General features: G+C 74.5%; 102 protein-coding genes, 1 tRNA gene and 1 pseudogene (2 of these 104 running past the window's edge). 62 read left to right on the top strand and 42 right to left on the bottom strand.

Annotated elements, in window-relative coordinates:
• On the top strand, positions 1-52 hold the final stretch of the coding sequence (gene rsrA, locus GCU67_RS16465) for a mycothiol system anti-sigma-R factor (protein WP_163612286.1). Its footprint begins 299 nt before the window's first position; only the last 52 of its 351 coding nucleotides appear in the window; its start codon lies off the left edge, out of view; the stop codon is at positions 50-52.
• A gap of 64 nt (positions 53-116) precedes the next feature.
• Here rsrA and GCU67_RS23085 read toward each other — a convergent pair whose 3' ends face one another.
• Entirely contained in the window at positions 117-191 is a 75-nt protein-coding gene (locus GCU67_RS23085) for a 50S ribosomal protein bL37 (RefSeq protein WP_014742531.1), read from the bottom strand.
• A gap of 242 nt (positions 192-433) precedes the next feature.
• Here GCU67_RS23085 and GCU67_RS16460 point away from each other — a divergent pair, with 242 nt between their 5' ends.
• Both GCU67_RS16460 and GCU67_RS16455 read left to right on the top strand, forming a co-directional pair.
• Positions 434-1,483 carry a biotin carboxylase N-terminal domain-containing protein gene (locus GCU67_RS16460; protein ID WP_163612284.1) on the top strand — a complete coding sequence of 350 codons (1,050 nt, stop codon included), beginning with the start codon at positions 434-436 and terminating at the stop codon, positions 1,481-1,483.
• A 107-nt stretch (positions 1,484-1,590) separates the two neighbouring features.
• Complete coding sequence (locus GCU67_RS16455; RefSeq protein WP_338105085.1) at positions 1,591-1,812, top strand: biotin/lipoyl-binding carrier protein; 222 nt, start codon at positions 1,591-1,593, stop codon at positions 1,810-1,812.
• 85 nt (positions 1,813-1,897) lie between these two features.
• Here GCU67_RS16455 and GCU67_RS16450 read toward each other — a convergent pair whose 3' ends face one another.
• Positions 1,898-2,380: a GNAT family N-acetyltransferase gene (locus GCU67_RS16450; protein WP_338105084.1), complete on the bottom strand. Its 483-nt coding sequence runs from the start codon at positions 2,378-2,380 to the stop codon at positions 1,898-1,900.
• Between the two features lie 100 nt (positions 2,381-2,480).
• Between GCU67_RS16450 and GCU67_RS16445 the strand changes: the two genes are divergently transcribed.
• The gene (locus GCU67_RS16445) at positions 2,481-3,959 is read left to right on the top strand and encodes a sensor histidine kinase (RefSeq protein WP_163612280.1); all 1,479 of its coding nucleotides are present in this window, start codon (positions 2,481-2,483) and stop codon (positions 3,957-3,959) included.
• Between the two features lie 102 nt (positions 3,960-4,061).
• On the opposite strand, the gene GCU67_RS16440 is transcribed toward GCU67_RS16445, so the two are convergent.
• The 3 genes from GCU67_RS16440 to GCU67_RS22050 all read right to left on the bottom strand — a co-directional run bounded on the left by GCU67_RS16440 (position 4,062) and on the right by GCU67_RS22050 (position 5,557).
• Positions 4,062-4,313 (bottom strand): WhiB family transcriptional regulator, encoded by a 252-nt coding sequence (locus tag GCU67_RS16440; protein ID WP_163612279.1) that lies wholly within the window; start codon positions 4,311-4,313, stop codon positions 4,062-4,064.
• Positions 4,314-4,588: 275 nt separating this feature from the next.
• Positions 4,589-4,957 carry a diacylglycerol/lipid kinase family protein gene (locus tag GCU67_RS22055; RefSeq protein WP_246215207.1) on the bottom strand — a complete coding sequence of 123 codons (369 nt, stop codon included), beginning with the start codon at positions 4,955-4,957 and terminating at the stop codon, positions 4,589-4,591.
• A gap of 165 nt (positions 4,958-5,122) precedes the next feature.
• Positions 5,123-5,557 (bottom strand): diacylglycerol/lipid kinase family protein, encoded by a 435-nt coding sequence (locus GCU67_RS22050; protein WP_246215206.1) that lies wholly within the window; start codon positions 5,555-5,557, stop codon positions 5,123-5,125.
• Positions 5,558-5,647: 90 nt separating this feature from the next.
• Here GCU67_RS22050 and GCU67_RS16430 point away from each other — a divergent pair, with 90 nt between their 5' ends.
• Positions 5,648-6,130: a hypothetical protein gene (locus tag GCU67_RS16430; RefSeq protein ID WP_338105083.1), complete on the top strand. Its 483-nt coding sequence runs from the start codon at positions 5,648-5,650 to the stop codon at positions 6,128-6,130.
• 41 nt (positions 6,131-6,171) lie between these two features.
• On the opposite strand, the gene GCU67_RS16425 is transcribed toward GCU67_RS16430, so the two are convergent.
• From GCU67_RS16425 to sodN, 6 genes are all read right to left on the bottom strand, one after another.
• Entirely contained in the window at positions 6,172-6,954 is a 783-nt protein-coding gene (locus GCU67_RS16425) for an HAD-IIA family hydrolase (RefSeq protein WP_460695157.1), read from the bottom strand.
• 26 nt (positions 6,955-6,980) lie between these two features.
• Entirely contained in the window at positions 6,981-7,463 is a 483-nt protein-coding gene (locus tag GCU67_RS16420; protein ID WP_163612277.1) for a GNAT family N-acetyltransferase, read from the bottom strand.
• Complete coding sequence (pssA, locus tag GCU67_RS16415; protein ID WP_163612276.1) at positions 7,460-8,257, bottom strand: CDP-diacylglycerol--serine O-phosphatidyltransferase; 798 nt, start codon at positions 8,255-8,257, stop codon at positions 7,460-7,462. Before pssA ends, GCU67_RS16420 begins: the two co-directional genes overlap by 4 nt.
• Before the next feature lie 11 nt (positions 8,258-8,268).
• On the bottom strand, positions 8,269-8,934 hold the full coding sequence (locus tag GCU67_RS16410; protein ID WP_163612275.1) for a phosphatidylserine decarboxylase: 666 nt from the start codon (positions 8,932-8,934) through the stop codon (positions 8,269-8,271).
• Between the two features lie 47 nt (positions 8,935-8,981).
• On the bottom strand, positions 8,982-10,229 hold the full coding sequence (locus tag GCU67_RS16405; protein ID WP_163612273.1) for a PP2C family protein-serine/threonine phosphatase: 1,248 nt from the start codon (positions 10,227-10,229) through the stop codon (positions 8,982-8,984).
• A gap of 106 nt (positions 10,230-10,335) precedes the next feature.
• Complete coding sequence (gene sodN / locus GCU67_RS16400; protein ID WP_163612272.1) at positions 10,336-10,740, bottom strand: superoxide dismutase, Ni; 405 nt, start codon at positions 10,738-10,740, stop codon at positions 10,336-10,338.
• Positions 10,741-10,788: 48 nt separating this feature from the next.
• Between sodN and sodX the strand changes: the two genes are divergently transcribed.
• Positions 10,789-11,169 carry a nickel-type superoxide dismutase maturation protease gene (gene sodX / locus GCU67_RS22045; RefSeq protein ID WP_338105082.1) on the top strand — a complete coding sequence of 127 codons (381 nt, stop codon included), beginning with the start codon at positions 10,789-10,791 and terminating at the stop codon, positions 11,167-11,169.
• Between the two features lie 103 nt (positions 11,170-11,272).
• Here the strand turns inward: sodX and GCU67_RS16390 are convergent, their stop codons facing one another.
• The 6 genes from GCU67_RS16390 to GCU67_RS16365 form a co-directional block, all read right to left on the bottom strand.
• Positions 11,273-11,977 (bottom strand): metal-dependent hydrolase, encoded by a 705-nt coding sequence (locus GCU67_RS16390; RefSeq protein WP_163612271.1) that lies wholly within the window; start codon positions 11,975-11,977, stop codon positions 11,273-11,275.
• A 51-nt stretch (positions 11,978-12,028) separates the two neighbouring features.
• Complete coding sequence (locus GCU67_RS16385) at positions 12,029-14,803, bottom strand: FAD-binding and (Fe-S)-binding domain-containing protein (RefSeq protein ID WP_338105081.1); 2,775 nt, start codon at positions 14,801-14,803, stop codon at positions 12,029-12,031.
• Positions 14,804-14,892: 89 nt separating this feature from the next.
• Positions 14,893-15,081: a DUF6104 family protein gene (locus tag GCU67_RS16380; RefSeq protein ID WP_163612269.1), complete on the bottom strand. Its 189-nt coding sequence runs from the start codon at positions 15,079-15,081 to the stop codon at positions 14,893-14,895.
• An 11-nt stretch (positions 15,082-15,092) separates the two neighbouring features.
• Positions 15,093-18,902: a multifunctional oxoglutarate decarboxylase/oxoglutarate dehydrogenase thiamine pyrophosphate-binding subunit/dihydrolipoyllysine-residue succinyltransferase subunit gene (locus tag GCU67_RS16375; protein WP_163612268.1), complete on the bottom strand. Its 3,810-nt coding sequence runs from the start codon at positions 18,900-18,902 to the stop codon at positions 15,093-15,095.
• Between the two features lie 184 nt (positions 18,903-19,086).
• Positions 19,087-19,842 (bottom strand): ABC transporter permease, encoded by a 756-nt coding sequence (locus GCU67_RS16370; protein ID WP_163612444.1) that lies wholly within the window; start codon positions 19,840-19,842, stop codon positions 19,087-19,089.
• Complete coding sequence (locus GCU67_RS16365) at positions 19,842-20,786, bottom strand: ATP-binding cassette domain-containing protein (protein ID WP_163612267.1); 945 nt, start codon at positions 20,784-20,786, stop codon at positions 19,842-19,844. The genes GCU67_RS16370 and GCU67_RS16365 overlap by 1 nt, the downstream gene beginning before the upstream one ends.
• A 309-nt stretch (positions 20,787-21,095) precedes the next feature.
• Between GCU67_RS16365 and GCU67_RS16360 the strand changes: the two genes are divergently transcribed.
• Together GCU67_RS16360 and GCU67_RS16355 are read left to right on the top strand one after the other, a co-directional pair.
• Entirely contained in the window at positions 21,096-22,067 is a 972-nt protein-coding gene (locus tag GCU67_RS16360) for an adenylate/guanylate cyclase domain-containing protein (RefSeq protein WP_246215205.1), read from the top strand.
• A 49-nt stretch (positions 22,068-22,116) separates the two neighbouring features.
• Positions 22,117-23,754 carry an ATP-binding cassette domain-containing protein gene (locus tag GCU67_RS16355; RefSeq protein WP_163612266.1) on the top strand — a complete coding sequence of 546 codons (1,638 nt, stop codon included), beginning with the start codon at positions 22,117-22,119 and terminating at the stop codon, positions 23,752-23,754.
• 76 nt (positions 23,755-23,830) lie between these two features.
• Here GCU67_RS16355 and GCU67_RS16350 read toward each other — a convergent pair.
• The 3 genes from GCU67_RS16350 to GCU67_RS16340 all read right to left on the bottom strand — a co-directional run bounded on the left by GCU67_RS16350 (position 23,831) and on the right by GCU67_RS16340 (position 25,544).
• A tRNA-Arg gene (locus GCU67_RS16350) sits at positions 23,831-23,905 on the bottom strand.
• Positions 23,906-24,029: 124 nt separating this feature from the next.
• Positions 24,030-24,725: a DUF305 domain-containing protein gene (locus tag GCU67_RS16345; RefSeq protein ID WP_163612265.1), complete on the bottom strand. Its 696-nt coding sequence runs from the start codon at positions 24,723-24,725 to the stop codon at positions 24,030-24,032.
• A 54-nt stretch (positions 24,726-24,779) separates the two neighbouring features.
• Positions 24,780-25,544 (bottom strand): DUF3105 domain-containing protein, encoded by a 765-nt coding sequence (locus GCU67_RS16340; protein WP_163612264.1) that lies wholly within the window; start codon positions 25,542-25,544, stop codon positions 24,780-24,782.
• A gap of 237 nt (positions 25,545-25,781) precedes the next feature.
• On the opposite strand from GCU67_RS16340, the gene argS reads away from it, so the two are divergent.
• The 9 genes from argS to prmC all read left to right on the top strand — a co-directional run bounded on the left by argS (position 25,782) and on the right by prmC (position 37,526).
• Entirely contained in the window at positions 25,782-27,443 is a 1,662-nt protein-coding gene (gene argS / locus GCU67_RS16335) for an arginine--tRNA ligase (RefSeq protein ID WP_163612263.1), read from the top strand.
• 58 nt (positions 27,444-27,501) lie between these two features.
• Entirely contained in the window at positions 27,502-28,995 is a 1,494-nt protein-coding gene (gene lysA / locus GCU67_RS16330) for a diaminopimelate decarboxylase (protein ID WP_163612262.1), read from the top strand.
• Entirely contained in the window at positions 28,992-30,290 is a 1,299-nt protein-coding gene (locus GCU67_RS16325) for a homoserine dehydrogenase (protein ID WP_163612261.1), read from the top strand. Before lysA ends, GCU67_RS16325 begins: the two co-directional genes overlap by 4 nt.
• Positions 30,287-31,369 (top strand): threonine synthase, encoded by a 1,083-nt coding sequence (gene thrC, locus GCU67_RS16320; RefSeq protein WP_163612260.1) that lies wholly within the window; start codon positions 30,287-30,289, stop codon positions 31,367-31,369. The genes GCU67_RS16325 and thrC overlap by 4 nt, the downstream gene beginning before the upstream one ends.
• Positions 31,370-31,410: 41 nt before the next feature.
• Entirely contained in the window at positions 31,411-32,361 is a 951-nt protein-coding gene (gene thrB, locus GCU67_RS16315; protein WP_163612258.1) for a homoserine kinase, read from the top strand.
• A gap of 230 nt (positions 32,362-32,591) precedes the next feature.
• Positions 32,592-35,066, top strand: coding sequence for a transcription termination factor Rho (gene rho / locus GCU67_RS16310; RefSeq protein WP_163612257.1), 2,475 nt, complete (start codon positions 32,592-32,594; stop codon positions 35,064-35,066).
• Positions 35,067-35,244: 178 nt separating this feature from the next.
• The gene (rpmE, locus tag GCU67_RS16305) at positions 35,245-35,481 is read left to right on the top strand and encodes a 50S ribosomal protein L31 (RefSeq protein ID WP_163612256.1); all 237 of its coding nucleotides are present in this window, start codon (positions 35,245-35,247) and stop codon (positions 35,479-35,481) included.
• A 99-nt stretch (positions 35,482-35,580) separates the two neighbouring features.
• Positions 35,581-36,657, top strand: a complete 1,077-nt coding sequence (gene prfA, locus GCU67_RS16300) for a peptide chain release factor 1 (protein ID WP_163612255.1) — start codon at positions 35,581-35,583, stop codon at positions 36,655-36,657.
• Positions 36,654-37,526 (top strand): peptide chain release factor N(5)-glutamine methyltransferase, encoded by an 873-nt coding sequence (gene prmC, locus GCU67_RS16295; protein WP_163612440.1) that lies wholly within the window; start codon positions 36,654-36,656, stop codon positions 37,524-37,526. The genes prfA and prmC overlap by 4 nt, the downstream gene beginning before the upstream one ends.
• Here prmC and GCU67_RS16290 read toward each other — a convergent pair.
• Together GCU67_RS16290 and GCU67_RS23080 are read right to left on the bottom strand one after the other, a co-directional pair.
• A complete protein-coding gene (locus GCU67_RS16290) occupies positions 37,496-37,771 on the bottom strand; it encodes an endo alpha-1,4 polygalactosaminidase (RefSeq protein WP_163612254.1) in 276 nt (91 codons plus the stop codon). The genes prmC and GCU67_RS16290 overlap by 31 nt on opposite strands.
• Positions 37,772-37,796: 25 nt before the next feature.
• Positions 37,797-37,847 (bottom strand): annotated as a pseudogene (locus tag GCU67_RS23080) (hypothetical protein); the annotation flags it as partial.
• 359 nt (positions 37,848-38,206) lie between these two features.
• Between GCU67_RS23080 and GCU67_RS16280 the strand changes: the two are divergent.
• From GCU67_RS16280 to GCU67_RS16210, 15 genes are all read left to right on the top strand, one after another.
• A complete protein-coding gene (locus GCU67_RS16280; RefSeq protein ID WP_338105080.1) occupies positions 38,207-38,950 on the top strand; it encodes an L-threonylcarbamoyladenylate synthase in 744 nt (247 codons plus the stop codon).
• A gap of 134 nt (positions 38,951-39,084) precedes the next feature.
• On the top strand, positions 39,085-40,392 hold the full coding sequence (locus GCU67_RS16275; RefSeq protein WP_163612253.1) for a serine hydroxymethyltransferase: 1,308 nt from the start codon (positions 39,085-39,087) through the stop codon (positions 40,390-40,392).
• A gap of 4 nt (positions 40,393-40,396) precedes the next feature.
• Positions 40,397-41,644, top strand: coding sequence for a glycosyltransferase family 4 protein (locus tag GCU67_RS16270; protein ID WP_163612252.1), 1,248 nt, complete (start codon positions 40,397-40,399; stop codon positions 41,642-41,644).
• Positions 41,641-42,147, top strand: a complete 507-nt coding sequence (locus tag GCU67_RS16265) for a hypothetical protein (RefSeq protein ID WP_211661509.1) — start codon at positions 41,641-41,643, stop codon at positions 42,145-42,147. Before GCU67_RS16270 ends, GCU67_RS16265 begins: the two co-directional genes overlap by 4 nt.
• Positions 42,148-42,161: 14 nt before the next feature.
• A complete protein-coding gene (locus GCU67_RS16260) occupies positions 42,162-42,491 on the top strand; it encodes a hypothetical protein (protein ID WP_163612251.1) in 330 nt (109 codons plus the stop codon).
• A complete protein-coding gene (atpB, locus tag GCU67_RS16255; protein ID WP_163612250.1) occupies positions 42,488-43,318 on the top strand; it encodes a F0F1 ATP synthase subunit A in 831 nt (276 codons plus the stop codon). The genes GCU67_RS16260 and atpB overlap by 4 nt, the downstream gene beginning before the upstream one ends.
• Before the next feature lie 109 nt (positions 43,319-43,427).
• Positions 43,428-43,655, top strand: coding sequence for an ATP synthase F0 subunit C (gene atpE / locus GCU67_RS16250; RefSeq protein WP_056288464.1), 228 nt, complete (start codon positions 43,428-43,430; stop codon positions 43,653-43,655).
• A gap of 50 nt (positions 43,656-43,705) precedes the next feature.
• Positions 43,706-44,326: a F0F1 ATP synthase subunit B gene (locus tag GCU67_RS16245; RefSeq protein WP_163612249.1), complete on the top strand. Its 621-nt coding sequence runs from the start codon at positions 43,706-43,708 to the stop codon at positions 44,324-44,326.
• Positions 44,326-45,156 carry a F0F1 ATP synthase subunit delta gene (locus GCU67_RS16240; protein WP_163612248.1) on the top strand — a complete coding sequence of 277 codons (831 nt, stop codon included), beginning with the start codon at positions 44,326-44,328 and terminating at the stop codon, positions 45,154-45,156. The genes GCU67_RS16245 and GCU67_RS16240 overlap by 1 nt, the downstream gene beginning before the upstream one ends.
• A gap of 82 nt (positions 45,157-45,238) precedes the next feature.
• The gene (atpA, locus tag GCU67_RS16235; protein ID WP_163612247.1) at positions 45,239-46,876 is read left to right on the top strand and encodes a F0F1 ATP synthase subunit alpha; all 1,638 of its coding nucleotides are present in this window, start codon (positions 45,239-45,241) and stop codon (positions 46,874-46,876) included.
• Between the two features lie 2 nt (positions 46,877-46,878).
• Positions 46,879-47,838, top strand: coding sequence for a F0F1 ATP synthase subunit gamma (locus tag GCU67_RS16230; protein ID WP_163612246.1), 960 nt, complete (start codon positions 46,879-46,881; stop codon positions 47,836-47,838).
• Between the two features lie 118 nt (positions 47,839-47,956).
• The gene (gene atpD, locus GCU67_RS16225; protein WP_163612245.1) at positions 47,957-49,402 is read left to right on the top strand and encodes a F0F1 ATP synthase subunit beta; all 1,446 of its coding nucleotides are present in this window, start codon (positions 47,957-47,959) and stop codon (positions 49,400-49,402) included.
• Positions 49,403-49,646: 244 nt separating this feature from the next.
• Positions 49,647-49,868, top strand: coding sequence for a hypothetical protein (locus GCU67_RS16220; protein WP_163612244.1), 222 nt, complete (start codon positions 49,647-49,649; stop codon positions 49,866-49,868).
• A 215-nt stretch (positions 49,869-50,083) separates the two neighbouring features.
• On the top strand, positions 50,084-50,473 hold the full coding sequence (locus GCU67_RS16215) for a F0F1 ATP synthase subunit epsilon (RefSeq protein ID WP_163612243.1): 390 nt from the start codon (positions 50,084-50,086) through the stop codon (positions 50,471-50,473).
• 52 nt (positions 50,474-50,525) lie between these two features.
• A complete protein-coding gene (locus GCU67_RS16210) occupies positions 50,526-50,930 on the top strand; it encodes a DUF2550 family protein (RefSeq protein ID WP_163612242.1) in 405 nt (134 codons plus the stop codon).
• 66 nt (positions 50,931-50,996) lie between these two features.
• Here GCU67_RS16210 and GCU67_RS16205 read toward each other — a convergent pair whose 3' ends face one another.
• The gene (locus GCU67_RS16205; RefSeq protein ID WP_163612241.1) at positions 50,997-51,599 is read right to left on the bottom strand and encodes a cob(I)yrinic acid a,c-diamide adenosyltransferase; all 603 of its coding nucleotides are present in this window, start codon (positions 51,597-51,599) and stop codon (positions 50,997-50,999) included.
• 84 nt (positions 51,600-51,683) lie between these two features.
• Here GCU67_RS16205 and murA point away from each other — a divergent pair, with 84 nt between their 5' ends.
• Positions 51,684-52,979 carry a UDP-N-acetylglucosamine 1-carboxyvinyltransferase gene (gene murA, locus GCU67_RS16200; protein ID WP_163612240.1) on the top strand — a complete coding sequence of 432 codons (1,296 nt, stop codon included), beginning with the start codon at positions 51,684-51,686 and terminating at the stop codon, positions 52,977-52,979.
• A 67-nt stretch (positions 52,980-53,046) separates the two neighbouring features.
• On the opposite strand, the gene GCU67_RS16195 is transcribed toward murA, so the two are convergent.
• From GCU67_RS16195 to GCU67_RS16180, 4 genes are all read right to left on the bottom strand, one after another.
• Positions 53,047-53,361, bottom strand: coding sequence for a hypothetical protein (locus tag GCU67_RS16195; protein ID WP_163612437.1), 315 nt, complete (start codon positions 53,359-53,361; stop codon positions 53,047-53,049).
• A gap of 116 nt (positions 53,362-53,477) precedes the next feature.
• Positions 53,478-54,521, bottom strand: a complete 1,044-nt coding sequence (locus tag GCU67_RS16190) for a Gfo/Idh/MocA family protein (protein ID WP_163612239.1) — start codon at positions 54,519-54,521, stop codon at positions 53,478-53,480.
• Positions 54,518-55,279: a DUF2071 domain-containing protein gene (locus GCU67_RS16185; RefSeq protein WP_163612238.1), complete on the bottom strand. Its 762-nt coding sequence runs from the start codon at positions 55,277-55,279 to the stop codon at positions 54,518-54,520. The genes GCU67_RS16190 and GCU67_RS16185 overlap by 4 nt, the downstream gene beginning before the upstream one ends.
• A gap of 29 nt (positions 55,280-55,308) precedes the next feature.
• Positions 55,309-56,190 (bottom strand): hypothetical protein, encoded by an 882-nt coding sequence (locus tag GCU67_RS16180; protein WP_163612237.1) that lies wholly within the window; start codon positions 56,188-56,190, stop codon positions 55,309-55,311.
• 20 nt (positions 56,191-56,210) lie between these two features.
• Here GCU67_RS16180 and nucS point away from each other — a divergent pair, with 20 nt between their 5' ends.
• Complete coding sequence (gene nucS, locus GCU67_RS16175; protein WP_163612236.1) at positions 56,211-56,882, top strand: endonuclease NucS; 672 nt, start codon at positions 56,211-56,213, stop codon at positions 56,880-56,882.
• 197 nt (positions 56,883-57,079) lie between these two features.
• Positions 57,080-57,406, top strand: coding sequence for a hypothetical protein (locus tag GCU67_RS16170; RefSeq protein ID WP_246215204.1), 327 nt, complete (start codon positions 57,080-57,082; stop codon positions 57,404-57,406).
• Here GCU67_RS16170 and GCU67_RS16165 read toward each other — a convergent pair whose 3' ends face one another.
• The 6 genes from GCU67_RS16165 to GCU67_RS16140 all read right to left on the bottom strand — a co-directional run bounded on the left by GCU67_RS16165 (position 57,407) and on the right by GCU67_RS16140 (position 64,142).
• Positions 57,407-58,096 carry a class F sortase gene (locus GCU67_RS16165; protein WP_338105079.1) on the bottom strand — a complete coding sequence of 230 codons (690 nt, stop codon included), beginning with the start codon at positions 58,094-58,096 and terminating at the stop codon, positions 57,407-57,409.
• A 38-nt stretch (positions 58,097-58,134) separates the two neighbouring features.
• A complete protein-coding gene (locus GCU67_RS16160; RefSeq protein ID WP_163612235.1) occupies positions 58,135-59,001 on the bottom strand; it encodes a DUF4397 domain-containing protein in 867 nt (288 codons plus the stop codon).
• A 94-nt stretch (positions 59,002-59,095) separates the two neighbouring features.
• Positions 59,096-61,162 carry a hypothetical protein gene (locus GCU67_RS16155; RefSeq protein ID WP_163612234.1) on the bottom strand — a complete coding sequence of 689 codons (2,067 nt, stop codon included), beginning with the start codon at positions 61,160-61,162 and terminating at the stop codon, positions 59,096-59,098.
• Positions 61,163-61,356: 194 nt separating this feature from the next.
• A complete protein-coding gene (locus tag GCU67_RS16150; protein WP_163612233.1) occupies positions 61,357-62,655 on the bottom strand; it encodes a coiled-coil domain-containing protein in 1,299 nt (432 codons plus the stop codon).
• 124 nt (positions 62,656-62,779) lie between these two features.
• On the bottom strand, positions 62,780-63,217 hold the full coding sequence (mce, locus tag GCU67_RS16145) for a methylmalonyl-CoA epimerase (RefSeq protein ID WP_338105078.1): 438 nt from the start codon (positions 63,215-63,217) through the stop codon (positions 62,780-62,782).
• 70 nt (positions 63,218-63,287) lie between these two features.
• Positions 63,288-64,142, bottom strand: a complete 855-nt coding sequence (locus GCU67_RS16140; protein ID WP_163612231.1) for an alpha/beta fold hydrolase — start codon at positions 64,140-64,142, stop codon at positions 63,288-63,290.
• A 285-nt stretch (positions 64,143-64,427) separates the two neighbouring features.
• On the opposite strand from GCU67_RS16140, the gene GCU67_RS16135 reads away from it, so the two are divergent.
• The 4 genes from GCU67_RS16135 to GCU67_RS16120 are packed head-to-tail and all read left to right on the top strand — an operon-like array spanning position 64,428 to position 68,719.
• The gene (locus tag GCU67_RS16135) at positions 64,428-65,633 is read left to right on the top strand and encodes an acetyl-CoA C-acetyltransferase (RefSeq protein ID WP_163612230.1); all 1,206 of its coding nucleotides are present in this window, start codon (positions 64,428-64,430) and stop codon (positions 65,631-65,633) included.
• 37 nt (positions 65,634-65,670) lie between these two features.
• Positions 65,671-67,137: an FAD-dependent oxidoreductase gene (locus GCU67_RS16130; protein WP_163612229.1), complete on the top strand. Its 1,467-nt coding sequence runs from the start codon at positions 65,671-65,673 to the stop codon at positions 67,135-67,137.
• 34 nt (positions 67,138-67,171) lie between these two features.
• Positions 67,172-67,687, top strand: coding sequence for a MarR family winged helix-turn-helix transcriptional regulator (locus GCU67_RS16125; RefSeq protein WP_163612228.1), 516 nt, complete (start codon positions 67,172-67,174; stop codon positions 67,685-67,687).
• A 42-nt stretch (positions 67,688-67,729) separates the two neighbouring features.
• Positions 67,730-68,719, top strand: coding sequence for a tetratricopeptide repeat protein (locus GCU67_RS16120; protein ID WP_163612227.1), 990 nt, complete (start codon positions 67,730-67,732; stop codon positions 68,717-68,719).
• A 159-nt stretch (positions 68,720-68,878) separates the two neighbouring features.
• On the opposite strand, the gene GCU67_RS16115 is transcribed toward GCU67_RS16120, so the two are convergent.
• The 5 genes from GCU67_RS16115 to GCU67_RS16095 all read right to left on the bottom strand — a co-directional run bounded on the left by GCU67_RS16115 (position 68,879) and on the right by GCU67_RS16095 (position 79,174).
• On the bottom strand, positions 68,879-70,285 hold the full coding sequence (locus tag GCU67_RS16115; RefSeq protein WP_163612226.1) for a neutral zinc metallopeptidase: 1,407 nt from the start codon (positions 70,283-70,285) through the stop codon (positions 68,879-68,881).
• Between the two features lie 159 nt (positions 70,286-70,444).
• Positions 70,445-73,741, bottom strand: coding sequence for a 1,4-alpha-glucan branching protein GlgB (gene glgB / locus GCU67_RS16110; RefSeq protein WP_211661508.1), 3,297 nt, complete (start codon positions 73,739-73,741; stop codon positions 70,445-70,447).
• Positions 73,742-73,819: 78 nt separating this feature from the next.
• Positions 73,820-75,184 carry a maltokinase N-terminal cap-like domain-containing protein gene (locus tag GCU67_RS16105; RefSeq protein ID WP_163612225.1) on the bottom strand — a complete coding sequence of 455 codons (1,365 nt, stop codon included), beginning with the start codon at positions 75,182-75,184 and terminating at the stop codon, positions 73,820-73,822.
• A complete protein-coding gene (gene treS / locus GCU67_RS16100; protein WP_163612224.1) occupies positions 75,184-77,037 on the bottom strand; it encodes a maltose alpha-D-glucosyltransferase in 1,854 nt (617 codons plus the stop codon). Before treS ends, GCU67_RS16105 begins: the two co-directional genes overlap by 1 nt.
• Positions 77,038-77,143: 106 nt before the next feature.
• Positions 77,144-79,174 carry an alpha-1,4-glucan--maltose-1-phosphate maltosyltransferase gene (locus GCU67_RS16095; protein ID WP_163612223.1) on the bottom strand — a complete coding sequence of 677 codons (2,031 nt, stop codon included), beginning with the start codon at positions 79,172-79,174 and terminating at the stop codon, positions 77,144-77,146.
• A gap of 146 nt (positions 79,175-79,320) precedes the next feature.
• Here GCU67_RS16095 and glgP point away from each other — a divergent pair, with 146 nt between their 5' ends.
• A complete protein-coding gene (gene glgP, locus GCU67_RS16090; RefSeq protein WP_163612222.1) occupies positions 79,321-81,864 on the top strand; it encodes an alpha-glucan family phosphorylase in 2,544 nt (847 codons plus the stop codon).
• A 282-nt stretch (positions 81,865-82,146) separates the two neighbouring features.
• A complete protein-coding gene (locus GCU67_RS16085; RefSeq protein ID WP_163612221.1) occupies positions 82,147-83,109 on the top strand; it encodes an FHA domain-containing protein in 963 nt (320 codons plus the stop codon).
• A gap of 190 nt (positions 83,110-83,299) precedes the next feature.
• On the opposite strand, the gene glgX is transcribed toward GCU67_RS16085, so the two are convergent.
• Positions 83,300-85,459, bottom strand: coding sequence for a glycogen debranching protein GlgX (glgX, locus tag GCU67_RS16080; protein WP_338105077.1), 2,160 nt, complete (start codon positions 85,457-85,459; stop codon positions 83,300-83,302).
• Positions 85,460-85,563: 104 nt separating this feature from the next.
• On the opposite strand from glgX, the gene GCU67_RS16075 reads away from it, so the two are divergent.
• From GCU67_RS16075 to mnmA, 9 genes are all read left to right on the top strand, one after another.
• Positions 85,564-86,322, top strand: coding sequence for an ABC transporter ATP-binding protein (locus tag GCU67_RS16075; protein WP_338105076.1), 759 nt, complete (start codon positions 85,564-85,566; stop codon positions 86,320-86,322).
• The gene (locus GCU67_RS16070) at positions 86,285-88,003 is read left to right on the top strand and encodes a hypothetical protein (protein ID WP_163612218.1); all 1,719 of its coding nucleotides are present in this window, start codon (positions 86,285-86,287) and stop codon (positions 88,001-88,003) included. The genes GCU67_RS16075 and GCU67_RS16070 overlap by 38 nt, the downstream gene beginning before the upstream one ends.
• Positions 88,004-88,161: 158 nt before the next feature.
• Complete coding sequence (locus tag GCU67_RS16065) at positions 88,162-89,793, top strand: glycosyltransferase family 39 protein (protein ID WP_163612217.1); 1,632 nt, start codon at positions 88,162-88,164, stop codon at positions 89,791-89,793.
• 39 nt (positions 89,794-89,832) lie between these two features.
• Positions 89,833-90,618 (top strand): enoyl-CoA hydratase/isomerase family protein, encoded by a 786-nt coding sequence (locus tag GCU67_RS16060; RefSeq protein ID WP_163612216.1) that lies wholly within the window; start codon positions 89,833-89,835, stop codon positions 90,616-90,618.
• A 23-nt stretch (positions 90,619-90,641) separates the two neighbouring features.
• Positions 90,642-91,760 (top strand): L-cysteine desulfhydrase Cds1, encoded by a 1,119-nt coding sequence (gene cds1 / locus GCU67_RS16055; RefSeq protein WP_338105075.1) that lies wholly within the window; start codon positions 90,642-90,644, stop codon positions 91,758-91,760.
• A 69-nt stretch (positions 91,761-91,829) separates the two neighbouring features.
• Complete coding sequence (locus tag GCU67_RS16050) at positions 91,830-92,594, top strand: electron transfer flavoprotein subunit beta/FixA family protein (RefSeq protein WP_163612215.1); 765 nt, start codon at positions 91,830-91,832, stop codon at positions 92,592-92,594.
• Positions 92,581-93,567 (top strand): electron transfer flavoprotein subunit alpha/FixB family protein, encoded by a 987-nt coding sequence (locus GCU67_RS22875; RefSeq protein WP_338105074.1) that lies wholly within the window; start codon positions 92,581-92,583, stop codon positions 93,565-93,567. Before GCU67_RS16050 ends, GCU67_RS22875 begins: the two co-directional genes overlap by 14 nt.
• 64 nt (positions 93,568-93,631) lie before the next feature.
• Positions 93,632-94,816, top strand: coding sequence for a cysteine desulfurase family protein (locus GCU67_RS16040; RefSeq protein WP_163612214.1), 1,185 nt, complete (start codon positions 93,632-93,634; stop codon positions 94,814-94,816).
• Entirely contained in the window at positions 94,813-95,886 is a 1,074-nt protein-coding gene (gene mnmA, locus GCU67_RS16035; RefSeq protein WP_163612213.1) for a tRNA 2-thiouridine(34) synthase MnmA, read from the top strand. The genes GCU67_RS16040 and mnmA overlap by 4 nt, the downstream gene beginning before the upstream one ends.
• A 43-nt stretch (positions 95,887-95,929) precedes the next feature.
• Here mnmA and GCU67_RS16030 read toward each other — a convergent pair whose 3' ends face one another.
• Entirely contained in the window at positions 95,930-96,427 is a 498-nt protein-coding gene (locus tag GCU67_RS16030; protein WP_163612212.1) for an ANTAR domain-containing protein, read from the bottom strand.
• 354 nt (positions 96,428-96,781) lie between these two features.
• On the opposite strand from GCU67_RS16030, the gene glmS reads away from it, so the two are divergent.
• From glmS to GCU67_RS16005, 5 genes are all read left to right on the top strand, one after another.
• Entirely contained in the window at positions 96,782-98,686 is a 1,905-nt protein-coding gene (glmS, locus tag GCU67_RS16025) for a glutamine--fructose-6-phosphate transaminase (isomerizing) (RefSeq protein ID WP_338105073.1), read from the top strand.
• Entirely contained in the window at positions 98,683-100,269 is a 1,587-nt protein-coding gene (locus tag GCU67_RS16020) for a nucleotide sugar dehydrogenase (protein ID WP_338105072.1), read from the top strand. Before glmS ends, GCU67_RS16020 begins: the two co-directional genes overlap by 4 nt.
• A 42-nt stretch (positions 100,270-100,311) precedes the next feature.
• A complete protein-coding gene (locus GCU67_RS16015; protein ID WP_163612210.1) occupies positions 100,312-101,322 on the top strand; it encodes an NAD-dependent epimerase/dehydratase family protein in 1,011 nt (336 codons plus the stop codon).
• A gap of 80 nt (positions 101,323-101,402) precedes the next feature.
• Positions 101,403-102,479 (top strand): glycosyl hydrolase family 18 protein, encoded by a 1,077-nt coding sequence (locus tag GCU67_RS16010; RefSeq protein ID WP_163612209.1) that lies wholly within the window; start codon positions 101,403-101,405, stop codon positions 102,477-102,479.
• Positions 102,476-103,795: a glycosyltransferase family 2 protein gene (locus GCU67_RS16005; protein ID WP_211661507.1), complete on the top strand. Its 1,320-nt coding sequence runs from the start codon at positions 102,476-102,478 to the stop codon at positions 103,793-103,795. The genes GCU67_RS16010 and GCU67_RS16005 overlap by 4 nt, the downstream gene beginning before the upstream one ends.
• Positions 103,796-103,864: 69 nt before the next feature.
• Here the strand turns inward: GCU67_RS16005 and GCU67_RS16000 are convergent, their stop codons facing one another.
• A complete protein-coding gene (locus GCU67_RS16000) occupies positions 103,865-105,427 on the bottom strand; it encodes a polysaccharide deacetylase family protein (protein ID WP_163612208.1) in 1,563 nt (520 codons plus the stop codon).
• A 207-nt stretch (positions 105,428-105,634) separates the two neighbouring features.
• On the opposite strand from GCU67_RS16000, the gene GCU67_RS15995 reads away from it, so the two are divergent.
• The 5 genes from GCU67_RS15995 to GCU67_RS15975 all read left to right on the top strand — a co-directional run bounded on the left by GCU67_RS15995 (position 105,635) and on the right by GCU67_RS15975 (position 110,749).
• Positions 105,635-106,552 carry a hypothetical protein gene (locus GCU67_RS15995; protein ID WP_163612207.1) on the top strand — a complete coding sequence of 306 codons (918 nt, stop codon included), beginning with the start codon at positions 105,635-105,637 and terminating at the stop codon, positions 106,550-106,552.
• Entirely contained in the window at positions 106,549-107,175 is a 627-nt protein-coding gene (locus tag GCU67_RS22870; RefSeq protein WP_163612206.1) for a LuxR C-terminal-related transcriptional regulator, read from the top strand. The genes GCU67_RS15995 and GCU67_RS22870 overlap by 4 nt, the downstream gene beginning before the upstream one ends.
• Positions 107,176-107,268: 93 nt before the next feature.
• Positions 107,269-107,979 (top strand): LuxR C-terminal-related transcriptional regulator, encoded by a 711-nt coding sequence (locus GCU67_RS15985; protein WP_163612205.1) that lies wholly within the window; start codon positions 107,269-107,271, stop codon positions 107,977-107,979.
• A 295-nt stretch (positions 107,980-108,274) separates the two neighbouring features.
• Positions 108,275-109,648 carry a bifunctional metallophosphatase/5'-nucleotidase gene (locus tag GCU67_RS15980; RefSeq protein WP_246215203.1) on the top strand — a complete coding sequence of 458 codons (1,374 nt, stop codon included), beginning with the start codon at positions 108,275-108,277 and terminating at the stop codon, positions 109,646-109,648.
• Between the two features lie 42 nt (positions 109,649-109,690).
• Positions 109,691-110,749 carry a uroporphyrinogen decarboxylase/cobalamine-independent methonine synthase family protein gene (locus GCU67_RS15975; protein ID WP_163612204.1) on the top strand — a complete coding sequence of 353 codons (1,059 nt, stop codon included), beginning with the start codon at positions 109,691-109,693 and terminating at the stop codon, positions 110,747-110,749.
• A 3-nt stretch (positions 110,750-110,752) separates the two neighbouring features.
• Here the strand turns inward: GCU67_RS15975 and GCU67_RS15970 are convergent, their stop codons facing one another.
• Complete coding sequence (locus GCU67_RS15970; RefSeq protein ID WP_163612203.1) at positions 110,753-111,013, bottom strand: hypothetical protein; 261 nt, start codon at positions 111,011-111,013, stop codon at positions 110,753-110,755.
• A gap of 321 nt (positions 111,014-111,334) precedes the next feature.
• Between GCU67_RS15970 and GCU67_RS15965 the strand changes: the two genes are divergently transcribed.
• Positions 111,335-112,537, top strand: coding sequence for an HNH endonuclease signature motif containing protein (locus GCU67_RS15965; protein ID WP_246215202.1), 1,203 nt, complete (start codon positions 111,335-111,337; stop codon positions 112,535-112,537).
• 64 nt (positions 112,538-112,601) lie between these two features.
• Positions 112,602-114,408: the 5' portion of a peptidase M16 family protein gene (locus GCU67_RS15960; protein WP_163612201.1), read on the top strand. It continues 383 nt past the right edge of the window; the window shows 1,807 of its 2,190 coding nt (coding positions 1-1,807); its start codon is at positions 112,602-112,604; its stop codon lies off the right edge, out of view.

The raw sequence follows: 114,408 nt of genomic DNA, 5'->3' as shown, positions 1-114,408 counted from the left end.
GCAGACCAGCGTCGAGACCTTCACCGTCCCGGCGGAGCACCCGACCGCCTGAACACGCACGCCTGAGGCCCCCCTGCACCGTCCGCGTGAGCGGCGGAGCAAGGGGGCCTCGTGCTTCAGGCGTTGGGGCGCTTGCCGTGGTTGGCGCCGCTCTTCTTGCGGGCGCGCCGCTTGCGTCCACGCTTGGACATCGCTGCCCTCCTCTCCTCAGTGGCCCGCGGACCCTCCGGCCCGGGAGCGGATCGACGGCCGTCGTCGGAGGCGCTCGCGCGCCCCGGCAACGGCCCGGTTGACCTGCCAAGGGTCTCACGGGTGGGTCCGTTGCCCGGCGGTGGTGCGCCGGGGCCGACGCCCCCGCTGTCCGTGGCCGCCGCGCCCCCGCCCGGGTGCCTGGGGGAGGATGACCGGGGTCGGAGGGGAACAGGGGGACGACGTGGTCCAGGCAGTCGAGAGCGTGCTGGTGGCTGGCCGGGGGCCGATGGCCTGTGCGGTGATCCGGGCCTGCGGGCGGCTGGGTGTGAAGGCCGTGGCCGTCTACTCCGAGCCCGAGCGGGACGCCCGGCACGTGCGGCTGGCCGACGAGTCGGTCCTGCTGGGGCCGGCGCCGGCCACGGAGTCCTACCTCGACGTCCGCCGGCTGGTCGAGGCCGCCCGGCGCACCCGCGTGGACGCCGTCCTGCCGGTGCCGCCCGCGCTGGCCGGCAGCGCCCGCCTGGCGGCCGCGGTGGCCGACGCCGGGCTCACCTGGGTCGGCCCGCCCGCCGACGTCCTGGAGCGGCTCGGTGGCGACGGCGTGGAGCCGGCCAGCGAGCGCGGCTTCCTCGCCTGGGTGACCGCCGCCGGGCTGCACCACGTCACCCCGGTGCTGCGCGACCGCGCCGGTGGCACCCCGCGGGTCTCCTGGACCCCGGTCGACGGGGTCGGGCCGCTCCCGGCGGCCGCCCGGCGGCTGCCGGAGATCGGCTGGCGCGGGCTGGTCACCGTGGGCATCGACCCCGACGGCGAGCTGGCCGAGGTCGCGGCCGGCTTCTCCCTGGACATGGCGGTGCTGGAGCGCGCCCACGGCGTCGACGCGGTGGAGCTGGCGCTGCGCAGCGCGTCCGGCCGGCCCGGTGAGCCGACGGTCCTGCCGGGCACCCCGCGGGCCGCCGTCGCCGTGCAGCTGCGGTCCACCCTCCCGCCCGGCACCGCCGGCCGGGTGACGGGGCGGCTGCCCGACATCCGGGCCCGCGCCGGCCGCCGTCCGCTGCTCGGCCCCGAGGTCGTCGCCGACAGCGGCTACGAGCCCGGTGACCGGCTCGACGGCTGGTACGACGCCCTGCTGGCCACCGTGAGCGCCGCCGGCCCCAGCCCGGCCCGGGCGGCGAGCGCGGCCACCGACGTGCTCACCGACCTGCCGGAGATCGGCGTCCCGCACGACGGAGCTCCCGTCCGCGGTGTCCTGCAGCGGATCGCCGGCACGCTGGTGCCCGACGGGCGCTGACGGGCGCGCGCCGGTGCGGGCGGGCCTGCGGGCAGGGCCGGTCGGGGCTGCGTGCTTTCATGTGCACTCCGCCGGCCCCGGCGGGACGAAGCGCGGAGGAGGCACCGGTGGCGGTCGAGGAGATCCACGCCGAGATGGTCTCCAGCGTGGTGACGGTGCTCGTGGCTCCCGGCACCGAGGTCGCCGCAGGTGACACGCTGGTGATCCTCGAGTCGATGAAGATGGAGATCCCGGTGCTCACCGAGCGGGCCGGCACCGTCGCGGAGCTGCACGTCACCGAGGGCGAGGTCCTCCAGGAGGGCGACCTCATCGCCACCGTCCAGCACTGAGGACCCCGCTCCCCTCACCCCTCGCAGGCTCGGGGCGAGCCTGCTGAACCGGGCCTGACTGCAGGGGGGCGACGGAGTCCTCCGCCTACAGCTGCAGGGCGTAGACCCGCAGGTCCACCCCGGGGCGCGGTGCCCAGTCCCGCTCCGGGACCCGCTGGAAGCCCAGCCGCTCGTACAGCCGGTGCGCGGCGGTCATCCGCTCCCCGGTCGAGAGCACCATCCACGCCCGGCCGGCCGCGCGGGCACGGTCCAGGCAGGTGCGCACCAGCGCCTCACCCACCCCCTGGCCCCGGACGTCCGCGTCGACGGCCAGCATCCGGAACGCCGCCTCGTCCGGGGACCTGGTGACCTCGCCGAAGTCCCCGGCCAGCACCAGCGCCACGCTGCCCACGATCCGCCCGGTCACGTCCCGGGCGACCAGCAGCTCCGCACGGTCGGCGCGACCGGCCACGTCGGCGAGCTGCGGCACGTACTCGGGGGAGACCAGGTCCTCGCCCTCGTAGACGCCCACGGTGAGCTCGGCGATGCGCGGGAAGTCCGCCGGGACGGCGCGGTCGATCGTCAGCACCAACGCAGGGTAGGAGCCGTTCTCGGCCTCGTCGCAGGGGCCCGCCCGAGCTCGCGAGGGAAGGGGGGCGACGAGGTCCTCCCGTAGGCTCGGCGGCACCATGAGCAGCCTGTCGGAACGTCTCACCCGCGGCTCGGCGAGCCCGTCGCAGGTCGACCACGCGCGCCGGCTGGTGGCGGACTGGCAGCTGCTGGCCGACCTCGCCTTCGCCGACCTCACGCTGTGGGTGCCGCTGGCCAGCGGCGCCTGGTGGTGCGTGGCCCAGGTGCGGCCGCTGACCGCGCCGACCAGCCAGCCGGAGGACCTCATCGGCAGCGAGGTCACCGGCCCGGTCGCCGAGCCGCTGCTGCTCGCCCAGCGCGAGGGCCGGCCGATCACCGAGGGCGACCCGGACTGGTCCGGCGCCTTTCCCCGGCGGCGCGAGGTCATCCCGGTCCGGCACGACGGCGCGGTGGTGGCAGTGCTGGCCAAGGACACCAACCTGGCCGCGACCCGGTCCCCGTCGGCGCTCGAGCTCACCTACCTCGACATCGCCGCCGACCTGTCGCTGATGGTCGCCGCCGGCACGTTCCCGCCCCGGATGCTGGAGGACGCGGAGATGAGCCCGCGGGTCGGCGACGGGCTGGTCCGGCTCGACTCCACCGGGGCGGTCGTCTACGCCAGCCCGAACGCACTGTCGGCCTACCGCCGGATGGGCGTCACCGGTGACGTCGTGGGCTCCGGCCTCGGCGAGGTGACCCGGGCGGTGTCGGCCGACCAGGTGGCGGGGGAGGCGGTGGCGGCCAGCATCGGCGCCGCGGTCGCCGGGCGCTTCCCCGACCCGATGGACGTCGAGAACGACGCGGCCACGATGCTGGTCCGCGCACTGCCGCTGCAGGCCCCCGGCGGCGAGGCCGGTGCGCTGGTGCTGGTGCGCGACGTGACCGACGTGCGCCGGCGCGACCGGGCGCTGATGACCAAGGACGCCACCATCCGGGAGATCCACCACCGGGTGAAGAACAACCTGCAGACGGTCGCGGCGCTGCTGCGGCTGCAGGCCCGCCGGATGACCGAGCCCGCGGCCCGGGCCGCGCTGGAGGAGTCGGTGCGCCGGGTCGCCTCGATCGCGGTCGTGCACGAGACGCTGGCCGGCAGCCGCGAGGACGTCGTGGACGTCGACGACGTGCTGGACCAGGTGCTGCCGATGCTCGGTGACGTGACCGCGGTCGGCCGCCCGGCCCGGTTCACCCGCAGCGGCGCGTTCGGCGAGCTGTCGGCGGCGGTGGCCACCCCGCTGGTGATGGCGGTGACCGAGCTGCTGCAGAACGCCGCCCTGCACGCCTTCCCCGAGGGGGAGCCGGGCACGATCCTGCTGGGCGCCGAGCGGGACGGTGACGACCTGGTCGTCCGGGTGCACGACGACGGCCGTGGTCTGCCCGAGGGCTTCGACCCGGCGGCCAGCACGGGCCTGGGGCTGCAGATCGTGCGCACGCTGGTCACCAGCGAGCTGCACGGCTCGCTGGAGATGGGCCCGCCCGTCACCGGCCCGGGGACCGAGGCCGTCCTCACCCTCCCCGGCGCCGGCCGCCCCCGCCACTGACGCAGCAAGGGCCGCACCTGAGAGGTGCGGCCCTTGCTGTCGGCCCTCTTCCCGGGGCCCGCCACGCGCGGAGCGTGTGGTGAGGAGGAAGGGGGTCCTTCTTCAGGCGGTGCGGACGCGGGTGCGGGCGGTGCGGCGCTTGAGGGCGCGGCGCTCGTCCTCGGAGAGGCCGCCCCAGACGCCGGAGTCCTGTCCGGAGGTGAGCGCCCACTCGAGGCACGACTCGACGACCGGGCAGCGACGGCACACCGCCTTGGCCTGCTCGATCTGAACGACCGCAGGGCCCGTCGTCCCGATCGGGAAGAAGAGCTCCGGGTCCTCGTCCCGGCAGAGCGCGCGGTGGCGCCAGTCCATGGCGGTGTTCTCCTCGGTGTCGTCGGGTGTCGGTCGCCGGTCTACAGACCGCCCCCGCAGGTCAGCGCGCCATGGTCTCGGCACGTTGAACGGCGACCGCCCGCCTCGTTACGGGCAGGTTGCTTGTGTGATGCTTTCACGCGACGACGCACTGTCAAGCAGTTGACGGCGTTCGCGGGTGCTCGTGAGGAAGCTCACCACGGCTCCGCGGACCTCGCCACTCGTCCGGCGGAGACGTCCACGTCAGCTGCGTCACCCCGGCGGTGGGCGCTGGGTCACACGACGACGCGCAGGGCCTCCGGGACCGACCGCAGCCGCAGCCCGGTCGTGGTGCCCAGGTGGTCACCGTCGAGCTGCCAGCCCTGCGGCCGGGTGGCGGTCAGCGTCAGCTCGCCGAGGTCGTGCCAGCGGTGCACGCCGCGGCCCCGGGCGTCCGGCCGCTCGGCCATGGTCTGCCGCAGGTGGTTCAGCATCCGCAGCATGCCGACCCGGCCCATCGCGAACACGTCGAGGCCGGTGTCGAACGAGGCCTCGGGGCTGGGGACGATCGACCGGGTGCCCAGGTAGGTCCACGGGCTCACGTTGGACACCAGCGCCAGGAAGAGCCCGTCGACCGGCGCCCGGCCGGGCAGCTGGAGGGTCATCGGCGGACGGCGCCGGTCGCGGCCCAGCAGGAACGCGTCGACACCCGAGCGGACGTACAGGGCGCCGCTCGAGCGCCGTCCCCGCGCGCGCTGGGTCTCGACCCGGGAGATGACGTCGGCGTCGAAGCCCAGTCCGGCAGCGAAGACGAACCAGCGCGGGTCGGTCTAGGCGGCGTCGCCGGTGCCCGCGTCGTCGGTGCGTGCGGAGGCGGTGCCGAGGGAGACCAGCCGGGTGCGCCCGGCGCGCAGCGAGTCGAGGATCTCGCCGATCGCCTCGACCGGGTCGCGGGACCTCCCCAGCGCGCGGGCGAACACGTTGGTAGACCCGCCGGGGACGACGGCCAGCATGGGCACGCGGGGCCCGGGACCGGTGGCGAGCAGGCCGTTGGCCGCCTCGTTGACGGTGCCGTCACCGCCCAGGGTCACCACGACGTCGATCCCGTCGGTGGTCGCCTGGGCGGCGAGGTCGCGGGCGTGGCCGCGACGCTCGGTCTCCACGACGTCGACCTCCAGCTCGCTGGACAGCGCACGGACCAGGACGTCGCGCACCTTGCGGGTGGTGGTCGTGGCCGCCGGGTTCGCCACCAGCAGCGCACGCATGGCGTCCAACCTATCCAGCGCCGGGACCAGCCCCCTCGGCGCCTCCCGGAGGGGCGTGCTGCCGCAGCAGCCCGGCGTAGCCTCGGCGTCGTGCCAGGTCAGGAGCCAGACATCCCCGGACGTCGTCGGTCGCGCGCCGAGGGCCTGCTCGGCGGTGCCGCCGAGCCCACTGCCCCCCGCCCTGCGAGGCCGGCGGTCGAGGTGCCCGCAGCGGTCCGCCGGGCCGCGCTGGTCGTGGCCGTCGAGGCCGCCGCGCTGACCGGGCTGGCGCTGGTGCTGCTCGTGCTGTCGGTGACCCGTTCACCGGACAGCCTGGGCCGGGCGCTGGCCGAGGTCGTGTTCGTCGGCCTGGCCGCGGCGGTGCTCGCCGGCGGCGCCCTCGGGCTGTGGCGGCTGGCGCCGTGGGCCCGCGGCCCGGTGGTGGCCCTGCAGATCTTCCTGGGGATCTTCGGCTACACGTCGGCGTTCCAGGCCGACCGGCCGCTGATCGGCGTCCCCGTCCTGGCCCTGGTGGGCGTGGTCCTGTACCTGCTCGCCACCCCTGAGGCCCGACTGGCCTACAGCGACGTCTGAGGGAGGACCCCGCTGCGCGGCGGGGCCCTGCAGCGGGGCCTTCAGATCAGGTCGATGACCTCGGCGATCGAGGGCAGGATCCGGCTGGGGCGGAACGGGAAACGGCTGACGTCCTCGGCCCTGGTGGAGCCGGTGAGCACCAGCACGGTGCTCAGACCGGCCTCGATGCCGGCCACGACGTCGGTGTCCATCCGGTCGCCGACCATGGTGGTCGACTCCGAGTGGGCCTCGATCCGGTTCATGGCGCTGCGGAACATCATCGGGTTGGGCTTGCCGACGAAGTAGGGCTCGGCGCCGGTGGCCTTGGTGATCATGGCGGCGACCGAGCCGGTGGCCGGCAGCGGGCCCTCCGGCGAGGGGCCCGTGACGTCGGGGTTGGTGGCGATGAAGCGGGCGCCGGCGCCGATGAGGCGGATCGCCTGCGTGATGGCCTCGAAGGAGTAGGTACGGGTCTCCCCGAGGACGACGTAGTCCGGCGCGGTGTCGGTGAGGGTGTAGCCGGCCTCGTGCAGCGCCGTGGTCAGCCCGGCCTCGCCGATGACGTAGGCCGAGCCGCCGGGCAGCTGGGAGGCCAGGAAGTTCGCCGTCGCCAGCGCGGAGGTCCAGATGGACTCCTCGGGCACGGTCAGGCCGCTGCGCGCCAGGCGGGCGGAGAGGTCACGCGGGGTGAAGATCGAGTTGTTGGTCAGGACCAGGAAGCGGCGCTGGCGCTCGACCAGCCGGGCCAGGAACTCCGCGGCGCCGGGTAGGGCGTTGCCCTCGTGCACCAGCACGCCGTCCATGTCGGTGAGCCAGCAGTCGGACTCGGCGCGCTCGGTGGTCACGGGGTTCTCCTTCTCGGTCGGGTGGGTCATCGTCGGTCGGCGGCGAACCGGGTCAGTGCCTCGTCGGTCAGCCGGAAGACCGTCCACCCGTCCATCGGCGAGGCGCCGGCTGCCCTGTAGAACTCGATCGACGGGGTGTTCCAGTCCAGCACCGACCACTCCAGCCGGGCGAACCCGCGGTCGACGCACTCCTGGGCCAGGGTGCGCAGCAGCTCCCGGCCCAGGCCCGTGCCGCGGGTGGCGGGGGAGACGAAGAGGTCCTCGAGGTGGATGCCGTGGGTGCCGCGCCAGGTGGAGAAGGTGAGGAACCACAGCGCGAACCCGGCGACCTCGCCGTCGGGGGTCTCGGCGACGTGGCCGAACAGCGCGGGGGAGTCGCCGAACAGCGCCGTGCGCAGCTGCTCGTCGGTCATCAGCGCCTCGTGCGGGGCCTCCTCGTAGGCGGCCAGCTCGCGCACCAGCCGGCACACCGTCGGGACGTCGTCCGGGCGGACCGGCCGCACGCTCACGAGAGCAGCTCCTTGACCCGGTTCGGCACCAGCCGGGCCAGCGGGCTCAGCAGCGGGATGACCAGCGGGGACAGCAGGTAGCTGTAGGCCACGACGCCGCAGGCGACGGTGGGCACGACGACCAGCCCGATGACGACGACGAGCAGGGTGAGCAGCAGGCCGTAAGGGCGACCGCTCTTGGGGCTGACCAGCGACCGGAACGAGCGGTAGCGGACGTTGCTGATCATCAGCAGTGCCGGGAGCAGCACGACGATCAGCACCCACAGCCGGTCGCGGCCCTGCATGACGTCGGCGAAGGCGTAGACGCTGGCCAGCACGACTCCGGCGGCGCCCGGCGAGGGCAGGCCGGTGAAGTACCGCTTGTCGGCCGTCGGGTCGATGGTGGTGTTGAACCGGGCCAGCCGGATCGCGGCGCAGGCCACCCAGAGGAAGCAGGCGATCCAGCCGAGGGCGTCCAGCTCGTCGCGCCCGTCGGAGAACAGCGCGAACACCAGCAGCGCCGGCGCCAGGCCGAAGGAGACCAGGTCGGCGAGGGAGTCGAACTGCAGCCCGAAGGGGGAGACGGCGCCGACCAGCCGGGCCACCGCGCCGTCGGCGATGTCGAACACGACCGACAGCGCGATCAGCGCGCACGCCAGCCGGTACTCCCCGCGGAAGGCGACCAGGATCGCGCCGAACCCGCACATCATGTTGGCGAGGGTGAACATGCTGGGCAGCCAGGAGCGCGCCCGCCGTCGTCCGCCGCGCACCGATCCACGGACGAACTCCACCGTGGTCGTGCGCCTGCCCGGCATCTGCCCGTGCCTCAGCGGGGCGCGGACCAGCGGGCGATGACGGTCTCGCCGCCCCGCACCCGCTGCCCCCTGCTGACCAGGACCGTGCACTCCGGGGGGACGAACACGTCCATCCGGGAGCCGAACTTCATCAGCCCGATCCGCTCGCCCGTGGCCAGCTCGTCACCGGTGTGGACCCGGGTGACGATCCGGCGGGCGAGCACGCCGACGATCTGGCGGAACACGACGGTGCGGTCGCCGTCGCTCACCCACAGCTCGCTGTGCTCGTTGCGGTGCGCGCTCTCGGCCCGGTAGGCGGCCAGGAAGCTGCCGGGGGAGTAGGTCGAGGAGGTGATCCGGCCGCGGTAGGGCGCCCGGTTGACGTGCACGTCGACGACGGAGAGGAACACGCTGACCTGCTGCCAGTCGCCCTCGGGGGCCACCCCGGGCTGCGGCTCGCCGGCCACCATGACGATGCCGTCGGCGGGGGAGATCACGTCGTCGTCGGCCGGGGCGACGGAGTCGGCCTGCCGCTGCGGGTCCCGGAAGAACAGCGCCATGTAGGCCGACAGCGCCAGGGACGGCCAGGTGAGCAGCCGGACCCAGCGGATGCCCGCACCCCTGCCGACGGCCACGGAGGCCGCCGTGGCGCCGAGGGGGACGGCGAGGAAGGGCCAGCCGGCCGGATCGATGCGCATGGTGACCAGACGGTACCGCCGCGACCCCATGTCCCCGGACGTCCGCCTCAGGCCGGCGCCGACGCGCGGTCGGGGTCGGCGCCCTGCTCGGTCCGGCGGCCACGGGGTGGCCCGCCGTACCAGTCCAGGCAGATCATCGTGGCGTCGTCACGCAGGTCGCCGCTGGTCTCCGCCAGCACGGCTGCGCCCAGGGCGTGCACGACCTCCCGGGGGTGCAGGTCGGCGCTGTCGGCCAGGGCGGTCGCGACGTCGAGGTTCACGGCGTTGCGCTCCTCCATGCCGTCGGTGAGGAAGACGATGCGGTCCCCGGGCTCCAGGGGGAACGACTGCACCTGGAAGGCCCGGCCGGGCACCACCCCGAAGGGCGGGTCGACGCGCAGCTGCACCTGCTCGACCACACCGTTGCGCAGCCGCAGGGGGAGCACGTGGCCGGCGTTGACGATCCCGGCGGTGCCGGTGTGCAGGTCGACCCGCAGCAGCTGCCCGGTCACGAACTGCCCCGACGGGGCGTTCTCGGCGAGGGAGTCGTTGGCGAACGCCGCCTGCGCGGCGAGGTCCATGCCGCCGCGTCGCCCGTTGCGGAGGCTGCCGACGAGCAGGGTGGCGAGCAGGGCCGCGGCGACCTGGTGGCCGACGGCGTCGGTGATCGACAGCTGCAGGGAGTCGCGGTCGAGGTTGTAGTCGAAGGTGTCCCCGCCCACCGAGCTGGCCGGCTCGAGCCAGCCGGCCAGGGTGAACTGACCCGCCTCGCAGGTGTAGGACGCCGGCAGCAGCCGCCGCTGGATCTCCGCGGCCAGGGCGAAGGGCGAAGAGCGTTGGCCCCACTCGAAGACGTCGGTGTGCCGGCGGGCGGCGATGACGACGTAGGCCAGCGCGTGCGCGGCGGTGCGGACCTCGTCGACCTGCGTCGGGGACGGGGGCCGGGGCAGTTCCAGCTCGAGCACCCCGATCGCGTCACCCCGGTCGGTGACCGGGACGACGACCACCGCGCCGTCACCGTCGGCCCGGACGTCGGCCTCCTGGCTCCGCAGCACCCGGTCGTAGACGGTGCCGGCCAGCGGGAGCGTCTCGGCCTGCTCGACCCCGTGCCCGCGCGCGCCGTCCACCAGGTCGGCAGAGGTCAGCCGGACGACGGCCCGGCCGGTGAAGTCGGTGATCAGCAGGGTCACCGAGCGGGCCTCGACCATCTCCCCGAGTGCCGCGGCGACCGCCTCCACCGCCTCGATCGGGGGGGCCGACTCGACCCTCTCCAACAGTTGGCCGACGTCGATCACACGATCCTCCGAGCCGGTCATGGGGTGACCCCGGGTGGACGCATCACGTCGACCTGGTGGTCGATGTACAGAACGGCGCTGCCGGACCGTCGATGACGGTCCGGCAGCGCCGGTCGTGCGGGGGAGGTCAGGCCGCGGCCTTGGTCGCCCAGAAGATCGCGTCGATCTCGGCGATGTAGTCGAGCAGCTTCTGGCCCTCGGCGGGGTCCATGCTGCCCTTGCCGCCGGCGGCGCCGGCCTGCTTAGTCGCCTTGTTGAACAGCTCGTGCAGCTGCGGGTACTTCTCGAAGTGCGGGGGCTTGAAGTAGTCGGTCCACAGCACCCAGAGGTGGTGCTTGACCAGGTCGGAGCGCTGCTCCTTGATCAGGATGGCGCGGGTCCGGAAGACCGGGTCCTCGTTGGCCTGGTACTTCTCCTGGATGGCCTTGACCGACTCCGCCTCGATGCGGGCCTGCGCGGGGTCGTAGACGCCGCAGGGGAGGTCGCAGTGCGCGGTGGCCTCGACTGCGGAGAACATGCTGGACAGACGCATGGGGTGCCTCCGGTTTCTGGGGGACGTTCGTCTGCGACCCTACTCGCGGTGATCACCCCCCACTCCGCCAGCGGTCCCGGCCCCACCGTGCCCGCCCTGGCGACCCGCTGGGTGCTGGCCCGGGTCACCGGGCCGTCGATGTCGCCGACGGTGCGGCACGGCGACCGCCTGCTGGTGCGCCGGGTGCGCCCGGGGGCGGCCGTGGCGCCGGGCAGCGTGGTGCTGGCCCGCTTCCCGGCCCGGCCGGACCTGCTGGTGGTCAAGCGCGTGCACCACGCCGTCGAGGGCGGCCACTGGGTGCTGGGTGACAACCCGCTGGTGACCGACGACTCCCGCGCCTTCGGCACCGCGGTGGTCGTGGGCTGCGTGGTGGTCCGGCTGCGCCCCCGCCCCGGCCGCCTCCCGCGGCGCCCACCCGTCACCCCCTAGCGCCCGAGCGCGACGGCGAGTGTGCGCTCGTCGGCGTCCGTACGGCCCCCGTGCAGGGGCCCGCCGCGAGCTCGCGAGCGGTGGGGGGCACGGGGGTCCTTCGTCAGCCCAAGTGGGCGAGGAGCGGGTCGACCAGCTGCTGGGCGCCGGTGTTGAGGTAGAGGAACGTCAGGGTCGCGACCACGAACAGCGGCACCAGCACGGCCTTCTCGACCGTCGCCCCGGTGCGCAGGTGGACCGGGGCCAGCCGGCTGCGGTGGACCACCCAGAGGACCGGCACCGGCACGCCCTCGCGGGTCAGCCAGTCACCGGCGATGTGGGTGAGCACCCCGACCGCCACGGCCCAGGGCAGCCAGGCCGGCGCCGGGCTGTGCGCCAGCAGCAGCCAGGCCCCGCCTCCCGACAGCACCAGGTTGCCGACGACGGTGTTCTCCGCCCGGCCGGGGATGACCACGTGCAGCGCGCGCAGCGCCAGCCCGATGGCCAGGGCCAGCACCAGCAGGCTGGACCAGCGGTTCCACGACGCGGCGTGGGCGAGCAGGCCGAACACCACGGGCGCCAGGACGGCGTCGTGGGTGCCCCAGCGGTGCCCGCGGGCGATCGTGTTGACCAGCCCGGACGGGGCGTCGGTGAGCGGGCCCCACATCCGGGAGATGGTCGAGCCCTGCTGGTCGAGGTCGGGGAGCATCGCCAGGCCGCCGACCGCGGAGACCCAGGCTACCTGGGCGACCGTGCCGTCCACCGGCGCCCAGGGCAGGGTGGCGGCACCGACGGCGAAGCCGGAGAGGGCGTGGGAGTGACCGAGCACGGACCCAGGGTCACCCGCCGGTGCGCCCCGGCCCGGGAGGCGCTCCGGCGGTCAGCCCGGCAGGCGTTCGGCGAGCAGCTCGGCGAGGTGCCGACCGCCGCCGTCGGCGAGGTGGTCGAGCTGGGTCCGGCAGGAGAAGCCGTCGGCCAGGACGACGGCGCCGGCGCCGGCGGCCCGCACGGCCGGCAGCAGGTCGTGCTCGGCGATCTGCACCGAGACGTCGTGGTGACCGCGCTCGACGCCCCAGTTGCCGGCCAGCCCGCAGCAGCCACCGACCCGGGTCAGCGCCGCACCGGCGCCGCGAAGCAGCCGCTCGTCGGTCGTCCAGCCCATCGTCGCGTGGTGGTGGCAGTGCGGCTGGGCGACGACCTCGGTCCCGGTGAGGTCCGGCGCCGTCCAGCCCGGGGTGGCGGTGAGCAGCTCGGCCAGCGTGCGGGTGGCGGCCTGCACCCGTCCCGCGGCCGGGTCGTCGACCAGTTCGACCACCTCCCCGCGCAGCACCGCGGTGCAGGAGGGCTCCAGGCCCACGATCGGCACCCCCGCGTCGGCCCAGGGGGCCAGCCGGGCCACGGTGTGGGTCAGGATGCGGCGGGCCGCGTCGAGCTGGCCGGTGGTGATCCAGGTCAGTCCGCAGCAGGTGTCCGCTGGCGGCACCTCGACCCGGTAGCCGGCGGCGTGGAGCACCCGGGCGGCGGCGTCGGCGACCTGCGGGGCGAAGTGGTCGGTGAACGAGTCGACCCACAGCGCGACGACGGGCCGGTCGTCCATCGGCACCGGCGTCCACCCGGCGCGGAAGGTGCGCGGCGCGAACGCCGGCAGGTCGCGGCGCTGGTCGACCCCGGCGCCCCACCGGGCCAGCGCGCCCCCTGCCCGGCTGCCCAGGACGCGGTTGACCAACCGGGGTGCCCGGGCGGCGACGTCGGCCCAGCGCGGCAGCCGGCCCAGCGCGTAGTGGGCGCGCGGGCGCAGCCGCCGGCGGTAGGACTGGTGCAGCACCTCGGCCTTGTAGGTCGACATGTCGACACCGGTCGGGCAGTCGCGGGCGCAGCCCTTGCAGGACAGGCAGAGGTCGAGGGCCTCGTGCACCTCGGGTGAGCGCCAGTCGTGCACCGGCCCGCCCGGGGCCAGCATCTCCTGCAGCACCCGGGCCCGGCCGCGGGTGCTGTCCTTCTCCTCCCGGGTCGCCTGGAACGACGGGCACATGACGGCGCCGGCGTCGGTGAGGTCGGCCCGGCACTTGCCCACCCCCGTGCAGCGGTGCACGGCCGCGGACAGGTCGCCGCCGTCGTGCCGGTACGCCAGCGCCAGCCGGGTGCGGTGGGCGGGTGCCGCGGCCACCCGCAGGTCGGCGTCGAAGGGCACCGGCCGCACGAGCACGCCGGGGTTGAGCACGTCGTCGGGGTCGAGCACGCCCTTGACCCGGCCGAAGAGGTCGAGCACGGCGGGGGAGTACATGACCGGCAGCAGCTCGCTGCGGGCCCGGCCGTCGCCGTGCTCGCCGGACACCGACCCGCCGTACTCGGCCACCAGCGCCGCGGCGTCGCCGATGAAGGCCCGGTACCGGCCGCGGCCCCGGTCGGGCTCAGGGGAGTCCGGGCCGAACGGGAAGTCGATGCGCACGTGCACGCAGCCGTCGCCGAAGTGGCCGTAGGGCAGCCCCTGCAGCCCGTGGTCGACCAGCAGCGCCTCGAACCGGCGCAGGTAGGAGCCCAGCTGCCCCACCGGGACGGCGGCGTCCTCCCAGCCGGCGTGTGCGGGCCGGCCGTCGTGGGTGCGGGCAGCCAGCCCGGCGCCGTCCTCGCGGATCCGCCAGATCGCGGCGGCGTGGGCTGCGTCGGTGACCACCATCGTGTCCACGGCGCCGGCGTCGGCGGCGATCCGCGCGCCGCGGGCGGCGACCTCGGCCGGGTCGTCGCCGGTGATCTCCACGATCAGCCAGCCCTCGCCGCGCGGCAGGTCGGGGACGACGGCGGCCGGCACGTCGTGCAGCCGCTGCACGATCCGGGAGTCCAGCCCCTCGATCGCGGTGGGGGTGTGCCGCAGCAGGGCCGGGGTGGCGTCGGCCGCCTCGGGCATCGACGGGTAGCCCAGCACCACCAGCGCACGGGCGGTGGGCTCGGGCACCAACCGCACCGTGGCGCCCAGTGTCAGCGCGAGCGTGCCCTCGCTGCCGACCAGCGCGCGGGCCAGGTCGCGGCCCCGCTCGGGCAGCAGGTGCTCGAGGCCGTAGCCGGAGACCTGCCGGCCGAAGCGGCCCAGCTCGGTGCGCAGCAGTTCCAGGGAGGCGTCGGTGAGGTCGCGCAGCCGGTCGCCGAGCGCGCCCGCGGGCAGGCCGCCGGTGAGCACGAGCCGCTCGCCGCCCCCGGTGACGACGTCCAGGCCGACGACGTTGTCCGAGGTCCGGCCGTAGCCCAGCGCGCGGGAGCCGCAGGCGTTGTTGCCGATCATCCCGCCGATCGTGCAGCGGTTGTGGGTGCTCGGGTCGGGGCCGAACCGCAGCCCGTACGGCCTGGCCGCGGCCTGCAGCGAGGACTGGACGACGCCGGGGTCGACCACCGCCGTCCGGGTCTCCGGGTCCACCGAGTGGACGCGGGTGAGGTGCCGGCTGGTGTCGAACACGACCCCGGGGCCGACGGCGTTGCCGGCGATCGAGGTCCCCGCACCGCGGGCGGTCACCGGCACGCCGAGCTCGCGGCACACCGCCAGGGTGGCCACGACCTCGTCGGCGTGCCGGGGCCGGACGACGGCCCGCGGCAGCACCCGGTACAGCGAGGCGTCGCTGGAGTACAGCGCGCGGGCCAGCCCCGACTCGTCGACGTCGGCCACCCCGGCCCGGCGGAGGGCTTCGATCAGTGGAAGGACCCCGCTGCCCCCCACCACTCGCGATCTCGCGGCGGGACCCTGCAGCGAGGCCATCAGTCCAGGTCGTCGACGTCGTCGGTGCCACCGCGGGCCAGCCAGGTGGCGAACCGCTCGACCGGCACCTCGAAGTCGGGGTGCTGGTCGACGAAGGCCTGCAGCTGGTCGGCCAGCCAGGCGAGGGAGACCTCTTCCTCGCCCCGCCGGCCGGCCAGCTCCTCGATGCCGCGATCAGTGAAGTACATGGTCGGGCGCCTCAGTCGGCGAAGGCCCGGGCGACCAGCGCGCGCTGCTCGACCTCGTGCACCTTCGCCGAGCCGACCGCCGGGCTGGCCGAGGCCTTGCGGCTGACCCGGCGCAGGGTGCGCCCGGCCGGCAGCTGCTGGGGCAGGTTGCAGGCCATGAACTGCCAGGCGCCCATGTTCGCCGGCTCCTCCTGCACCCAGACCACGTCGGTGGCCTCGGGGTAGGCGGACAGCGCCTCGGCGATCTCCTCGTCCGGCAGCGGGTAGAGCTGCTCGACCCGCAGCACGGCCGTGGTCGTGTTCTTCTCGGCCTCGCGCTGGGCCAGGAGCTCGTAGCTGACCTTGCCGCTGCACAGCAGCACCCGGTGCACGGCGGAGGCGTCCAGTGGCTGCCCGGCCAGGCCCGGGTCGGGCAGCACCGGACGGAAGCGCTGGTCGGTGAAGTCGGCGACCGAGCTGACCGCGGCCTTGGCGCGCAGCAGCGACTTCGGCGTGAACACCACCAGCGGGCGGTGCACCTCGCTCAGCGCCTGGCGGCGCAGCAGGTGGAAGTAGTTCGCCGGGGTCGAGCAGTTGGCGACGGTCATGTTGTTCTCCGCCGACAGCTGCAGGAAGCGCTCGATGCGGCCGCTGGAGTGGTCGGGCCCCTGCCCCTCCAGCCCGTGCGGCAGCAGCAGGACCACGCCGGAGCGCTGACCCCACTTGGCCTCACCGCTGCTGATGAACTCGTCGATCACCATCTGCGCACCGTCGACGAAGTCGCCGAACTGCGCCTCCCACAGCACCAGCGCCTTGGGGTTGGCCACGGAGTAGCCGTACTCGAAACCGAGCGCGGCGTACTCGCTCAGCAGCGAGTCGTAGACGAAGAACTTCGCCTGGTCCGGCGTGAGGTGCGCCAGCGGGGCGTGCTCGGCGGCGTTCTCCCGGTCGATGAGCACCGAGTGCCGCTGCACGAAGGTGCCGCGGCGGGAGTCCTGGCCGGCCAGCCGCACGGACACGCCCTGCATCAGCAGCGACCCGAAGGCCAGCAGCTCGCCCATCGCCCAGTCGACGCCGCCCTCGCTGGTCATCGCCGAGCGGCGCTCCAGCATCTTCTGCAGCTTCGGGTGGACGGTGAAGTCCACCGGCAGCGCGACCTGCGCGTCGCCGACGGTCTTGAGCACCTCGAGGGTGACCGCGGTGTCGACCGTGGCCTGCTGCGGGGAGCGGGGGTCCATGACCGGGCCGGGGCCCGAGGTGTCGCTGGCGTCGTGGGTCTCGGCGAAGGCCCGCTCCAGCTGCTCGCGGTAGTCCTTCAGCGCCTCCTCGGCCTCGGCCAGGGTGATGTCGCCCCGGCCGACCAGCGCCTCGGTGTAGAGCTTCCGGACCGAGCGCTTGCGGTCGATGATGTCGTACATCAGCGGCTGGGTCATCGAGGGGTCGTCGCCCTCGTTGTGGCCCCGGCGGCGGTAGCAGACCAGGTCGATGACGACGTCCTTCTTGAACGCCTGCCGGTAGTCGACGGCCAGCTTCGCCACCCGGACGCAGGCCTCGGGGTCGTCGCCGTTCACGTGGAAGACCGGGGCGCCGATCATCCGCGCGACGTCGGTCGAGTACAGGCTCGAGCGCGAGTGCGCGGGGCTGGTGGTGAACCCGACCTGGTTGTTGATGACCACGTGCACGGTGCCGCCGGTGCGGTAGCCGCGCAGCTGGGAGAGGTTGAGCGTCTCCTGGACCACGCCCTGGCCGGCGAACGCCGCGTCACCGTGCAGCAGCACCGGGAGCACGGTGAACCCGTCGGGGCCCTTGTCGAGCATGTCCTGCTTGGCCCGCACGATCCCCTCGAGCACCGGGTTGACCGTCTCCAGGTGGCTGGGGTTGCTGGCCAGCGAGACGGCGATCGAGCGGCCCTCGTGGGAGAAGGTGCCCTCGGCGCCCAGGTGGTACTTCACGTCGCCGGAGCCCTGCACGGTGCCCGGGTCGATGTTGCCCTCGAACTCACCGAAGATCTTGGCGTAGCTCTTGCCCAGCACGTTGGCCAGCACGTTCAGCCGGCCGCGGTGGGCCATGCCGATCGCCACCTCGTCCAGCCCGTACTCGGTGGAGGCCAGCAGCACCTCGTCCAGCAGCGGGATGACCGACTCGCCGCCCTCGAGGCTGAACCGCTTCTGCCCGACGTACTTGGTCTGCAGGAAGGTCTCGAATGCCTCTGCGGCGTTGAGCCGGCCCAGCACCCGCTTCTGCTTGGTCCGGGTGGGCTGGTCGTGCTTGACCTCGATCCGCTCCTGGAGCCAGCGGCGCTCCTCGACGTCGGTGATGTGCATGTACTCGATGCCGACCGTGCGGCAGTAGGACTGCCGCAGGACGCCGAGGATGTCGCGCAGCGGCATGGTGCGCTCGCCGGCGAACCCGCCGACGGGGAACTGGCGGTCGAGGTCCCACAGGGTCAGCCCGTGCTGGACGATGTCCAGATCGGGGTGGGTGCGGACCTTGAACTCCAGCGGGTCGGTGTCGGCCATCAGGTGGCCGTTGCGCCGGTAGGCCTCGATGACCTCGATGACCCGGGCTTCCTTGGCGATCTGGCCCTCGTGCGCGACCCGCTTGTCGGCGACCCAGCGGACCGGCTCGTAGGGCACCCGCAGCGAGCGGAAGACCTGGTCGTAGAACCCGTCCTCGCCCAGCAGCAGCCCGTGCATCCGGCGCAGGAAGTCACCGGACTCCGCGCCCTGGATCACCCGGTGGTCGTAGGTGGAGGTCAGCGTGATGATCTTCGAGACGGCCATCTCGGCCAGCGCCTCGCGGCTCATCCCCTGGAACTCGGCCGGGTAGTCCATCGCGCCGACGCCGACGATGGTGCCCTGGCCGGTGGTCAGCCGCGGCACCGAGTGGTTGGTGCCGATCGTGCCCGGGTTGGTCAGGCTGATCGTGGTGCCGGAGAAGTCCTCCATGGTCAGCTTGTTGGCCCGGGCCCGGCGGATGACCTCCTCGTAGGCCCCCCAGAACTCCGCGAAGTCCATCTCCTCGGCGCCCTTGATGGAGGCGACGACGAGCGACCGCGAGCCGTCGGGCTTGGGCAGGTCGATGGCCAGGCCGAAGTTCACGTGCTCCGGGGTCACCAGCACCGGCTTGCCGTCGACCTCGGCGAACGCGTTGTTCATGTTCGGGAAGTCGTCGAGGGCCCGGACCAGCGCGTAGCCGATCAGGTGCGTGAAGGACACCTTGCCGCCGCGGGCGCGGGCCAGGTGGTTGTTGATGACGATGCGGTTGTCGACCAGGAGCTTGGCCGGCACCGCTCGCACGCTCGTGGCCGTGGGCACGGTCAGCGAGGCGTTCATGTTCTTGACCACGGCGGCGGCCGCGCCGCGCAGCGGGGTGCGCGTGGGGCCGCCGTCCTCACCGCCGGCCGCGGGCTTGGCGGCGGGCTTGGCGGCGGGCCTGGCCGGGGCGGCCGGCTGCTGCTGCGAGGCGCGCTCGGCGGCCCGGGCCACCACGGTGCCCTCGGACCGGGCGTCGGCGGTGGTCGCCCGCGAGGCCTGCGCGGGGGCGGCCGGTGCAGCCGGGGCGGCCTGCGGTGCGGCGGGCGCCGTAGTCGCGGGCCGGGCCGGCGCCGGGGTGGGCGCAGCGGCAGCCGGCGGCGGGGTGGCCGGGGTCGCGGCGACAGGCGCCTCGGCACCGTCGCCGCCGCCGGGGCGGAAGTCGGCGAAGAAGTCGTGCCACGCCTGGTCCACGCTCCGTGGATCGGCGAGGTACTGCTGGTACATCTCCTCCACCAGCCACTCGTTGGTGCCGAAGCCCGCCACCGGGTTGGCGGAGTGGGCAGGGGAGGGCTGGGGTGAGCTCATGCTTGACACAGGGTCGAGTGCCTTCTTCGTCGATGGACGTCGTTGGACCGGGTGCCGACTTTACGCCCCGCCCCTCGACCCGGGCTGATCATGCGTGACGTGGCGCACGTGTCACCGCTCACCGTGCCCGGAGCGCCGCTCGGCCACCCCGCGGGCGAGGCCGGGCGACGCGCCGGGGCGGTCCTCAGACGACGTCCCGCCGGACGGCGAACAGGGTGCCGAGCAGGGAGAACACCAGCGCGTAGGCCAGCAGCACCAGCCCGCCCTGCCAGGCGCTGAGCAGGTCGGTGAGGTCGAACGTGGCCGTCATCGCCTCGAGCGCGCCGCCGGGCAGCCACTTGTAGAAGCCCTGGGTCGCCGGGATGCTCCTGATGACGCCCTCGACGACGAACAGGTAGACCAGCGCGCCGACGATCGCGCCGACCTGGTTGCGCAGCAGCGCCCCGACGCCGACCCCGATCACGGTGAAGAGGACCAGCGCGGCCCAGACGCCGCCGAGCACGCGCAGGTTGTCCCCGGTGAGCGAGGGGCCGTCGCCCTTGGCGCCCGCGTACACCGACACCACGAGCACGTTCGCGGCCATGACGACGAGGGCCATCGGGACCGCCGCCAGCGCGTAGGCGACCAGTTTGGCGATCACGACCCGGCCGCGCTGCGGGGTGGCCAGGAAGGTCGGCGTGGCAGTCCGGTGCCGGTACTCCTGGGTGATCCCGATGATGCCCAGCACGACGAACAGGATGTTGGCGTTGGCCGACACGGCCAGGGCCAACTGCTCGTAGGGCGGCGTGCCCACCGGGGCGATGCCGCTGTCGGCGTTGCCGGCGAACGCGGTGAACAGCGCGGCGAAGCCGCCGACCAGCAGGCAGGAGCCCAGCAGCAGGCCGATCCACACCCGGGTCGTCAGCAGCTTGGTCCACTCGGCAGCCACCAGGCGGCCCATCACGCGGCGTCCTTCCCGGCCGGACCGGCGGCGTACTGCTCGGAGCCGGCGGTGAGCCGGAAGTAGACCTCTTCCAGTCCGCTCGCGTGGGCGCGCAGCTCGTGCAGCTCGACCCCGCCGGTGAAGGCCCGCGCGCCGATCTCGGCGGTGGTCAGGCCGCTCACGGTCAGCCCGTCCGGGACGCCGTCGGTGGTCACCGCGGTCGCCCCCGCGCTGCGCAGCAGCTCGGCCAGCACGGCGGCCTGCGGACTGCGCACCAGCACGTCGCCGCTGCCGGCGCCGGCCCGCAACTCGGCCATCGAGCCCTGTCGCACGAGCCTGCCCGCGCCCACGATCACCACGCGGTCGACGGTCTGCTCGACCTCCGACAGCAGGTGGCTGGACACCAGCACGGTGCGGCCCTGGTCGTGAGAGAGGTGGCGGAGGAACCCGCGCAGCCACTGGATGCCCTCGGGGTCCAGGCCGTTGGCCGGCTCGTCGAGGACCAGCACCGCGGGGTCGCCCAGCAGGGCGGTCGCCAGCCCCAGCCGCTGGCGCATGCCGAGTGAGTAGCCGCCCGCGCGACGCCGTCCGGCCGGGCCCAGACCCACCTGGTCGAGCACCTCGTCGGCGCGGCCGACCGGCAGGCCGGCGGCGCGGGCGTAGACGCGCAGGTGGTCGCGTCCGCTGCGGGCGGGGTGGAAGGCGGTCTCGAGCACCGCGCCGACCTGGCGCATCGGCTCGGGCAGCGCCGTGTACGGGACGCCGTTGAAGGCCGTCCCGCCCCGGTCGGGGGTGATGAGCCCGAGGGCCATCCGCAGCGTCGTGGTCTTGCCGGCCCCGTTCGGTCCGAGGAAGCCGGTCACCTGCCCGGGCTCGACGGTGAAGCTGAGGTCGTCGACCGCTCGTACCTGTCCGAAGGTCTTGGTGAGGCCCTGCACGTCGACCCGCACCGGGTCGACCACGACCTGTCTGGCGCTGCTGATCTCGTCCTCCTCGCCGGCGCGCCGGCCGGTCCGGCGCCGCGGCCATCCTGGCGCAGCCCGGCCCGTCGAGGGGCGTCCCGGACCACCGCGTCGGGGATCGGCCCGGCAGCGGGTGCCCGGCGGTCGGCTAGGTTCGACCGCCGTGAGCGCCGTCCCGCGGACCGACCGCTGACCGGGGCCGGGTCCGGGCCGCCCTCCGGCGGCACCGACCCCCGCGAGGCCCTCGAGCAGCTGCTCCTGGGCGGGCCGCGCCGCTACACCCGGGGCCAGGTCTCCGCGCTGGCCGGGATGCCGCCCGAGCGCACCCAGCGGCTGTGGCGGGCCCTGGGCTTCGCCGACGTCGCCGACGACGACCCCGCGTTCACCGACGCCGACGTCACCGCGCTGGCCCGGCTGTCGGCGCTGATCGACTCCGGCTTCGTCGGCGCCGGCGCGGAGGCCTCGGTCGCCCGCGCGATGGGCCAGTCGCTGGCCCGGCTGGCCGACTGGCAGACCGACATGCTCGCCGGCCAGCTGGCTGCCGCCGAGGGGGAGGACGTGGGTGCCGACGTCGTCGCGGCGACCGAGGACCTGCTGCCGCTGATGGCCGAGCTGCAGGACTACGTGTGGCGCCGGCACCTGACCGCCAACGCCGGCCGGCTGTTCGCCACCGGACCGGGCGCGGTCGACCGGCGCGAGCTGGCCGTCGGGTTCGCCGACCTGGTGGGCTACACCTCCCGCTCGCGCGGCATGGGCGGGCGGGAGCTGGGCGCCATGGTCGAGGACTTCGAGGGCCTGGCCGCCGACCTCATCGCCCGGCACCGCGGCCGGGTGGTCAAGACCGTCGGTGACGCCGTGCTCTACACCTGCACCGACCCGGTGGACGCCGTGGAGATCGCGCTGCGGCTGCCCGACGAGTGGGCGGCCCCCGACCGGCCGCCGCTGCGGGTCGGCGCGGCCTTCGGCCCGGTCCTCACCCGGCTCGGCGACGTCTACTCCCCGGTGGTGAACCTGGCCAGCCGGCTGACCTCGATCGCCCGGCCGGCCACCGTGCTGGTCGACGAGCAGCTGGCCCGCCAGTTGCGCGGGGTGCCCGCCTACCGGGTGCGGCCGCTGCGCCGGGTCTCGGTGCGTGGCTACGACCACCTGCAGCCCTGGCTGGTCCGCCGCCGGGGCACCGAGGACGACGAGGCCCCCGGGGTGACCGCCCTGGAGCAGTTGCTCGACGAGATCGCCGACGACGTGCTCGACTCCCCGGACGGCGGGGGCCGGCTGGACTGACGGCGGAACCCGTTCGCGGCGCGGGCAGCCCGGTCGGCACGATGTGCAGGTGTCCGCCACCCTGCTCGCCCGTTCCCTCGCCGCCGGTCACGGCGCCCGGGTCCTGTTCGCCGACCTCGACCTGGTCGTCGCTCCCGGCGACGTCGTCGGCCTGGTCGGGGTCAACGGCGCCGGGAAGTCGACCCTGCTGAAGACCCTGGCCGGCGTCCTGCCCGCCGAGGCCGGGGAGATCGTGCTCAGCCCGCCGTCGGCGAGCGTCGGCTACCTGCCGCAGGAGCACGAGCGGCTGCCGGGGGAGACGGTGCTCGACGCCCTCGCCCGGCGCACCGGCGTCGCCGACGCCCAGCGGGTCATGGACGACGCCCTCGAGGCGCTGACCGCGGGTGAGGACGGCGCCGACGACGCCTACGCCGACGCCCTGGAGCGGTGGCTGGCCCTGGGCGGCGCCGACCTGGCCGAGCGGTCGGCGGAGGTGGTCGCCGAGGTCGCGCCCGGGGTGGGCCTGGACGCGGCGATGACCGGGCTGTCCGGCGGGCAGGCCGCCCGGGTGGGGCTGGCCTCGCTGCTGCTGTCGCGCTACGACGTCCTGCTGCTCGACGAGCCCACCAACGACCTGGACCTGGCCGGGCTGGAGCAGCTGGAGCGCTTCGTCACCCGGCTGCGCACCGGGGTGGTGCTGGTCAGCCACGACCGCGAGTTCCTGGCCCGCACCGTCACCCGGGTCGTCGAGCTGGACCTGGCCCAGCAGTTGGTGCGGGTGCACGACGGCGGTTACGAGGCCTACCTCGTCGAGCGGGAGGTCGCCCGCCGGCACGCCCGCGAGGAGTTCGAGGAGTTCGCCGACACGAAGGCCTCGCTCGAGGCGCGCGGGCAGATGCAGCGCAACTGGATGGCCAAGGGCGTGCGCGACTCGATCAAGAAGTCCAAGGACGGCGACAAGCACATCAAGGCCGCCAACCGGGCCAGCTCGGAGAAGCAGGCGGCCAAGGCCAAGCAGACCGAGCGGCGGATCGAGCGGCTGGAGGTGGTCGAGGAGCCGCGCAAGGAGTGGGAGCTGCGGATGGAGATCGCCCCCGCGCCCCGCTCGGGCACCGTCGTCGCCACGCTCAACGGCGCCGTCGTCCGGCGCGGGTCGTTCACCCTCGGCCCGCTGGACCTGCAGGTCGCCTGGGGTGACCGGGTGGCGATCACCGGGGCCAACGGCAGCGGCAAGTCCACGCTGCTGGGCGCGCTGCTCGGCCGCGTGCCGCTGGCGGAGGGGACGGCGACGCTGGGCTCCGGCGTCCGGCTGGGCGAGGTCGACCAGGTGCGCGGCCTGTTCCTGGGCGAGGAGCCGCTGGCCTCGGCGTTCGGCGCCGAGGTGCCCGACCTGCCCGACGCCGAGGTGCGCACGCTGCTGGCGAAGTTCGGGCTGCGCGCCGACCACGTGCTGCGCCCGGCCGGCACCCTGTCGCCGGGGGAGCGGACCCGGGCGGCGCTGGCGCTGCTGCAGGCCCGCGGGGTGAACGTGCTGGTGCTCGACGAGCCGACCAACCACCTGGACCTGGCGGCGATCGAGCAGCTGGAGCAGGCGCTGGCCGACTACCCGGGCACGCTGCTGCTGGTGACGCACGACCGGCGGATGCTCGACGCCGTGCACACCACGCGCCGGTTCGCCGTCGCCGGCGGTCGGGTGACGGAGGACTGAGACGACCCGGAGACGACTCCGCCCGCTCGGCCGGGGGCCGAGCGGGCGGGGAGTCGCGGTACGAGCGCGGGGCTGGTGGTGCCCCCGGCAGGATTCGAACCTGCGCCCCTGCCTCCGGAGGGCAGTGCTCTATCCCCTGAGCTACGGGGGCTCGTACGTGCGGTGCTGCGGTCGTGCCGTGGTGCGCGCGCTCCGCTCTCGCTCGGCGCCGGTGGGACGTTACCAGCCGTCGTCCCAGGCCCGGTGAGGGGCTCCGGTGGCGAGCCGGCCGACGGTCAGGGGGCCGGCAGCGGGACTCCACCGCGGGCTCGCAGCATCTGCTCCATGGTCGTGGTCTCCGCGGTCTGGCTCTGCGCGATCGAGCGGGCCAGGCTGGCGACCGCGGGCTCGGACGCGTGGTCCTCGCCGTACTCGGCCATCTCCAGCCCGCCCTGGTGGTGGCGGGTCATCAGCTGCAGGAACAGCACGTCGAAGGCCGGCCCGGACTCCCCGCGCAGCTCGGTCAGCTCGGTCTCGGTGGCCATGCCGGGCATCACCGCGCCGTCGGCGGCGGCCGCCGGGTCGACGTCGTGCCCGGACATGCCGCCCATGACGTGCCCGGACATCGCGCCGTCGTCCATCCAGCCCATGACCTCGCCGCTGGTGGCCGGCAGGCCCCACAACGCCAGCCAGCCCTGCATCCGGCCCGCCTGGTTGGTCTGGGTCGCGGAGATGTCGAAGGCCAGTCGGCGCACCTCGTCGTCGGAGCTGTGGGTGAGCGCCATGTCGGCCATCTCGACGGCCTGCAGGTGGTGGCGGGACATGTCCCGGGAGAACCCCGCGTCGACCGAGTCGGCCGCCGGGGTGTCGCTGCGCCCGATCCCGGCGGCCACCGCCAGCCCACCGCCGGCCACCAGCAGGCCGACGGCGATGACCGCGACGAGGACGGCGGTCAGCGCCCGGCGGGCCGGGGGAGCGGTGGGCTGGGTCATCGGGTGCCTCTCACGAGTGGCCGCGGCGCGCTGCCGCGGCCGGGTGCGCCGGGGTCAGGGCGCGGGGGTCTCGCTGACCGGCGCGTCGCTGGGCACGGCGGTGCCACCGACCCGGGTCTGGTCGCCGGCGACGAGCGGGTCGGAGATGAACGCGGGGTTCGAGCAGGTGGCGCCGGGCTCGGGGGAGAAGTCGGCGTTGAACACCATGAAGTCGGCGAACTGCTCGACGCGCTCGTCGGCGGCGGAGTCGACGAACACCTGGTGGTTCCACGACTGCAGGCTGATGGGGGAGGTCAGCCCGGCATAGGGAGACAACATCATGCCCTGCCGGCCGTCGACGAGCTCCTTGAGCGTGTCGAGTTCGCCGTCGGCGATGGTGTCGGGGTTGTAGCTGACCCAGACGGCGCCGTGCTCGAGGCTGTGCACTGCGTTCTCGTGCCGGACGTCGACGTCGTAGACCGTGCCGGTGCAGTCGGCCCACTCGTTGTCGTGCGGGCCGCCGACCGGGGGCGACTCGGTGTAGGTGACCGGTGTGGTGACGTGCTGGGCACCGGCGTACTCGAAGGTGCCCAGGCCGGCGATCTGGTCGGCCGAGGTCACCTTGTCGGCGTTGGACCGGTTGACGGTGACGACGGCGTAACCGAGGACGGCGACGGCGAACACCGCGACCGCGACGGCGGCGGCGATCAGGCCCCAGGGCCGCTGCGGGGTCACCACGTTGACCGGCGGGCGGGTGCGGCCCTTCCCTCCGGGGGTGCGCCCGCCGGACGAGCCGGCTCGGGTGGCGCCACCGTTCTGGGGCTTGGGGTCCTTGGCCACTGCCGCTCCTGACTGCTCTGCGTGGGGGTGCTCCGCGTCGGGGTGCACCGCGTCCCGGGGAGGCGCAGGTCCTCCGCCGTCCGCCGGACAGTGGTCCCGTCCGGCGGCAGCGAGTGTAGGTCGCCACCCTGTGGGGAACGGGCTCCCGCGGACGGCTGCGGGTGTCGGCGTGCTCACCCTGTGGGACGCACGGCGGGCTGGTCAGAACAGGGGTGCGCCGCTCCGTACGATCGAGCGGTGACACCCGAGCAGCTCAGCGACGTCGTCCGGTCCGCAGTCGCGGCGGCCGTGGAGCGCGGCACGCTCGCGGTCGCCGTCCCCGACGTGGTCGTGATCGACCGCCCGAAGAACCCCGAGCACGGCGACTACGCCACCAACATCGCCATGCGGCTGGCCAAGCCGGCCGGCCGGCCGCCCCGCGAGGTCGCCGAGGCCGTGGCCGCCGAGCTGCGCGCGGCCGACGGCGTCGCCGCCGTGGAGATCGCCGGGCCGGGCTTCCTCAACATCACCCTGGCCAAGGACGTCCTGGGCAGGGTCGCGGTCGACACGGTCACGGCAGGGGGGGCCTACGGGCGCACCGACGCCCTGGCCGGGCAGCGGCTGAACCTGGAGTTCGTCTCGGCCAACCCGACCGGGCCGGTGCACATCGGCGGCACCCGGTGGGCCGCCGTCGGCGACGCGCTCGGCCGGCTGCTGACCGCCAGCGGCGCCGAGGTGTCCCGCGAGTACTACTTCAACGACGCCGGCTCCCAGATCGACCGGTTCGCCCAGAGCCTGATGGCCGCGGCGAACGGCCGGCCGGTGCCCGAGGACGGCTACGCCGGCGACTACATCGGCGAGATCGCCGCCCAGGTCGTGGCGGCCGAGCCCGGCGTCCTGGAGCTGCCGGCCGAGGAGCAGCAGGAGCGCTTCCGGGTGCACGGCGTCGAGCTGATGTTCGCCGAGATCAAGCGCAGCCTGGCCGGCTTCGGCGTCGTCTTCGACACGTACTTCTCCGAGAAGACGCTGCACGACAGCGGCGCGCTGGACAAGGCGGTGACCCGGCTCCGGGAGCAGGGCCACGTCTACGAGACCGACGGCGCGGTGTGGCTGCGGACGACGACCTTCGCCGACGACAAGGACCGGGTGCTGGTCAAGAGCGACGGCGAGCCCACCTACTTCGCCGCCGACTGCGCCTACTACCTGGACAAGCGGGAGCGCGGCTTCGACCGGGTCGTGATCATGCTCGGCGCCGACCACACCGGCTACGTGGGCCGGTACAAGGCGCTGGTCGCGGCGATGGGCGACGACCCGGCCACGAACCTGGAGATCCTGATCGGCCAGCTGGTCAACCTGGTCCGCAACGGCGAACCGGTGCGGATGAGCAAGCGGGCCGGCACGGTGGTCAACCTCGAGGACCTGGTCGACGCGATCGGCGCCGACGCCGCCCGGTACGCCCTGGCCCGGGCCTCGGTCGACCAGCAGATCGACCTGGACCTGGACGCCTGGACGAAGAAGACCAACGACAACCCGGTCTTCTACGTCCAGTACGCCCACGCCCGGATCGCCTCGCTGCTGCGCGGCGCGGCCGACCTCGGGCTCCCGCTGGGCGAGGCCGCCGACGTCGACACGGCGCTGCTGGAGACCCAGCGGGAGAGCGACCTGCTGCGGGCGATCGCGGAGTTCCCGGCCGTGGTGTCCTCAGCCGCGGAGCTGCGCGCCCCGCACCGGGTCGCCCGGTACCTGGAGGAGCTGGCCGGCACCTACCACCGCTTCTACGACGCCTGCCGGGTGCTGCCGCGCGGTGACGAGGAGGCCACCCCGCTGACCACCGCCCGGCTGTGGCTGTGCGCGGCGACGGCCACCGTGCTCGCCAACGGACTGACCGTGCTCGGCGTCTCCGCCCCGGAGCGCATGTGACCGCCGACCCCGGGCGGAAGTGGCCACGTCCGCCCCTGCGCGACCGAGAGGACCGACCGTGAGGGCGCACCCCGCCGGGCCGCTGCACGCCGGCATCTCCCCGCCGCCGGCCGCGGGTCCCGCCCCCGACGACCTCGGCGCGCTCGACCCCCTGGTGTGGCCGCGTTCGGCCCGCCGCGTCGACGGCGAGCTGCACCTGGCCGGCCGGTCGGTGACCGACCTGGCGCGTGCGCACGGCACCCCGCTGTTCGTCCTCGACGAGGCCGACTTCCGCAGCCGGGCCGCGGACTTCGCCGACGCCTTCACCGACGCCGACGTCCACTACGCCTCCAAGGCGTTCCTCTGCGGGCAGGTGGCCCGCTGGATCGCCGAGGACGGGCTGCACCTGGACGCCTGCAGCGGCAACGAGCTGGCCGTCGCGCTGGCCGCCGGCTTCCCGGCCGGGCGGATCGCGCTGCACGGCAACAACAAGTCGCTGGTGGAGCTGCAGCTGGCCGTCGACGCCGGCATCGGCCACGTGGTGCTGGACTCCTTCGACGAGATCGAGCGCCTGGTGCCCCTCGCCGCGGACCGGGTGGCCGCCGGGGGCGCGCCGGTACCGGTGCTGATCCGCTCCACGGTCGGCATCGAGGCGCACACCCACGAGTTCATCGCCACCGCCCACGAGGACCAGAAGTTCGGCTTCTCCCTCGCCACCGGGGACGCGCTCACCGCCGCCGTCCGGGTCATCCGGGAGCCGGCGCTGCACCTGTCGGGCCTGCACAGCCACGTCGGGTCGCAGATCTTCGACACCGCCGGGTTCGAGGCCGCCGCGCACCGCGTCGTCGGGCTGATGGGCCAGGTCCACCAGGCCACCGGGGAGGTGCTCGGCGAGCTCAACCTCGGCGGTGGCTTCGGCATCGCCTACCTGTCCGAGGACGACCCGGTCAGCGCCGCCGACGTCGCGGTGAAGCTGCGCTCGGTGGTCGCCGCCGAGTGTGCGGCGCTGGGGCTGCCGGTGCCGCGGCTGGCCGTCGAGCCGGGCCGGGCCATCGCCGGGCCGGGCACGGTGACCCTCTACGAGATCGGCACCATCAAGCCGGTGCGGCTGGGCTCCGGCGGCTCGCCGGGCGCCCCGCTGGTGCGCAACTACGTCTCGGTCGACGGCGGGATGAGCGACAACATCCGCACCGCCCTCTACGACGCCAGCTACACCTGCGTGCTGGCCAACCGCAGCTCCGACGCCCCGCCGGCGCTGTGCCGGGTGGTCGGCAAGCACTGCGAGAGCGGCGACATCCTGGTCCGCGACCTGTGGCTGCCCTCCGACGTCCAGGCCGGCGACCTGCTGGCGGTCGCCGCCACCGGCGCCTACTGCTGGTCGATGGCGAGCAACTACAACTACCTGCTCAAGCCCCCGGTGGTCGCCGTGCGCGACGGTGCGGCCACCGAGATCGTCCGTCGGCAGACACTGGCCGACGTGTTCGCCCTCGACGCCGTCCTCGCCGGCGTCCCCGCCCCCAGCCCGGCGATCGACCAGCCGGCCCCCGAGCACCCGGTCGGAGCAACCTCGTGAGCGAGCCCCTGAAGGTCGCGCTGCTCGGCTGCGGCACCGTCGGCGGCGCCGTGCTGCGCCTGCTGTCCGAGCAGGCCGAGGACCTCGCCGCCCGGGTGGGCCGCCGGATTGAGGTCGCCGGGGTCGCCGTCCGGCGTCCCGACCGGCACCCCGACGTCCCGGCCGACCTGCTCACCACCGACGCGATGGTGCTGGTGACCCGACCCGACGTCGACCTGGTGGTCGAGGTGATCGGCGGCATCGAGCCGGCCCGCTCGCTGCTGCTGGCCGCGATGGCCGCGGGCAAGTCCGTGGTCAGCGCCAACAAGACGCTGCTCGCCGACGACGGCGTCGCGCTGCACGCCGCGGCCGCCGAGGGCGGGGTGGACCTCTACTACGAGGCCGCCGTCGCCGGGGCCATCCCGCTGCTGCGCCCGCTGCGGGAGTCCCTGGCCGGTGACCAGCTGCGCCGGGTCGTGGGCATCGTCAACGGGACGACGAACTACATCCTGTCCCGGATGGCCGAGACCGGCGCCGGCTTCGGCGAGGCGCTGGCCGAGGCCACCGAGCTGGGTTACGCCGAGGCCGACCCGACCGCCGACGTCGACGGCTTCGACGCCGCCGCGAAGGCCGCGATCCTGGCCTCGCTGGCCTTCCACTCCCCGGTGACCGCCGCCGACGTGTACCGCGAGGGCATCTCCGCGGTCTCGGCCACCGATGTCGCCCGGGCCGCGGAGATCGGCTGCACGGTCAAGCTGCTGGCCATCTGCGAGCGGGTCGCCGGGTCCAACGGCGCCGACGACGCGGTCGCCGTCCGGGTGCACCCGGCGATGATCCCGACGACGCACCCGCTGGCCGCGGTCGGCGGGGCGTTCAACGCCGTCTTCGTCGAGGCCGAGGCCGCCGGCGAGCTGATGTTCTACGGACGCGGGGCCGGCGGCGAGCCCACCGCCAGCGCCGTCCTGGGCGACCTGGTCGCCGTCGCCCGCAACCGCATCAACGGCGTGGCCGGCCCCGGGACGACCGGCTACGCCGGGCTGACCGTGCGCCCGATGGCCGACACCCCCACCCGCTACCACGTGAGCCTGGACGTCGCGGACGTGCCGGGCGTGCTGGCCCAGGTCGCGCAGGAGTTCGCCGCGCACGGCGTCAGCATCGCCACCGTCCGCCAGGACGGGCACGGCGACGCCGCCACACTGGTCATCGTCACCCACCGGGCGCCCGACGCGGCGCTGGCCACCACGGTGGAGAAGCTGCGGGAGATGCCCGCTGTCCGGGGCGTCACCAGCGTCCTACGAGTCGAGGGGCTGTCATGACCGGGACGACGTCGAGCGGAGCGGTCCATCCGTTCTGGCCGGGGCTGATCGAGGCCTACCGGGACCGGCTGCCGGTGAGCCCGTCGACGCCGGTGGTGACCCTGCAGGAGGGGGCGACCCCGCTGGTGCCCGCACCGGAGCTCTCCCGCCGCACCGGCTGCGAGGTGTTCCTCAAGGTCGAGGGCGCCAACCCGACCGGGTCGTTCAAGGACCGCGGCATGACGATGGCGATCACCAAGGCCCTCGAGGAGGGCGCCCAGGCCGTCATCTGCGCCTCCACCGGCAACACCAGCGCGAGTGCCGCGGCCTACGCCGCCCGCGCCGGGATGACCTGCGCCGTCCTCGTGCCGCAGGGCAAGATCGCCACCGGCAAGCTCGCCCAGGCGCTGGTGCACGGGGCCAAGCTGCTGCAGGTCGAGGGCAACTTCGACGACTGCCTGGCGCTGGCCAGCAAGCTCGCCATCGACTACCCGGTCAGCCTGGTCAACAGCGTCAACCAGTACCGCATCGAGGGGCAGAAGACGGCCGCGTTCGAGATCGTCGACGTCCTCGGCGACGCCCCGGACGTGCACTGCCTGCCGGTCGGCAACGCCGGCAACATCACCGCCTACTGGCAGGGCTACCGCGAGTACGCCGCTGACGGCACCGCCACGCACACGCCGGCGATGTGGGGCTTCCAGGCCGCCGGCGCCGCGCCGATCGTGACCGGCCGGGTGGTCGAGCGCCCCGAGACGATCGCCACCGCCATCCGGATCGGCAACCCTGCGTCCTGGACCAAGGCGCTGGCCGCCCGGGACGAGTCCGGCGGCCGGATCGACGCCGTCACCGACCGGGCGATCCTGGCCGCCTACCGGCTGCTGGCCCGCAGCGAGGCCGTCTTCGTCGAGCCGGCCTCGGCCGCCTCGGTCGCCGGGCTGCTGCAGGTCGCCGAGGCCGGCGGCCTGGAGCCGGGCCAGCGGGTGGTCTGCACGGTCACCGGCAACGGCCTCAAGGACCCGGAGTGGGCCATCTCCGGAGCGCCGGTGCCGGTCACCGTCCCGGTCGACGCCGCCGCGGCGGCCGCCCAGCTCGGGCTCTGAGCACCACGGTGGGCAACGGGGCCGGGGGAGTCCGCATCCGGGTGCCGGCGACGAGCGCGAACCTCGGGCCGGCCTTCGACTGCGCCGGGTTGGCGCTCACCTGCTGGGACACCCTCGACGTCGCGGTCACCGACGGCGGCCTGGTCGTCGAGGTCTCCGGTGAGGGCGCCGGCGAGCTGCCCACCGACGAGTCGCACCTGGTCGTGCAGGCGTTCCGCGCGGCGTGCGCCGAGCTGGGCTGGACGCCGTCCGGGCTCCGGCTCACCGCACGCAACGGCATCCCGCAGGGCCGGGGGATGGGCTCCTCGGCCGCCGCCGTCACCGCCGGCGTGCTCGCCGCCTGGGCGCTGTGCCCCGACGTGACCGCCGTCGACGACGCGGCCGTGCTGCGGCTGCTGTCGGAGCTGGAGGGCCACCCGGACAACGTCGCGCCGTGCCTGCTGGGCGGGGCGACCCTGTCCTGGACGACGCCGGCCGGCGCCCGGGCGGCCCGGCTGGCCGTCGACCCGACCATCACCCCGGTGCTCTTCGTCCCGGGCACCACGCTGTCGACCCACCTGGCCCGCGGGCTGCTGCCGGCCACCGTGCCGCACGCCGACGCCGCCCACGCCGCCGGCCGCTCGGCGCTGCTCGTGCACGCGCTCACCCGTGACCCGGCGCTGCTCTTCGAGGGCACCGAGGACCGACTGCACCAGCCCCAGCGTGCCGCGGCGATGCCCGCCAGCGCGGAGCTGCTGGCCCGGCTGCGCACCGACGGTCACGCCGCGGTGGTCTCCGGCGCCGGGCCGTGCGTGCTCGCGCTGGCCGTGCTGGGCCCCGACGAGCACCCGGGCGACCCGGCCCCGGCCGCGGCGGTGCGCGAGCTGGCCGCCGCCGTCCCCGAGGGGTGGGCCTGCCTGCCGCTGCGCGTCGACCACGACGGCGCGGTCGTCACCCCGCAGGGGCGTGATCACGGTGCGGTATCGTCTGAGTCGCCTGGAACACACCGGTGACGGACTGTGTTGTGGGCGACGTCAGGCTGTGTCTAGGCTGACGTTGTAGCCGCCTCCGGGCGCGCCTCGAGCGGGGCGTGGGCCGCGATCCGTCGCCGCCGACCTCCTCGCACCTCCACAGACCCGTGCACTCCCCGCCGACGCGGACGTCCTCACCAGGGCTCTCGCCTCAGGGAGCGGGTCACCTCCTGCGCTGGTAGGCGCAGGTCACCGCAGGGAAGGACCTGTACGTGAGCGAGACCACCGACCTCCTCGACGGCGCACCGTCCGACGAGGCAGCCGCCGGCAACGGAGCGGCCGCCCGCTCCCGTCGCCGCGGCACCGGCCTGGCCGGGATGCTGCTGCCCGAGCTGCAGCGCCTGGCCGGCGAGCTGGGCATCGCCGGCACCGGCAAGATGCGCAAGAGCGACCTCGTCGCCGCCATCTCCGAGCGGCAGGTGGGCGGGTCCGGCACCACTGGCTCCGCGCCCGCCGCTGATGCCCCGGCGCCCCGCGCCGACAGCATCCCGGGCGACACCACGCCGCCCGCCCCGAGTGCCCCCGCCTCGGCCGCCCCGCTCGAGGCGCCGGTCAGCGGTGGCGCCAACGGGGGTCCGGTCACCGGCGCCCCCGCGGACGACAGCACCCCGGACGCCGTGGCCGACCCCGCCCCCACCGGCCGTCGCCGCCGCGGCGCCAGCCGTCCCGCCGGCGCCCCGACCGTGGACACCGCCGAGACCGTGACCGAGCCGGCCGTCGCCGACAGTGCCCCGGTCCAGGCCGGCGGCCGCGACGCGCAGGACTCGCAGGTCGAGGCCCGCACCGAGGAGGAGCGCCCGCCGCGCACCCGCCGCGAGCGCGCCGCCCGTGACGGTGGCGACCGTCCGGCTCGTGAGGGTGGCGAGCGTCCCGTGCGTGACGGTGGCGACCGTCCCGCCCGTGACGGTGGCGACCGTCCGGCTCGTGAGGGTGGCGAGCGTCCCGTGCGTGACGGTGGCGACCGTCCCGTGCGTGATGGTGGCGACCGTCCCGTGCGTGATGGTGGCGACCGTCCGGCTCGTGAGGGTGGCGAGCGTCCCGTGCGTGACGGTGGCGACCGTCCGGCCCGTGACGGTGGCGACCGTCCGGCTCGTGAGGGTGGCGAGCGTCCCGTGCGTGACGGTGGCGACCGTCCGGCCCGTGACGGTGCTGACCGTCCGGCTCGTGATGGTGGCGAGCGTCCGGCGCGTGACGGTGCTGACCGCCCGGCCCGTGACGGTGCCGACCGCGATGACCGCAACCGTGACGGCGCTGCCCGCGACGGCGAGGAGCGGGGCGGCCGCAACCGCAACCGCAACGCCAACGACGGTGCCCGCGACGGCCGCGACGGGCGTGACGCCGGGCGGGACGGTGCCCGCACGGACACCCGCACCGAGCGCCCCGACGCCGCGCGCGCCGACCGTGACGCCCGCCCCGACGAGGACGACGACGACTTCGACGGCCGTGGCCGCCGGGGTCGCCGGTACCGCGACCGCAACCGCCGCGGCGGCAACGCCCCCGGTGGCCGCGAGCGCTTCGACTCCGGTGAGCCCGCCGTCAGCGACGACGACGTCCTGCTGCCGGTCGCCGGCATCCTGGACGTGCTGGACAGCTACGCCTTCGTGCGCACGTCCGGCTACCTCACCGGCCCGAACGACGTCTACGTCTCCCTGGCCCAGGTGCGCCGCTACGGCCTGCGCCGCGGTGACGCGATCACCGGTGCGGTCCGTCAGCCCCGTGAGGGCGAGAAGAAGGACAAGTACAACGCGCTCGTCCGGCTCGAGTCGGTCAACGGCCTGGACCCCGAGCAGGCCAAGGACCGGCCGGAGTTCACCAAGCTGACCCCGCTCTACCCGCAGGACCGCCTGCGGCTGGAGACCGAGTCGCACCTGATGACGACCCGGATCATGGACCTGGTCATGCCGATCGGGAAGGGCCAGCGCGCCCTGATCGTCAGCCCGCCCAAGGCCGGCAAGACCATGGTGCTGCAGTCGATCGCCAACGCCATCGCGGTGAACAACCCCGAGGTCCACCTCATGGTCGTGCTCGTCGACGAGCGGCCCGAGGAGGTCACCGACATGCAGCGCTCGGTGAAGGGCGAGGTCATCGCCTCGACCTTCGACCGGCCGCCGGCCGACCACACCACGGTCGCGGAGCTGTCGATCGAGCGGGCCAAGCGCCTGGTCGAGATGGGCCACGACGTCGTCGTCCTGCTGGACTCGATCACCCGGCTGGGCCGCGCCTACAACCTGGCGGCCCCCGCCAGCGGGCGCATCCTCTCCGGTGGCGTCGACTCCACGGCGCTCTACCCGCCGAAGCGCTTCCTCGGTGCCGCCCGCAACATCGAGAACGGCGGCTCGCTGACGATCATCGCCTCGGCGCTGGTCGAGACCGGGTCGACGATGGACACGGTCATCTTCGAGGAGTTCAAGGGCACCGGGAACGCCGAGCTCAAGCTCGACCGGCGGCTGGCCGACAAGCGGGTCTTCCCCGCCGTCGACGTGAACGCCTCCAGCACCCGCAAGGAGGAGATCCTCCTCTCCCCGGACGAGCTGGCGATCGTGATCAAGCTGCGCCGGGTGCTCTCGGCCCTGGAGCCCCAGCAGGCCCTCGAGCTGCTGCTCGACCGCATGCGCAAGACCCGCAACAACATCGAGTTCCTCATGCAGGTCCAGAAGACGACCCTGGGCCTGGGCGAGAAGGACTGAGGAAGGACCCTCTCGCCCCCCACCGCGAGCACGCTCGCGGTGGGGCCCTGCGAGGGGGCCGTTCCATCACCTCGCGAGGGCCGTACACTGGTCCATCGAGCCTTCGTCGCGTGGGTCGGCCAGACCCCGGCGGCGTGTGAGACACCAGACCACGAGACCAGAGAGAGGGTGTACCGGCATGAAGGCCGACATCCACCCGGACTACCACGTCACCACGGTGACCTGCGGTTGCGGCAACACGTTCCAGACCAAGAGCACGGCGGCCGGCGGCACCATGACCGTCGAGACCTGCTCGGCCTGCCACCCGTTCTACACGGGCAAGCAGCGCATCCTGGACACCGGTGGCCGCGTCGCCCGCTTCGAGAAGCGGTTCGGCAAGCGCAACACCGGCGCCAGCACCGACGCCGAGAAGTAGCACCCCCGACGGCGCCTGTGCCGCTCTCCCCGGAGAGCGGCACAGGCGCCGTCGTCATGTCCGGACAGCAGCCCACCCCTCGACGCCAGGAGAGTGCCCGTGAGCAGTCCCGAGTCCGGCAACGACCGGCTCGCCGGCCTGCTCGCGGAGCACCGTGACCTCGAGGCCGAGCTCGCCGACCCCGCCGTGCACGCCGACGCCGCCCGCGCCCGCCGGCTGGGCCGCCGCTACGCCGCCCTCGCCCCGGTGGTCGAGACCGTCCGCGCGCTGGACGCCGCCCGCGACGACCTGGGCGCGGCCCAGGAGTTCGCCGCTGACGACCTGTCGTTCGTCGCCGAGGCCGAGCAGCTCGAGGCGTCCGTCGGCGAGCTGAGCGCCCGGCTGAACGAGCTGCTGCTGCCCAAGGACCCCGACGACGAGAAGGACGTCATCCTCGAGGTCAAGGCGGGGGAGGGCGGCGCGGAGTCCGCGCTGTTCGTCGGCGACATGCTGCGGATGTACCTGCGCTACGCCGAGCGGCGCGGCTGGGCGATCGAGGTCCTCGAGGCGGTCCCGGCGGAGCTCGGCGGTTACAAGGACGTCGCGGTGGCCATCAAGTCCCGCACCGACGAGGGGATCTTCAGCCGGCTGAAGTTCGAGGCCGGGGTCCACCGGGTGCAGCGGGTGCCGGTCACCGAGTCCCAGGGCCGCATCCACACCTCCGCCGTCGGCGTCCTGGTGCTGCCCGAGGCCGAGGACGTCGACGTCACCGTCGACCCGAACGACCTGCGCATCGACGTCTTCCGCTCGTCGGGCCCCGGTGGGCAGAGCGTGAACACCACCGACTCCGCGGTGCGGATCACCCACCTGCCCACCGGCATCGTGGTCAGCTCGCAGAACGAGAAGAGCCAACTGCAGAACCGGGAGTCCGCGCTGCGCGTGCTGCGCTCCCGGCTGCTGGCCGCCGCCCGCGAGGAGGCCGAGGCCGCCGCCTCCGACCAGCGCCGGAGCCAGGTGCGCACCGTCGACCGCAGCGAGCGGGTGCGCACGTACAACTACCCGGAGAACCGCCTCTCCGACCACCGGGTGGGCTTCAAGGCGCACAACCTCGACGCCGTCCTCGACGGGGAGCTCGACCCGGTGCTGGACGCGCTCACCGCCGCGCACACCGCCGAGCTCCTGGCGGGGGAGTCCTGACCGCCCAGCAGCTGGTCCGCGAGGCGGCGGCCCGGCTGGCCGAGGCCGGCGTGGAGTCCCCGCGGGTCGACGCGGAGCTGTTGCTGGCCGCCGCCCTCGGGGTCTCCCGCACCGCGCTGCTCACCACCGGTGAGGTCCCCGACGACGCCGTCGCGCGGTTCGCCGCGTTGGTCGAGCAGCGGGCCGACCGGGTGCCGCTGCAGCACCTGACCGGGACGGCGCCCTTCCGCCACCTCGAGCTGTCCGTCGGCCCCGGCGTGTTCGTCCCACGGCCGGAGACCGAGCTGGTCGCCGGCTGGGTGCTGGAGCGGATCGCCGGGCTGCCCGCGCCGACCGTCGTCGACCTGGGCACCGGCTCCGGCGCGATCGCGCTCGCGGTGGCCAACGAGCACCCCGGCGTCCGCGTGCTCGCCGTCGAGCGGGACCCCGGGGCCATCGAGTGGACCCGGCACAACGCCGCGACCCGGGCCTCGGCCGGCGACACCCCGGTCGAGGTGCTGTCCGGGGACATGACCGACCCCGCGCTGCTCACCGAGCTCGACGGCGCCGTCGACGTCGTCGTGTCCAACCCGCCCTACGTCCCGGACGACGCCCGGCTGCCCCGCGAGGTCGTCGACCACGACCCGCCGCTGGCGCTGTGGGGCGGTCCCGACGGGCTCGACGTCGTCCGCGGCCTGCTCGACACCGCCGTCCGGCTGCTGCGTCCGGGGGGCTGGCTGGGCATCGAGCACGCCGACCTGCAGGGCAGCGCGCTGCCGGCGCTGGTGCGGGCGCACGGCCACTGGACCGACGTCGCCGACCACCCCGACCTCGCCGGCCGCCCGCGCTACACGACCGCTCAGCGGTCCGGGCACCACGCCGCCACGTAGGCCGGGTCGCCGGGCAGCGTGACGTCGAGGTCGCGCCGCTGCACGCTCGGACCGGGCGTCCTGCAGGCCGCGTCGAACCCCTCGTCGGTGTACTCGACGTCCAGCACGGTGCCGTAGCCGGCGGTGCAGACCGCGCAGTCGTCGTAGGCGCCGCAGTCCTCGGCCACCGCGTAGTCGAAGCCCAGTCCCGCCCCGGCCAGCTCGGGGGGCCTCCTGCCCGATCGCCAGCCCGGCGGCGTGTGCACGGTCGACCAGGACGCGGGCCGTCGCCGCTGCGTCGTCGGCGTCCAGCAGCCCGTCGGACCAGGTCCAGCTGTCCAGGTCGTCCGGCTCGACCGCGGTGAACCCAGCCGTGGCCCCGCTGCGGGGTCCCGCCGCGAGCTCGCGAGTGGTGCGGGGCAGCGGGGTCCTTCGTCAGTCCGGGTCCTCCACGGGCCGCCCGTCCGCTCCGTGCAGCAGCAGGTCCGCCGGCAGCCTGAGCTCCCGGGCTGGGTCTGGGAGGCGTTGACGTGACAGGCCGACCACAGGCCGGCGGCCGGCGTCGCGGTGCGGTCTCGGACGACGCCGGCGACGCTCGCTGCGGGCGGGTGGGGGCCACCGAGCTGGTAGTCGACCCGAGCACCGGCGGGCAGCCCGGTCAGCGCGGCGACCGGTGGCCCGGACGGCGGCGGTGCCTCCTCGTGCGACGCGCCGCAGCCGGCCAGCAGGACGAGGGCGGCGCACACCGCGGGTACACCCACCTGTTGCACGGGCGCAGCGAAGGTGGGGGAGACTCCCGAGCCGTGGCGGACCTCTACGACTGCAGCGACCCCGACCAGCGCGAGGCGGGCCTGACCGCCGCCGCCCTTGCCCTCTCCCGCGGCGACCTGGTGCTCACCCCGACCGACACGGTCTACGGGGTGGCGGCCGACGCCTTCACCCCGGGGGCGGTCGGCAAGCTGCTGGCGGCGAAGAACCGCGGGCGGAACATGCCGGTGCCCGTGCTGATCGGCGAGGCGTCCACGCTGGTCGGGCTGGTCACCACCGTCCCGCCGGCGGCGACCACGCTGGCCGAGGCGTTCTGGCCCGGCGGCCTCACGCTGGTCGTGGAGCACGCCCCCACGCTCGCCTGGGACCTCGGTGACGCGGAGGGCACGGTCGCCGTCCGGCTGCCCGCCGACGACATCACCCGCGACCTGCTGCGGCGGACCGGCCCGCTCGCGGTCTCCAGCGCCAACCGCTCCGGCCGGCCCGCCGCGACGAGCGCCGCCGAGGCCGTCTACCAGCTCGGTGAGATGGCCGCGGTCGTGCTCGACGGCGGCTCCCGGACGAGCTCCGCGGCCAGCACCATCGTCGACTGCACCACCCCGGTCCCGCGGGTGCTGCGCCTGGGCGCCATCGACCTCGAAGCACTCCGCGCCGTCGTCCCGGAGATCACCGACTAGCCGGCTCCCGGCCGCTGGCCGCGGTGCGGTCCGGAGGATCGCCATGCCAGAGCGATACCGTGGTGCGACAGCCGTGTGCGCCCGCTCGAGGGTGCGCGCGGGCACCGGCACCGAGCAGCAGGAGTGCACCCGCGATGAGCACCCCCGCCACGACCCCGTACTGGGGTCCTGACTTCGACGCCCTGGCCGCCTTCGACCCGGAGATCTCCAGCGTCGTCGTCGACGAGCTCGACCGGCTCCGCAGCGGGCTCCAGCTGATCGCCAGCGAGAACTTCACCAGCCCCGCGGTGCTCGCCGCGCTGGGGAGCACGCTGTCGAACAAGTACGCCGAGGGATACCCCGGCCGCCGGTACTACGGCGGCTGCGAGGTCGTCGACCGCGCGGAGTCGTTGGGCATCGAGCGGGCCAAGGAGCTCTTCGGCGCCGAGCACGCCAACCTGCAGCCGCACTCCGGTGCCAGCGCCAACCTGGCCGCCTACGGCGCCTTCCTGCAGCCCGGCGACACGCTGCTCGGCATGGCCCTGCCGCACGGCGGGCACCTGACCCACGGCACCAAGGTCTCCTTCTCGGGCAAGTGGTTCAACGCCGTCCAGTACGGGGTCGACCCGGAGACGGAGCACATCGACTACGACCAGGTGCGCGACCTGGCCCGCGAACACCGGCCGAAGCTGATCATCGCCGGCGGCTCGGCGATCCCGCGGCTGATCGACTTCGCCGCGTTCCGGGAGATCGCCGACGAGGTCGGCGCGATCTTCATGGTCGACGCGGCGCACTTCATCGGCCTGGTCGCCGGCAAGGCCATCCCCTCGCCGGTGCCGTACGCCGACGTCGTCACCTTCACCACCCACAAGGTGCTGCGCGGTCCGCGCGGTGGGGCGATCGTCTGCAAGGCCGAGCACGCCAAGGCCATCGACAAGTCGGCGTTCCCGATGATGCAGGGCGGCCCGCTCATGCACGCCGTCGCCGCCAAGGCGGTGAACCTCAAGGAGTGCCTGCAGCCGGAGTACCAGGCCTACACCCGCCAGGTCGTCGCCAACGCCCAGGCGCTCACCGCGGGCCTGGCCGCCGAGGGCCTGCGCCCGGTCGCCGGGGGCACCGACACCCACCTGGCGCTGCTGGACCTGCGGGAGGTCACCGACACCGCCGGCGAGCTGGTCACCGGAAAGGTCGCCGAGGCCCGCTGCGACGCCGCCGGCATCGTGTTGAACAAGAACGCGATCCCCTTCGACCCGCAGCCGGCGTCCATCGCCTCCGGCATCCGCGTCGGCAGCCCCTCGGTCACCACCCAGGGGATGGTCGAGGCCGACATGGCCGAGATCGCCCAGCTCATCGGGACGGCGATCCGGGACGCCGACGGCTCCCGCACCGCCGAGGTCGCCGCAGGCGTGGCGAAGCTCGTCAGCGCCCATCCGGCGTACCCCGAGCCCGTCCGGGCCGTCTGAGCCCATGCGCGAGTACGCCGTCGTCCTGCTGGCCGCCGCCCTGGTCACCTTCCTGGCCACCCCGGTGGTGCGGGTGGCGGCGGTCCGGTTCCGGGTGATGGCCGCGGTGCGTGACCGCGACGTGCACGTCATCCCCACCCCGCGGGGCGGGGGGGTGGCGATGTACCTCGGGGTCGCCGCCGGCGTGCTGGTCGCCGCCCAGCTGCCCTCGCTGCAGCGCAGCTTCGAGTTCAGCACCCAGACGATCGCCGTCCTGGTCGCCGGCGGGCTGATCTGCCTGCTCGGCGTCCTGGACGACCGGTTCGGCCTCGACGCGCTCACCAAGCTGACCGGCCAGATCGCCTCGGCCGGGGTCATGGTGCTGCTGGGCGTCCAGCTGGCCTACCTGTTCCTGCCGGTCGCCGACATCGGCACCCTCTCGCTGGGCCCGGACGTCGGGGTGCCGGCCACCATCGCGCTGACCGTGCTCACGGTGAACGCGCTCAACTTCATCGACGGCCTCGACGGGCTGGCCGCCGGGGTCTCGGCGATCGCGGCGCTGGCCTTCTTCGCCTACAGCTACCACCTCGGGCTGGTCGGCTACGACGACGTGGCCAGCGCACCGGCGCTGATCACCGCCGTCCTGGCCGGCGCGTGCCTGGGTTTCCTGCCGCACAACTTCAGCCCGGCCCGGATCTTCATGGGCGACTCCGGGTCGATGCTGGTCGGGCTGATGCTCTCGGCCGCCGCCGTCTCGGCCACCGGGCAGACCGACTCGCAGACGCTGAGCTCGGCCGCCGGGCTGCTGCCGCTGATGCTGCCGCTGCTGGTGCCGGCGGCGGTCCTGTTCATCCCGTTCGCCGACCTGGTGATGGCCGTGGTCCGGCGCACCCGGCGCGGCCAGTCGCCGTTCCGGCCGGACAAGATGCACCTGCACCACCGGCTGCTGTCGATCGGGCACTCGCACCGGAGGGCCGTGCTGATCATCTACTTCTGGGCCGCCCTGCTCAGCTTCGGCGCCGTGGCGCTGTCCATCACCGGCGGCACCGTCGAGGTGCTGGTCGTGATCGGTGCCCTGCTGGTGGTGGGTGTGGTCGTCGTGCTGAGCCCGCGGGCCCGCCGTGCGGCGATCGCCGCCCGGCAGGCGGAGATCGCCGCGCTCAAGGAGCGCAGCCGCGCCGCCCACCCGGCCAGCCGCAGCGTGCGCGGTGAGACCGCCGGGCCGGTGGCCCTGCCGTCCACGGGCTCCACGACGGCGACGGTGCCCCGGTGACCGCCGCGCCGGAGCGGGGCGTCAGCCCGTGGAGCTTGTCGTTCCTGCGCGCCGGGCTGCTGGCCAGCATGCCCGCCGCAGCGGTCGCCGCGGTGGTGGTCGGCCTGGTCATGAGCTGGGCCGCTGCGGTCAGCGTGCTGCTCGGGGCCGGCGTCGTCGCGTTGTTCTTCTGCCTCTCCGGGGCGGTGATCGCCTGGGCCGGCCGGCTCGGCGACGCCTTCACCCTGCCGGCGGCGCTGGGCACCTTCGTGATCAAGGTCGCCGTCGTCGGGGCGGTCTTCGAGTCGCTGCCCGAGGACGGCTGGCTGGACCTGCAGGTGCTCGGCTGGACGGTCATCGCCGGAGCGCTCTTCTGGAGCGTCGTGCAGAGCCGGTGGGTGTGGACCCGCCAGCTCTATTACGTCACGCCGCCGGCTCCGCGCCCGACGCGCCCGGCCGGCGACCCCGCCGCCGTCTCGTCACCCCCTGCGGGTGACCCGGAAAGCCGCACGACAAGCGGCTGATAGTGTCCCCGCCGATGGCCGAGGACACTCCCGCCCGCGGGGGAACCCGACCGCGACCCAAGACCCCTGACCAGCAGCAGCACAGTGGCGCTGATGTCGGCTGGGGGATCACCGGCACGATGTTGTCGGGGATCATCGTCTGGGGTGGCGCCGGGCTCGCGCTGGATCGCTGGCTCGGAACGCAGTTCCTGGCCCTGGTCGGGCTCTTGCTCGGCCTCGGCGTGGCGATCTACCTCATCATCATGAAATACGCCCCGCCCGTGCCACCGGCCGGTCGGGGGACAGGACACAACCGCCCGGGTGGCCGATCGAGTCAGCCCAGGACGCAGAAGGGACACCGGTGACCTCCAGCGCCCTCGCGCTCGTCAACGTGCTCGCCGCTGAAGGCAGTGAGGGCGACAGCGGGTTCCAGGCTCCCACCATCGCGGAGTTCTACCCCGAGTCGCTCGTGTCGTTCTCGCTGTTCGGCATCGACTTCGAGTTCACCCGCATCACGTTCATCCTCTTCATCGCGACGGCGGCGATCATGCTGCTGCTGGTCCTGGCGGTGCGCCGCCCGGGCATCGTGCCGGGCAAGCTGCAGTGGCTGGCCGAGAGCGGCTACTCCGTGGTGCGCGACGGCATCGCCCGCGACGTGATCGGACCGAAGGGCCTGCCGTTCGCGCCGTTCCTCGGCTCGCTGTTCTTCTTCATCCTGGCGAACAACGCGATGAGCATCGTGCCGTTCTTCCAGATCTCGCCGATGAGCAAGTTCGCGTTCCCGCTGGTCCTGGCCGTGTTCGTGTGGGTGCTCTACAACTACATCGGCATCCGCGAGCAGGGCGCCGCGAAGTACTTCAAGGACGCGGCCATCCCGCCGGGCGTCCCGAAGGCCGCGCTGATCCTCGTCACGCCGATCGAACTGCTCCAGGTCTTCGTGATCCGGCCCTTCACCCTGGCCGTCCGACTCTTCGCCAACATGTTCGCCGGCCACATGCTCCTGGTGGTCTTCTCGCTGGGTGCGGTCTACCTGCTCCAGGTGGGCAACCTGTCGGCGATCTTCGCGCCGTTCTCGCTGATCATGGCGATCGTGATGACGTTCTTCGAGCTGCTGGTGATCGTGCTGCAGGCCTACGTCTTCACCGTGCTGACCGCGACCTACCTCAACGGCGCAGTCGAGCCCGCGCACTGATCCACCGCACCACCCCTGAGCTGCACCACCCCAGAGCTGCACCACCCGCACCACCCCGCCAGCCGCCCGAGACGACCTCGGGCGACCGACACAGGAGGCACACCCCGCAATGGACGTTCTCGCAGAGCTGACCGGCAGCATCGGTTCGGTCGGCTACGGCCTCGCCGCGATCGGCCCCGGCATCGGTGTCGGCATCGTGTGGGCCGCCTACATCCAGGCGACCGCCCGCCAGCCCGAGTCCGCCGGCCTGACCCGTACCTACGCCTTCCTGGGTGCCGCCCTCTCCGAGGCGCTCGCGCTCATCGGTCTGGTCGTCCCCTTCATCTTCGGGCAGTGACCTGACCCTCCACCGGCGACCGACCCAGCTGACGTAGGGACGTGCAGAGCATGAACATCCTGGCCGCGGAGAGCGCCAACCCGCTGCTCCCGCCGATCGGCGAGATCATCGTGGGCGTCATCGCCTTCGCGATCCTCTACTTCGTGCTGGCCAAGTTCGTCTTCCCGCAGATGGAGAAGACGTTCGTGGCCCGTCGCGAGGCGATCGAGGGCGGCATCGAGCGCGCCGACGCCATGCAGGCCGAGGCGAAGGCCGCGCTGGCGCAGTACCGGGCGCAGCTCGCCGAGGCCCAGGCCGAGGCGGCGAAGATCCGCGACGACGCGCGCGCCGAGGGGCAGCAGATCATCGAGGAGCTCCGCGCCCAGGCGCAGACCGAGTCGGCCCGCATCATCGCCCGCGGCGAGGAGCAGCTCACCGCGTCCCGGCAGCAGGTCCTCAACGAGCTGCGTGGCCAGATCGGCACGCTCGCGGTCAGCCTGGCCGGCAAGGTCGTCGGGGAGTCCCTCGCCGACGACGCGCGCCGCAGCGGCACCGTGGACCGGTTCCTCGACGACCTCGACGGCATGTCGGCCACCACGGGCACGTCGGCCACCACGGGCACCGCAGCGACCACCGGCTCCGCCGACGGTCGTGGCGGCAGCTCGGCGTACGTCCCGCAGGACGCCCGCTGATGCACGCCTCCAGTCGGGCCGCGATGGAGGAGTCGCGCGCCAGCCTCCTGGAGCACACCGCCGGCGCACGCAGCCGGACCCGCGGTGACGCGCTCCTGACGCTGGCCGACGAGCTCTACGCCGTGGCCCACGTGCTCGACGGTCAGCCCTCGCTCCGCCGGGCCCTGTCGGACGCCTCCGTGCGTCCGGAGGACCGGGCGGGCCTGGCCCGTCGTCTGCTGTCGACCCAGGTCGGCGCAGACACCCTCGCGGTGGTCGAGACCGTCGCGCGGCAGCGATGGTCGCGGCCGCTGGACCTGGTCGAGGCCATGGAGACCCTCGCGATCGAGGCGGCGCTGGACGCAGCCGACTCGCGCGGGGAGCTCGACAGCGTGGAGGACGAGCTCTTCCGGTTCTCCCGCATCGTGTCCGCCGACGCAGACCTGGCCCGGATCCTCGGGAACCGGTCGGCGCCGCGGGAGGGCAAGACCGCCCTGCTCGACCGGCTGCTGGCCGGCAAGGTCAGCCCGGTCACCGAGCGGCTCGTCCGGAACGCGCTGACCAGCTCGCACGTGCACAACGCGGAGAACGAGGTCGAGCGGTTGTCCACGGCGGCGGCTCGCCGGCGTGGCCAGTCGGTCGCCCACGTGGTCAGCGCCGTCCCGCTGACGGCCGTGCAGGAACAGCGGCTCACCGCCACCCTCGAGCGGCTGTACGGGAGGACGATGGGCCTGCAGGTCCAGGTCGACCCCGACGTGCTCGGCGGTCTGGTGATCCGCGTCGACGACGAGGTCATCGACGGCAGCATCGCGCACCGCCTGGAGCAGGCCGGGCGTCGCCTGGCCGGCTGACGACCGACCCCAGCCGGCCGGCACCGCCGACCGTGCGCTGCACCGCACCACCACAGACACCAGCAGAAGAGGACGCGAAGCCATGGCCGAGCTGACGATCTCCGCGGACGAGATCCGCAGTGCGATCCAGAACTACGTCTCCGACTACACCCCGGACGTCTCCCGGGAAGAGGTCGGGGTCGTCACCGAGGCCGGCGACGGCATCGCCCGGGTCGAGGGCCTGCCCTCGGTCATGACCAACGAGCTCCTCGAGTTCGAGGGCGGCGTCCGCGGTCTGGCGCTGAACCTCGACGTGCGCGAGGTCGGCGTCGTCATCCTGGGCGACTTTGCCGGGATCGAGGAGGGCCAGACGGTCCGCCGGACCGGCGAGGTCCTCTCCGTGGCCGTGGGCGACGGCTACCTGGGCCGGGTCGTCGACCCGCTCGGCAACCCGATCGACGGTGCCGGCCCGATCGCCACCAGCGGTCGTCGCGCCCTGGAGCTCCAGGCCCCCTCCGTCGTCCAGCGCCAGTCGGTGCACGAGCCGATGCAGACCGGGATCAAGGCCATCGACGCCATGACCCCGATCGGCCGCGGCCAGCGTCAGCTGATCATCGGTGACCGCCAGACCGGCAAGTCGGCGATCGCGCTGGACACGATCATCAACCAGAAGCAGGCCTGGGCGACCGGCGACCCGGCGCAGCAGGTCCGCTGCATCTACGTCGCCGTGGGCCAGAAGGGCTCCACCATCGCCGCCACGCGCGCGGCGCTGGAGGACGCGGGCGCGATGGAGTACACGACCATCGTCGCGGCCCCCGCGTCCGAGCCGGCCGGCTTCAAGTACATCGCCCCCTACACCGGCTCGGCCATCGGCCAGCACTGGATGTACGAGGGCAAGCACGTCCTGATCGTGTTCGACGACCTGTCCAAGCAGGCCGAGGCCTACCGCGCCGTGTCGCTGCTGCTCCGTCGCCCGCCGGGCCGCGAGGCCTACCCCGGCGACGTCTTCTACCTGCACTCCCGCCTGCTCGAGCGCTGCGCGAAGCTCTCGGACGAGCTGGGCGCGGGCTCGATGACCGGCCTGCCGCTCATCGAGACCAAGGGCAACGACGTCTCGGCGTACATCCCGACCAACGTCATCTCGATCACCGACGGGCAGATCTTCCTCGAGACCGGTCTGTTCAACTCCGGTGTCCGCCCGGCGATCAACGTCGGTGTCTCGGTGTCCCGCGTCGGTGGCTCGGCCCAGATCAAGGCGATGAAGTCCGTCGCCGGCCGACTGCGGCTGGACCTGGCCCAGTACCGCGAGCTCGAGGCCTTCGCCTCGTTCTCCTCGGACCTGGACGCCACCAGCCGGTCCACCCTGGACAGAGGTCAGCGCCTGGTCGAGCTGCTCAAGCAGGGCCAGTACTCGCCGTTCCCGGTCGAGCGGGAGGTCGTCTCGCTGTGGCTGGGCACCACCGGCAAGCTGGACCTGGTCCCGATCCCGGACGTGCGCCGCTTCGAGTCGGAGTTCCAGGAGTTCATCTCTCGGGGCGACAACACGATCTTCGACGACATCCGCAACTCCAAGCAGCTGTCCGCCGACACGGTGAGCAGCCTGGAGCGGGCCGTCGAGACCTTCTACGGCCGGTTCACCACCTCCGAGGGCGAGAAGCTCAAGGGCCACGAGCCCGAGGTGGAGGCCATGGCCGCCGGTGACCGTGGCCAGGAGACCGTCCAGGTCAAGCGAGGCCGCTGACCATGGCCGGTTCCCTCCGCGCGTTGCGGCGCCGCATTCGCTCCACGCAGTCGACGAAGAAGATCTTCTCGGCGCAGGAGCTGATCGCCGGTGCCCGCATCGTGCGCGCCCAGAACCGGGTGGAGGCCTCCAAGCCCTACGCCCGGGAGATCACCCGGGTGCTCTCGGCCCTGGCCGGGTCGGCCAGCCTGGACCACCCGCTGCTCACCGAGCGCACCGGCGCCCGGCGGGTGGCGGTCCTGGTGATCACCTCCGACCGCGGGTTCGCCGGCTCCTACAACGTCAACGTCCTGCGCCGCACCGAGGAGCTCCTCGGCCTGCTGCGCAGCGAGGGCAAGGAGCCCGTGCTCTACGTCGTCGGCCGCAAGGGCGAGACGTACTACCGGTTCCGTGACCGGGCGATCGTCGACTCGTGGACCGGCTTCTCCGAGCAGCCGGGTTACGAGGACGCCCAGGAGGTCGGCCGCGCCCTCATCGCCGCCTTCACCGCCGGTGAGGACGACGACGAGACCGGCGGCGGTGCCGACGGCATCGAGGGCGTCGACGAGCTGCACATCGTCTACACCGAGTTCCGCTCGCTGCTGTCCCAGGTCCCCGTGGCCAACCGGATGGCGCCGCTGGTGGTCGAGGAGGTCGACGAGTTCCGCGACGAGGCCCCCGCCGCCGAGCGGACCAGCGACGTTCCGACGTCCTATGAGTTCGAGCCGTCGGCCGAGGCGCTGCTGGACGCGCTGCTGCCGAAGTACGTCACCACCCGCATCTACGCGGCGATGCTCGAGGCAGCCGCCTCGGAGTCGGCGTCGCGTCGCCGGGCGATGAAGTCGGCCTCGGACAACGCCGAGGAACTGGCGAAGAACCTCGCCCGTCAGGCCAACCAGGCGCGTCAGGCGGAGATCACCCAGGAGATCAGCGAGATCGTCGGCGGCGCCGACGCGCTGGTGACCTCGGGCTCCGACAACTGAACGAGCGGCACCGCAGCACTGCCCCGGTCGTGGCGGCACCCGCCGCCACGACCGGGGACACTCAAGACAGAGAACGTCAGCCGGGACCACACAGCCCGAGGGCAGGAGAGCAGCACAGATGACCGTCACCGAGGATCGTCCGAGCACCCAGGGGACCACCGGCGCCGGCCGGGTCGTCCGGGTCACCGGGCCGGTCGTCGACGTCGAGTTCCCCCGCGACGCGATGCCCGACCTGTTCAACGCGCTGAAGGTCGACGTCACCCTGGCCGACCTGGGCAAGACGCTGACCCTCGAGGTCGCCCAGCACCTGGGTGACAACGTGGTCCGCACCATCTCGATGGCCCCCACCGACGGCCTGGTCCGCGGTGCGCAGGTCCGGGACACCGGGTCGGCCATCTCCGTCCCCGTCGGCGAGGCCGTCACCGGCCACGTGTTCAACGCACTCGGCGAGTGCCTGGACACCCCCGGCTACGGCGAGGACGCCCCGCACTGGACGATCCACCGGCATGCGCCGAAGTTCGACCAGCTCGAGGGCCGCACCGAGCTGCTCGAGACCGGCATCAAGGTCATCGACCTGCTCACCCCCTACGTCAAGGGCGGGAAGATCGGCCTGTTCGGCGGGGCCGGCGTGGGCAAGACCGTCCTCATCCAGGAGATGATCCGCCGCGTCGCCCAGGAGTTCGGTGGCGTGTCGGTGTTCGCCGGTGTCGGCGAGCGCACCCGTGAGGGCAACGACCTCATCACCGAGATGACCGAGTCCGGCGTCATCAACTCGACCGCCCTGGTCTTCGGCCAGATGGACGAGCCGCCGGGCACGCGTCTGCGCGTCGCCCTGTCGGCGCTGACGATGGCGGAGTACTTCCGCGACGAGATCCAGCAGGACGTCCTGCTGTTCATCGACAACATCTTCCGCTTCACGCAGGCCGGCTCTGAGGTCTCCACGCTGCTGGGCCGCATGCCGTCGGCCGTGGGCTACCAGCCGACCCTGGCCGACGAGATGGGCGAGCTGCAGGAGCGGATCACCTCGACCCGAGGCCGGTCCATCACCTCGCTGCAGGCCATCTACGTGCCCGCCGACGACATCACCGACCCGGCGCCCCACACGACGTTCGCCCACCTCGACGCGACGACGGTGCTCTCCCGGCCGATCTCGGAGAAGGGCATCTACCCGGCCGTCGACCCGCTGGACTCCACCAGCCGGATCCTCGACGCCCAGTACGTCGGGCAGGAGCACTACGACACCGCCCGCGAGGTCCAGCGGATCCTGCAGCGCTACCAGGAGCTGCAGGACATCATCGCCATCCTCGGCATCGACGAGCTCGGTGAGGAGGACAAGGTCACGGTGAACCGTGCGCGGCGCATCGAGCGCTTCCTCTCGCAGAACATGTTCGTGGCCGAGGCCTTCACGGGGCAGCCGGGTTCCTACGTCCCGCTCAGCGAGACGCTGCAGGCCTTCAAGGCGGTCGCGGCCGGCGAGTACGACCACGTCCCGGAGCAGGCGTTCTTCATGTGCGGTGGCCTCGAGGACCTCGAGGCCAACTACGCCAAGCTGAAGAAGAGCTGAACCAGAGCCCGTCCGCACCAGGACGGGTCGCGCACCGGCCGGGTCCCCACGGGGGCCCGGCCGTTGCCGTTCCTGCGGGTCGCCGTGCCGGGCCGTGGAGCCGGAGCAGGGGTCCATCCGATCGGGTGGCGGGGTGACGCGAGGCTCAACCTCTCGGGCGGAGCGGCCGATGATGGGGAGGGCGCGTCCGGCCGGCGGACGTCAGAGCCGGGAGCAGCTCGTGCACAGGTCGGGGGTCGCAGCGGTGCTGCGACGCAACAGCAGGGTCGCGGTCGGCGGCGGGGTGGCCGCGCCGGCGGCCGACCTGCCCGAGGACGCCGTGCAGTGGAGCTGGCCGCCCTACGCGCCGGTGCAGACCGACCGGGAGTCCTTCGACACCGACGACTGGGCGCCCCCGTCGGTCGTGTGGCACCCGCAGCTGCGCGTGGGCCGCTGGACCGTGCTGTACCGCCGCTGCGGGAGCTGAGCAGCCCGCCCGTCCCACCCGTCCGCGGCGACACCCCCGCGGACGCCCCCCGTCCGGGTGCTTGTCCTGGACGGACCGACCGCTCCTCGACCGGGTCTGGCGCAGGGCGCTGCGACACGCCGCTAGAGTGGGGGCACACCCGTCGCCGGATCCGTCCGGACCGGCGACCCGCACCGCCGCCCTGACGGGCCGGCTGGTGGACCCGGAGGAGAGACGTGGCGACCCTGCAGGTCGAGCTCGTGGCCGTCGAGAAGATGATCTGGTCCGGTGAGGCCAGCATGGTGATCGCCCGTACGACCGAGGGTGAGCTCGGCGTCCTGCCCGGCCATGCACCGCTGCTCGGCGAGCTCGCCCCCGGCGGCGTGGTTCGCATCCGTCCCGAGTCCGGTGAGGACCTCGTCGTCGCCGCCCACGGTGGCTTCCTCTCGGTGACCGAGCGCGGGGTGTCCATCCTCGCCGAGACGGCCGAGTTCTCCACCGACATCGACGTGGAGCGTGCCCGCGAGGCGCTCCGCCGCGCCGAGGCCGCCGGCGACGACCCCGAGGCGCTGGCCGCCGCCCGGCGAGCCGAGTCCCGGCTGCGCGCCGCCGGCCAGGACGCCTGACCCACACCCGCCCCACCGCCACCACCCCTGCAGCGGCCGACAGCCAGCCCCGGTGACCACCGCCCTCCTGGTCGTCCTCGCCGTCCTGGTGGTGGCGCTGGTCGCCGCGTTCCTGCTGCGGCGCCACTTCCTGCTCTCCGGGCTGGGCGCGGTCACCATGTGGCTGCGGGCCCCCGGGGCGCCGCGCTGGGCGGTCGGCGTCGCCTGGTACTCCGGCAACGACCTGCTCTGGTACCGCGCGCTCTCGCTGTCCGTGCGGCCCAACCGCCGGTTGTGCCGCTCGCAGTTCCAGGTCGACGCCCGGCGCCGGCCCACGTCGGCGGACCTGTCCCTGCCGAACGAGACGGTCATCCTCACCTGCCGCACCGGCGCCGGGCCGCAGGAGCTGGCGATGGACCTGTCGACGGTGACCGGCTTCCTGTCCTGGATCGAGTCGGCCCCGCCCGTCGACCGCTGAAGGACCCCGCTGCCCCGCACACCCCGCCAGCTCAGCGCGGGCCCCTGCGGCGGGGCCGTTCCCGAGCTAGCGGCGGGCGGCGCGCTGGGCGTGGACGCCGCTGTGCGCGCCCGGCTCCCACAGGACGTCGCCGTCCGGGTTGGCCGAGCGGGCGAGGATGAACAGCAGGTCCGACAGGCGGTTGAGGTAGCGCGCGTTCTCGGCGTTGGTGCGCTCGGCGTCGACGGCCAGCAGGGCCCAGACGCTGCGCTCGGCCCGGCGGGCGACCGTCCGGGAGGCGTGCAGCAGCGCGGCCAGCGGGGTGCCCCCGGGCAGCACGAACGACGTCAGCGCCGGCAGCCGCTCGTTGGCGACGTCGCAGGCCGCCTCCAGCCGCTCGGTGTAGGCGGCGGTGATCCGCAGCGGGGGGTGCGCCGGTGCGGGCTGGACGGGCGTGGACAGGTCCGCGCCGAGGTCGAACAGGTCGTTCTGGATGCTGAGCAGCAGCTCGGCGACCTCGGGGGTGGGCCCGCCCAGGGCCAGCGCGACACCGATCGAGCTGTTGGTCTCGTCGACGTCGGCGTAGGCCACCAGCCGCGGGTCGGTCTTGGTCACCCGGCTCATGTCGCCCAGGTGCGTCTCCCCGGCGTCACCGGTACGGGTGTAGATGCGGGTCAGCCGGACGGTCATGTGCTGAGCGTAAGACGGGAGAGCCGGGGGGCGTCGCCAGCTCCGGGTCGCAGGCGCCCGGCCGGGCGCCTCTAGGCTGGGCGCGTGGAGTGCTTCGAGGTGACCGGTGGGGCGTCCCTGCGCGGTCGGGTCCGGGTCACCGGGGCCAAGAACAGTGCGCTGAAGCTGATGGCGGCGGCGCTGCTGGCCCCGGGACGGACGACGCTGGACGAGGTGCCCGACATCCTCGACGTGTCGATCATGAGCGAGGTGCTGCGGCGGCTCGGCTGCGGGGTCAGCTTCGAGCGCTACCCGCTGGAGCCCGGTGGCAGTCCGAGTGGTGGCGGCCGGGTGCTCATCGACGTCCCGGAGGAGCCTTCCAGCGAGACCGACTACGACCTGGTCCGGCGGATGCGGGCCTCGATCAGCGTGCTGGGCCCGCTGGTCGCCCGGCTGGGCACCGCCAAGGTCGCCCTGCCCGGCGGTGACGCCATCGGCTCCCGCGGGCTCGACATGCACATCGCCGGCCTCGAGCGGCTGGGCGCCACCATCGTCAGCGAGCACGGCTTCCTCGTCGCCACCGCACCCCGGCTGATCGGCACCTCCATCTGGCTGGACTTCCCCTCGGTGGGGGCCACCGAGAACCTGGTCATGGCCGCCGTGCTGGCCGAGGGCACCACGGTCGTCGACAACGCCGCCCGCGAGCCGGAGATCGTCGACCTGTGCCGGATGCTGGTCGCGATGGGCGCCCGCATCGACGGCGCGGGCACCTCGACGATCACCGTGGAGGGCGTGGCGGGCCTGAGCCCCGTCTCCTACTCGACCGTGCCGGACCGGATCGTGGCCGGCACCTGGGCGATCGGTGCGGTGATGACCCGCGGCGACCTGGTCATCGAGCGGGCCGTGGCCGACCACCTGGCCGTCGCGCTGGACAAGCTGGTCACCGCCGGCGCCACCGTGGAGCCGCAGGCCGACGGCGTCCGGGTGACGATGGAGGAGCGGCCCCGCGGCGTGGACGTCGTCACGCTGCCCTACCCGGGCTTCCCGACCGACCTGCAGCCGATGGCGGTGGCGCTGGCGGCGGTCTCCACCGGCACCGCGCTGATCACCGAGAACGTGTTCGAGGGCCGGTTCATGTTCGTCAACGAGCTGGTCCGGCTGGGCGCCGACGTGCGCATCGACGGCCACCACGCGGTCGTCCGTGGCCGCGAGCGGCTCTCCAGCGCGCCGGTGCTGGCCACCGACATCCGCGCCGGCGCGGGCCTGGTGCTGGCCGGCCTGCTGACCGACGGGGTCACCGAGGTCCAGGACGTGCACCACGTCGACCGCGGCTACCCCGACTTCCTCGAGCAGCTGCGCGGCGTCGGCGTCCAGATCGAGCGCACCCAGTGCCCCAGCTGAGTCGTCGGCCCCCGCGCAGGGACCCGGTCCGAGCGGAGCGAGGTCCGGGGGGCGCGGGGGTCCTCCGTCAGGCGCCGAAGGAGAGCGCTAGCGCGCGGGCCCGGGCGAGGTCTTCGGGGAAGACCAGCACGTCGGCGCGATGTGCGGCGGGCTCCCGGATCGTGGACCGGATGCCGGCGTCGGACAGCACGGCTCGCAGCGCCAGCGCGGACTCCCGCCGGGTCAGCGTCGCCACGGGGGTGAGGAGCTCCTCGGCCTTGACCGGCCTGGACGTCGAGCCGGAGCCGAAGGCCCAGCGGGCGAAGAGGGCGATGACCGCCAGGGCCACCAGCGCGATGCCCGGGCCGACGGCGAAGTGGAGGCTCCCGGCGTCGATCGGCATGCTGACCTCCTGCTCGGTGCGGCCGACGGCCACGCCTCTCACCGAGTGTGCCACTCCCGTGAGCCCGCTGTGGCGGAGTGGATCCGTCGGCGTGAGCGCGACGGATCCACTCCACCTCAGCCGAGGCGGACGACGACGCCCTCGGTGGCGCTGCGCCGGGCGGCGTCGAGCACGGTGGCGGTGGCGACGGCGTCCCGGGCGTCGACCGGGACCAGGCCACGGCCGCGGACGGCGGCGGCGAAGGTCGGGTAGAAGGTGTCCCAGGCGCCGGGGAGCGTGGGCACGACCGCACCGGTGTCACCGCTGCGCAGCCGGCCCCAGCGCGCCTCGGGCTCGGCGCCCCACGCGTCGCCGAGGGTGCTCGGGCTCTGCCCGGCGACCAGCGCGTCCTCCTGGCCGTCCATCGGGCCGTCGACGACGTAGCTGCCGGTCGTGCCGGTCACCCGGAACCGCCAGCCCGGCGCCCCCTCGCTCCAGCTGCCGGCCAGCAGCGAGTGCGCGCCGGAGGTGTGGGTCAGGGCCACCAGCACGTCGTCGTCCAGGCCGCTGTCGCGCAGCCGCCACTCGGCGTAGACGGTGGCCACCGGGCCGAGCAGCACCAGGGCCTGGTCGACGAGGTGACTGCCGAAGTCCAGCAGGGTGCCGCCGCCGGAGGGGGCCGGGCCGGGCTCGGGGGTGAAGCGCTCGAACCGCGACTCGAACCGGGTGACGGTGCCCAGGACGCCGTCGGTGACCAGCGCGCGCACGGTGCGGAAGTCGGAGTCCCAGCGCCGGTTCTGGTACGGCGCCAGGGGCAGGCCCAGCCGCTCGGCCTTCTCCACCGATGCCCGTGCAGCCGCGGCGTCCAGTGCGAACGGCTTGTCGCAGACCACGGCCAGGCCCAGGTCCAGGGCGCGGTCGGTGAGCTCGCTGTGGGTGTCGGCGGGCGTGGAGATGGCCACCGCCTCCGCGCCGGCGTCGACCAGCTGCTCCAGGGAGTCGAACGCGGCAGCGCCCGGGTGCTCGCGGGCCAGCAGCTCGCGGCGGTCGGCGGAGCGGGTCACCACGCCCAGCAGCGTGCACTCGGCCGCGGCGGCGATCAACGGGGCGTGGAAGTACCGGCCGCCGAAGCCGTAGCCGACCAGGCCGAAGCGGACGGCGTCCGCGGGAGGGGTGCTCATGACCTGAGTCGACCACGTGCGGCCGGCCACGTCACCGGCGGCCCGAACCGCACCGCGACCCCGGCGGAGAACAGCACGCTGTCCGGCGCCCCGGTGACGCCCGGCAGCCCGGCCGCGGCCAGCAGCGACTCGTCCAGCTCGAGCAGCTCGGCCCGGTGCAGCGGCCACTCGTCGTGCTCGTTGGGCCAGTAGACCGGCCCGCGTCGGCCGGGGCGGTGCAGCCCCCAGCGCGCGGTGAGGAAGGTCCCCAGCGGGTCACCGCCGGGCAGCCGCTCGCCGACCTGCACCCGCACGCGGCTGTGCGCGCCGCGCGGGCCGGGCCAGCGGCGCGCGGACGTGTAGCTGACCTGGTCGCCGTCCCGGGTGACGTCCATGCCGGCCCAGGTGTAGGGCAGTCGGGCGACCCAGCGGGCGGCGAGCACCGGCAGCAGCCGGCTGGCTTCCAGCGAGCGGAAGACGACGCCGCGGCGGCCCAGCGCGTCGACCGAGTACAGCCGCACGTTGGTCTCCGGGAACGACCCGAGGTAGGGCAGGCCCGGTGCGCCGAGGAAGCCGATCCGGTGCATCCGGAAGGGGATCAGCCCGACGTAGGTCACGCCGTCGAGCAGGTCGGGGGTGGTGCCGGCCGGCAGCAGCGGCGCGACCAGCGCCGGGTCGACCGCCCAGTGCAGGAACGCCAGGTCCCGCCAGCTCTGGGTGAAGACGGTCCGCCCCGCCGGCCGCGGCGCGGTGGGGGTCAGCTCTTCGGGGTCGGCCACCGGCCCAGCCTGCCCTGCCCGGTCCCCACTCACCCGGTGAGGTCCGCGCAGCCGGACTCGTGCGGCAGCAGCGGCCGGAAGGTCAGCGACCAGCGGGCACCGTCCGGCGTCGTCCACGGGGTCGCCGTGCTGGCGCCCGAGGCGGCGGCCCGGACCTCCTCCACCGGCGCGACCACGCAGCCGAGACCGGCGCCCAGCGGCTCGCCGGGGAGGTCGGGTCCGGTCCACGCGACCTCCGGGAGGTCGAGCGGCGCACCGCCGGGTCCGAGCAGGCCCTCGGTGTACGGGTGCGCCAGCACCGCCACGGCGCTCGGCGACCAGGGCTGCGCGGGGTCGGCCAGACCGGCCAGCTCCTCGGCCAGCGCGGCGAGCCGTTGCCGGTCCGCTCGCTGCTGCTCGCTGAGCATGGGCGACCCGAGCCCCTCCTGGAGAGCGTCCACCTCCCGGACGACGGTGCCGCCGTCGGTCAGCACGGTGAACCGGGTGCTGGGGGCGTCGGTCACGCCCGTCGGGCCGAGGTCGTGGTCCTCGCCGACGCCCGCGGCGAGCGCCCGGTCGACGAGGTCGGGGAGCCGGCCGGGGTCGAGCTGCGTCACCGTCAGCCCGGGCCAGGCGAACGCCGGGTACACGAGCGCGACCGGCCCCGGGCTGATCACCCGGCCGTCGGCGTACACGGTCACCGGGGGCAGGCGACCGTGGAGCTCCTCGGCGCTGGTGTACCCGCCGACGGAGGAGACCTGGACGACGACGGTGCCGGGGTCGACCGGGTCCGGGGCAGCGGCGTCCGGCGGGGCGTCACCGGGACCGCTGGTGCGGGTGCCGGCGCAGGCGGCCAGCAGGAGCCCGGCGAGCAACAGGCCCAGGGCCCGGCCGGGTCGCGCGGCCGACGCGTCGGGCTGGGCACGGCTCATGCCGGGTAGCGTCCCACCTCGTGCGCCTGGTCATTGCCCGCTGCTCCGTGGACTACATCGGGCGGCTCACCGCCCATCTCCCGCTCGCCACCCGGCTGCTGCTGGTCAAGGCCGACGGCTCGGTGTCCATCCACGCCGACGACCGCGCCTACAAGCCGTTGAACTGGATGAGCCCGCCGTGCTCGCTCAAGGAGGAGCTCGCCGACGGCTCGGGCACCTGGACGGTGACCAACAAGGCCGGCGAGCAGCTCGTCATCACCATCGACGAGGTCCTGCACGACCACCGGCACGAGCTCGGCGTCGACCCGGGCCTGCAGAAGGACGGCGTCGAGGCCGACCTGCAGCGGCTGCTGGCCCTGCACGTGGAGACCTTCGGCGCGGGCTGGTCGCTGGTGCGCCGGGAGTACCCGACCGCCATCGGCCCGGTCGACCTGCTGTGCCGGGACGCCGGGGGCGCCACCGTGGCGGTGGAGATCAAGCGCCGCGGGGAGATCGACGGCGTGGAGCAGCTGACCCGCTACCTGGAGCTGCTCAACCGCGACCCGCGGCTGGCTCCGGTCAAGGGCGTGTTCGCCGCGCAGGAGATCAAGCCGCAGGCCCGGGTGCTGGCCGCCGACCGGGGCATCGACTGCGTGACCGTCGACTACGCCGTCCTCAAGGGCACCGACGACCCCTCCGCCCGCCTCTTCTGACGCAGGCCCCCGCTGCCCCCGGCAGCGGGGGCGGGAGATCGGCCGGGTGGGAGACTGCCCCGGACCACCTGAGGCCGGAGGAGGGCGCGTGGACGGAGCACCGACCGGGGTCGGCCACAGCGGGCTGGCCGCCCCCACCGCCGGCCCTCTCGACGGCACGGCCGGTCGCGGGTCCCGCGACCGGACCCGGTAGCGGCGTGGGCCGTCGGGGCGGGAACCGGGGCGACCGCCGGGACGACCGCCGTCCGGCCGCCGGGTCCTCGCCGTCCCGCCGTCCGGTGCAGCCCATCGAGCAGGCCGGGGACGGCGACTGGGTCGTGCGGCCGCTCACCGGGTCCGGCAGCGACAAGACCTACCGCTGCCCCGGCTGCGACCAGGAGATCCGCCCGGGCGTCCCGCACGTGGTCGCCTGGCCGGCCTACGCCCGCGACTCCGACCTCGAGCCGTGGGACACCGAGTCCTCGGCGGACTGGCGCCGGCACTGGCACACCGCCTGCTGGCGCAACCGGGACCGCCGCCACTGATCAGACGGCGCGGGCGTAGACCACGACGTTGTCGGTGTAGCTGCGGCGGCTGCGGTCGAAGTTGCCGCCGCAGGTGATCAGCCGGAGCTCGGCGCCGGTGGTCGGGCCGTAGACCTCGGTCGTCGGGAAGGCCGTCTTCGGGTAGGCGGCCACCTCGGTGACGGTGAAGGCGACCTGCCGGCCGTCACTGCGGGTCACCAGCACCTCGTCGCCCGGGGTGAGCTCCTCGAGCCGGAAGAACACCGCCGGCCCGGCCTTGTTGTCGACGTGCCCGGCCAGCACCGCGGGGCCCACGTCACCGGGGGCGGGACCGGCGGAGAACCAGCCGGCCTGCCCGTAGTCCTCCGGCGGCACCAGCGCCCCGGCGGCGTCCACGCCGATGTCGACCAGGTCGGTGTCCAGCCCGATCGCCGGGGCGGTCACCTGGACCGGCTCGGCCACCGTGTCCGCGACCGGGCTGGTGAGCACCACCGGCGCGGGCGGGGCCGCCGCAGCGGCCGCCGGCACCGGGGCGGCCCCGCCACCGGTGGCCGACACGAGGGTCACCGTGCCGGCGGTGACCGCCACGGCGGCGAGCGCCGCACGCAGCAGGGTGACGCTCCGGCGGGGCGGGCGCCGGTGCCGGCCCTCGACCCGGGACGGGCGGACGGCGGGTCTTCCGCCGTCCGCCCGGATCGGGACGCCGGGCACCCGGGCAGCGCCCGGTGCCGCCCCGTCCGGCACGGTCGTCAGGCCGCGAGGTGCCGCGGCTCGTGCCCGCGGCGGGGGAGCCGGGTGCGCGCGGTGAGCAGCAGCAGACCGACCGCGAGACCCGCCAGCGCCAGCGGACCGGCCGGGGCGCCGTCGTCGGCCGCGCCACCGGCACCGGCCTCGACGCCGCCCACGGGGACGACGCCCGGGCTGGCGGCGTCCAGCTCGGTGGTGACCGACAGCCCGCCGCTGCTGCGGTCGAGCACCAGCACCGTGTAGACCGAGCCGGCCGCCAGGTCGACCGGGAGGTCGCTGGGCGTCCCGTTGCCGGGGGCCACCTTCAGCGTCTCGGCGCCGCCGGGGATGTCGACGTAGTCGGTGTTGTCGGCGAAGGACAGCCCGCGCGCCAGGGACGTGTCGGTGCCCAGCGACAGGTCGACCGGCGACCCGGTGGCCGCGGCGTTGATGACCCGGGCGCGGGACTGACCGGACGCAGGCAGCGTGAGGTCGTCGGGCAGCACGGCGAAGCCCAGGTCGGCGAAGTAGCCGACGCCGGCGATCGTGGTGGCGGTGCCGCCGGTGACCGTGACGGTGGTGGCCAGCACCGGCGGGCTCGCCGGGTCGGCACCGGCGCCCCGCGCGCTCACCGTGTACGTGCCGGCCGGGACCGTCTGGTAGGCGGAGACGTCGCCGTAGCTGACCCCGGGGAGCACGACGCCGGTGCCGGGCGAGGACACCGAGTCGATGTAGGCGTCGACCGAGGGCGTGTCCGGGGACAGGTGCATCATCCGGACCAGACCGGTGTCGGCTGCGACGGCCGGAGCTGCCGAGGCGGCCGGGAGTCCGAGAGCGCAGAGCCCCGCGCACAGCATCGCGAGCAGGGGAACTCGGGTGAGCCGGGACATGGAGCTCCTTCGATCACGGTGGTCGGTCTGGTCCCGGTGTACCCCAGTGACCGGCTTCCTGCACGCCGAGTCCGCGTTCATCGACGCAGGGTGATCAACGCCGGGGCGCGGTGACGAGCGCGTCCGGGTCCCGGACCAGGTCGTACCCGATCAGCAGCCCACCGGGCACCTCGCTGATCCGGTCGGGGACGTAGGGCTCCTTCTGCGCGCCCAGCCAGCCGCGGAAGCGCTCGGCGGCGGCCGGGTCGGCGGCCAGCGACGTCCCGCCGACGGTGGTGACGACCGCCTGCCGCACCGGGGCGTCGGCCGGCTCGCCCGGGACGGCGGGCAGCGACTCCACGCCGACGCCGTACTGCGCGCCGATGCCGGCCAGCAGCGTCAGCAGTCGGGGGTCGACCCGGCCCTCGGTCAGCAGGGCGGCGTCGGCGGCGGGGAACCGGTTGGTCGGGTTGGCCAGCAGCGCCGTGCCCAGCTGCCGGCGGGTGTCCAGCTGCTCCGGTGTCGGGGCGACCGCCTGCGGGTCGGTGACGGTCAGCTCGCCGCTGGGGCCGAACCGGGCGACCGGCGTGCCCGCGGCCGGGGCCGCGCCGGAGGTGACCTGCAGGACCGGGGCGGTGGGGCCGGTCGAGGCGGGCACCGGGAGCTCGGTGCCGGGCAGCACCCGGTCGGGGTCGGCGCCGGCGTGCACCAGCTGCGCGGTGAGCGCGGGGTCGGCGGTGACGACGGCCTCGTCGGGCAGCTGCCCGCCCAGCCAGTCGACCAGCTGCGCGTCGGCCGTGGCCCCGAAGTCGCTGCGCGGCGTCCGCGACACAGCGCTCGCAGCGACCGCGGCCACGACGACCAGCGCGACCGCCCCGGCCAGCCCGGCGACCAGCCGGGTCCGAGGCCGCGCCAGCACCGACCGGGGCAGGCGCGCGGCGGCCAGCGCGCCGAGCGCGCCCACCAGCAGAGCAGCCAGCGGCAGGCTCAGCAGCAGCGCGGAGACCCGTTGCGAGGGCGGTGCGACCGACAGCAGCGCCACGGCGGCCAGCGCGACGCCCAGCGGGCGCCACCGGGGCAGCAGGACGGCGGCCAGCACGCCCACGAGGAGCAGCACGCCGCTGGTCACCAGCACGCCGGTGCGGTCGGCGCCCCAGCGGGCCGGATCGGCGGCCTCGGGTGCCCAGCGCTCGACGAGCGCCCGCCCGCCGGTCAGCAGCAGCACCCCACCGGCGGCGGCCGCGGCCCGCCGCGCGGGGTCGCCCCGGCCGGCGGCCGCAGCGGCCAGTCCGGCGACCAGGAAGAGCAGCACGTCGGGGGCGAGCAGCACGGCGAGGACGACGGCGGCGGCGGCGAGGAGCCCGACCGCCACCGGCACCCGGCCGCGGAGGGAGCCGGCCGGCTCGTGGTCACCGGCCGGACGCAGCCAGCTGGTCAACAGCCACGCGACCAGCAGCAGCCACGGCACCGCCAGGGCCGCCGGGGACGCCACGGCGTGCAGCGGGACCAGCCCCGGCAGGGCACCGAAGGCGAGCACCGCGAGCGCGCACCCGGCGTCGGGGACCCCGAGCCGGCGGGCGGTGCGCCACAGCAGGACGGCGCTGAGCACCAGGACGACCAGCAGCAGCTCGCGCTCGGCGGCGACGAGGGTGGCGTGGCGCTCGAACGCCCGGGTGACCGTGGCGTGCACGGCCCCGTGCACGGCGGCCAGTCCCTCGGGGGACAGCGGGGCGAGGTCGGTGGTGCCCCGGGAGAGCGCGAAGGCCGGGGCCGCCAGGTCGCCGTCGCCGGGCAGCGGGATCCCGCGCAGCATGCGGGCGCCGACCAGCCCGACGACCAGGACCGCCAGCACCGGCCACAGCAGTCCGACCCGCACCCGCTCCGGCCACGACGGCCGGGCCGCCCGGTGCCGGGCGCGCCGCTGGGCCACCGGCTGACCGGGGGAGGACGCCGGGGCCGCGGCCGGCGGGAGGGCGGCGGACCCGGCCGGCTCGGCCGGCTCGACCGACCCCAGGGGCTCGGCCGGGACGACCGGCGCGGTGGACGAGGTGGGCTCGGCGGCCTGCCGGCGGCGTGCCCGGCGGGGAGGGACGGCGTGCGGTGCGGCGGCCGGGGCGGGCGCGGCCCGGTGACCGCCGCCCTCGCCGGCGACGGTGTGGCCGGTCTCCGTCGGTTCGGACACGGTGGTCCTCCTCCCGGCGCTCGGTACGGCTGCGGTGCCGACGGGCGCTCCGGGCGGGGGCGCGGGCACCGACGTCGTGTGCCGATGGTGCCTGCTCCGCCGCCGGATGCCCAACCCGCTGGGCGCGCCGCACCGGAACGACAGGACCCGCCGGGCGGGATGCCCGGCGGGTCCTGTCGTGCGACGTGCTGCGGTCAGCCCCGGTCGGAGGCCGCCGACCCGCCGGTGGGCGCGGGCACCGGGGGAGCGGCCGGTGCCGGTCGGCCGGCCCGGGCGGGCACCGGCGGGGTCGCCCGGGTGGCCGGGGCGCCGGTGCGCTCGGCGGTCGCCGGGCCCTGGGCGGCCTGCTGGGTCGGGTGCGCCGGGGTCGGCGTGCGGCCCGCCGGGCGACCCCCGGTCGCCGGGGCGCTGCTGGCCGGGGCGCTGCTGATCGGGGCCGAGGTGCCGAACGGTGCCGGGACCCGGACGGCCTGGGTCTGCTCCGCGGCCGGCTGCTCCTGGGTCGGTGCCGGGGCGGCCGCAGGCTCGGCGGCCGCGGCCGCGGCCGGGGCGACCTGGGTGGCCGGCTCCGGTGCGGGGGCTCCGGTGGCCTCCTCGGTCGCCGGGGTCGCAGCGCCGGTCGCCTCGGGGTCGGCCGGCTGGGCGGCGTCCGGTGCCGGGTGGTCGGCGAGGTCGGGCAGCTGGCCGAGCAGCGTGCGGACGTCGGTCAGGCGGCGGGTCACGTCGTCGCGGACCCGGCGGATCTCGACCGCGGAGGCGTCGGCCTCGGCGACGGTGCGGGCGGCGTGCGCCTCGGCGTCGGCGACCCGCTGCTGGGCGGCGGCGACGGAGGCCTGCTCGCGCTCCTCCTCCAGCCGGGCGGCCTCGGTGCGGCGGGCCCGCTGGGCGATCTCGAAGTCCTGCTCGACCTTGGTGCGCCGGGCCTGGGAGTCGGCGTCGAGCTGGGCGGCCCGCTCCCGGGCCTTGTTCACCAGGTCGTCGGCGCGGGCCTGGGCCACGGCGGAGATCTGCTCGGCGTGCTGGCGGGCCTCGAAGACCAGGCGCTCGGCCTCGGCCTGGCTGGCGGCCGACCGCTCACCGAGGGCGCGCTCCTCGCCGGCGACCCGCTCGCGGACGGCGTCGACCTCGGCGGCCACGGCGGCCTGCAGCGCGGCGGCCTGCTCCTGGGCGGACCGGCGGATCTCCGCGGCCTCGTCCTGGGCCAGCTGGAGCATGTTCGAGATGCGCTCGCCCATGTTCTCGAACGTGGGGGCGCTGGCGCTGGCCGCGCGGCGGCGCAGCGCCTCGACCTCGCCGTGCAGGGCCTGCAGCTGGCGCGCCAGGTCGGCCGACCGGGACACGGCCGCGTCGCGGTCGGCCAGGGCGACCCGCAGGTCGGCGTCCAGCCCGGCGAGCGTCTCGGCCACCTGGTCCCGGTCGTACCCCTTGCGCACCACGTCGAAGGTGGGGCCGCTCTCGCGGAAGGAGAGCTGGTCGTCGCGGGGGTCGCTCATGGCCGCCATCCTCGCAGAGATCGCGGGCCCGGGAAACGGAGGTCCGGCGCACTCCCAGCCGACTCCCAGGCTCCTGCGCGGCGGTCCGCCGGGGCGGTCGCTGCCCGTCCCAGCAGGGTCACGGTCAGTGCGCGGCGGGCTCCACGAGCTCGATCAGCACGCCCCCGGCGTCCTTGGGGTGGACGAAGTTGACCCGGCTGCCGGCGGTGCCGCGGCGGGGGGTGTCGTAGAGCAGCCGCAGACCCCGCCCGCGGAGCACCTCGGCGGCGGCCTCGACGTCGGCGACCCGGAACGCCAGCTGCTGCAGCCCCGGGCCCGACCGGCCGATGAAGCGCGCGATCGTCGACTCGGGGGTGAGCGGGGCGAGCAGCTGGATGCGCGTCGTCCCGTCGCCGACGGCGAGCATCGCCTCGCGCACGCCCTGCTCCTCGTTGACCTCCTCGTGCACCGAGTGGACGCCGAGGGTCTGCACGTAGAAGGCGATCGCGACGTCCAGGTCGGGCACCGCGATGCCCACGTGGTCGATCGTGGTGAACAGGTCGTCGGGCGCGGATGCGGTCACCCGGCGCATCCTCCCGCGCCCGTCGTCCCCCGGCAGGACCGGGGGAGGACGGGCGCAGCCGGGTCCTCCCTCAGCGGGCGAGGAAGTCGATCAGGGCGGCGTTGAACTGCTCGGGGTGGCTGGCGTTGATGCCGTGCGGGCCGCCCTCGATGACCACCAGCTCCGAGCCGCTGATCAGCTCGTGCGACCGCTTGCCGCTGACCTCGAAGGGCACGATCGCGTCGGAGTCGCCGTGCACGACCAGGGTCGGCACGGTCACCTTCGCGACGTCGCCCCGGAAGTCGGTGCGGCCGAACGCGGCGATGCAGTCCAGCGTGCCCTTGGGGGAGGCGACCTCGGCCAGGTGCAGCGCGTACTGCCGCATCGGCTCGCTCACGGCCCCGGACTTCGAGTCCAGCAGGCCCTTGCCGCCGGCGTTGAAGAAGTCGGCGGTGAAGCCGTCGAGGAAGGCCGGCCGGTCGGTGCGCACACCGGTCTCGAACTGCTCGATGGTGGCGTCGTCGAGCCCGCCGTCGGGGTTGTCGTCGGACTTGTAGAGGTAGGGCGGGACCGCGGCGGCCAGCACGGCCTTCGCGACGCGGGCGGTGCCGTAGCGGCCGATGTAGCGGACCACCTCGCCGCCGCCCATGGAGAAGCCGACCAGGGTGACGCCGGTGAGGTCGAGCTGCGTGAGCAGCGCGTCGAGGTCGGCGGCGAAGGTGTCGTAGTCGTAGCCGGTCCAGGGCTGCGAGCTCTGCCCGAAGCCGCGGCGGTCGTAGGTGAGCACCCGGTACCCGGCGTCCACGAGCGCGGGGACCTGGGCCTCCCAGGAGCGGCCGGACAGCGGCCAGCCGTGGATCAGCACGACGGGGACGCCGGCGCCCTGGTCCGTGTAGTGCAGCTCGATCGGGTGGCCGTTCTCGGTGCCGACGGTCAGGTGGGGCATGGGTCTCCTCCGGGTCGCGGTGGGGCGGCGCCGGGTCGGCCGCGCCCACGGGTGCGCGGGTGGTTCGTCGCCCAGCGTCCCGGCGGTTCGCCCGGACGGCACGAGGACGACGGCGACGCCGGCCCGCCGTCCGTCAGGCGCACGCCCTGTTCGCCATCCGGTCCGCAGGCTGGTCGGACGGGTGCGCCGCTGGCTATCCTGGCCGCGCCGGGGACCACAGGACGGTCGCCGGTACGCGCGGAGGAGCGGTCGCCAACGGCGGCGGCCGGAGCACCTGGAGCCCTGATGAGCCAGCCCACCCGTCCTCGGTCCGTGATCGTCGGTGGTGCCCGCACCCCGATGGGCCGCCTGCTCGGCGCGTTCACGGACCTCTCCGCCGCCGACCTGGGCGGCATCGCCATCAAGGCCGCACTCGAGCGGGCCGGGGTGACCGGCGACCAGGTCGACTACGTGATCATGGGCCAGGTCCTGCAGGCCGGCGCCGGGCAGAACCCCGCCCGCCCGGCCGCGGTGGCCGGCGGCATCCCCATGTCGGTGCCCTCCTTCACCCTCAACAAGGTCTGCCTGTCCGGGCTGGACGCGATCGCGCTGGCCGACCAGCTCATCCGGGCCGGGGAGTTCGACGTCGTCGTCGCCGGCGGCATGGAGTCGATGACCCAGGCGCCGCACCTGCTCAAGGGCTCCCGCACGGGCACGAGGTTCGGGAACGCCACGCTGGTCGACGCGATGGCCCACGACGGGCTCACCGACACCTTCGACCAGGTCGCAATGGGCGAGCTCACCGAGGCGGCCAACAGCCGGTACGGCCTGACCCGTGAGGAGCAGGACGCCTACGCCGCCGACAGCCACCAGAAGGCGGCCCGCGCGGCGAAGGACGGCACCTTCGACGCCGAGATCACCCCGGTGTTCGTGCCGCAGCGCAAGGGCGACCCGATCGAGGTCCGGCACGACGAGGGCATCCGCCCCGACACCACGGTGGAGAGCCTGGCCAGGCTGAAGCCCGCCTTCGCCCCCGACGGGACGATCACCGCGGCGTCGGCGTCCCAGATCTCCGACGGCGCCTGCGCGGTCGTGGTGATGTCGGCGGAGAAGGCCGCCGAGTTGGGGTGCACCGTGCTGGCCGAGATCGGCGCGCACGGCGTGGTCGCCGGCCCCGACGCCACCCTGCAGACCCAGCCCTCCCGTGCGGTGCAGCGGGCCTGTGAGCGGGAGGGCATCGACCCCGCCGACCTCGACCTGGTGGAGTTCAACGAGGCCTTCGCCGCGGTCGCCATCGTCTCCACCCGTGAGCTCGGCATCGACCCGGCCAAGGTCAACCCCAACGGCGGGGCCATCGCGCTGGGCCACCCGGTCGGCATGAGCGGTGCGCGGATCGTCCTCGACCTCGTACTGGAGCTCGGCCGCCGCGGCGGGGGAGTGGGCGCCGCCGCGCTGTGCGGCGGCGGCGGTCAGGGTGACGCCCTGCTGCTGCACGTCCCCGCCCACACCTGACCGGGCGCCCCGGGCCGGACGCGGGGAGGATGGCCGCGTGAACGGGACCCCGGACGCTGTCGTCGTCGGAGCCGGCCCCAACGGGCTGGCCGCCGCGCTCCGTCTGGCCGCGGCCGGGCTGCGCGTGCAGGTGGTCGAGCGGGGTGACCGCGCCGGTGGCGGGCTGCGCACCGAGGAGGTGACGCTGCCGGGCTACCAGCACGACATCTGCTCCACCGTGCACCCGATGGCCGCCACCGCGCCGTTCTTCCGCGAGTTCGACCTCGCCAGCCGCGGGGTCAACGTCCTGCAGCCGGAGATCAACTTCGCCCACCCGCTGGACGGCGGCCGGGCCGCGCTGTCCCACCACTCGCTGGAGCAGACCGCGCAGGGGCTGGGCCGGGACGCCGACGGCTACCGGAGGCTGTTCGCCCCGCTGCTGGCCCACGCCGACGACATCACCGAGTTCTTCCTGACCTCGGCCTTCCGCCGGCTGCCGCTCAAGAGCCCGCTGGCGGTGGCGAACTTCGGCCTGCAGGGGCTGCCCAACGTCAAGTGGCTGGCCGAGCGGTACTTCACCGACGACGCCGCCAAGGCGCTGCTCGCCGGGGCCGCGGCGCACGGGATGCTCGACCTGTCCCGCCCGCTGACGTCGGCGCTGGGCATGTTCCTGGGGATGATGAGCCACCACAACGGCTGGCCGGTCATCGAGGGCGGGTCGCAGGTCCTCGCCGACGCGATGGTCACCGCGCTGGAGCAGCAGGGCGGTGAGGTGGTCACCGGGCACGAGGTCACCGACCTGCGCGAGTTCGCCGGCGTCCCGGCCGTCCTGCTGGACACCTCGCCCGGTGCCTTCGTGGCGATGGCGGGCGACCAGGTGCACGAGGGGTACCGGCGCTGGGTGCAGCGGTACAAGCACGGCCCGGGTGTCTTCAAGGTCGACTGGGCGCTGTCGGAGCCGGTGCCGTGGACCAACCCCGACGTCCGCCGGGCCGGCACGATCCACGTCGCCGGGACGATGGAGGAGACCATCGCCGGGGAGTCCGCCCCGGCGGCCGGGCGGATCACCGACCGCCCCTACGTGCTCGCCGTCCAGCCGACCGTCGTCGACCCCTCCCGCGCGCCGGCCGGCGGCCACGTGTTCTGGGCCTACGTGCACGTGCCGCACGGCTCGACGGTCGACATGACCGAGGCCATCGAGGCCCAGGTCGAGCGGTTCGCCCCCGGTTTCCGGGACACGATCATCGGCCGGTACACGATGCACGCCGGGGAGATGCAGCACTGGAACCCCAACGACGTCGGCGGCGACATCTCCAACGGCGAGGCGTCGCTGCGGCAGATGCTGGCCCGGCCGGTGCCGCGCTGGAACACCTACAAGACCCCGGTCCGCGGCACCTACCTGGCGTCGGCGGCCACCCCGCCGGGGCCGGCCGTGCACGGGCACTGCGGTGACAACGCCGCCCGGGTCGCGCTGCGCGAGGTCTTCGGCATCCGGCAGGCGCCCCGGCTCACGCCCGCACCCTGACGCCGGCCGCAGGGCGGGCACCTAGTCTCCAGCCATGGTGCGACCGCTGGGCCTGCCGTTCGACCCCATCGAACGCGCGGCGCAGACCTGGGAGGAGCGCTTCGGCCCGGCCGGGTCGATGCGGGCGGCGACGTCGGTGTTCCGGGTGCAGCAGATCCTCATCGCGCAGTTCGACGAGGCGCTCAAGCCGCACCGGCTGACCTTCGCCCGCTACGAGGTGCTGGTGCTGCTGACCTTCTCCCGCACCGGGGCGCTGCCGCTGAAGGTGATCGGCAGCCGGCTGATGGTGCACCCGACCAGCGTCACCAACGCGATCGAGCGACTGGTAGCGGCCGGCTACGTCGAGCGCCGGCCCAACCCCGCCGACGGCCGGGGCGTGCTGGCCGCCATCACCGAGCGCGGCCGCGAGGTCGTGCCCCCGGCGACCGCCGCGGTGACCGGTGCGGACTTCGGCATGTCCGAGCTGACCGGGGACGAGCTGGACACCCTCTTCCAGCTGCTGCGCAAGATCCGGCTGGGCGCCGGGGACGTGGCGGCGCCGCCGGACTGACCCCGCCCCGCCCGGTTGCCCGGCGGTGGGATGATCGAGGTCATGCAGCCGAACCGTCCCGCTCGTCCCGCCCCGCGCACCGACCCCCGCGCCGCTGCCCAGCAGGCACGGATGGCGGCCTCGCTGGCCGGCGCGGTCGACCTCGCCGCGGTCCAGGCACGCAACGAGGCAGCCGCCCGCGCGCAGGCCGCACCGCCGCCCAGCGCCACGGCGCCCGTCGGGGCCCCGGGCAGCGCCGTCGTCGACGTCGACGAGGCCACCTTCCAGAGCGAGGTCCTCGACCGGTCCTTCCAAGTGCCGGTGGTGCTGGACCTGTGGGCCGAGTGGTGCGGCCCGTGCAAGCAGCTGTCGCCGGTGCTGGAGCGGCTGGCCGCCGAGGGCGGTGGCACCTGGGTGCTGGCCAAGATCGACGTCGACGCCAACCCCGCCCTGGCCCAGGGCCTGCGCGTGCAGGGCATCCCCGCGGTCAAGGCCGTGTGGCAGGGCCAGCTGGTCACCGAGTTCACCGGTGCCATCCCCGAGGAGCAGGCCCGGCAGTTCATCACCGAGCTCGTCGCCGCGACCTCCGGCGGCGCCCTGCCCGGGGCCGACGGCGCGGCGGACGACGAGGGCGCCCTGCCCGAGGACCCGCGCCTGGACGCCGCCGAGGCCGCCCTGGACGCCGGTGACCTCGCCGGTGCCGAAGCCGCCTACCGCGCGATCCTCGACACCGAGCCCGACCACCCGGTCGCCGGCCTGGCGCTGCGCCAGGTGCAGCTGTTCCGCCGGGCCGAGGAGGCGGGGCCGAACGCGCTGGCCGCCGCCGGTGCCGCGCCCGACGACGTCGCCGCCCAGACCCGCGCCGCGGACTTCCTGCTCGGCACCGGTGACGTCGAGGCGGCCTTCGAGTGGCTGCTCGACGTCGTCCGGCGCACGGCCGGCGAGGACCGCGACCTGGCGCGGACGCACCTGGTCGAGCTGTTCGGCATCGTCGGCGACGACGACCCCCGGGTCGGCCCCGCCCGCCGCTCGCTCATGGCCGCCCTCTTCTGACGCCCGACGTGGATCAGGTGCCCTGATCCAGAGCTGGCCCCCTGCACCGACGTTGGTGCAGAGGGCCAGATGGTGATCAGGGGACCTGATCACCATCTGGCCCCTGCGCCCTGGACGCAGCCCCTTCGCAGGGTCCCGCCGCTGGCCCGCGAGCGGTCGTCAGGCGCCGATATCGCAGGCCGGCAGGCCCTCGAAGACGCCGGAGCGGAAGACGTCCACCAGCTGGAACCCGGTCAGGCCGCTCTCGTCCAGCACCGCCGGGTCGCTGCTGGACTCCAGGAGGAACTGCACGCTCTCGTCGACGTCGCCGGGGGAGACCTGGATCTCGGGGATGTCGCCGCGCAGCACGGAGGCCGTGTACGCACCCGTCAGGCACACCGCCGACCGGATCGCCGCCTCGTCGTCGGTGGACAGGCCCAGCTGCTCGCGGGCGGCCAGGGCGTAGGGGATCGACACCGCGGTCAGCACCGCGTAGTCGCCGAACGCGTCGTAGATCGGCCGCGCCAGGTCGGTCTCGTCGTAGCCGACCGTGGCGTCCTCGGCGCACCAGACCAGGTCGGTCGCCGGCTCGTCGTCGCCGCACCCGGGCGCCGTGCCGGAGAACGGCTGGACCTGCGGCGGCTGGAAGGTCTCACCACGGGCCTGGAAGGCCGCCGTCCAGAAGACCGGCAGGGTGCCGTCGATCAGCTCCTGGGCGTCGGCGTAGGGCGCGTCGCCACCGGTCAGCAGGTCCTGGTCCTGGAACCGGCCCTGGGTGAAGACGCGCTCCTCGCCGAACTCGTCCCGGCAGGCGACCGGGCCGTCGTCGAAGCCCTGCTGGAAGGCCGAGACCCGGTCGAAGTAGGAGCCGTGGGCCTGGCTCTCGCCGACGCCGGTGCCGACCGGGTCGCGCAGCAGCAGGTAGCCGCGCAGGACGTCGTCCAGCTCACCGGGGCGGATGGAGTTGTGCGGCGCGTCGCCCGAGGCGACCCAGGCCGTCCAGGCCCCGGCGAAGCAGTCGGCCTGGGTCTCGACGTTGATCGACCGCTCGATCGGGTAGCCGACCCGGCCCTGCACGGCGTGCCCGAACTCGTGCGCCATCACCAGCGCGGGGATGAACCGGCCGTACCCGTCGGCGAGCTCGCCGAGGAACGCCCGGTCGTACTGGATCGCGTCGCCGTCGGGCTCACCGGGGTCGGAGGAGCAGTAGAAGGCGTTGCCGGTGACCGCCTCGATCTCCTGCCCGCACCCGATCCGGCCGTCGGGGTAGCGGGCGGGGTCGAGGTCGTCGGGGTCGACGGAGAAGTAGCCGCCGGTCAGCGGGGTGAACGGCTGGGCGAACGTGTCGGGGAACTGCTCGCCCCAGTAGGTGTTCAGGTCGGCCAGCGCGTTGCGGGCGCCCCGGTCCACGTCGTCGTCGGCGGCCCCGATGATCGGGAAGTCCGCCGGTGCCACGTCGGCGCGGACACCGGACTCGGGGGTCGCGACGCCCTCGATCAGCGTGGCCGCGCAGCCGGTGAGCGCGACCGACGCGACCAGCGCACCCAGCGCGGCACCCAGCAGTGCCCGGCGGGGCTTCGAGGTCATGGGCTCCCGATCGGTCCGGGCCGCCGTTGCCGGCGGCAGTGTCCTCATCCTGCCGGACCGGCGCCGACCCGGCAGGCGCAGGCGCCCGACACCGGGCACCCACCGGGACGACGACGGGGCGGGGACCCTCAGGCCCCCGCCCCGTCCGCCTGTGCTGCCTCAGCCCCGGTCGTGCTCGGGGAGCTCCACCAGACCAGCGGCCTCGAGGTCACCGGAGGCCTCGGCGGCCACGGTGAGCGCGGGGTCGGCGGCCTGGCCCTCGTCCGACGGCTCCGGCTCGGGACCCTCGTGCACGAACCACACGGTGCCCAGCGGCGGTGCGGTCAGCGTCGCCGAGAACGGCTGCCCGTGCCAGGTCTCCGGCACGGCCTCGATGCCGCCCAGGTTGCCCGAGCCGGACCCGCCGTAGCCCGCGAAGTCGGTGTTGATGACCTCGCGCCACCGGCCACCGCGCGGCAGGCCGATCCGGTACTCGCCGTGCGTCTGCCCGGAGAAGTTGGCGACGCAGGCCAGCGCCTGACCGCCCTTGCCGAAGCGCAGGAAGGTCAGCGTGTTGCCCTGGCTGTCGTTGGCGTCGATCCACTGGAAGCCGGCCGGGTCGTTGTCCTGGGTGTACAGCGCCTCGTGCTCGCCGTACACCGTGTTCAGGTCGCGGACCAGGTCGAGCACGCCGCGGTGCGCCGGGTCGTCGAGGTGCCACCAGTCCAGCGAGCGGCTCTCCGCCCACTCCGACAGCTGCCCGAACTCCGAGCCCATGAACAGCAGCTGCTTGCCCGGGTGGGCCCACATGAAGGCCAGGTACGCCCGCACGTTGGCCAGCTGCTGCCAGCGGTCGCCCGGCATCTTCCGGATCAGCGAGCCCTTGCCGTAGACGACCTCGTCGTGGCTGATCGGCAGCACGAAGTTCTCGGAGAAGGCGTAGACCAGCGAGAATGTGAGCTGGTTGTGGTGGTAGCTGCGGTACACCGGCTCGGTCGACATGTAGTCCAGCGAGTCGTGCATCCAGCCCATGTTCCACTTGAAGCCGAAGCCCAGGCCGCCCAGGTGGGTGGGGCGGGTGACGCCCGGCCAGGACGTCGACTCCTCGGCGATGGTGATCGCGCCGGGCACCTCGCGGTAGACGGTGGCGTTGAACTCCTGCAGGAACGCCACGGCCTCGAGGTTCTCCCGGCCGCCGTACTCGTTGGGCACCCACTGGCCCTCGGGCCGGGAGTAGTCCAGGTACAGCATCGAGGCGACCGCGTCGACGCGGATGCCGTCGACGTGGAACTCCTTGAGCCAGAACAGGGCGTTGGCGACGAGGAAGTTGCGCACCTCGGAGCGGCCGAAGTCGAACACGTTCGTGCCCCAGTCCAACTGCTCGCCGCGGCGGGGGTCGCCGTGCTCGTACAGCGGGGCGCCGTCGAAGCGGGCCAGCGCCCACTCGTCCTTGGGGAAGTGCCCCGGAACCCAGTCGACGATGACACCGATGCCGGCCTGGTGGGCGGTGTCGATGAGGTACCGCAGGTCGTCAGGGGAGCCGAAGCGCGAGGTGGGGGCGTAGTAGGAGGTCACCTGGTAGCCCCACGAGCCGCCGAAGGGGTGCTCGGCCACGGGGAGGAACTCCAGGTGGGTGAACCCGGCGTCCTTGACGTAGGCGACCAGCTCGTCGGCGAGCTCGCGGTAGGACAGGCCCTGGCGCCAGGAGCCGAGGTGCACCTCGTAGATGCTCATCGGCCGGGCGTGCCAGCTGCCCTCGGCCCGGGCGGCCAGCCAGTCGGCGTCCTGCCACTCGTGGGTCGACGCGGTGACGACGGAGGCGTTGGCCGGGGGGACCTCGGTGGCGAAGGCCATCGGGTCGCTCTTGACCAGCCACTGGCCGTCGACACCCAGGATGTGGAAGCGGTACCGGGTGCCCACCTGGGCGCCGGGCACGAAGATCTCCCACACGCCCGAGGAGCCCAACGAGCGCATCGGGTAGGCGCGGGCCTCCCAGTAGTCGAAGTCGCCGGTGACCTTCACGCCGCGGGCGTTGGGCGCCCAGACGGCGAAGGAGACGCCCTCGACCCGGCCGCCGGGGGTGTCGTAGCCGCGCACGTGCGCGCCCAGGACCTTCCACAGCTCCTCGTGCCGGCCCTCACGGATGAGGTGCTGGTCCAGCTGGCCGAGCGTGGGCAGCCAGCGGTAGGGGTCGTCGACGGTGTAGGTGTTCGTGCCACCGGCGCCGTCGGGGTAGACGACCTCCACCCGGTAGTCGCCGGGCTGCTGGGGGAGCCGGGCCTCGAAGACGCCGCCCCGGAAGACCTGGCGGGCCTCGTGCCGAGTGCCGTCCTGGTCGACCACGGCGACCGCGACCGCGTCGGGACGCAGGGTGCGCACGGCCCAGCCCTCGGGCAGCCGGTGCGCGCCGAGGACGCCGTGCGGGTCGTAGGACCAGCCGTCGACGACGGCGGCCAGCGCCTCCTGGCTGACCTCCGAGCCGGCCGGCGTGGCGGCCGCCGGCACCGAGGTGCTCACCGGCGTCTGCCCGTCGGGCAGTGCCTCGACCAGCGCGGTCGAGGTGGGCTCGGGGGCCTCGTCAGGCGCCGCCGGCAGGTCGGTGACCTCGCTGGTGACCAGGTCGGCGGTGGTGACGTCGGCACCGGAGACCGCCGGGGCGGGCTCCACGGGCTCGGCCGTGACCTCGGACCCGACCGGCTGGGCGGTGTCGCCGCCGTCGGCGGAGACGTCCGGGGCCGGCTGGGCGGTGTCGTCGCTGTCGGCGGAGACGTCCGGGGCCGCCGACTCGGTGTCGGCGGGCTCGGGGACGGTGTCGGGGGCCAGCTCTGCGCCGGGCTCGGAGGCGGTGGCGGCCGGGGAGCTGCCGCCGGTGCCGGCGTGCTGGCCGTCGGCCGGGGCCTGCGGGGTGCTCGGCTCGGCCGGGTCGCGGCTCGGGGGCTCCGGCTGCGGCGCGGCCGGCGCCGCGGGGTTGCCCGGCTGCGCGATCGGCGCGGGGGCGACGACCGGGGTGGCGGTGACCTTCTTGGCCGCGGCCTTGCGGGTGCGCTTGGCCGGGGCGGCGGCGTCGGCCACCGTGCCCGGGGCGGCCGGAGCAGCCTTCTTCGCGACGCGCGTGGTCGCCTTCTTCGCCGGAGCAGGGGCGGAGTCGGCGTCGCTGGCCGCGCGGACGGCCTCGGTGGTCTCCTCGACCCGGCGCATCAGCTCGTCCCGGCCGTCCGGTGCCTCGTTCGTCTCCGTGGTGGCGGCCTTCTTCGCCGGCCGGCGCGCGGCCTTCTTCGCCACCGGGGCGCCGGCCTCGGGTGCGGCCTTCTTGGTCGCGCGCCCGGTGGCCTTCTTCGCCGGGGTGGGGGAGGAGTCGGCCTCGCTGGCCGCGCGCACCGCCTCGGTGGTCTCCTCGACCGCGCGCGTGAGCTCTGCCTTGTCGGCGGGCTCGGCGGGCGTCTCGGTCGGCGGCTGGCCCGCGTCGTCGATGCTCATCGGTGGTCCTTCCGGGTACCTCGGGGTGTCCAGCTGTTCGTCGGGTGCGGTCCCGCCGCGGGGCAGCAGGCTCCTGCGTCAGTCACCGGCGGTCAACCGGGACAGCGAGCTCAGCGGGATCATCAGCCAGTTCGGCCTGTTCCGTGCCTCGTACACACACTCGTACACGGCCTTGTCCGCCTCGAAGGCGCGCAGCAGCGCGGACTCACTGGACAGGGTGATGCCGCTGGCGGCGGAGTAACCGGCGCAGAACGCCTCCCGGTTGCGCTCGGCCCACTCGTGGGCGCGGTAGGCGCGCTGCTGGTCCTCCGGCTGCTCGACGAGCATGTGGCGCGAGGCGTAGTCGAAGGAACGGAGCATCCCGGCGACGTCGCGCAGCGGGGTGTCCAGCTCCCGGCGGGAGGCCAGCGGGCGGGCCGGCTCGCCCTCGAAGTCCAGCACGATCCAGCCGGTGGTGGTGCGCAGCACCTGACCGAGGTGGAGGTCGCCGTGGACCCGCTGGCGCACGACCGGCTCGTCGGTGGTGGCCACCGCGGCGTAGAGCGCCCGCAGCGCCTCGGCGTGCTCGGTGAGGCCGGGGACGATCGCCAGGGCCGCCTCGAGCCGCGCGCCCATCTGCTCGGCGACCGCGGTGTACCAGTCCCGGTCGGCGGTCTCGGTGGGCAGCACCCTGGCGAGGTCGGTGTGGACGGAGGCGGTCGCCTCACCCAGCCGCTCGCTCTCCCCGGCGAAGTCCCCGCCCACCTCGTCGGCGTGCAGGTCGGCCTCGGCGTAGAGGTCGCGCACGCTGGAGGTGGCCAGTCGCCAGCCGTCGCTGGCGTTGGCGACGAAGGTCTGCAGCATCGCGACGGTGGACGGCTCCTGGCCGGGCTCGTCGATCTCGATGTGGCCCAGCAGCGGGGCGATGTGCTGGTTGTCGGCCTGGCGGAGCGCGTCGTGGATCTCCACGTCGGGGTTGAGCCCGGGCTCGAGCCGGCGGAACAGCTTGAGGATCGCGGACTCGCCGTAGACCAGCGAGGTGTTGCTCTGCTCGCCGGAGATGATGTCGCCGGGCACGCCCTCGGGGATGTAGGCCACCCCGGCCGGGTGGAAGTGCATCGGCCCGACCGTGGAGGCGGCCACGAGGTGGGTCAGCCACGGGACGGTGGCGTCACGGTCGCGCATCGCGTCGTAGGCGTAGTTGGACCCCGAGGCGCTGGGAACGGCGCCGACGAAGGCCGACGACAGCTCCTCGGCCGGGGCGTTGCGCCACGACAGTGGCACCAGGTAGGTCTCGGTGGCCCCGTCGGTGTAGCTGACCCGGACGCGGTGGACGGACAGGGCCGGGTCGGACTGGTCGAGGAAGAAGCCCTCCTCGGTCACCCCGGCCCACTCCCGGCCCTTGCTGCCGAACCACCGCTGACCGGGCATCCAGTCCGCGAGGATCTCGGTGAGGGCACTCATCAGGCTTCTCCGTGCTTCGTCGTGGTGGTCGGGGCCTCGGCGCCCAGGCCGGCGGGGGCGTCGGCCGCGCCGACCACCCCGCTGTCGAGCAGGGACTGCGCCACGCTGCTGCTCACGGTGGTCTCCCAGCTCTCGTCCTCGGCCGCGGGGGCGGCGGGCTTGGAGAGCTCGAACCAGTAGAAGCCGTGGCCGCTGAGGGTGAGCATGTAGGGCAGGACGCCGATCTGGGGGAACTGCACGCGCCCGGTCAGCTCGACCGGGGTGTAGCCCTCGAACCGGCGCAGGTCCAGCTCGACCGGCTGCGGGAAGCGCGACAGGTTGTTCACGCACAGCACCACGTCGTCGCCGAACTCGCGGACGAAGGACAGCACCGTGGGGTTGCGCGAGCTGATCTCGGCGTAGGAGCCGACGCCGAAGGTCGGGTGCTGCTTGCGGACGGAGATCATCGTGCGGGTCCACTGCAGCAGCGAGTTGGTGTTGCGCAGCTGGCCCTCGACGTTGGTCACCTGGTAGCCGTAGACCGGGTCGGCGATCAGCGGGAGGTGCATGCGCTGGGGGTCGGCGGTGGAGAACCCGCCGTTGCGGTCGGGGGTCCACTGCATCGGGGTGCGCACACCGTCGCGGTCACCGAGCCAGATGTTGTCGCCCATGCCGATCTCGTCGCCGTAGTACATGACCGGCGAACCGGGCAGCGACAGCAGCAGGGCGGTGAACAGCTCGAGGGTGTCGACGTCGTTGTCCAGCAGCGGTGCCAGCCGGCGGCGGATGCCGATGTTGGCCTTCATGCGGGGGTCCTGGGCGTACTCGCCCCACATGTAGTCGCGCTCCTCGTCGGTGACCATCTCCAGGGTCAGCTCGTCGTGGTTGCGCAGGAAGATGCCCCACTGGCAGTTGTCGGGGATGGCCGGCGTCTGGGCCATGATCTCCGAGATCGGGAAGCGCTGCTCGCGCCGCACGGCCATGAACAGCCGCGGCATCACCGGGAAGTGGAAGGCCATCTGGCACTCGTCGCCGTCCTCGCCGAAGTACTCGACGACGTCGGCCGGCCACTGGTTGGCCTCGCACAGCATGACCCGGTCGGGGTACTCCGCGTCGACGACCTTGCGGACCTTCTTGAGGAACGCGTGGGTCTTCGGGAGGTTCTCGCAGTTGGTCCCCTCCTCCTCGAACAGGTAGGGGACGGCGTCGAGCCGGAAGCCGTCGATGCCCAGGTCGAGCCAGAAGCGCAGGGCGTCGATGATCGCCTCCTGCACCGCCGGGTTCTCGAAGTTCAGGTCGGGCTGGTGGCTGAAGAACCGGTGCCAGAAGTACTGCTTGCGCACCGGGTCGAAGGTCCAGTTCGAGCTCTCGGTGTCGACGAAGATGATCCGCGCGTCGGCGTACTGGGTGTCGTCGTCGGCCCACACGTAGAAGTCGCCGTAGGGACCCTCGGGGTCGCTGCGGCTGGCCTGGAACCAGGGGTGCTGGTCCGAGGTGTGGTTCATGACGAAGTCGATGATCATCCGCATGCCCCGGGAGTGGGTGGCCTCGACGAGCTCCTTGAAGTCGTCGATGTCGCCGAACTCGGGCAGGACCGCGGTGTAGTCGCTGACGTCGTAGCCGCCGTCGCGCAGCGGGGAGGCGAAGAACGGCGGCAGCCAGAGGCAGTCGACGCCGAGCCACTGCAGGTAGTCCAGCTTGCCGATCATGCCGCGCAGGTCACCGATGCCGTCGGCGTTGCTGTCGGCGAAGCCGCGGACGAGGACCTCGTAGAAGACGGCGCGCTTGAACCACTCGGGATCGCTGCCCGGTGCGGGCAGCGTCGACTGCTCGCCCGCGCCGGGGGTCGAGTGGGCAGGGACGGGGAGGCTCATGGGACTCGGTCCTCGTTCGTTGCTGGGGAAGCGGATCGGTGCGACGACGGCGCCGGCCGGCGACTGGGCCGGCGCCGTCGCGTGAGGACGTGAGTGTGTCAGCGGGTCACTGCGGGGCGACCACGGTGGGCAGGCTGCGGTGCACGGTGAACACGTGCGCCGGCTCCCGGTGGGGGTCCAGCTCCACGTAGTTGGTCTGGCCCCAGTCGTAGTGCGCACCGGTGATCTCGTCGGTGACGGCGAACCGGTCCGACCAGTCCAGGCCCAGCGCCGGCATGTCCAGGGCCGTGGTGCCGATCTGGGTGTAGCTGCTGTTGAGCGACACGACGACCAGGACGGCGTCGTCCGAGGCCGGGTCCGTCTTGGAGAACACCAGCAAGTCGGGGTTGTCGACGGCGTGGAACCGCAGCGTGCGCAGCTGCTGGAGCGCCGGGTGGGCCCGGCGGATCTCGTTGAGCCGGCGCAGGTAAGGAGCCAGCGACCGCCCGGAGGCCTCGGCCGCGGCCCAGTCGCGGGGGCGCAGCTGGAACTTCTCGGTGTCCAGGTACTCCTCGCTGCCCGGGCGCAGGCCGACGTGCTCGAAGAGCTCGTACCCGGAGTAGACGCCCCAGGTCGGGCTCATCATCGCGGCCAGTGCGGCCCGGATCTTGAACATCGGCGGGCCGCCGACCTGCAGCGTCTCGTGCAGGATGTCCGGGGTGTTGACGAAGAAGTTGGGCCGCATGTAGTGCGCGTTGGCGGCCAGCTCCTCGCCGTACTCCCGCAGCTCCCAGGCCTCGGTGCGCCAGGTGAAGTAGGTGTAGCTCTGGGTGAAGCCGACCCGGGCCAGCTGGTGCATCATCGCCGGCCGGGTGAAGGCCTCGGCGAGGAACAGCACGTCCGAGTCGGTCTTCTTGACCTCCCAGATCAGCCAGTTCCAGAAGTTCAGCGGCTTGGTGTGCGGGTTGTCGACGCGGAAGATGCGGACGCCGGCCTCGATCCACACCCGGATGACCCGCAGGCATTCGGCGTAGATGCCCTCGGGGTCGTTGTCGAAGTTGATCGGGTAGATGTCCTGGTACTTCTTCGGCGGGTTCTCCGCGTAGGCGATCGTGCCGTCGGGCTTGGTGGTGAACCACTCCGGGTGGCTGGTGACCCAGGGGTGGTCGGGGGTGGCCTGCAGCGCGAAGTCCAGCGCCACCTCCATGCCGAGGGACTTGGTGCGCTCGACGAAGGCCACGAAGTCCTCCATCGTGCCCAGCTGCGGGTGCACGGCGTCGTGCCCGCCCTCGGGGCTGCCGATCGCCCACGGCGAGCCCACGTCGTCGGGGTGCGCGACCAGGGTGTTGTTCTTGCCCTTGCGGTTCGTCGTGCCGATCGGGTGGATCGGGGGCAGGTAGACGACGTCGAAGCCCATGTCGGCGATCGCCGGCAGCCGCTCGGCGGCCTGGGCGAAGGTGCCGTGAGTGGGGGTGCCGCCCACGACGGGGCCCTCGGAGCGGGGGAAGAACTCGTACCAGGAGCCGTACAGCGCGCGCGGCCGGTCGACGTAGAGCTCGTAGACCTGCGACCCGGTCACGAGGCGCCGCACCGGGTGGGCGTGCAGCACGCCCTGCAGCGACGGCGACAGCGCCGGGGCGATCCGGGCGGTGAGCCCGAGCGACTCGTCGCGCAGCGCGGCGGCGGCGGCGGTGAGGTCGGCGCGGTGCTCGAGGACGCCCGCGTGGTCCTCGGAGACCCCTGCGGCGACCTCCTCCAGCAACCGGGCACCGGACTCGAGGTCGTTGGCGAGCTCCTCGGCGCCCTGCCCCGCCTCGATCTTCACCTCGACGTCGTGGTGCCAGGTGCTCAGCGGGTCGTCCCACGCCTCGACCTGATAGGTCCACAGCCCCTCGCGGTCGGGGACGACGGTCGCCGTCCACCGGTCGGGCTCGGGGCCGAACTCGACCATCCGGGTGCGGACCGGGGTCGCGGACGCCCCCGGCTCGGCGGGCGGGGTCAGGACCACGCTCGCCGCGACGGCGTCATGGCCCTCGCGGAACACGGTGGCGGTGATCGGCAGGTGCTCCCCGACCACGGCGCGGGTCGAGAACGACCCGCACGACACGACGGGGGCGACATCAGAGATGCCGAGGCGGAGGTCAGCGCGGCCAGTCATCGGCGCAACGCTATCCAGATCAGGCCCTCCCCACACGTCGGCGGTCGACCGGCTCCACAGTGCGAGGGAGGCGGCGCCCCCGGTGGATGTGACCGCCGTCTCTCCCGACGCACTCCGCGGGCCGGTTCGCGGCTAGGGTCGAGTGGGTGCGAGCCCTCCGCCGTCTCACCGTCCGCGCCTCCCTGCCCGAGGCCCTCCTGCCGCTCTCGCAGCTGGTCACCAACCTCCGCTGGTCCTGGCACCCGGAGACCCGGGACCTGTTCGAGGCGCTGGACCCGCAGCTGTGGGAGTCCTGCGGAGGCGACCCGGTCCGGGTGCTCGGCGAGGTCTCGGCCGAGCGGCTGGCCGCCCTCGCCGACGACCCGGCCTTTCTCGCGCAGCTCGGGTCGGTCACCGCCGACCTGCGCACCTACCTGGAGGCGCCGCACTGGTACCAGTCGCTGGGGGAGGAGGCGCCGGCCACGGTGGCCTACTTCTCCGCCGAGTTCGGCATCACCGAGGTGCTGCCGCAGTACTCCGGCGGGCTGGGGATCCTGGCCGGCGACCACCTCAAGGCGGCCTCCGACCTCGGCGTCCCGCTGATCGGCGTCGGGCTGCTCTACCGGGCCGGCTACTTCACCCAGGGGCTGTCCGCCGACGGGTGGCAGCTGGAGCACTACCCGGCGCTGGACCCGCACGGGCTGCCGCTGAAGCTGCTGCGCGACGCCGAGGGCGCCGCGGTGGTCGTCACCGTGCCGCTGCCCGAGGCCCGCACCCTGGCCGCCCATGTCTGGCGGGCGCAGGTGGGGCGGGTGCAGCTGCTGCTGCTCGACAGCGACATCGAGGAGAACGCCCCGGCCGAGCGCGGGGTCACCGACCGGCTCTACGGCGGCGGCGAGGACCACCGGCTCCGCCAGGAGATGCTGCTGGGCATCGGGGGCGTGCGGGCGCTGCGGGCCTACTGCTCGCTGACCGGCACCCCGCAGCCGGAGGTCTTCCACGCCAACGAGGGTCACGCCGGCTTCCAGGGGCTGGAGCGGATCCGCGAGCTCACCGAGTCCCACGGGCTGACCTTCGCCGAGGCGCTGCAGGCGGTCCGCGCCGGCACCGTGTTCACCACCCACACGCCGGTGCCCGCGGGCATCGACCGCTTCCCGCGCGCGCTCATCGAGCGGTACTTCGCCGGCTTCGGCGTCCCGGTCGACCAGCTGCTGCCGCTGGGGGCCGAGCGCGACCCCGGCACGTTCAACATGGCGCACATGGGGCTGCGGCTGGGGCAGCGGGCCAACGGCGTCAGCGCGCTGCACGGGCACGTCAGCCGCGACATGTTCGGCGACCTGTGGCCCGGCTTCGACGCCGACGACGTCCCGATCGGCTCGATCACCAACGGCGTGCACGCCCCGACCTGGACCGCCCGCGAGCTGGTGGAGCTGGGCACCCAGACCGACGGCCGGGACGACCCCGGGCCGGGGCCAGCGCACTTCGCCGGGGTCGACCGCATCCCGGCCGGCGAGCTGTGGGGCACCCGCCGGCTGCTGCGGGCCCGGCTGGTCGAGGAGGTGCGCCGCCGGGTGCGCGCCTCCGCGCTGTCCCGGGGGTCGACCGAGGCCGAGCTGGGCTGGACCGAGACGGTGTTCGACCCCGACGCGCTGACCGTGGGCTTCGCCCGCCGGGTGCCCTCCTACAAGCGACTGACCCTCATGCTGCGCGACCCCGCGCGGCTGCGGGCGCTGCTCCTGGACGACGAGCGGCCGCTCCAGCTGGTGATCGCCGGGAAGAGCCACCCGGCCGACGACGGCGGGAAGCAGCTGATCCAGCAGATGGTGCGCTTCGCCGACGACCCCGAGGTGCGGCACCGGATCGTCTTCCTGCCCGACTACGACATCGGGATGGCCCGCCACCTGTACTGGGGCTGCGACGTCTGGCTGAACAACCCGCTGCGGCCGCTGGAGGCGTGCGGCACGTCGGGGATGAAGTCCGCGCTCAACGGCGGGCTGAACCTCTCCATCCGCGACGGCTGGTGGGACGAGTGGTTCGACGGCCAGAACGGCTGGGCCATCCCGACCGCCGACGGCGTGGCCGACCCCGACCGCCGCGACGACGTCGAGGCGCAGGCGGTCTACGAGCTGTTGGAGCGCCAGGTGGTGCCCCGGTTCTACGAGGTCGGCGAGGACGGCGTCCCCTCGCGCTGGCTGGAGATGGTCCGGGCCACCCTGCGCGAGACCGGCCCGAAGGTGCTCGCCACCCGGATGGTCGGCGACTACGTGCGGACGCTGTACGTCCCGGCGGCCGGTGCGGCCCGGGCCATGGCGGCCGACGGGCACGCCGCGGCCCGCGACCTCTCGGTCTGGCGCGCACGGCTGCTGGAGTCGTGGTCCGGGGTGCGGGTCGGGCACGTCGAGGCGACCGGCGTGGGGGAGACCCCGGAGATCGGTGGCGGGATCGACCTGCGGGCGGAGGTCGACCTGCCCGGGCTCACCCCCGCCGACGTCCTGGTCGAGGCCGTCCACGGACGGGTGGACGACGCCGACCGGCTGCACGCGGTGACCACCGTGCCGCTGCGGCACGACGGCAGCGACGGCTCCCGGCACTGGTTCACCGGCACCGTCCCGCTGACCCGGACCGGCCCGTTCGGCTACACGGTGCGCGTGCTGCCCCACCACGAGCGCCTCGCGGTGCCGGCCGAACTCGGCGTGGTGGTCACCGCCTGAGGAAGGACCCCTTCGCCCCCCACCGCTCGCACGCTCGCGGCGGGCTCCTGCGAGGGGCCTGACCTTCGAGGTCCTTCGAATCGTGGCCGAGCCCCGCGAGGGGGTCGGGTGGACGGATCGGTCGGTTGGTGACCAAGTGTGCTGGTCCGACAGCACACCGTGCCGTTTCTGCTGTGACAGGTGTGACCGTCGGTACCCGCGGTGCGCGAGTGGCACAGGTACCGGCGTGGCACGCCGCCGCGCGGGCGCGGGATCGGGTCGGTGCTCATTAGGCTGGCCGTCATGCCCGACCGCTGTGAGGTGCTCCCCGGAGACTCTGTCGTCGCCCGTCGTGGCGGTGGCCTGCTGTGGGTCGACGCCCCGGGGTCGCCGGCGCTGGTCGCCGCCCTGCACGCCTGCCTGGGGGTGGCCGGTCCCGGCGCCGACCGGGTGCTGGCCGCCGTCGCCGGGCAGGTGTCCCGGCTCGCCGACGGCCCGGCGTCCTTCGCCCTGGTGCTCGCCGACACCTCCGGTGGCACCGGCGCCGGTGTCGCACTGTGGTCGGGCAAGGGCCAGCCGGCCGTGGACGGGGTCCCGGTCTCCGGCTCCTCGGTCGACGGCTGCACCCTCGCCGCCGGCTTCTCCCTCGGCCAGACCCTCTACGTCGGCCCCGGCCAGCCCGCCGCCGCCATGCCGCCGGGCGTCGCCCTCGACCTGGTCGAGGGCACCGTGCCCGGCTCCGGCGCGCTGCTCCAGCTCGCTGCGGCCGCCTCGTCCGCGGTCGTCGCGCCGCCGGCCGGCCCGCTGCCCAGCGGCGAGTCCTTCACCGCCGGCTCCGACGCCGGGTTCGGCAGCTCCAGCCGCATCCCCAGCCAGGCGCCCGGTGGCGAGCAGACGGCGTTCTGGCGCCCCGAGCCGCCGGCCGCGCCGGTGCTGCGCTTCGACGACGGCATGGTCGTCACCGTCGACGAGGACCTCGTGCTGGGCCGCCGTCCCGACGGCCACGACCTGGTGACCAGCGGCAACGCCCGCCCGGTCCCGATCGCCGACACCCAGAACGTGCTCTCCTCCGCCCACGCCGCCATCCAGCGGTCCGGCCGCGAGGTCTCCCTGACCGACCTGGGCTCGCTCAACGGCACCCACGTCGCCGGCCCGGAGGCCACCGAGTGGACCCAACTCGAGCCGGGCGTGCCGCACCCGCTCACCGACGGCGACCGGCTGCTGCTCGGCTGGACCGTCATCACCTTCGAGCAGACGCCGGAGTGACGATCACACGGCGACCCTGACGGGCCGCAGCGCGGCCAGGTGCCCTCCCCGGCTGAGCTGAGCCGCTGAGTCGCTCGGTCGCGGGACCCTCCGGGCCCCACTCCTCACGATCCCCCGGGGTCACCTGATCACGACGTGACGCGCCCCCGTTCCCGTTCTGGGAACGGGGGCGCCGTGCTGTCCCGGCGGCCTACTCGGCGTGCGAGATCGGCTCCGGCGTCCTCAGCACGCGCAGTGCCCACACCGAGCGGCTGGGCAGCTGGGTGCCGCCCGGCGGCAGGGCGGTGGGCCGCGGCGGCAGGCCGGTGGCGTACTCGGTGGCCAGCGCCAGCTCGTAGCCGTCACCCCACGGCGCCCCGGGCAGGACGACGTCCACCGGCTCGGGGCCGGCGTGCAGCCAGATCAGCCACGAGTCGTCGACGACCGGCCGCCCCCGCTGGTCGCGCAGCCGCAGCCCGCGGCCGTCGAGGTACATGCCCACGGTCTGCAGCCCGGTGTCGAACCAGTCGTGGCTGGTCAGCTGCTCACCGTTCGGCGCGAACCAGGCCAGGTCGCGGGTCCCCCCGGAGCCCGGGACCTCACTCCCCTCGAAGAACGCCTCCTGGCGCAGCACGGGGGAGTTGCGGCGCAGCCCGACCGCGTGGGACACGAAGCTCCACAGGTCGGGGTCGATCGCGGCCCAGTCGAGCCAGGAGACCTCGTTGTCCTGGCAGTAGGCGTTGTTGTTGCCGCCCTGGGTGCGGCCCAGCTCGTCGCCGGCGGTGAGCATCGGGACGCCGGTGGACAGCAGCAGCGTGGCCAGGTGGTTGCGCACCTGCCGCGCGCGCAGCTCCTGCACCGACGGGTCGTCGGTGGGCCCCTCGACGCCGCAGTTCCAGTTGCGGTTGTGGCTCTCGCCGTCCCGGTTGTCCTCGCCGTTGGCCTCGTTGTGCTTCTCCTGGTACGTGACCAGGTCCGCCATCGGGAAGCCGTCGTGGGCGGTGACGAAGTTGACCGAGGCGAAGGGCCGCCGGCCGTCGGAGCGGTAGAGGTCGGAGGACCCGGTGAGCCGGTAGGCCAGGTCGCGGACGCCGACCTTCGCCCCGGACCACACGTCGCGGACGGTGTCGCGGTACTTGCCGTTCCACTCCGTCCAGGGCGGTGGGAAGTTGCCCACCTGGTAGCCGCCCTCGCCGATGTCCCAGGGCTCGGCGATCAGCTTGACGGTGCTGACGACCGGGTCCTGGTGGACGACGTCGAAGAAGGCCGACAGCCGGTCCACGTCGTGGAAGGAGCGGGCCAGGGCCGAGGCGAGGTCGAAGCGGAAGCCGTCGACGTGCATCTCGGTGACCCAGTAGCGCAGCGAGTCCATCAGCAGCGCCAGCACCGGGGGACGGCGGACGTCGAGGGTGTTCCCGCAGCCGGTGTAGTCGGTGTACCGGGAGGGGTCCTCACCGTTGAGCCGGTAGTAGCCGCCGTTGTCCAGGCCGCGGAAGGACAGCGTGGGTCCGGTGTGGTCGCCCTCGGCGGTGTGGTTGTAGACGACGTCGAGGATCACCTCGATGCCCGCGGCGTGCAGCGCCTTGACCATCGCCTTGAACTCGGTCACCTGCCCGCCGCCGGAGCCTGCGGAGCTGTAGGCGGCGTGCGGGGCGAAGTAGCCCAGGGTGTTGTAGCCCCAGTAGTTGGTCAGCCCGCGGCGCAGCAGGTGCGGCTCGCTGACGAAGGAGTGCACCGGCAGCAGCTCGACGGCGGTCACGCCCAGGGACACCAGGTGCTCGACGAAGGCCGGGTGGGCCAGGCCGGCGTAGGTGCCGCGCAGCGCGGGCGGCACGTCGGGGTGGGTCATGGTGGCGCCCTTGACGTGCACCTCGTAGACGACGGTGTCCGACCACGGGGTGCGCAGCAGCTGGTCGCCGTCCCAAGGAAACGAGTCGTGGATGACCACCCCGCGCGGGACGAACGGTGCCGAGTCGGTGGTGTTCGGCTGGCCGGGGTCGCGCCGGTCGAAGCCGAAGAGGGCCTCGTCCAGGCGCAGCTCGCCGTCCACGGCCCGCGTGTAGGGGTCCAGCAGCAGCTTCGCCGGGTTGTACCGGGCGCCCGAGGCCGGGTCGAAGGGCCCGTGCACCCGGTAGCCGTAGCGCTGGCCGGGCCCCACGCCGGGCAGCCGGCCGTGCCAGACCTGGTGGGTGGTCTCCTGCAGGCGCTGGCGGTGCTCGGTCCCGTCGGGGTCGAACAGGCACAGGTCGACGGCGGTACCGCCGGCCGACCAGAGCGCGAAGTTGGTCCCCGTGCCGTCCCAGTGGGCCCCCAGCGGCGCCGGGACCCCGGGCCACACCTCCACCTGCCGGCCGGTCGTCGATGCGGTCACCCGGAGCATGGTGCCCGACTCGCCCCGGACCGGGCGCCCGGAACACCCGGGAGGTTGGTTGGATGGGCGGCGTGTGGACACAACCGGTCGTCGAGGTCCGGGGCGTGGACGTCGTCCGAGGCACAGCGCACCTGTTGCGCGGGGTCGACTGGACCGTCCGGCCCGACGAGCGGTGGGTCCTGCTGGGCCCCAACGGGGCGGGGAAGACCACGCTGCTGCAGCTGGTCGGCGCGCAGCTGCACCCCAGCGCCGGGGAGGTGTCGATCCTCGGGGAGACCCTGGGCGCGGTCGACGTCTTCGAGCTCCGGCCGCGGATCGGGCTGACCAGCGCGGCGCTGGCCCAGCGGATCGACCCCGCCGAGCGGGTCGGGGACGTCGTGGTCAGCGCCGGGTACGCCGTCGTCGGCCGCTGGCGGGAGCACTACGACGTGCACGACCTGACCCGTGCCGCGCTGCTGATGCAGCAGTGGGGCGTGGCCCGGATGGCGCACCGGCCCTTCGGCACGCTGTCCGAGGGTGAGCGCAAGCGCACCCAGATCGCCCGCGCGCTGATGACCGACCCGGAGCTGCTGCTGCTCGACGAGCCCGGCGCCGGGCTGGACCTGGGCGGCCGGGAGGACCTCGTGGCCCGGCTGTCGGACCTGGCGCGGGACTCCTACGCCCCGGCCCAGGTGCTGGTGACCCACCATGTGGAGGAGATCCCGCCGGGCTACACCCACGGCCTGCTGCTGCGGGGGGGCGAGGTGGTCTCGGCCGGCCCGATCGAGGAGGTGCTGACCGCGCCGCTGCTCTCCGACGCGTTCGGCATCCGACTGGAGGTCCAGCGTGAGCGCGGCCGCTACAGCGCCCGGCGCGCTGCCTGACCCGGTCGGGTCCACGGCGGCACCGGGACGGCGCTCGCGCACGCCCGGCTGGGCCACCGTCCTGCTCGTCGTCGGCCTGGCCGTCCAGCTGGCGCCGCTGCTGCTGCTCGGCCACGTGCTCACCCAGGACGGGCCGGCCCACGTCGACAGCGCGTGGGTGCTGCTGCACCACGGCGACCCCGGCGTGGTCGGCGACGCGCTGCGGGAGAACTACCTGGTCGACCTGAGCCCGGTGCCCAACCTGCTCACCACCGGCATGCTCGCCGCACTGCTGCCGCTGCTGGGCCCGGACTGGGCGGAGAAGGCGGTGGTCGCCGGCTTCGTGCTCGCGCTGGCCGGCGGCCTCCGGTACGCACTGCGCGGGGTGGACCGGCGGGCCGGCTGGCTGGCCGTGGCCGCGCTGCCGTTCGCCGGCAGCCACCTGGTCGCCTACGGCTTCTACAACTTCGTCTGGGGCGTGGCCCTGTCGCTGGTGGCGATGGGCGTGGCACTGCGGGCGCGCGAGGGGTGGACGGCGGCGCGCACCGTCGTGCTGGCGCTGCTCCTGCTGCTCACCTGGTCGGCGCACCTGATGCCCGAGGTCGCCGCGGTCGGCGTGGTCGGCGCGCTGGCGGTGGGCCGGCTGCTGGCCAGCCGGGGTGCGGCAGGCTGGGGCCCGGCACTGCGCCGGCACGTGGCCGGGCCGGCGCTGGCGGTCGCCCCGACCCTGCTGCTCACCGGCTGGTACGTGCTCACCGGGGGCGGTGAGCACGGCGAGGTCGTCGGCGGGCCGTCGCTGGTGCGGGTCGGCTGGCTGCTGTCGATGTACCGGCCGCTGGTCGTGGGCAGCTGGTGGGAGCTGCCGTCGGCGCTGCTGGTCGCCGGCACGCTGCTGGCGCTCCTCGTCGTCGCCGTGCGGCGGGGCGGTGCGCCCGCGGACGGCGGCGCCACCGACGCCGCGCTCGCCCGGTCCGACCGCACCGTGCTGGGGCTGGCCACGGTGCTGGCCGCGCTGGCGGTGCTGGTGGTGCCGTCCCGGCTGGGGCAGGAGTACGGCTTCCTGCCCGACCGGCTGGCGTGGTTCCCACCGCTGGTGCTGCTGCTGTTCTGCGCCACCCGCCTGCCTTCCCGGACGACGACGCACCGGCTGGTGGCCGGGCTGCTGGTGCTGGCCGCGACGGCCGCCGCGCTCGTGCGGCTGCCCACCCAGCTGCAGGACGAGCGCGCCGCCGACGAGCTGCTGTCGGTGGCCGCCGACATCCCGGCCGGGTCGACCTTCCTGGTGCTCCGGTTCGACGGGCACGAGGCGGCGCTGGCCCCGTTGCAGCGCGAGCCCGACCCGCTGCGGCACGTCTCCAGCCGGCTGGCCATCGAGGCCGGCGCGGTCGACGTCGGCCACTACGAGGCGGCCTTCCCCTACTTCCAGGTGCGCTTCACCGACTCACCGGGCATCCGCGCGGCGATCGACCCCGAGCGTGAGGGGATCGAGCGGGTGCCGCCCACCGTCGACCTGCCCGCGGCCGGCCGGGACCTCGACCACGTCGTGGTGGTCGGGCTGGACCGGGCTGCGGACTGGGTACGATCGGACGACCGGACGTCGCGCGTGCTCGAGGACCTGCGGGCCGGTTACGAGGAAGTGGCCGTCTCCGGACCGTCGGGGTACGCGTCGGTGTGGCGGCTGCGCGACACCGCGGTCGGTTAGTGCCCGCGCGGCACACTGCTCGTGGTCGGACCGGCCGGTCCGCTGCCCGCTCCGGACCGCGTGGTCCGGGCCGCCCCACCGCCCGCCCCGCCCCCGGGGCCGGCACGTCCCCTGGAGGAACCCTGTCCGAGTCGTCGAGCGCCCGTCGGGACGTCGCCGTGACCGGCGCCGGCCCGGCCGGTCCCACCGCGGTGTCCGAGGCCGGCCGCGGCCCGGGGCCGAGCGCCCCGGAGCGCGGGGCGACCGCGCCGGACCGGGAGCCGGACGCCGCGACGTCGCACGGACCGCTGGAGGGTGGCCGGGGCGTGCTGGTCGCCGCCGTCCTGGCCGTGCTGGCCGGGACGGTGCTGCGCTTCCTCTCGCCCGCGGCCCTGTGGCTGGACGAGGCGCAGAGCGTGGCCATCGCCCGGTCCGACCTGGACGGGCTGTTCACCGGGCTGCGCCAGGACGGCTCCCCGCCGCTGTACTACCTGCTGCTGCACGTGTGGATCGGGGTGTTCGGCGACGGCGCCGTCGCGGTCCGCGCGCTGTCCGGCGTGTTCGGGGTCCTGGCGCTGCCGGTGGCCTGGGTGCTCGGCCGCCGGCTCGGTGGGCCCCGGGTCGCGCTGGCCTTCACCCTGCTGCTGGCGAGCTCGCCGTTCGCCATCCGCTACTCCAGCGAGACCCGCATGTACTCCCTGCTCGTGCTGCTGGCGCTGCTCGGGGCGGCGGCGGTGACCTGGGCGGTGCGCCGTCCCGGCCCGCTGCCGGTCGTCGCGGTGGGGCTGTCGGCGGGGGCGCTGCTGCTGACCCACTACTGGTCTGTCTACCTGCTGGCCGCCGCCGGGCTGGTGGCCCTGGCCGGCCTGCGCTGGGACCGGGCCGCGGCGCTGCGCGTGCTGGCCGGGTTCGTGCTCGCGGTGCTGCTCTTCCTGCCCTGGGTGCCCACGCTGCGCTTCCAGCTGGCGCACACCGGCACGCCCTGGGCCGCCGTCGGCGGTCTCGGCTCGATCACCACCGCGCTGGACGCCTGGCGCGGCGGGGTCGCCGTGCTGCCCCAGCTCCTGGGCCTCACCCTCGTCGTCCTGGCGGTGCTCGCGCTGGTCACCCGGCCGTTCGCCGGGGGCGCGCGGCTGGGGCTGTCCCGGCACCGCGGCCGCTGGGTCCTGGTCGCGCTGTCCCTCGGCACGCTCGTCGTGGCCGGGGTCGCCAGCCTGCTCACCTCCAGCGCGGTGTCGGGCCGGTACACCAGCGTCGCGCTGCCCGCGTTCCTCGCCCTGGTCGCCGTCGGCCTCGTGGCGCTGCCCGACCGGCGCACCGCCGCCGTCCTGCTGGTGGGCTGCGTGCTCGTCGGCCTGGGGCTGGCGGCCTCGGCGGTCCGCACCCCGCGGACGCAGGCCGACCAGGTGGCCGAGCAGCTGCAGGCCGCAGCACCCGGGGACACCGTCGTGTTCTGCCCCGACCAGCTGGGCCCCTCGGTCAGCCGGCTCGCCCCGGCCGGACTGGACCTGGTCGTGTACCCCGACCTGCGGCCGGCCGACCGGGTCGACTGGACCGACTACGCCCCGCGCAACGAGTCCGCCGACCCGGTGGCCGTGGCCGCGGCTGTCTCGGCCCGGGCCGGGGACGGCGCGGTCTGGCTGGTCACCAGCCGCGGCTACCGGGTGCCCTCCGAGGAGGCGTGCGAGGAGACCGGAGAGGCGCTGGAGGAGCTGCGCGGCGCCCCCGGGCTGATGCTCGAGCCGCGGCGCGGTGCCGGCGAGGTCATGCGCCTCGAGCGGTTCGGCGCAGCGGCACCGACCGCCCCCTGAGCGGGCCTGCCCTCCCCGCCGGGTCCTAGGGTGCAGGGCATGGCAGCTGCGGAGTTCGTCACCCTGTCGGTCGCGGACGGCGTCGGCACCATCCGGCTGGACCGGCCCGAGGTCAACGCGATCGACGAGCAGCTGCACATGGAGCTGCGCGCGGCCGCGCAGGAGGCCGGGGAGCGCGCCGACGTGCGGGCCGTCGTCCTCTACGGCGGCGAGCGGGTCTTCGCCGCCGGTGCCGACATCGCCGCCATGGCGCAGCTGGACGCCGAGCAGGTGGCCGGGTGGGGCGCGGAGCTCTCCACCTCCTTCACCACCGTGGCGCGGCTGCCCAAGCCGGTGATCGCCGCGGTCACCGGCTACGCGCTGGGCGGCGGCTACGAACTCGCGCTGTGCGCCGACTTCCGGGTGCTGGGCGCCGGGGCGAGGGTGGGGCAGCCCGAGATCCTGCTGGGGCTCGTCCCCGGCGCCGGGGGCACCCAGCGGCTGACCCGGCTGGTCGGCCCGGCGCGGGCCAAGGACCTGGTGTTCACCGGCCGGCAGGTCGGCGCGGTCGAGGCGCTGGAGATGGGGCTGGCCGACGCCGTCGTCCCCGACGACGAGGTCTACCCGACCGCGGTCGCGATGGCCCGGAAGCTCGCCACCGGGCCGCCGCTGGCGCTGGCCGCGGCGAAGCGGGCCATCGACGAGGGCCTGGACGGCGACCTGGACACCGGGCTGGCGCTGGAGGCGCGGCTGTTCGCCGGGCTGTTCGGCACCCAGGACCAGCGCACCGGGATGGCGTCCTTCCTCACCGAGGGGCCTGGCCGGGCCACCTTCACCGGCCGCTGACCCCGCTGGGGGACCATGCCCCGGTGACTGCTGCCCGGGTGACCGCCTCCGACGTCGACCGCTCCGACCCCGGCGGTCGGGCGTGGGTGGAGCAGGCGGTGGCCCTGGTGGAGGCCGACGCGCACCGGTCGGCCGACACCCACCTGCTGGTGCACCCGCTGCCCGTCGAGTGGGGCGTCGACCTCTACCTCAAGGACGAGTCGACCCACCCGACCGGCAGCCTCAAGCACCGGCTGGCCCGTTCGCTGTTCCTCTACGCGCTGTGCTCGGGTCAGCTGCACGCGGGCAGCACCGTGGTCGAGGCCTCCAGCGGCTCGACCGCGGTCAGCGAGGCGTACTTCGCCCGGATGCTCGGGCTGCCCTTCGTCGCCGTCATGCCGGCCACGACCAGCCCGGAGAAGATCGCGCTGATCGAGTTCCACGGCGGCCGGTGCCACCTGGTGCGCGACGCGGGCACCGTCTACGACGAGGCGCGCCGGATCGCCGCCGACACCGGCGGGCACTACCTCGACCAGTTCACCAACGCCGAGCGGGCCACCGACTGGCGGGGCAACAACAACATCGCCGAGTCGGTCTTCGAGCAGATGGGCCGCGAGCGGCACCCGGTGCCGGAGTGGGTCGTCGTGGGCGCCGGCACCGGCGGCACCAGCGCCACCATCGGCCGCTACGTGCGCTACCGCCGGCTGCCCACCCGGCTGGCCGTCGTCGACCCGGAGGCCTCGGCCTTCTTCCCCGGCTGGCGGGACGCCGACCCGGCCACCACCGGCTCCGGGTCGCGGATCGAGGGCATCGGCCGTCCCCGGGTCGAGCCCTCGTTCGTGCCGACGATCGTCGACCGGATGATCTGCGTCCCCGACGCGGCCTCGCTGGCCGCGATGCGGCACCTGGAGCGGGTGACCGGGCGGCGGGCCGGCGCCTCGACCGGCACGAACCTGTGGGGCGCGTTCCGGCTGGTCGCCGAGATGGTCGCGACGGGGCGCACCGGCAGCGTGGTGACCCTGCTCTGTGACGGCGGCGAGCGCTACGCCCGCACCTACTACGACGACGGCTGGGTGGCGGCCCAGGGGTTGGACCTCGCCCCGCACACCGCCGTCCTCGAGCACTTCGCCCGTACCGGGGAGTGGGTCGCCGACGGAGTGTGAGCCAGGTCGCTCCGCGTGCGTAGCCTCGGGTCGGAACCCCGACCGACGAGCAGTCCGAGGAGGACGACCGTGCACAGCGTCGTGCTGGTCAAGCAGGTCCCCGACCCGACCGGTGACCGGAGGCTGGACCGCGGCGACGCCACCGTCGCCCGGGACGACGCCGACGCCGTCGTCGGCCCGCTGGACCTGCACGCCCTCGAGGCGGCGCTGACCCTGCGCGAGGCCGGCGGCGGCACGGTCACCGCGCTGACCGTCGGCCCCCCGCGCGCCGCCGGTGCGCTGCGCCAGGCGCTGGCGACCGGCGCCGACCAGGCGGTGCACGTCGTCGACTCGGCGCTGCACGGTGCCTGCGCGCCGCAGACCAGCGCCGTCCTCGCCGCGGCGCTGCGCCGGGTCGGGTTCGACCTGGTGCTCTGCGGGGCGGCGTCCTCCGACGGGCGGCTCGGGGTGATGGCGGCGCTGCTGGGCGAGCGGCTGGGGGTGCCGCACCTGTCCGGCCTCCGCGCGCTCGCCGTGACCGGGACGACGGTCACCGGGGAGCGGCAGACCGAGGACGGCTGGTGGGAGCTGGCGGCAGAGCTGCCGGCGGTCGTGTCCACCCACGTCCTGCCCGACCCGCCGCGGCGGCGGACCGTCGCCGGGATCCGGGCCGCCCAGCACCGGTCGGTGACCACGCTGACGCTGGCCGACCTGGGCATCGACCCGGCGACCGTGGGCCTGGCCGCCGCGACCAGCCGGGTCGTCACCGCGGACGCCGGGCCCGCCCGCACCCCGGGGCGCACCGGTGACCCCGCCGAGCTCGTCCGCTTCCTGGCCGACCGTGCCCTCGTCTGAGGTGGCCGGCCCGGCGGAGGTCCTCGTCGTGGCCGAGCTCACCGGCACCGGGGAGCCGACCCGCGCGACGCTGGAGGCGCTGACCGCGGCGCGGGTCCTCGGCGCACCGGTCGCGGTCGTCCTGGGCGTCCCGGGGGCCGCCGCCGGTGCGGCCGCGGAGCTGGCCCGGTTCGGTGCCGGGCGGGTGCTGGTGGGGGAGTCCGCGGAGCTCGACGCCGCCCTGGCCGGCCCGCGGGTCGACGTGCTGGCCCGGCTGGTCGCCGACCGCGCGCCGGCCGCGGTCGTGGTCCCGGCCAGCGCCGAGGGCCGGGAGGTCGCCGCCCGGCTCGCGGTGCGCACGGGCAGCGGGTTCCTCACCGACGTCGTCGGGTTCGCCGCCGACGGCTCGGCCACCCAGCTGGCCTTCGGCGGGACGACGGTGGTGCGGGCCCGGGTCACGACCGGGACGCCGGTGCACGCCTGGCGCGCCGCCTCGCTGACCCCGGTGCCCGCCCCGGTGGACCCCGTGGTCGAGCAGGTGCCGGTCGAGCTGTCGGTCACCGCGCGGGAGGCCCGGGTGGTGCGGCGGGTCGCCGGGCCCGCCGCCGGCCGGCCGGCGCTGACCGAGGCCTCGGTCGTGGTCGCGGTCGGCCGCGGGGTGACCACCGCCGCGGAGCTCGCCGCGGTCGAGGAGCTGGCCGACGCCCTGGGCGCGGCCATCGGTGCGACGCGGGCCGCGGTGGACGCCGGTTCCTGCCCGCCGTCGTGCCTGGTCGGGCAGTCCGGCGCCCGGGTGTCGCCGCGGCTCTACGTCGCGGTGGGCATCTCCGGGGCGGCGCAGCACTGGTCGGGGGTGCGGGCCGCGCAGACCGTCGTCGCGGTCAACTCCGACCCCGACGCCCCGGTCTTCGCGCTGGCCGACTTCGGGGTGGTGGGCGACGTGGCCACCGTCGTCCCGGCGCTCACCGCGCAGATCACCGCCGCGCGGGCGTGAGCCCGAGCACCCTCGCCCATCGGGGGGTGGCCACGACGGGAGGCGCGCCTACGCTGGTCGGGCCATGACCTACCTCGACCACGCGGCCACCACGCCGATGCTCCCCGTCGCGCTGGCGGCGATGACCGAGCAGCTGGCCCGGGTGGGGAACGCCTCCTCGCTGCACGCCAGCGGCCGCCAGGCACGGCGGGTCGCCGAGCAGTCCCGCGAGCAGCTGGCCGCCGCACTCGGCGCCCGGCCGTCGGAGGTGCTGTTCACCGCCGGTGGCACCGAGGGCGACAACCTCGCCGTCAAGGGCCTGTACTGGGCGCGCCGGGCCGCCGACGACCGCCGTCGCCGGATCGTGACCAGCCCCGCCGAGCACCACGCCGTGCTCGACAGCGTCGAGTGGCTGGAGGCGCACGCCGGCGCCCAGGTGACCTGGCTGCCGGTCGACCCGACCGGCCGGGTCACCCCCGAGGCGCTCGCCGACGCCCTCGGCGACGGCTCGGACGTCGCCGTGGCCAGTGTGATGTGGGCCAACAACGAGATCGGCGCGGTCAGCGACGTGGCCGCGCTCGCCGCGGTCGCCCACGCCGTCGGCGTCCCGCTGCACACCGACGCGGTGCAGGCGGTGGGCCAGCTCGCGGTGGACTTCGCCGCCAGCGGCGTCGACGCGCTGACCCTGACCGGGCACAAGCTCGGCGGGCCGATGGGCGCCGGCGCGCTGCTCCTGCGCCGGGACGTCGAGTGCACCCCGCTGCTGCACGGCGGCGGGCAGGAGCGCGACGTCCGCTCCGGCACGCTGGACGTCGCCGCGATCGTCGGGCTGGCCGCGGCCGCCCGGGCCGCGGTCGAGGACCGGGTCGAGCGGACGGCGCAGGTTGCGGAGCTGCGCGACCGGCTCGTGGCCGGTGTCCTGGCCGAGGTCCCCGACGCGCAGCTCAACGGCCCCGCACTGGACGACGTCGTCGCCGGCGGGCCGGGCCGGCTGCCGGGCAACGCGCACCTGTCCTTCCCCGGTGCCGAGGGGGACGCGCTGCTGATGCTGCTGGACGCCCGCGGCATCGAGTGCTCCACCGGCTCGGCGTGCAGCGCCGGGGTCGCCCGGCCCAGCCACGTGCTGCTGGCCACCGGCGCCGACCCGGCCCGGGCGCGCAGCTCGCTGCGGATGAGCCTGGGCCACACCTCGACCGACGCCGACGTCGACGCGGTGCTCGCGGTGATCGCACCCGTCGTCGAGCGCGCCCGCCGGGCGGGTGCCCGATGAGGGTCGTCGCCGCGATGAGCGGGGGAGTGGACTCCGCGGTCGCCGCCGCGCTGGCCGTCGAGGCCGGGCACGACGTCACCGGCGTGCACCTCGCGCTGTCCCCGGACCGCCAGCAGCTGCGCAGCGGCTCGCGGGGCTGCTGCAGCGTCGAGGACTCCCACGACGCCCGCCGGGTGGCCGACGAGCTGGGCATCCCGTTCTACGTCTGGGACCTCGCCGACCGGTTCCGCGAGGACGTGGTCGAGGACTTCGTCGCCGAGTACGCCGCCGGTCGCACCCCCAACCCCTGCCTGCGCTGCAACGAGAAGATCAAGTTCTCCGCCGTGCTGGACCGGGCCCGGGCGCTGGGCTTTGACGCCGTCGTCACCGGCCACCACGCCCGGCTGGTCGACGGCGAGCTGCGCCGCTCGGTCGACGCGGCCAAGGACCAGTCCTACGTGCTCGGCGTCCTCACGCCCCAGCAGCTGGCCCACGCGGTCTTCCCGCTGGGGGAGATGACCAAGGACCGGGTGCGCGAGCTGGCCGCCGAGCGCGGGTACGCGGTCGCCACCAAGCCCGACTCGCACGACATCTGCTTCATCCCCGACGGCGACACCCGCGGCTTCCTCACCCGGCGGCTGGGCGAGCAGCCCGGCCCGGTGGTCGACGCCGCGACGGGGGCGACGGTCGGCACGCACGCCGGCGTCCACGGCTTCACCGTCGGCCAGCGCCGCGGCCTGGGCGTCACCGCCGGCGACCAGCGGCCGCGCTTCGTGCTGGGCATCGAGCCGGTCAGCCGCACGGTCACCATCGGCACCGCCGAGCAGGCCGAGGTCTCCGAGGTCGTCACCGCAGCACCCACCTGGACCGGGCCGGTGCCCGAGCTGCCCTTCCGCGGCCAGGTGCAGGTCCGCGCGCACGGGGCGGCGGTGCCCTGCGAGGTGACCCCGGCCGACGGCGGCGGGCTGCGCATCACGTTGGGGGAGCGGCAGCGCGGGGTGGCCCCGGGGCAGTCCGCGGTGCTCTACGCCCCCGACGCGCTGCGCGGCGACCGGGTGCTCGGCCAGGCGGCGGTCTCCGCCACCGCCTGAACCGCGTCCGGTGAGCCGGCGGCCCGGCCACCGGGCCACCGGGTCACGGCGAGCCGGCCGGGTCCGTGGAGTCCCCCGAGGTGACCAGGGTGCGGACGGCGGTGTCCCCGTTCCGCCCGTTCCGTGACCGCGCCGCCGGGACCGTCTCCGGCCGGGACCCGACCAGCTGCAGGTCCGGCGGGCCGTCGAGCAGGTCGGCGGCCACGTCGCGCACCTTGCGGTGCGTGCGCTGGGACAGGTCGGTGAGGAGGGCGAAGGACTCGGCCTCGGAGACGCCGTGGCCGCGCATGATCACGCCCTTCGCCCGCTCGATCACCGCCCGGGAGGCCATCCCCTCGCGGAGCTGTTCGACCTCGTGGCGCAGCTGGGCGATCTCCGCGTCGCGGGGGCGCTCCTCCTCCTCGCGCCGGGCCGGCCCGAGTTCGCGGTGCACCTCCGCGAGGACGCGGTGCAGCGAGGACAGCATGTCCGTGGCCGCGGTGAGCAGCGAGTCCACGTGCCTGAGCCGGTCCGCCAGGTCGGAGCGGTCTGTGTCACCCATGGCGGCACTGTCCCGCACTGTCACCCTCTGTTGCGGGCCTCGGCTCCTCGTTGTGGGCCGTCCCGCGCTTCCTTGCTGGGAGTGACTGCTCAGCTACTTCACATTCGGGCAGCGTGAGAGCCCTGTTGCCTGCCGTGCAGCGGTGCTACGTTGCCGTCGATCGAGGAACTGCCCGCTGGCGGGTGGCTTCCCTGGTGGACGCTCGAGCAGACGAGCAGCAGCGCAGACCCGCGCATGCCCCGCCGGAGGTCACCCGCTGTGACGGTCCACCGTGCAGCACCTCGCTCGCCTCCCGCACGCTGCGTCGCCGTCCGCGGCTGACGAACCCCTCGGCCGTTCCCGGCCGAGGGTCCCGTGCGGTGCTCGCCCGCAGCGCCCGAGCGCTGCGGCACCCCTCACCGGTGCGGCCCCCCCCCACGGACGGGCCGTCTCTCGCCGGGCTCATCGTCGGAGGTCGAAGTGTGTGGGATCGTCGCGTGCCGCGGCCGGGTGCAGGCCGCTGAGTTCCTGGCGGGAGCCCTCTCCCGCCTCGAGTACCGCGGGTACGACTCGGCCGGCATCGCCGTGACGGGGACGGGCCCGGAGGGCCTGACCGTCGTGCGTGCCGTGGGGCGGGTCGCCTCGCTGCAGGAGCGCCTCGCCGTCCTGCCCCCGCCCGCCGGGTCCTGCCTGGGCATCGGGCACACGCGCTGGGCGACGCACGGCAGCGTCTCGGAGTCGAACGCCCACCCGCACCGGGACTGCTCCGGCGCGATCGCGGTGGTCCACAACGGGATCATCGACAACGCCGACGAGCTGGTGGCCGAGCTGCGGGGACGCGGCCACCTCTTCACCTCCGACGTCGACAGCGAGGTCGTCGCCCACCTGGTGGAGGAGCACTTCGCCGGGACCGGATCGCTGGCCGCGGCCACCCTGGCCGCCACCCGCCGGTTGCGCGGGACCTGGGCGCTCGCGGTCACCGCCGGGAACTCCCGTGACGTCGTCCTGGCCTCCCACCGCTCGCCGCTCGTGGTCGGGTCGGGGCCGGACGGGCACGTGGCCGCCAGCGACGTCACCGCGCTGCTCGGCACGGTGGCCGCGGTGAGCGTCCTACAGGACGGCGACGTCGTCGTCCTCGGCGACACGGTCACCTGGCTGGACGCCGACGGCGCCGAGGTGCCGCCGCGGGAGAGCGTGCGGCTGGGCTGGGCGGCCGACGACGTCGAGCGCGGCGCCTACGACGACTTCATGGAGAAGGAGATCGCCGAGCAGCCTGCGGTGGTCGGCCGGCTGCTCGAGCGGCTGCTGCCCGAGGTCGCCGACGGCCGCCTGTGGTCCCGGACCGGGCTCGCCGCCCCGGCCCGGCTGCGGTTCCTCGCCTGCGGCAGCTCCCGGCACGCTGCCGAGGTGGTGGCCCGCACCTTCGGGCTGCTCGGCGGGGTGCCCGCGGAGGTCGTCGTCGCTTCCGAGCACGACGAGCTGGTCGCCCCGGGGAGCCAGGACGGCGTGCTCACGGTGGCGATCTCGCAGTCCGGGGAGACCTCCGACGTGCTGCACGCCCTGGACGCCGTCCGTGGTCCGGTGCTGGCGATCACCAACCGGCCGCACTCCTCGCTGGCCCGCCGCAGCGACGCGGTGCTGGAGACCGGCGCCGGTCCCGAGATCGGGGTGGCGGCGACCAAGACGTTCACCGCCCAGGTGGTCGCCGGGGCCGCGCTGGCCATCGCCCACGCCGCGGCCACCCGGTCGCTGAGCCGCCGGGCCGTGGCCCAGCACGGGCTGCAACTCGGGTCGCTGCCCGGCCGGCTGGCGGCGGCGCACACCACGTCCTTCCCGGTCGCGGTCGCGCTGGCCGAGGAGCTGGCCGGGGCGCGGTCGTTCTTCTTCGTCTCCCGCGGCGCCGGACTCCCCTACGCCGCGGAGGGCGCACTGAAGCTCAAGGAGATCACCTATCGCAACGCCGAGGTCCTCCCGGCCGGGGAGTTCAAACACGGGCCCATCGCGCTCATCGAGCAGGGCACCCCGGTGCTCCTGCTCGAGAGCGGGGACCCGGCGCGGCTGGCCGGCGCGGCCGCCGAACTGGCCGCCCGCGGTGCCCGGGTGATCCGAGTCGGTTCCGGCCGCACCGACACCTTCCCGGTGCTCTCCGGGCCCGCGCCGGCCTGGGGCCCGCTCGAGTCCGTCGTCGCCCTCCAGCACCTCGCCCGCTGCATCGCCGTGGCCCTGGGACGGGACGCCGACAAACCACGCAACCTCGCCAAGTCCGTGACCGTGCTGTGACCCGAGACAGGGACCTGATGAACGACATGCCCAGCACCGAGCTCCCGGCCATGCGGCTCAGCGCGGCCGACCACGTCCGCACCCAGCACCGAGCCGCCGACCACCGCGCCGACCGGGGGGCTCCGGACACCGGCGCAGCGGGCACCGTGGCCGCTGACCCCGTGACCCGGGACGCCGGAGCCCTGGACGTCCCCGTACAACCCAACGTCCTCGCGCAGCCCAACATCGTGGCGAACAACATCGCCGCCGACCACATCGTCCCGGTGCCCCGTCCGCGCTCCGGTCTGGGCCGGCCGACGCCCGTGCTGAGCGCGCTGAGCGTGCCCGGCATCGCCACCGTCGCGGTCGTCGGCATGGGCTACGTGGGGCTGCCCACCGCCCTCGCGCTGCACCGCCAGGGGATCGGCGTGATCGGCCTGGACGTCAGCCAGACCCGGCTGTCGGCGATCCGCAGCCGGCAGGTCGACCTGCTGCCCACCGACCTCGGCCGCCTCGCCGCTGCCCTGGAGGACCCTGGCTTCCGGGTCACCGACGACGCCGACGAGCTCGCCGAGGCCGACGCGGTGATCATCTGCGTGCCGACACCGGTCGACGCCCACCTCAACCCCGACCTGCAGGCGCTGGCCGGGGCCTGCGCCGCCGTGGTGGCCCGGGCCCGGCCCGGGCAGGTGCTGGTGCTCACCTCCACCACCTACGTCGGGTGCACACGGGACCTGCTGGTGACCCCGCTCGCCGAGCGCGGCCTGCGCGCCGGGGAGGACGTGTTCGTGGCCTTCAGCCCCGAGCGCATCGACCCCGGCATCGCCGAGCACGAGCACACGACCACGCCCCGGGTGCTGGGCGGGGTGACGCCGGAGTGCGCGCAGTGGGCCTCCGACGTGGTGGGTCTGCTCACCGAGTCGGTGCACCTGGTCAGCTCGGCGGAGGCGGCGGAGCTGACCAAGCTGTACGAGAACACGTTCCGGGCGGTGACCCTCGCCCTGGCCAACGAGTTCGCCGGGATCTGCCGCTCGCTGGACCTGGACCCGGTCGAGGTGACCCGGGCCGCGGCCACCAAGCCCTACGGCTTCCTGGCCACCTACCCCGGCCCCGGCGTCGGTGGGCACTGCATCCCGTGCGACCCGCACTACCTGCTCTGGCAGCTGCGCTCCTCGCGGACGCCGGCGCCGCTGATCGAGCAGGCGATGACCGCGATCGCCGAGCGTCCGCACCAGGTGGTCGCCCGGGCGGTCGAGGTGATGAGCGACCTGGGCCGGGGGCTCGGCGGGGCGCGGGTGCTGGTCGTCGGCGTGGCCTATAAGCCCGGCGTCCAGGACGTCCGGGAGACCCCGGCGGTGGAGATCATCCCCGGGCTCGAGGCCCGCGGGGCGAGTGTCTGGTACGTCGACCCGCTCGTGCCCAGCATGAGCCTGCCCGACGGTCGGCTGATGGCCTCGCACGCCTCGGCCGCCGACGAGGACTGGGACCTGGTGCTGCTGCACACCGTGCACCCCCAGCACGACTACTCGTGGGTGTCGCGCTCGACCACCGTGCTGGACGCCACCTACCGGTTCGAGTCGCTGCCCTCGCGGCACGTCGTCTGACCCCGTACCCCCACCGACGACGACGACGAAGGAGAGGCAGTCATGCGGACGCTCATCACCGGAGGGGCCGGCTTCATCGGCTCGCACCTGTCCGAGGCGCTCGTGGCCCAGGGCCGCGAGGTCGTCGTGCTCGACGACCTGAGCACCGGACGCCGCGAGAACCTGGCCGACCTGGAGCTGGCCCACCCCGGGGCCGTCCGGTTCGTCCAGGGCAGCGTGGTCGACACCGAGGTGGTCGACGACCTCGTCGCCGGCGTCGAGGAGGTCTACCACCTCGCTGCCGCGGTGGGTGTCTTCACCATCCAGCAGCGCACGCTGGAGAGCCTGCGGGTGAACCTGCGCGGTACCGAGGCGGTCGTGGAGGCCGCGGCCCGGCACGACGCGCGGCTGCTGGTCGCCTCGACCAGCGAGGTCTACGGCAAGAACACCACCATCGGGCTGCGCGAGGACGACGACATCGTGCTCGGGGCGCCGGTGAAGAGCCGGTGGTCCTACGCGCTGGCGAAGGCGATCGACGAGTCGGTGACGGCGCAGTACGTCCAGCACCACGGGCTGCGCGGGGTGCTGGTGCGGCTGTTCAACACCGTCGGGCCCCGGCAGACCGGCCGCTACGGCATGGTCATGCCCCGCTTCGTCGACCAGGCGCTGGCCGGGGAGCCGCTGACGGTGTTCGGCACCGGCACCCAGACGCGCTGCTTCTGCCACGTCGCCGACGTCGTCCCGGCGCTGACCGGGCTGATGGCGACGGAGGCCGCGGTCGGCGGGCTGTTCAACGTCGGCAACCCCGAGCAGGTGTCGATCGACGGGCTGGCCGAGCGTGTCATCACCCGCACCGGGTCGGCCAGCGACGTGGTGCACCTGGACTACGCCGATGTCTACGGCCCGGGGTACGAGGACATGGAGCGTCGGGTGCCCGACTGCTCCAGGATCCGGGACCTCATCGGCTGGACCCCACGGCACGACCTGGACGCGATCGTCGACGCGGTCGTGGCCTCCCGTCGGCAGGTGGTCCCCGCCGTCCCGGGCGAGAGGTCGGCGGCAGCGCGACCGTGACCGGACGCGACCTCAGGGAGCACGGGGCCCACGCGGTGCGGCGCCACCGCAGGTGGGGGTTCCGCCGGACCGCGGTGTCGGTGGCCACCGTCGTGGTCCTGGCCGTGGTGCTGCTGTCCTCCGGGCGGGTGGAGACACGGCCGGCCGACGCCCGGGAGGCCCGGCCGCCCGACGTCGCCGCGTCCCTGCCGGTCTGGAACCTGGCCGGTGGGACACGGACCATCGGCGCGCACGCCGACCTGCTGTCCGCGGCCTCGCCCAACCTGTACGAGGTCGCCCCGGACGGCTCGGTGGTGCAGCGCGCGCAGCCCGCGGGCGTGGTCGCCCCCGAGCAGCTCGAGCTGCTGCGCCGGCGCGGCGTGCCGCTGGTCCCGACGATCACCAACACCCGCGACGGCGGGTGGGACCCGGAGCTGATCGGCACGGTGCTGCACGACCCGGTGCTGGCCGCCGCGCACGTCCGGGCGGTCACCGAACTGGTGCAGCGGCAGGGCTTCGCGGGCATCGACATCGACTACGAGGACCTGCGCGCGGCCGACCGGGACGCGTTCACCGCGTTCGTGCAGGACCTCGCCGAGTCCCTGCACGCGGTGGGCAAGGTGCTCAGCGTCGACGTCTTCGCCAAGGACTCCGACGCCGGCTACGACGAGCGCAACCTCGCCCAGGACTACGCCGCCCTCGGGGCCGCGGCCGACCAGGTGCGGCTGATGGGCTACGACTGGCACTGGGTGACCTCCGGGGCGGGACCGATCGCGCCGGTCGACTGGGTGGACCGGGTGCTCACCTACGCCGTGCACGAGATCCCGGCCGCCAAGCTCGTGCTCGGCGTGCCCACCTACGGCTACCGCTGGGGTCCGCAGGGCGGGGAGCTGGTGAGCTGGTTGCAGGCCTACGGGCTCAGCGAGCAGTACGGGGTGCCGGTCAGCTGGGACCAGACCGGGCAGAGCCCGTGGCTGGTCTACCGGGACGCCGACGGCATCGAGCGCACCGTGTGGTTCGAGAACGCCTACAGCATCCGGGCCAAGCTCGAGCTGGCTCAGCAGTACCGACTGGGCGGGGTCTATCTCTGGCTGGTCGGGGACGAGGACGACGGGCTCTGGCAGGTGGTGGAGGACTACCGGCGGGGTGTGGACACGGGGGAGGTGGGTGACCGGTGAGCGGGTGGGTGCTGGCGGTGCTGGTGATCGGGGTCAACTCGGTGCTGTGGGGGGGCGTCGGGCTCCTGCGGTTCGTCGACGAGCGGCTGGCCCGGTGGCGTCGCCGGCGGCGCGGCGCGGTCGACCCGCCGGCGCAGCGGCTGACCACGTCGGACGTCGCGGTGCTGATGGCCGCCCACGACGAGGAGCTGGTCATCGCGCACTCCCTGGCCGCCATCACCGAGCTGGTCCCGGCGGGCAACGTGCACGTGGTCTCCGACTTCTCCGGCGACGCCACCGCCGAGCTGGCCCGGGTCGCGGGCGTCCAGGTGCTGGAGACGGCGACCAACGTCGGCAAGGCCGGTGCACTGCAGCAGGGCATCGACCACTTCGGGCTGGCCGGGCGGTTCGGCGCGGTGCTCGTGCTGGACGCAGACACCCAGCTGGACCCGGCCTACTTCGACGTCGCCCTGCCGATGTTCGACGACCCACGGGTGGCCGCGGTCGCCGGGTGCGCGGAGACCCGGTGGAACCCCGCCGAGGTCGGCTTCCGGGGCGCGGTGGTCGTGGCGCACCGGCAGCGGGTCTACACGCTGACCCAGCGGCTGCTGAAGTACGGGCAGACCTGGCGTGGGGTCAACGCGACGCACATCGTGCCCGGCTTCGCCAGCATGTACCGGGCCGCCGTGCTCGAGCAGATCGAGGTCAACCCGAGCGGTCTGGTCATCGAGGACTTCAACATGACCTTCGAGCTGCACGCCAAGCAGCTGGGCCGGGTGGCGTTCTCCACCCGCGCCCGCGCCTACACCCAGGACCCCAGCCACTACGGCGACTACGTGCGCCAGACCAGCCGCTGGGCGCTCGGGCTGTGGCAGACGCTGCGCCGGCACCGGCCACGGCGCGGCGTCTTCGCGCTGATGCTCACGGTGCTCATCGCCGAGCTGCTCACCAGCAGCGTGCTGTTCGTCGTCCTGCCGCTGGTGGTGCTGCTGCTCGGCGCGGTGGAGCTGGCCGGCGCGGTCGGCGTCGACACCGCCGCCCAGGTGGCCGACGCCGTCGACGACCACGTGGGGCTCGTCCCGCTGCTGCTGGCGGTGGTGCTGCCGGACTACCTCCTCACCTGCGCGGTGGCGCTGGTGGAGCGGCGGCCGCGCTACCTGTACCTGGGGCTGTTCTTCCTCGCGATGCGGGTGACCGACGCGGTGATCGCGCTGCGCACGCTGCCGCGGGCCTGGCGCACCCCCTCGAACGGGCAGTGGGTCAGCCCGACCAGGCGGGCGATGGTCCCCGACGGCAGCCGTGTCCTGGCACCGGAGGGCTTCGGCACCACGGTGTGACCGCCCGCCGTGCGCGGCGGGCGTGGCAGGTCCGGTCCAGGGGCAGGGGACCGGACCCGCCGTCCCCGGTCAGCCCTGGCCGTCGGTGGCCGGCTCGGCCGCCACCTGGGTGCCGGGACGGGACCCGATGCCGGGCACCTCGGCCACCTCGGAGCTCTGCTGCCGCTGAGCGGTGGGTGGTGCGGCCGCCGTCCGGCTGCTCGTGGTCGCCAGCGCCGACGGGGCGGCGGTCGCCGTCCCGCGGTCGACGAACGCGATGTCGTCGGTGACGAGCGTGCCGTTCGCGATGAGCGCCAGCCCGAACGACACCCCCGTGGCACCGGCCGGGACGGCGGGGGTGGTGAAGGTGGCCTCGGTCCACGTGGTCGGGGTGGCCGTCGCGGCCAGCCAGGGGCTGGAGGTCCAGTAGAACCACGTGCCCGAGCCGTCGCGGTAGTAGAGCGCGAACTGGCTCACCGCCGTCGACTGGTACCAGGTGCTCAGCGTGTAGGTCCTGCCCGGTGTGACGCTGGGCGCACAGGTGACCAGGTCGAGGTTGGGCATCAGCTTGGCGTCACCGCTGCTGTAGCCGGTGACGGTCAGCTTCTGCGCCTTCGTGCCGGTGCGCCCGGGCGACACCGCCGCCCAGGCCGCGGTGTTGGTGCCCCAGCCGGCGGCCTGGAAGCAGCTCGGGAAGCCGGTCGCGGCGTCGGTCGCCTCGAGCGAGGGGTTGGTCAGCGCGTTGGTCCCGACCGCGGCCACCGGCTTGGGTGCCACCGCGGTGGCGGTGCGGTAGGCCGGGTAGGCGGCGGCCTTGTACTGCCGCACCGTCTGGTCGACCGTCTTCACCGTCGTCCGGTTCGCCGGGGCGTCGCGGTAGGTCTTCAGCCAGGCCGCGAACTGGTTGAACACCGCCGGCGTGATCGACTGGTCGGCCTGGCAGTCGGCGGCGCCGATGTTCGTGCACACGTGGTGGAAGGTCAGCACGACCCAGCCGCCGCCGTTCTGAGTCGCGTTGGTGACCTGCGCCTTGAGCTGCGCGAGCGTCCAGCTCGAGTCGACCTGGTCGGGCGCCTTCAGGTAGTTCGGGTTCGCCGGCGGCAGCGTCTCGGCGCGTGGGCAGGCCGCGCAGCTGGCGGGAGACCGGACGTCACCCAGCCCGCGGGAGGTGTCGTAACCGCACTGCGCGGCCAGCTGCTCGACCGTGGGGTTCGAGGTCGAGAACGGGTAGGCGAAGCTGCGCGGCTGGAAGCCCCAGCTCTGCAGGGTGGCCCGGCCGTTGCAGATCTGTGCCTTGGCCTCGGTGGCCGGCACCTGGGTGAGGTCGGCGTGGTTGACCGTGTGCCCGCCGATCTCGTGGCCGGCCGCGGCGATGGAGCCGAGGTCGGCCCGGCTCAGGTAACCGGGCGCGCCGATCCACCCGCTGGGGACGTAGAAGGTGCCGGCCAGGCCGTTGTCCCGCAGCGTCTGGGCGGCGGCCAGTTGGTCGGCGTCACCGTCGTCGAAGGTCAGCGTCACCACCGTCGGGCTCGCCGCCGCCTGCGCCGACGGCAACGCCCCCGCCCACCCGGTGAGCACGACGAGGGCGAGCAGGACCAGGCCTGCCACCACCTCCCGGCTCAGGCTCAGGTCCCTGCTCCTGGCGACGCTCATGACGGTCTCCTCGCCGGACCGCGGCCGGGCCGCTCGATCCGCTCCTGGTGGCCGCGTCGGTGCAGCCACTCGCGTGCGGAGGGTCGCCCTGCCCGGGCGCCCGGACAACGCTCCGCTGCCGGGGGTCCTCGCTTTGCATGAGGTCGCGCGGGACGACCGGCGTCCACGAGGGCGCCGTGCCCGCCGGTCCGGTCGTACGGTCCCCGGGTGAGCGCGAGGAGTCGACCGGTCCGGGTGCTGGCGCTCGCGCTCGTCGCGGTCTGCGCGACAGGCTGCGGGAGCAGTGACGCGGCTCCCGGTGCGGTGGCCGCACCCACGGCCGCCAGCTCTGCGGCGCCGTCGGCGGTCCCCTCCACGACCGCCGCGGTCCCGAGCACCGCAGCGCCGACCACCCCGGCTCCCGTCGTCCCGGGCCCGGGGACCCCTGCTCCCGGCGTCCCTGCTCCCGGGACGACGTCTGCGGGGGTGTTCCCGCCGCCCGCGGGGCGGTACCCGGTGCACACCGACGTCGTGGCCACGACCTTCTGGGTCGGCGAGGTGTTCGACCCCACCGCCGAGGACGGCAGCCAGGTGTTCTCGACCTACGACGACGACTGGCTGGCGCACTACGGCGGGTGCGACGGGGTGGTCGTCGACGACCAGTGCCGCACCGAGCCCCGGGTGGCCACGAACGGCTGGTTCCCGACCCGGATGGCCCCGCGGGAGAACCCCTTCTACCTGGACCTCCCCTTCGACGACGTCAACGACCCGGAGGCCGCGGCCGTGCGCGCCGAGGTCGTCCCGTGGGCGCACGACCCGGGCTGGGCCGAACGGCTGGCCGACCCGGACCGGTCGCTGATGAAGAACCGGTGGGTGGCGGTGCGGAAGGGGGAGCGGGTCTGCTTCGGGCAGGTCCAGGACGCCGGGCCGGGCGAGTACGACGACGCGGCGTACGTGTTCGGCGTCGACGATGCCCGGCCGGCGAACGAGCGCTACAACGGCGCGGGCATGGACGTGAGCCCGGCGCTCAACGGCTGCCTGGGCTTCGCCGAGCTCGACGGTCAGGACGACCGGGTCGACTGGTGGTTCGTCGACGACGCGGACGTCCCCGCGGGCTCCTGGACGCGGGTGGTGACCACCCGGTGACCGTGCCCACCGCCCGGCCCGTCGTGGTGGCCGACGCCCGGCCGGTGGTGGCCGAGGGCCTGGCCGGGGCGCTGGGCCGGCACCCGGGGCTGGGCGTCGTCGGCCTCTCCGACCCGGACCGGCTCGTCGACGTCCTCGACGCCCGGGCCGGGACGACGGTCGTGCTGCTGCCGTCGGCCGGCGGGAGCGACTCGTTCTCCGCCGTGCTCCGCGCTGCCGTGCCGCCGGGCACCACCGTGGTCCTGGTGGGTGCGGCGACGGCGGCGTGGCCGCCGGACGTCGTCGTGCAGGTGCTGCCCGCCGGGTGCACGGCGCAGGAGCTCGCCGACGTGCTCGCCCGTCCGGGTCCACACCGCACACCGGTGACACCGCCCGGGGCCGCTGCGCCGGCCGACGTGCTCCACGGGCTGACGCCTCGCCAGCGCGAGGTGCTGGCGCTGCTGGCCGAGGGGGTGTCCACCCCGGAGATCGCGCGGCGGATGGCGGTCTCGGTCAACACCGTCCGGACCCACGTCAACGTGCTGCTGCACCGCCTCGGGGTGCACTCGCGGCTGCGGGCGGTGGCGCTCTACGCCGACGCCGCCGGGGCAGGCTGGCCGCCACCGCACGACCACGGTGCGTGAGGGCGGGCCGTCGTCCGCCGAGGATGCGCCCGTCGGGCCACCTCCGGCGGCGGTGGGCCGGGACGCTTCCCACGAGTCGTGGGGGAGGGGCCGATGGCCGGGTCTACGCCGTGCCCGGTGCTCGTCTGCCATCCGCAGCGGGTCGTGGCCGAGGCGGTCGCGGCGGTCCTGCGGGCGGCCGGCGTCGCCGGGGACACGTGCACGGTGGACCAGGCCGACGCCGTCCTGCGCGTCCGGCAGGCGATCGGGCTGGTCGTGATGGCCGCCGGGGACGGCGAGGTCGGCGAGGTGACCGAGGCGCTGGCCCACCGCGGGGTCGCGGTCCCGCTGATGACCTGCCGGGACTCGCTCTCGGTCCGCGGCGTCGTGGCGGACCTGCTGGACGGTGCATCGGGGGCGGCCGCGCTGACCTCGAGCCCGCGCCGGTTCGCCGCTGTCGCCCGCACGGTCGCCGGGGGTGGGCTGACCGTGCCGGTGGCGCTGCGCGCCGACGTGCTGCGTGAGCTGGCCGACGCCGTCGCGGTGCACGCCGAGGCCCGGCAGCGGCTGGCCGCGATGACTCCCCGCCAGCGCCAGGTGCTGGCGCTGATGGCCGCCGGGCACGGGCACGCCGCGGTCGCCGAGCGGCTGGGGCTGGCGGTGACCACCGCGCGCACGCACGCCGAGCAGGTGCGTTCGAAGCTGGCGGCGGCGTCACAGCTGCAGGCCACCATCGAGGCCCGGCGCACGCTGTGTCTGGCCACCGCGCCGCGGCGCCCGGTGGCGGCGCTGTTCGGGCAGCCGGGTCCGGGTGACGGGAGGTGAACGCTGCGGGTCGGCTCTCGGCGGGGCATGGGCAGCGGCACAGGTCCGGGTCAGCGTCGTCTCGCTCTCAAGTCATGCGGGGTGACGACGAGTCATGACCTCGAGCTGACCTCTCCTCACCGGCCTGTGCTTCCGTGCGGCCGCGTCCCGTGTGTCCTGGAGGACCCGTGCGCCGAATGCGCGTGACCACCGCCCTCACCATGGCCGTCTCCGCGGCCGTGGGCGTCCCCGTCGCCGCCGACGCGGCGCCAAGGCCGCCGCCGGCCCCGAGGACGTCACCGTCCAGCTGCTGGCCATGAACGACTTCCACGGCCGGATCACCAACACCCTGGGCGGTGACAGCCAGCTGCTCACCTCGCCCGGACCGGACACGGCCTACGGCACGCCCGACGACGTCTCCACCACCGTGAAGCGGCTGCAGAACTCCTTCGACGAGGTGTTCACCACCCCGGCGAACCAGGATGGCGCCATGATCGGCGTGGTCACCCGGACGACCCCGACCATCGTCTCGCCCACCGGCATCGCCGACGTCCACCTCATCGACGAGGCCGTCGCGGTGAACACCTGGGTGCCCCGGTTGAAGGCCATGGGGATCCAGGCCATCGGCGTCCTGGTGCACGAGGGCGGCTCGGTGGGCAACGCGATCCCGACGAGCACCTCGGCCTGCGACGGCTGCACGAACCTGACCGGGCCCCTCGTGGACATCAGCAAGCGCATCGACTCCGCGGTCGACCTGATCGTGAGCGCGCACTCCCACTGGGCCTACAACTGCCTGCTCCCCGACGGCACGGGCGTCAAGCGCCTGGTCACGCAGGCCGGCTACTACGGCCGGCTGACCACCGACATCCGGCTCTCGTTGGACCGGCAGTCCGGTGACGTCGACCGCACGGCCACCTACCGGGCGACCAACGTGCCGGTCACCCGGGTCGCGCCCGACCCCGCCGTGCAGTCGATCGTCGACCACTGGAACGCCCGCGCGGGCGTGGCCGGCAACGTCGTCGTCGGCTCGATCACCAAGGACATCACCCGCGCCTTCGTCACCCCGGCCCCGACGCCGACGAACCCGACGCCGACCCCGGTCGAGAGTCGCGGCGGGGAGTCCAGCCTGGGCAACCTCATCGCGCAGGCCCAGCTGGAGGCCATGCAGACCGCTGCGTACGGCAACCCCGTCCTCGCCGTCATGAACCCCGGCGGCCTGCGCACCGACCTGACCTACGCCGCCAGCCAGGGTGGCGAGCCCCCGGGCCAGGTCACCTACCGGGAGGTGTTCGACGTGCAGCCGTTCGGCAACACGGTGAACGCGGTGACGTTGAGCGGTGCGGCCATCAAGGACGTGCTGGAGCAGCAGTTCCCGTCGGCGGCGCGCTCGTCGCAGCTGATCCTGGGCACCTCGGAGGGCTTCTCCTGCTCCTACGACGCGTCCCTGCCCGCGGGTCAGCGGGTGATCGAGGGGTCCATCACCCTCGACGGCACGCCGATCGACCCGGCGGCCAGCTACCGGGTGGTGGTGAACTCCTTCCTGGTCGGCGGGGGCGACAGCTTCGCCGCCTTCGAGACCGGCACGAACCCGGTCACCGGACCGGTCGACGCGGACACCGCGGTCGAGTACTTCCGGACGCACTCGCCGGTCAGCCCGCCCCCGGCCGACCTCGCGAAGACGGTCGCCTGACCGCTCGGCCGGTCACGGCTGTGGCGGTCTACCGTCGCCGCCGTGACCTCGCCGACCGAAGACCGGCACGACAGCAACACCCCGGGTGACGAGCCCGGCAGCACTGACGACCTGAGGCCGGTCCCCACCCCGTGGGGGCCGGCCTCTGGCATCGGCTCGCTCCCCGGCACCGACCCGGTGGAGGCGGTGCGGCTGGTCGTCGGCGAGCTGCCGGACCTGCCGCACCTGCCCGAGCTGCCCGGACGCGGCGCCGGTGCGGACGTGCTCGGCCGGACGGCGGCGCTGCTCGTCGACATCGCGGTCGACCTCACGCCCTCCGGGTGGCGGCTCGTCCCGCGCCCGGGCAACGACCTGCGCCGGGCCCAGGAGATGCTCGACCGGGACCTCGACGCCCTCTTCGACGTGGCCGAGCGCTACGTGGGTCCGTTCAAGGTGCAGGTGGCCGGGCCGTGGACGCTGGCCGCCGGGCTCGAGCGCACCCGCGGTGACCGGGCCGTGGTCGACCCCGGTGCCCGGCGTGACCTGGCCCAGTCGCTGACCGAGGGCATCGCCGCGCACGTGGCCGCCGTCTCCGCGCGGGTGCCGGGTGCCCGGGTCGTCGTCCAGCTCGACGAGCCGTCGGTCCCCGCCGTCCTGGACGGCGGGCTCCCGACGATCAGCGGCTTCGGCAAGCTCTCCGCCGTCGAGTCGAACGTGGTCGAGGAGCAGCTCGCCGCGCTCGTCGCCCGGGTGCCGGTGCCGGTCGTCGTGCACTGCTGCGCCAACCGGGCGCCGCTGGACCTCTTCCGCGCCGCGGGCGCCGAGGGCCTGTCCTTCGACCTCGGCATGGTGCAGGACCTCGACGCCGTCGGCACGGCCGTCGAGGCCGGCACCCACTTGTTCGTGGGCGTCGTTCCCGGCACCGACACGATCCTCGTGGCGCCGAAGGCCACCGCCAGCCGGCTGCACGCCTGGTGGCGCGAGCTCGGCTTCCCCGCCGAGCGGCTGCACACCGCCGTCACGCTCACGCCCGCCTGCGGCCTGGCCGGCGCCAGCCCCGCCTACGCCCGGACGGCGATGGCCCACGTCCGCGAGGCGGCCAGGTTCCTGCTCCCGGAGTGAGGCTCAGCGCAGGCGTCCGACCTCGCTGACCGCCACCCCGTCGTGCGGGCAGATCCACCAGGCGACGCCACCGAGCAGGCGGGACGCCAGCGGGTGGGTCGTCGGGTGGCGCGGGCAACGCGGCCAGTTGGTCGGGGCGCTGCCCCACAGCTCCTCCACCGCCCACTTCTGCACCTGGTCGGCGACCTCGACCTCCTGCTCGGCCGGCGGTCCGCCGGCGCTGACGGCGACGCCCTGGCCGCTGCCGTCGGGGCTCCACAGCACGGCGCCGGGGCGGTCGGGGTCGCCCGTCCAGTCCGCTGTCCTCGATCCGCGGTACGGGTGCGCCCGTGGTCCGCAGGTCGGTCAGCACCGGCTGCAGAGCGCGCTCGAGGTCGGGGTGCACGGGGCCATCGTGCTCGCGGTGTCGACCCCCGTTCCCGAGCGAGTCCCGGTGGTGTGAAAGCCGCCTTGAGCTGCGCTTTCGTCTTGTCCACCGCTCTCGTGGGCAGTAGACTTCGAACACCTGTTCGACGCGGCTGCGGGGGTGTGGTGAGCGAGTTGCGGTCGGCTCTCGACGCCCTGGCGGCTGAGGACCTCCATGCGTTGTCAGACGGTCAGGTGCTGGACCGGACGGCGGAACTGGTGACGCTGCGGAACCGGCTGGACGCCGAGTTGACCCGCACGGTGCGGCACGGGGAGCTGACGCAGGCCCCAGAGCACGACGGCATCAGGACCATGCGCTCCTGGCTGGTCGGGCACGCTCGGCTGGCGCCGACGGAGGCATCGAGGATCGTGCGGTCGGGGCGGGCGCTGGAGCTCTTCCCTGCCCTGGCGGCCGGCTTCGCCGAGGGAGCCGTGACCGCGGCACAGATGGACGTGGTGGCGTCGAAGATCGGTTCGGTGGAGCTGGCGAAGGCAGCCGGGCAGGGCATCGACCTCGCGCCGTTCGACGAGGCATGGACGACCGTGGCGGCCGAGGCGTCGCACCAGACGTTGGTGGCAGCAGTGCAGGCCTTCGAGGACGCGTTGGACCCGGACGGCCCGGAGCCGGACCCGACCGAGGGGCGGCGGCTGTCGATCGCGAAGCACGCCGATGGGACCGTGACCGGGCGCTTCGACCTGGACGCCGTCGGCGGGGAGAAGGTGCAGGCCGCGATCGAGTCGATCGTGCAGGCCGACCGGCCGAAGGGCGACGAGCGAACCCGCGCGCAGCAGAACGCCGACGCGTTCGTGCAGTTGTGCGACAACCAGCTCGCCGGCGGGAGTCTGCCGACGCTGCGGACGGTGAAACCGCACGTCGTCGTGACCGTCGACCTGGAGGACCTGGTCGACTTCGGCGCCGGCCCGGACGCCGCGCGGACGGGCTTCGGCGCCACACTGTCGGCAGCCCGGGCCCGCTGGGTGGCGTGCGACTCGACCATCACCAGGATCGGCCTCGGCCCCGACCGGCTCCCGCTGGACGTCGGCCGCACCCACCGGGTGGTCCTGCCGCACCTGAGGAAGGCGGTCGAGAACCGCGACGGGCACTGCGTGTTCGCCGGTTGTGGAGCGCCGACCCACTGGTGCGACGTCCACCACCTCGTCGAGTGGGTCAACGGCGGAGAGACCAGCCTCGACAACTCCGCGTTGCTCTGCGAACGCCACCACACGAAGGTCCACCACGGGTTCCGCGTGCAGCGTGACGACGGCGCACCACCTGGTCACCGCTGGCGCACCTGGAGACCCGACGGCACCGAGATCCTCATCGACCACCGCTGTAGCGAGCTGCTGCCCGAGGTGCGTCCCGGGCGTTCCGGCGGGCGATGACCCGCCCGGGGGACACTGCGCCAGGTACCGGTGCGAGCACGCTGTCGCGCACTACTGTGCCGCCGTGCAGCCGAGCCGGATCGACGGTGTCCCTGTCCTCCTCACCGACGGGCCGCCCCCGTTCACCGCGGGTCTGGTGTTCGGCGTCGGCCGGCGCGACGAGTCCTTCGTGCACGGCGGGATCACCCACCTGGTCGAGCACCTGGCCATGGCCGCGGTCGGCCGCACGGTCGTCGACGCCAACGCTTCCGTCGACCTGACCACCACCGAGTTCACCGCCGCGGGCACCCCCGACCAGGTGGCGGCCTTCCTGGAGTCCGTCTGTCGGGCCCTGGCCGACCTGCCGGTGGACCGGCTCGCCGTCGAGGCCGACGTCCTGCGTGCCGAGGGCGGCAGCGTGGCCCCGCCGGGCGTCGCCGTCCTGCTCGGTGAGCTGTACGGCGCCACCACCTTCGGTCTGGCCGCTGCGCCCGAGCCGGCCCTGCGCTCCCTGACCGGGGACGACGTCCGGGCCTGGGCCGCCCGGTGGTTCGTCCGGCAGAACGCTGCGCTGTGGGTGTCCGGGCCGGGCGTCGGCGCCATCCGGCTGCCACTGGCCGACGGTCCGGCGCCGGTCCGGGAGGCTGCCAGGTCGCTGCCCGTGTCGTCACCGGCGTGGACCGGTTCCCCGCTCGACGACAGGATCACGCTGGGTGCGCTCGTGACCGACGAGCCGGCCCTCAGCGCCACCCTCGAGGTGCTGCGCCTCCGGGTGGAGGAGGAGCTGCGACACCGCCGGGGCATCGCCTACGCCGTCGGCACCGAGCAGGTCGCGATCGGACCGGACCGGACGTTCGTCGCGCTGAGCACCGACGTCCGCGACGGTCAGGCGTCCGTGGCCGCGGAGGTCCTCTGGCGTCAGGTACAGCGACTGGCCGGCGAAGGCCCGGACCAGGGGGAGATCGACCATCAGCGCAGCGTGCTGGCGGAGTCGGTCGCCGACCCGCGCTGGTCGGTCGCCGAGGCGCGCTCCCTCGCCCGGGCGGCAGTCAGGGGCCTGCCCCCCGTCACGACCGCGGACCTGCTCCGGGACGCGGCCGCGTTGACCCCGCAGGCGCTGCAGGAGTGTGCTCGCCGGCTGCGTGCGGCCGCGCTGCTGAGCGTGCCCGAGGAGTCCGCGCCCGCGGGCCTGCAGCAGGTGCCCGCGTGGTCCACGGAGCTGGTCGACGGTGTCGAGCACCGCCCCGGACGGCGCTCGGGCGCACCGGACGGAGCCCGCCTGGTGGTCGGGGACACCGGCGTGAGCGTCGTGCTCGGCACCGACGAGCAGGTGACCGTCCGCTGGACCGACGCGGTCGGCCTGGTCCGCGAGGGGCCGGACGAGCTGCGGCTCTACGGACGGGACGGCTTCGCCGTGCCGCTGGTCGCCGCCGACTGGCGTGACGGCGCAGCGGTGCTGGCCCGGGCCTCCGCCGAGGTCCCGGCCGGGCTCCAGGTGACCGCCGACCAGGAGGGCGGCGGGGTCCTGCTGCTGCTCGCGCCGCCGTACCGGGTCCGGGAGGCGGTCGGGATGACCCGGACCGACGCGGTCATCGTGACCAACGAGCGCTGGACGGGGATCGTCGTGGACGACGAGCAGGCCGCGTCCGACCGGGCGGTCGAGCTGGCCGGGGTCGCCGGACGGCGGACCGTCGCCCTCCTGCTCCGGCAGGGGCACGCCGACGTCGACTACGTCCTGCTGCGCGCCGGTGTGGAGGTCGACCGGCACCGCTGGGGAGGTGCCCCCGGTGACGCGGCCCTGCTGGCCGAGCTCACCGACGTGCCGGAAGAGGTCCTGGCCGGTGTGCTGGCCGCCGACGGCACTCCGGACGAGGTCGTCGCCCGTGTCGTCA

This window comes from Modestobacter muralis, from assembly GCF_010682105.1.
In the GTDB taxonomy this organism is placed as follows: Bacteria; Actinomycetota; Actinomycetes; order Mycobacteriales; family Geodermatophilaceae; genus Modestobacter; species Modestobacter muralis.
This window is presented reverse-complemented; position numbering and strand designations above follow the sequence as displayed.

Bases quoted from the DNA above. Each gene is read 5' to 3' on its own strand.
- GCU67_RS16445 (WP_163612280.1), top strand. From the start codon at position 2,481: ATGAGCAGCCTGTCGGAACGTCTCACCCGCGGCTCGGCGAGCCCGTCG.
- GCU67_RS16440 (WP_163612279.1), bottom strand. From the start codon at position 4,313: ATGGACTGGCGCCACCGCGCGCTCTGCCGGGACGAGGACCCGGAGCTC.
- GCU67_RS22055 (WP_246215207.1), bottom strand. From the start codon at position 4,957: ATGACCCTCCAGCTGCCCGGCCGGGCGCCGGTCGACGGGCTCTTCCTG.
- GCU67_RS22050 (WP_246215206.1), bottom strand. From the start codon at position 5,557: ATGCGTGCGCTGCTGGTGGCGAACCCGGCGGCCACGACCACCACCCGC.
- pssA (WP_163612276.1), bottom strand. From the start codon at position 8,257: ATGCCGGGCAGGCGCACGACCACGGTGGAGTTCGTCCGTGGATCGGTG.
- GCU67_RS16410 (WP_163612275.1), bottom strand. From the start codon at position 8,934: ATGCGCATCGATCCGGCCGGCTGGCCCTTCCTCGCCGTCCCCCTCGGC.
- GCU67_RS16405 (WP_163612273.1), bottom strand. From the start codon at position 10,229: ATGACCGGCTCGGAGGATCGTGTGATCGACGTCGGCCAACTGTTGGAG.
- sodN (WP_163612272.1), bottom strand. From the start codon at position 10,740: ATGCGTCTGTCCAGCATGTTCTCCGCAGTCGAGGCCACCGCGCACTGC.
- GCU67_RS16380 (WP_163612269.1), bottom strand. From the start codon at position 15,081: ATGTACTTCACTGATCGCGGCATCGAGGAGCTGGCCGGCCGGCGGGGC.
- GCU67_RS16375 (WP_163612268.1), bottom strand. From the start codon at position 18,902: ATGAGCTCACCCCAGCCCTCCCCTGCCCACTCCGCCAACCCGGTGGCG.
- GCU67_RS16370 (WP_163612444.1), bottom strand. From the start codon at position 19,842: ATGGGCCGCCTGGTGGCTGCCGAGTGGACCAAGCTGCTGACGACCCGG.
- GCU67_RS16360 (WP_246215205.1), top strand. From the start codon at position 21,096: ATGCCGCCCGAGCGCACCCAGCGGCTGTGGCGGGCCCTGGGCTTCGCC.
- GCU67_RS16345 (WP_163612265.1), bottom strand. From the start codon at position 24,725: ATGACCCAGCCCACCGCTCCCCCGGCCCGCCGGGCGCTGACCGCCGTC.
- thrC (WP_163612260.1), top strand. From the start codon at position 30,287: ATGACCGGGACGACGTCGAGCGGAGCGGTCCATCCGTTCTGGCCGGGG.
- rpmE (WP_163612256.1), top strand. From the start codon at position 35,245: ATGAAGGCCGACATCCACCCGGACTACCACGTCACCACGGTGACCTGC.
- GCU67_RS16275 (WP_163612253.1), top strand. From the start codon at position 39,085: ATGAGCACCCCCGCCACGACCCCGTACTGGGGTCCTGACTTCGACGCC.
- GCU67_RS16270 (WP_163612252.1), top strand. From the start codon at position 40,397: ATGCGCGAGTACGCCGTCGTCCTGCTGGCCGCCGCCCTGGTCACCTTC.
- GCU67_RS16260 (WP_163612251.1), top strand. From the start codon at position 42,162: ATGGCCGAGGACACTCCCGCCCGCGGGGGAACCCGACCGCGACCCAAG.
- atpE (WP_056288464.1), top strand. From the start codon at position 43,428: ATGGACGTTCTCGCAGAGCTGACCGGCAGCATCGGTTCGGTCGGCTAC.
- GCU67_RS16245 (WP_163612249.1), top strand. From the start codon at position 43,706: ATGAACATCCTGGCCGCGGAGAGCGCCAACCCGCTGCTCCCGCCGATC.
- GCU67_RS16240 (WP_163612248.1), top strand. From the start codon at position 44,326: ATGCACGCCTCCAGTCGGGCCGCGATGGAGGAGTCGCGCGCCAGCCTC.
- atpA (WP_163612247.1), top strand. From the start codon at position 45,239: ATGGCCGAGCTGACGATCTCCGCGGACGAGATCCGCAGTGCGATCCAG.
- GCU67_RS16230 (WP_163612246.1), top strand. From the start codon at position 46,879: ATGGCCGGTTCCCTCCGCGCGTTGCGGCGCCGCATTCGCTCCACGCAG.
- atpD (WP_163612245.1), top strand. From the start codon at position 47,957: ATGACCGTCACCGAGGATCGTCCGAGCACCCAGGGGACCACCGGCGCC.
- GCU67_RS16205 (WP_163612241.1), bottom strand. From the start codon at position 51,599: ATGACCGTCCGGCTGACCCGCATCTACACCCGTACCGGTGACGCCGGG.
- GCU67_RS16195 (WP_163612437.1), bottom strand. From the start codon at position 53,361: ATGCCGATCGACGCCGGGAGCCTCCACTTCGCCGTCGGCCCGGGCATC.
- GCU67_RS16190 (WP_163612239.1), bottom strand. From the start codon at position 54,521: ATGAGCACCCCTCCCGCGGACGCCGTCCGCTTCGGCCTGGTCGGCTAC.
- GCU67_RS16180 (WP_163612237.1), bottom strand. From the start codon at position 56,190: ATGAGCCGTGCCCAGCCCGACGCGTCGGCCGCGCGACCCGGCCGGGCC.
- GCU67_RS16160 (WP_163612235.1), bottom strand. From the start codon at position 59,001: ATGTCCCGGCTCACCCGAGTTCCCCTGCTCGCGATGCTGTGCGCGGGG.
- GCU67_RS16150 (WP_163612233.1), bottom strand. From the start codon at position 62,655: ATGAGCGACCCCCGCGACGACCAGCTCTCCTTCCGCGAGAGCGGCCCC.
- GCU67_RS16140 (WP_163612231.1), bottom strand. From the start codon at position 64,142: ATGCCCCACCTGACCGTCGGCACCGAGAACGGCCACCCGATCGAGCTG.
- GCU67_RS16135 (WP_163612230.1), top strand. From the start codon at position 64,428: ATGAGCCAGCCCACCCGTCCTCGGTCCGTGATCGTCGGTGGTGCCCGC.
- GCU67_RS16125 (WP_163612228.1), top strand. From the start codon at position 67,172: ATGGTGCGACCGCTGGGCCTGCCGTTCGACCCCATCGAACGCGCGGCG.
- GCU67_RS16120 (WP_163612227.1), top strand. From the start codon at position 67,730: ATGCAGCCGAACCGTCCCGCTCGTCCCGCCCCGCGCACCGACCCCCGC.
- GCU67_RS16115 (WP_163612226.1), bottom strand. From the start codon at position 70,285: ATGACCTCGAAGCCCCGCCGGGCACTGCTGGGTGCCGCGCTGGGTGCG.
- glgB (WP_211661508.1), bottom strand. From the start codon at position 73,741: ATGAGCATCGACGACGCGGGCCAGCCGCCGACCGAGACGCCCGCCGAG.
- GCU67_RS16105 (WP_163612225.1), bottom strand. From the start codon at position 75,184: ATGAGTGCCCTCACCGAGATCCTCGCGGACTGGATGCCCGGTCAGCGG.
- treS (WP_163612224.1), bottom strand. From the start codon at position 77,037: ATGAGCCTCCCCGTCCCTGCCCACTCGACCCCCGGCGCGGGCGAGCAG.
- GCU67_RS16095 (WP_163612223.1), bottom strand. From the start codon at position 79,174: ATGACTGGCCGCGCTGACCTCCGCCTCGGCATCTCTGATGTCGCCCCC.
- GCU67_RS16085 (WP_163612221.1), top strand. From the start codon at position 82,147: ATGCCCGACCGCTGTGAGGTGCTCCCCGGAGACTCTGTCGTCGCCCGT.
- GCU67_RS16060 (WP_163612216.1), top strand. From the start codon at position 89,833: ATGGCAGCTGCGGAGTTCGTCACCCTGTCGGTCGCGGACGGCGTCGGC.
- GCU67_RS16040 (WP_163612214.1), top strand. From the start codon at position 93,632: ATGACCTACCTCGACCACGCGGCCACCACGCCGATGCTCCCCGTCGCG.
- mnmA (WP_163612213.1), top strand. From the start codon at position 94,813: ATGAGGGTCGTCGCCGCGATGAGCGGGGGAGTGGACTCCGCGGTCGCC.
- GCU67_RS16030 (WP_163612212.1), bottom strand. From the start codon at position 96,427: ATGGGTGACACAGACCGCTCCGACCTGGCGGACCGGCTCAGGCACGTG.
- GCU67_RS16015 (WP_163612210.1), top strand. From the start codon at position 100,312: ATGCGGACGCTCATCACCGGAGGGGCCGGCTTCATCGGCTCGCACCTG.
- GCU67_RS16000 (WP_163612208.1), bottom strand. From the start codon at position 105,427: ATGAGCGTCGCCAGGAGCAGGGACCTGAGCCTGAGCCGGGAGGTGGTG.
- GCU67_RS15985 (WP_163612205.1), top strand. From the start codon at position 107,269: ATGGCCGGGTCTACGCCGTGCCCGGTGCTCGTCTGCCATCCGCAGCGG.
- GCU67_RS15980 (WP_246215203.1), top strand. From the start codon at position 108,275: ATGAACGACTTCCACGGCCGGATCACCAACACCCTGGGCGGTGACAGC.